The organism is Tellurirhabdus rosea, assembly GCF_026278345.1.
In the GTDB taxonomy this organism is placed as follows: domain Bacteria; phylum Bacteroidota; class Bacteroidia; order Cytophagales; family Spirosomataceae; genus Tellurirhabdus; species Tellurirhabdus rosea.
In genome coordinates this window covers 4,621,545-4,736,887 of the sequence record NZ_CP111085.1, presented here as the reverse complement: position 1 = coordinate 4,736,887, position 115,343 = coordinate 4,621,545, and the positions used below count along the sequence as shown (strand labels likewise).

General features: G+C 55.8%; 84 protein-coding genes and 1 pseudogene (2 of these 85 cut by a window edge). 46 read left to right on the top strand and 39 right to left on the bottom strand.

The window, feature by feature from the left end; genetic code table 11:
- Window positions 1-136, bottom strand: partial view of a vWA domain-containing protein gene (locus ORG26_RS20030; protein WP_266364960.1) — the 5' portion only. The gene continues 968 nt to the left of window position 1, outside the view; 136 of the gene's 1,104 nt are visible here — the first part of the coding sequence; it begins with the start codon at window positions 134-136; its stop codon lies off the left edge, out of view.
- Window positions 137-379: 243 nt separating this feature from the next.
- On the opposite strand from ORG26_RS20030, the gene ORG26_RS20025 reads away from it, so the two are divergent.
- Window positions 380-1,198 (top strand): universal stress protein, encoded by an 819-nt coding sequence (locus ORG26_RS20025; RefSeq protein WP_266364958.1) that lies wholly within the window; start codon window positions 380-382, stop codon window positions 1,196-1,198.
- Here the strand turns inward: ORG26_RS20025 and ORG26_RS20020 are convergent.
- Window positions 1,159-2,247, bottom strand: coding sequence for an aminotransferase-like domain-containing protein (locus ORG26_RS20020; RefSeq protein WP_266364956.1), 1,089 nt, complete (start codon window positions 2,245-2,247; stop codon window positions 1,159-1,161). The two genes, ORG26_RS20025 and ORG26_RS20020, sit on opposite strands and share 40 nt — an antisense overlap.
- Before the next feature lie 248 nt (window positions 2,248-2,495).
- Between ORG26_RS20020 and thrA the strand changes: the two genes are divergently transcribed.
- The 3 genes from thrA (at window position 2,496) to ORG26_RS20005 (ending at window position 7,778) form a co-directional block, all read left to right on the top strand.
- Window positions 2,496-4,955: a bifunctional aspartate kinase/homoserine dehydrogenase I gene (gene thrA, locus ORG26_RS20015; RefSeq protein WP_266364954.1), complete on the top strand. Its 2,460-nt coding sequence runs from the start codon at window positions 2,496-2,498 to the stop codon at window positions 4,953-4,955.
- A gap of 148 nt (window positions 4,956-5,103) precedes the next feature.
- Window positions 5,104-6,036: a homoserine kinase gene (locus tag ORG26_RS20010; RefSeq protein WP_266364952.1), complete on the top strand. Its 933-nt coding sequence runs from the start codon at window positions 5,104-5,106 to the stop codon at window positions 6,034-6,036.
- Window positions 6,037-6,260: 224 nt separating this feature from the next.
- Window positions 6,261-7,778: a capsule assembly Wzi family protein gene (locus ORG26_RS20005; RefSeq protein WP_266364950.1), complete on the top strand. Its 1,518-nt coding sequence runs from the start codon at window positions 6,261-6,263 to the stop codon at window positions 7,776-7,778.
- A gap of 79 nt (window positions 7,779-7,857) precedes the next feature.
- On the opposite strand, the gene ORG26_RS20000 is transcribed toward ORG26_RS20005, so the two are convergent.
- The 4 genes from ORG26_RS20000 to ORG26_RS19985 form a co-directional block, all read right to left on the bottom strand.
- A complete protein-coding gene (locus ORG26_RS20000; RefSeq protein WP_266364948.1) occupies window positions 7,858-8,262 on the bottom strand; it encodes a hypothetical protein in 405 nt (134 codons plus the stop codon).
- Window positions 8,263-8,278: 16 nt separating this feature from the next.
- On the bottom strand, window positions 8,279-9,493 hold the full coding sequence (locus tag ORG26_RS19995; RefSeq protein WP_266364946.1) for an alanine dehydrogenase: 1,215 nt from the start codon (window positions 9,491-9,493) through the stop codon (window positions 8,279-8,281).
- A gap of 77 nt (window positions 9,494-9,570) precedes the next feature.
- Complete coding sequence (gene tsaE, locus ORG26_RS19990; RefSeq protein WP_266364945.1) at window positions 9,571-9,993, bottom strand: tRNA (adenosine(37)-N6)-threonylcarbamoyltransferase complex ATPase subunit type 1 TsaE; 423 nt, start codon at window positions 9,991-9,993, stop codon at window positions 9,571-9,573.
- A 45-nt stretch (window positions 9,994-10,038) separates the two neighbouring features.
- Window positions 10,039-11,346, bottom strand: a complete 1,308-nt coding sequence (locus ORG26_RS19985; protein WP_266364943.1) for a Gfo/Idh/MocA family protein — start codon at window positions 11,344-11,346, stop codon at window positions 10,039-10,041.
- A 136-nt stretch (window positions 11,347-11,482) separates the two neighbouring features.
- Between ORG26_RS19985 and ORG26_RS19980 the strand changes: the two genes are divergently transcribed.
- Both ORG26_RS19980 and ORG26_RS19975 read left to right on the top strand, forming a co-directional pair.
- Entirely contained in the window at window positions 11,483-12,514 is a 1,032-nt protein-coding gene (locus tag ORG26_RS19980) for an oxidoreductase (protein WP_266364941.1), read from the top strand.
- A 128-nt stretch (window positions 12,515-12,642) separates the two neighbouring features.
- Entirely contained in the window at window positions 12,643-14,994 is a 2,352-nt protein-coding gene (locus ORG26_RS19975) for an efflux RND transporter permease subunit (protein WP_266364939.1), read from the top strand.
- A 113-nt stretch (window positions 14,995-15,107) separates the two neighbouring features.
- Here ORG26_RS19975 and ORG26_RS19970 read toward each other — a convergent pair whose 3' ends face one another.
- Window positions 15,108-15,410 carry a DUF4286 family protein gene (locus tag ORG26_RS19970; protein ID WP_266364937.1) on the bottom strand — a complete coding sequence of 101 codons (303 nt, stop codon included), beginning with the start codon at window positions 15,408-15,410 and terminating at the stop codon, window positions 15,108-15,110.
- Between the two features lie 97 nt (window positions 15,411-15,507).
- Here ORG26_RS19970 and ORG26_RS19965 point away from each other — a divergent pair, with 97 nt between their 5' ends.
- The 16 genes from ORG26_RS19965 to ORG26_RS19890 all read left to right on the top strand — a co-directional run bounded on the left by ORG26_RS19965 (window position 15,508) and on the right by ORG26_RS19890 (window position 32,755).
- The gene (locus ORG26_RS19965; protein ID WP_266364935.1) at window positions 15,508-15,945 is read left to right on the top strand and encodes a cytochrome B; all 438 of its coding nucleotides are present in this window, start codon (window positions 15,508-15,510) and stop codon (window positions 15,943-15,945) included.
- Window positions 15,946-16,455: 510 nt separating this feature from the next.
- Complete coding sequence (locus ORG26_RS19960) at window positions 16,456-17,508, top strand: hypothetical protein (RefSeq protein ID WP_266364934.1); 1,053 nt, start codon at window positions 16,456-16,458, stop codon at window positions 17,506-17,508.
- Between the two features lie 47 nt (window positions 17,509-17,555).
- Window positions 17,556-18,263 (top strand): porin family protein, encoded by a 708-nt coding sequence (locus ORG26_RS19955; RefSeq protein WP_266364931.1) that lies wholly within the window; start codon window positions 17,556-17,558, stop codon window positions 18,261-18,263.
- An 83-nt stretch (window positions 18,264-18,346) separates the two neighbouring features.
- Window positions 18,347-19,180 carry a YjbH domain-containing protein gene (locus tag ORG26_RS19950; RefSeq protein WP_266364929.1) on the top strand — a complete coding sequence of 278 codons (834 nt, stop codon included), beginning with the start codon at window positions 18,347-18,349 and terminating at the stop codon, window positions 19,178-19,180.
- Window positions 19,167-20,294, top strand: coding sequence for a YjbH domain-containing protein (locus tag ORG26_RS19945; RefSeq protein WP_266364927.1), 1,128 nt, complete (start codon window positions 19,167-19,169; stop codon window positions 20,292-20,294). Before ORG26_RS19950 ends, ORG26_RS19945 begins: the two co-directional genes overlap by 14 nt.
- Window positions 20,295-20,615: 321 nt before the next feature.
- Window positions 20,616-21,422, top strand: coding sequence for a polysaccharide biosynthesis/export family protein (locus tag ORG26_RS19940; protein ID WP_266364925.1), 807 nt, complete (start codon window positions 20,616-20,618; stop codon window positions 21,420-21,422).
- 12 nt (window positions 21,423-21,434) lie between these two features.
- A complete protein-coding gene (locus tag ORG26_RS19935; RefSeq protein ID WP_266364923.1) occupies window positions 21,435-23,795 on the top strand; it encodes a GumC family protein in 2,361 nt (786 codons plus the stop codon).
- A 100-nt stretch (window positions 23,796-23,895) separates the two neighbouring features.
- A complete protein-coding gene (locus ORG26_RS19930; RefSeq protein ID WP_266364921.1) occupies window positions 23,896-24,555 on the top strand; it encodes a sugar transferase in 660 nt (219 codons plus the stop codon).
- A 12-nt stretch (window positions 24,556-24,567) separates the two neighbouring features.
- Complete coding sequence (locus ORG26_RS19925) at window positions 24,568-25,893, top strand: flippase (protein WP_266364919.1); 1,326 nt, start codon at window positions 24,568-24,570, stop codon at window positions 25,891-25,893.
- Window positions 25,894-25,898: 5 nt separating this feature from the next.
- Window positions 25,899-26,819 (top strand): nucleotide-diphospho-sugar transferase, encoded by a 921-nt coding sequence (locus ORG26_RS19920; protein WP_266364917.1) that lies wholly within the window; start codon window positions 25,899-25,901, stop codon window positions 26,817-26,819.
- A 9-nt stretch (window positions 26,820-26,828) separates the two neighbouring features.
- Window positions 26,829-27,941, top strand: coding sequence for a glycosyltransferase family 4 protein (locus ORG26_RS19915; protein WP_266364915.1), 1,113 nt, complete (start codon window positions 26,829-26,831; stop codon window positions 27,939-27,941).
- 241 nt (window positions 27,942-28,182) lie between these two features.
- Window positions 28,183-29,322: an O-antigen ligase family protein gene (locus ORG26_RS19910; protein ID WP_266364913.1), complete on the top strand. Its 1,140-nt coding sequence runs from the start codon at window positions 28,183-28,185 to the stop codon at window positions 29,320-29,322.
- 5 nt (window positions 29,323-29,327) lie between these two features.
- Entirely contained in the window at window positions 29,328-30,089 is a 762-nt protein-coding gene (locus tag ORG26_RS19905; protein ID WP_266364911.1) for a glycosyltransferase family 2 protein, read from the top strand.
- Between the two features lie 10 nt (window positions 30,090-30,099).
- Complete coding sequence (locus ORG26_RS19900; RefSeq protein ID WP_266364909.1) at window positions 30,100-31,149, top strand: glycosyltransferase; 1,050 nt, start codon at window positions 30,100-30,102, stop codon at window positions 31,147-31,149.
- Window positions 31,150-31,161: 12 nt separating this feature from the next.
- The gene (locus tag ORG26_RS19895) at window positions 31,162-31,683 is read left to right on the top strand and encodes a serine acetyltransferase (RefSeq protein WP_266364907.1); all 522 of its coding nucleotides are present in this window, start codon (window positions 31,162-31,164) and stop codon (window positions 31,681-31,683) included.
- Window positions 31,673-32,755, top strand: a complete 1,083-nt coding sequence (locus tag ORG26_RS19890; protein WP_266364905.1) for a glycosyltransferase family 4 protein — start codon at window positions 31,673-31,675, stop codon at window positions 32,753-32,755. Before ORG26_RS19895 ends, ORG26_RS19890 begins: the two co-directional genes overlap by 11 nt.
- Before the next feature lie 866 nt (window positions 32,756-33,621).
- Here ORG26_RS19890 and ORG26_RS19885 read toward each other — a convergent pair.
- The 4 genes from ORG26_RS19885 to ORG26_RS19870 form a co-directional block, all read right to left on the bottom strand.
- Complete coding sequence (locus ORG26_RS19885) at window positions 33,622-34,875, bottom strand: glycosyltransferase family 4 protein (protein ID WP_266364903.1); 1,254 nt, start codon at window positions 34,873-34,875, stop codon at window positions 33,622-33,624.
- 8 nt (window positions 34,876-34,883) lie between these two features.
- Entirely contained in the window at window positions 34,884-36,233 is a 1,350-nt protein-coding gene (locus ORG26_RS19880; protein ID WP_266364901.1) for a nucleotide sugar dehydrogenase, read from the bottom strand.
- A 296-nt stretch (window positions 36,234-36,529) separates the two neighbouring features.
- Complete coding sequence (locus ORG26_RS19875) at window positions 36,530-37,081, bottom strand: WecB/TagA/CpsF family glycosyltransferase (protein WP_266364899.1); 552 nt, start codon at window positions 37,079-37,081, stop codon at window positions 36,530-36,532.
- A 273-nt stretch (window positions 37,082-37,354) separates the two neighbouring features.
- Window positions 37,355-37,957, bottom strand: coding sequence for a laminin B domain-containing protein (locus ORG26_RS19870; protein WP_266364897.1), 603 nt, complete (start codon window positions 37,955-37,957; stop codon window positions 37,355-37,357).
- 556 nt (window positions 37,958-38,513) lie between these two features.
- Between ORG26_RS19870 and ORG26_RS19865 the strand changes: the two genes are divergently transcribed.
- Window positions 38,514-39,134 (top strand): fibronectin type III domain-containing protein, encoded by a 621-nt coding sequence (locus tag ORG26_RS19865; RefSeq protein ID WP_266364895.1) that lies wholly within the window; start codon window positions 38,514-38,516, stop codon window positions 39,132-39,134.
- 86 nt (window positions 39,135-39,220) lie between these two features.
- On the opposite strand, the gene ORG26_RS19860 is transcribed toward ORG26_RS19865, so the two are convergent.
- Window positions 39,221-41,680, bottom strand: coding sequence for a TonB dependent receptor (locus ORG26_RS19860; protein ID WP_266364893.1), 2,460 nt, complete (start codon window positions 41,678-41,680; stop codon window positions 39,221-39,223).
- A 188-nt stretch (window positions 41,681-41,868) separates the two neighbouring features.
- Here ORG26_RS19860 and ORG26_RS19855 point away from each other — a divergent pair, with 188 nt between their 5' ends.
- Window positions 41,869-42,669, top strand: coding sequence for a YybH family protein (locus tag ORG26_RS19855; RefSeq protein ID WP_266364891.1), 801 nt, complete (start codon window positions 41,869-41,871; stop codon window positions 42,667-42,669).
- Window positions 42,670-43,043: 374 nt separating this feature from the next.
- On the opposite strand, the gene ORG26_RS19850 is transcribed toward ORG26_RS19855, so the two are convergent.
- Window positions 43,044-44,066, bottom strand: a complete 1,023-nt coding sequence (locus ORG26_RS19850) for an SDR family NAD(P)-dependent oxidoreductase (protein ID WP_266364889.1) — start codon at window positions 44,064-44,066, stop codon at window positions 43,044-43,046.
- Between the two features lie 400 nt (window positions 44,067-44,466).
- On the opposite strand from ORG26_RS19850, the gene ORG26_RS19845 reads away from it, so the two are divergent.
- The 4 genes from ORG26_RS19845 (at window position 44,467) to ORG26_RS19830 (ending at window position 51,676) form a co-directional block, all read left to right on the top strand.
- Window positions 44,467-47,667 (top strand): SusC/RagA family TonB-linked outer membrane protein, encoded by a 3,201-nt coding sequence (locus ORG26_RS19845; RefSeq protein WP_266364887.1) that lies wholly within the window; start codon window positions 44,467-44,469, stop codon window positions 47,665-47,667.
- Window positions 47,668-47,766: 99 nt separating this feature from the next.
- Window positions 47,767-49,353 carry a SusD/RagB family nutrient-binding outer membrane lipoprotein gene (locus tag ORG26_RS19840; protein ID WP_266364885.1) on the top strand — a complete coding sequence of 529 codons (1,587 nt, stop codon included), beginning with the start codon at window positions 47,767-47,769 and terminating at the stop codon, window positions 49,351-49,353.
- An 86-nt stretch (window positions 49,354-49,439) separates the two neighbouring features.
- Window positions 49,440-50,054 (top strand): hypothetical protein, encoded by a 615-nt coding sequence (locus ORG26_RS19835; RefSeq protein ID WP_266364883.1) that lies wholly within the window; start codon window positions 49,440-49,442, stop codon window positions 50,052-50,054.
- Between the two features lie 161 nt (window positions 50,055-50,215).
- Window positions 50,216-51,676, top strand: a complete 1,461-nt coding sequence (locus ORG26_RS19830) for an amidohydrolase (RefSeq protein WP_266364881.1) — start codon at window positions 50,216-50,218, stop codon at window positions 51,674-51,676.
- A 73-nt stretch (window positions 51,677-51,749) separates the two neighbouring features.
- Here the strand turns inward: ORG26_RS19830 and ORG26_RS19825 are convergent, their stop codons facing one another.
- Both ORG26_RS19825 and ORG26_RS19820 read right to left on the bottom strand, forming a co-directional pair.
- The gene (locus ORG26_RS19825) at window positions 51,750-56,030 is read right to left on the bottom strand and encodes a T9SS type A sorting domain-containing protein (RefSeq protein WP_266364879.1); all 4,281 of its coding nucleotides are present in this window, start codon (window positions 56,028-56,030) and stop codon (window positions 51,750-51,752) included.
- Between the two features lie 135 nt (window positions 56,031-56,165).
- Window positions 56,166-57,011 (bottom strand): helix-turn-helix domain-containing protein, encoded by an 846-nt coding sequence (locus tag ORG26_RS19820; protein WP_266364878.1) that lies wholly within the window; start codon window positions 57,009-57,011, stop codon window positions 56,166-56,168.
- A gap of 148 nt (window positions 57,012-57,159) precedes the next feature.
- Between ORG26_RS19820 and ORG26_RS19815 the strand changes: the two genes are divergently transcribed.
- Window positions 57,160-58,119 carry a phytanoyl-CoA dioxygenase family protein gene (locus tag ORG26_RS19815; RefSeq protein WP_266369445.1) on the top strand — a complete coding sequence of 320 codons (960 nt, stop codon included), beginning with the start codon at window positions 57,160-57,162 and terminating at the stop codon, window positions 58,117-58,119.
- 88 nt (window positions 58,120-58,207) lie between these two features.
- On the opposite strand, the gene ORG26_RS19810 is transcribed toward ORG26_RS19815, so the two are convergent.
- From ORG26_RS19810 to ORG26_RS19800, 3 genes are all read right to left on the bottom strand, one after another.
- Entirely contained in the window at window positions 58,208-59,269 is a 1,062-nt protein-coding gene (locus tag ORG26_RS19810; RefSeq protein ID WP_266364876.1) for a glycoside hydrolase family 53 protein, read from the bottom strand.
- Between the two features lie 78 nt (window positions 59,270-59,347).
- Complete coding sequence (locus tag ORG26_RS19805; RefSeq protein ID WP_266364874.1) at window positions 59,348-62,029, bottom strand: PAS domain-containing protein; 2,682 nt, start codon at window positions 62,027-62,029, stop codon at window positions 59,348-59,350.
- A gap of 131 nt (window positions 62,030-62,160) precedes the next feature.
- Entirely contained in the window at window positions 62,161-63,366 is a 1,206-nt protein-coding gene (locus ORG26_RS19800) for an amine oxidase (RefSeq protein WP_266364872.1), read from the bottom strand.
- A gap of 330 nt (window positions 63,367-63,696) precedes the next feature.
- On the opposite strand from ORG26_RS19800, the gene ORG26_RS19795 reads away from it, so the two are divergent.
- Window positions 63,697-65,487 carry an ABC transporter ATP-binding protein gene (locus ORG26_RS19795; RefSeq protein WP_266364870.1) on the top strand — a complete coding sequence of 597 codons (1,791 nt, stop codon included), beginning with the start codon at window positions 63,697-63,699 and terminating at the stop codon, window positions 65,485-65,487.
- Between the two features lie 84 nt (window positions 65,488-65,571).
- Here the strand turns inward: ORG26_RS19795 and ORG26_RS19790 are convergent, their stop codons facing one another.
- From ORG26_RS19790 to ORG26_RS19770, 5 genes are all read right to left on the bottom strand, one after another.
- Window positions 65,572-66,021 (bottom strand): hypothetical protein, encoded by a 450-nt coding sequence (locus tag ORG26_RS19790; RefSeq protein ID WP_266364868.1) that lies wholly within the window; start codon window positions 66,019-66,021, stop codon window positions 65,572-65,574.
- A gap of 298 nt (window positions 66,022-66,319) precedes the next feature.
- Window positions 66,320-66,961, bottom strand: a complete 642-nt coding sequence (locus ORG26_RS19785) for a response regulator (RefSeq protein WP_266364866.1) — start codon at window positions 66,959-66,961, stop codon at window positions 66,320-66,322.
- 95 nt (window positions 66,962-67,056) lie between these two features.
- Window positions 67,057-67,410 carry a hypothetical protein gene (locus ORG26_RS19780; RefSeq protein ID WP_266364864.1) on the bottom strand — a complete coding sequence of 118 codons (354 nt, stop codon included), beginning with the start codon at window positions 67,408-67,410 and terminating at the stop codon, window positions 67,057-67,059.
- Between the two features lie 31 nt (window positions 67,411-67,441).
- Entirely contained in the window at window positions 67,442-68,578 is a 1,137-nt protein-coding gene (locus ORG26_RS19775; RefSeq protein ID WP_266364862.1) for a redoxin domain-containing protein, read from the bottom strand.
- A 73-nt stretch (window positions 68,579-68,651) separates the two neighbouring features.
- Window positions 68,652-71,681, bottom strand: coding sequence for a sensor histidine kinase (locus ORG26_RS19770; protein ID WP_266364861.1), 3,030 nt, complete (start codon window positions 71,679-71,681; stop codon window positions 68,652-68,654).
- Between the two features lie 469 nt (window positions 71,682-72,150).
- On the opposite strand from ORG26_RS19770, the gene ORG26_RS19765 reads away from it, so the two are divergent.
- From ORG26_RS19765 to ORG26_RS19750, 4 genes are all read left to right on the top strand, one after another.
- Window positions 72,151-75,399 (top strand): SusC/RagA family TonB-linked outer membrane protein, encoded by a 3,249-nt coding sequence (locus tag ORG26_RS19765; protein ID WP_266364859.1) that lies wholly within the window; start codon window positions 72,151-72,153, stop codon window positions 75,397-75,399.
- Window positions 75,400-75,484: 85 nt separating this feature from the next.
- Window positions 75,485-77,182 (top strand): RagB/SusD family nutrient uptake outer membrane protein, encoded by a 1,698-nt coding sequence (locus tag ORG26_RS19760; RefSeq protein WP_266364857.1) that lies wholly within the window; start codon window positions 75,485-75,487, stop codon window positions 77,180-77,182.
- A 34-nt stretch (window positions 77,183-77,216) separates the two neighbouring features.
- Entirely contained in the window at window positions 77,217-80,237 is a 3,021-nt protein-coding gene (locus tag ORG26_RS19755) for a SusC/RagA family TonB-linked outer membrane protein (RefSeq protein ID WP_266364855.1), read from the top strand.
- Window positions 80,238-80,244: 7 nt separating this feature from the next.
- On the top strand, window positions 80,245-81,879 hold the full coding sequence (locus ORG26_RS19750; RefSeq protein ID WP_266364854.1) for a RagB/SusD family nutrient uptake outer membrane protein: 1,635 nt from the start codon (window positions 80,245-80,247) through the stop codon (window positions 81,877-81,879).
- Between the two features lie 22 nt (window positions 81,880-81,901).
- Here the strand turns inward: ORG26_RS19750 and ORG26_RS19745 are convergent, their stop codons facing one another.
- Window positions 81,902-82,069, bottom strand: coding sequence for a hypothetical protein (locus ORG26_RS19745; RefSeq protein ID WP_266364852.1), 168 nt, complete (start codon window positions 82,067-82,069; stop codon window positions 81,902-81,904).
- On the opposite strand from ORG26_RS19745, the gene ORG26_RS19740 reads away from it, so the two are divergent.
- The 3 genes from ORG26_RS19740 (at window position 82,068) to ORG26_RS19730 (ending at window position 83,528) form a co-directional block, all read left to right on the top strand.
- Entirely contained in the window at window positions 82,068-82,499 is a 432-nt protein-coding gene (locus ORG26_RS19740) for a globin domain-containing protein (RefSeq protein WP_266364850.1), read from the top strand. The two genes, ORG26_RS19745 and ORG26_RS19740, sit on opposite strands and share 2 nt — an antisense overlap.
- An 11-nt stretch (window positions 82,500-82,510) precedes the next feature.
- On the top strand, window positions 82,511-82,801 hold the full coding sequence (locus ORG26_RS19735) for a hypothetical protein (RefSeq protein ID WP_266364849.1): 291 nt from the start codon (window positions 82,511-82,513) through the stop codon (window positions 82,799-82,801).
- Between the two features lie 67 nt (window positions 82,802-82,868).
- Window positions 82,869-83,528 carry a Dps family protein gene (locus ORG26_RS19730; RefSeq protein WP_266364847.1) on the top strand — a complete coding sequence of 220 codons (660 nt, stop codon included), beginning with the start codon at window positions 82,869-82,871 and terminating at the stop codon, window positions 83,526-83,528.
- 101 nt (window positions 83,529-83,629) lie between these two features.
- On the opposite strand, the gene ORG26_RS19725 is transcribed toward ORG26_RS19730, so the two are convergent.
- From ORG26_RS19725 to ORG26_RS19705, 5 genes and pseudogenes are all read right to left on the bottom strand, one after another.
- A complete protein-coding gene (locus ORG26_RS19725) occupies window positions 83,630-85,582 on the bottom strand; it encodes an SPFH domain-containing protein (RefSeq protein ID WP_266364845.1) in 1,953 nt (650 codons plus the stop codon).
- A 374-nt stretch (window positions 85,583-85,956) separates the two neighbouring features.
- A pseudogene (locus tag ORG26_RS19720) lies at window positions 85,957-86,963 on the bottom strand (dipeptidase).
- A gap of 83 nt (window positions 86,964-87,046) precedes the next feature.
- On the bottom strand, window positions 87,047-87,712 hold the full coding sequence (locus ORG26_RS19715) for an SGNH/GDSL hydrolase family protein (protein ID WP_266364843.1): 666 nt from the start codon (window positions 87,710-87,712) through the stop codon (window positions 87,047-87,049).
- A gap of 108 nt (window positions 87,713-87,820) precedes the next feature.
- Window positions 87,821-88,927 carry a D-TA family PLP-dependent enzyme gene (locus tag ORG26_RS19710; RefSeq protein WP_266364841.1) on the bottom strand — a complete coding sequence of 369 codons (1,107 nt, stop codon included), beginning with the start codon at window positions 88,925-88,927 and terminating at the stop codon, window positions 87,821-87,823.
- A gap of 117 nt (window positions 88,928-89,044) precedes the next feature.
- Window positions 89,045-89,506, bottom strand: coding sequence for a RidA family protein (locus ORG26_RS19705; protein ID WP_266364839.1), 462 nt, complete (start codon window positions 89,504-89,506; stop codon window positions 89,045-89,047).
- Between the two features lie 289 nt (window positions 89,507-89,795).
- Between ORG26_RS19705 and ORG26_RS19700 the strand changes: the two genes are divergently transcribed.
- Window positions 89,796-90,728: a proline dehydrogenase family protein gene (locus tag ORG26_RS19700; protein ID WP_266364837.1), complete on the top strand. Its 933-nt coding sequence runs from the start codon at window positions 89,796-89,798 to the stop codon at window positions 90,726-90,728.
- Window positions 90,729-90,813: 85 nt separating this feature from the next.
- Here ORG26_RS19700 and ORG26_RS19695 read toward each other — a convergent pair whose 3' ends face one another.
- The 5 genes from ORG26_RS19695 to ORG26_RS19675 form a co-directional block, all read right to left on the bottom strand.
- Window positions 90,814-93,207: a PAS domain-containing sensor histidine kinase gene (locus ORG26_RS19695; RefSeq protein ID WP_266364835.1), complete on the bottom strand. Its 2,394-nt coding sequence runs from the start codon at window positions 93,205-93,207 to the stop codon at window positions 90,814-90,816.
- Window positions 93,208-93,368: 161 nt separating this feature from the next.
- Window positions 93,369-94,685 (bottom strand): gluconate:H+ symporter, encoded by a 1,317-nt coding sequence (locus ORG26_RS19690; RefSeq protein ID WP_266364833.1) that lies wholly within the window; start codon window positions 94,683-94,685, stop codon window positions 93,369-93,371.
- 183 nt (window positions 94,686-94,868) lie between these two features.
- A complete protein-coding gene (locus ORG26_RS19685) occupies window positions 94,869-96,125 on the bottom strand; it encodes an McrC family protein (RefSeq protein WP_266364831.1) in 1,257 nt (418 codons plus the stop codon).
- Window positions 96,126-96,251: 126 nt separating this feature from the next.
- Window positions 96,252-97,058: an META domain-containing protein gene (locus tag ORG26_RS19680; protein WP_266364829.1), complete on the bottom strand. Its 807-nt coding sequence runs from the start codon at window positions 97,056-97,058 to the stop codon at window positions 96,252-96,254.
- Window positions 97,059-97,210: 152 nt separating this feature from the next.
- The gene (locus ORG26_RS19675) at window positions 97,211-98,719 is read right to left on the bottom strand and encodes a sulfatase family protein (RefSeq protein ID WP_266364827.1); all 1,509 of its coding nucleotides are present in this window, start codon (window positions 98,717-98,719) and stop codon (window positions 97,211-97,213) included.
- A gap of 268 nt (window positions 98,720-98,987) precedes the next feature.
- Here ORG26_RS19675 and ORG26_RS19670 point away from each other — a divergent pair, with 268 nt between their 5' ends.
- The gene (locus tag ORG26_RS19670) at window positions 98,988-100,712 is read left to right on the top strand and encodes a hypothetical protein (RefSeq protein WP_266364825.1); all 1,725 of its coding nucleotides are present in this window, start codon (window positions 98,988-98,990) and stop codon (window positions 100,710-100,712) included.
- Window positions 100,713-100,865: 153 nt separating this feature from the next.
- Here the strand turns inward: ORG26_RS19670 and ORG26_RS19665 are convergent, their stop codons facing one another.
- Window positions 100,866-101,942, bottom strand: coding sequence for a Gfo/Idh/MocA family protein (locus tag ORG26_RS19665; protein ID WP_266364823.1), 1,077 nt, complete (start codon window positions 101,940-101,942; stop codon window positions 100,866-100,868).
- A 74-nt stretch (window positions 101,943-102,016) separates the two neighbouring features.
- Between ORG26_RS19665 and ORG26_RS19660 the strand changes: the two genes are divergently transcribed.
- Window positions 102,017-102,427, top strand: coding sequence for a hypothetical protein (locus tag ORG26_RS19660; RefSeq protein WP_266364822.1), 411 nt, complete (start codon window positions 102,017-102,019; stop codon window positions 102,425-102,427).
- A 13-nt stretch (window positions 102,428-102,440) separates the two neighbouring features.
- Window positions 102,441-102,809 carry a hypothetical protein gene (locus tag ORG26_RS19655; RefSeq protein ID WP_266364820.1) on the top strand — a complete coding sequence of 123 codons (369 nt, stop codon included), beginning with the start codon at window positions 102,441-102,443 and terminating at the stop codon, window positions 102,807-102,809.
- A 12-nt stretch (window positions 102,810-102,821) separates the two neighbouring features.
- Here the strand turns inward: ORG26_RS19655 and ORG26_RS19650 are convergent, their stop codons facing one another.
- Window positions 102,822-103,208 carry a globin domain-containing protein gene (locus tag ORG26_RS19650; RefSeq protein ID WP_266364818.1) on the bottom strand — a complete coding sequence of 129 codons (387 nt, stop codon included), beginning with the start codon at window positions 103,206-103,208 and terminating at the stop codon, window positions 102,822-102,824.
- Between the two features lie 317 nt (window positions 103,209-103,525).
- On the opposite strand from ORG26_RS19650, the gene ORG26_RS19645 reads away from it, so the two are divergent.
- The 4 genes from ORG26_RS19645 to ORG26_RS19630 all read left to right on the top strand — a co-directional run bounded on the left by ORG26_RS19645 (window position 103,526) and on the right by ORG26_RS19630 (window position 110,168).
- Window positions 103,526-104,302 carry a LytR/AlgR family response regulator transcription factor gene (locus ORG26_RS19645; protein WP_266364816.1) on the top strand — a complete coding sequence of 259 codons (777 nt, stop codon included), beginning with the start codon at window positions 103,526-103,528 and terminating at the stop codon, window positions 104,300-104,302.
- Between the two features lie 11 nt (window positions 104,303-104,313).
- The gene (locus tag ORG26_RS19640) at window positions 104,314-107,358 is read left to right on the top strand and encodes a histidine kinase (RefSeq protein WP_266364814.1); all 3,045 of its coding nucleotides are present in this window, start codon (window positions 104,314-104,316) and stop codon (window positions 107,356-107,358) included.
- 84 nt (window positions 107,359-107,442) lie between these two features.
- On the top strand, window positions 107,443-107,814 hold the full coding sequence (locus tag ORG26_RS19635) for a hypothetical protein (protein WP_266364812.1): 372 nt from the start codon (window positions 107,443-107,445) through the stop codon (window positions 107,812-107,814).
- Between the two features lie 95 nt (window positions 107,815-107,909).
- Window positions 107,910-110,168, top strand: coding sequence for a TonB-dependent receptor (locus tag ORG26_RS19630; protein ID WP_266364810.1), 2,259 nt, complete (start codon window positions 107,910-107,912; stop codon window positions 110,166-110,168).
- Window positions 110,169-110,194: 26 nt separating this feature from the next.
- Here ORG26_RS19630 and ORG26_RS19625 read toward each other — a convergent pair whose 3' ends face one another.
- A complete protein-coding gene (locus tag ORG26_RS19625; RefSeq protein WP_266364808.1) occupies window positions 110,195-111,319 on the bottom strand; it encodes an acyloxyacyl hydrolase in 1,125 nt (374 codons plus the stop codon).
- 156 nt (window positions 111,320-111,475) lie between these two features.
- On the opposite strand from ORG26_RS19625, the gene ORG26_RS19620 reads away from it, so the two are divergent.
- Window positions 111,476-112,858: a DUF4932 domain-containing protein gene (locus tag ORG26_RS19620; protein ID WP_266364806.1), complete on the top strand. Its 1,383-nt coding sequence runs from the start codon at window positions 111,476-111,478 to the stop codon at window positions 112,856-112,858.
- Window positions 112,859-112,947: 89 nt separating this feature from the next.
- Here ORG26_RS19620 and ORG26_RS19615 read toward each other — a convergent pair whose 3' ends face one another.
- Complete coding sequence (locus ORG26_RS19615; protein WP_266364804.1) at window positions 112,948-113,988, bottom strand: galactitol-1-phosphate 5-dehydrogenase; 1,041 nt, start codon at window positions 113,986-113,988, stop codon at window positions 112,948-112,950.
- Between the two features lie 15 nt (window positions 113,989-114,003).
- Window positions 114,004-115,343, bottom strand: partial view of an McrB family protein gene (locus ORG26_RS19610; RefSeq protein WP_266364802.1) — the 3' portion only. Its footprint extends 235 nt past the window's final position; the window shows 1,340 of its 1,575 coding nt (coding positions 236-1,575); the start codon falls outside the window, past its right edge; its stop codon occupies window positions 114,004-114,006.

Here is a 115,343-nt window from a genome sequence, read left to right as displayed (position 1 = left end):
TCATCCAGGACATCGCCTGTTCGACATCCCCGTTGGTCATCAGCAGCAACTGCTGAAAGACATTCCACAACTGGTCGAATTTATTGCCTTCTTTCTGTTCGGGCGGAACGTATTTTCCAAATGCAAAGCCTTTCATATAGTGGTCGGTCAGTCGGCAAACCGCTGTCATCCGTTGGTTGTGACTCCGGTGTGCCGCGCGTAGGGTGCGTTGGCAAAACAGCGCGGAAAGCCGAATTGTTCGCTTAGTGAAGATACGAAATTCTGCGGAAGAAAACGGCGCGGGTCGGGCCGTATGATTTCATTTAGCTGCCGGAATGAGCACCCTCATACCTTCCGGGCCCGGAGCCGGTTTGCTTTGTACCAACTTCCTCCGACAATCATGAAAACGATCCTTGTTCCAACCGACCTCAGCCCGCTCGCTAACCAGGCCCTCCGGGTAGCCGCCTCCCTCGCCCGCCGGACGGGAGCCGCCATCACCCTGCTGCATTACGTCCCGTTCTTTGTTTCGGAAGAAATCATGTCGGACCATACCGCCCGGATTGCCGCCGATTACAGAAACCAGCAGGTAGCAGAGGCTCGGACGGAACTCACGGCGCTTTGCCAGCAGCCGGAATTTCAGGATTTAACCCTCACGCCCGTCGTAGCGGAAGGCGCCGACGGCCTGTACGGCTCCATTACCCGCCAGCCCGCCGACCTCATCGTCGTGGCATCCCACGGCGCGCGCGGAATGCAGGAGTGGCTCTGGGGTTCCAACGCCGAAAAAGTGGCCAACTACGCACACTGCCCGGTGTTGATTATCAAAGAAAACACGACGGAAGTGAGCCCGAAGGTCAGCGTCTTTGCGCTCGACGCAGACGACCGCCTCGCTCCGGCCCGGCCCCTTCCCGCCCCGTTCGACGAGGGCAAGCGCCGGTTTGTGTACGTCATGACCCCGACCGACAACCGCGCCGCCGACGGCATCCGCGAATGGATGGCACAATGGGCCGGTCGTCAGGGCCTCACGGACTACGATCTGGTTATTTACGCGCACAAAAACATTCCGGACGGCATCATCCGCTTCGCCGAAGAAAGTAGCGCCGATCTGATCGTGCTCCATACGCATCAGGAAAGCAGTTTCTGGAATTTCTTCAGCGGCAACGTCGCCGAAGCCGTCATCAATCACGCTACCCTGCCGGTGCTGGTCGTGCCCGTAGCCTGAGCAAAATAGTGGTCGGCCAGCAGGGTCAGGCCCTCGCGCACCCGGTCCGGCTTTTCACTGCCCAAGGCTACCCGGACGCCGTTTATGGCGGCAACCGGCGACGGAGAATAACTCTGGCCGGGAATGACATCCACGCCGCGGCTGCGGAGCGAGGCGCTGAATTCCTCGGCTGGAAACGGCAGCGGCAGCCAGAGATGGTAGCTGGTCGGGTGAGCCTTGTAAGGAATTCCGGCCAGAATCAGCCGGGCGAGGTCCTGACGCTGGCGGGCATCTTCGCGTTTTTCTTCAATCAGGCCGGCCAGTCGGCCGTCCTGCATCCAGCGACCGACCAGTTTGGTGTAGAAAGGCACCGAACCGCTGGTTGTCACGCGGATGGCGCTCGTCAGTTTTTCGCGAAACCGGTCCGGAGCCAGCAGAAAGCCGGTTTTGAGGCCGGGTGCAATGACTTTGGAAAGGCTGTAAATGTAAAAGCTGCGTTCGGGAGCCAGTTCGAAGAAGGAGGCGGGCGCGTCGGCGGCCAGGTACCCGTACGCGTCGTCGTCGATCAGGAGCAGATCGTACTGTTCGGCCACCGCCACCAACTCCCGGCGGCGCGCCAGCGGCATCACCGTACCGAGTGGATTGTGAATGGTCGGCATCAGGTACACGGCCCGGACGGCCTCCCGCTCACAGAGCCGCCGCAGGGCATCGGGCTTCATGCCCGCTTCGTCGTTTTCACCGGGCAGCAGGCGGACACCCAGAAAAGCGGCCAGCCCCATAAACCCGTTGTACGTCAGCGGGTCCACCACAACGGCGCTGCCGGGCAGTCCGGCGGCCAGCAGGATGACCGTCAGGGCGTGGTGTCCGCCGCAGGTAACCAGCACCGAGTCGGGCGAAAGGCCGCGACCGGAGCGGGACAGCCACCGGGCCGCCGCTTCCCGGACGTCCGGGAAACTTTCGAGGGGTTCCATGCGCAGGTAGGCCGGGTCGGGTTCGGCAGTGCGCAGAGCGTCCTGAAACAGCTGGTCCTGAGCGGGCAGAACGGGATAATTAAACCGAAAATCAATCATGTTGGAAGGAAAGGATATCGACCGGTAAAAATAACAGGTTCCGGACAACTCCTTCCAGCGGCCTCACACTTGCGGACTTTTTGTTCAGCATCGGGATGCTTTTTCTCTATATTTGCAACGCGCACGCTTCATCTAAAGGAAAGAGTGAAAGAGTGAAAGAGTGAAAGAACGGCACCGTTCGGACCACTCCGTCCTCCGCCCACTCTTTCGCTCTTTCACTCTTTCACTCTTTCGTTTTTAGTGCTTACATGAATATCCTCAAATTCGGTGGAACGTCCGTAGGGTCGGTTGAAAGTATCAAACAGGTTCTTCATATCATTGAACGCCAGCGCCACAGCGGCGATACGCCCGGCGCGGTGGTCCTGTCGGCGATGAGCGGCGTCACCAACCAGCTGATTGAAATCGGGCGCATGGCCGCCGAAGGCAATACCGACTACATGGAACTCGTCCGGAGAATCGAAGACCGGCACTTCAACGTGGTCCGGCAACTCATTCCGGTCAAGGAACAAAGCAAGGTTTTCGCCACCGTACGCGGCATCGTCAACGAACTGGAAGACCTGCTGCGGGGCGTGTCGCTCATCCGCGAACTTTCCCTCCGGACGATGGACCTGATCATGAGCTTCGGCGAACGGATGTCCTGCACGGTCGTTTCCGAATGCCTCAAAAGCCGGGGCGTTCCGGCGGTGTTCTGCGACGCCCGGCAACTGATCAAAACCGACAGCCAGTTCAGCATGGCGGAGGTGAATTACCCCAAAACCACAGAACTTATTCAGGATTATTTCGGCAAAACAACCGACCTACCCATCGTCACGGGCTTCATCGGCTCGACCGAAAAGACCGAAACGACCACGCTCGGCCGGGGCGGCTCCGACTACACGGCCTCCATCCTGGGCGCGGCCCTCAACGCCGACCTCATCGACATCTGGACCGACGTGGACGGCATGATGACCGCCGACCCGCGCAAGGTGTCCAGCGCCTTCAACATCCCGACCATCACCTATGCCGAAGCGATGGAACTCAGCCACTTCGGTGCCAAGGTCATCTACCCGCCGAGCCTGCAACCGGCTTTTGCCCGAAACATTCCGATCCGGATTCTGAACACCTTCAACCCGGACCATAACGGCACCGTCATCAGCCGGACGGCCGAGCGGCGGGAGTACACCATCACCGGCATTTCGTCCATCGACGACATCGCGCTCGTGAACCTGCAGGGGTCGGGCATGATCGGCGTGGCGGGCGTCTCGGCGCGGGTCTTCGGCGTGCTGGCACAACACAAAATCAGCGTTATCCTCATTTCGCAGGCATCGTCGGAACATTCCATCTGCTTCGCCATCGACCCCAGAAATGCCGAAGCCGTCCGGACCGTCCTGAATCAGGAATTTGCGCCGGACATCGAACACGGCCATATCGACAGCGTCGGCATTGAAAAAGACCTGTCGATCATCGCCGTGGTGGGTGAAGGCATGAAAAAAAGCTCCGGGATCGCCGGGAAGCTGTTTTCGGTTCTCGGGAAAAACGGGGTCAACATCGTGGCCGTGGCGCAGGGCTCCTCGGAAATCAATATTTCGGTGGTCATCAACCGCAACAACCTGTCGAAGGCCCTCAACGCCATTCACAACGTCTTTTTCCAGTCGGAAGCCCGGATTCTGAACCTCTTTCTGGTGGGCACGGGGCTGATCGGCAAAACGCTGCTCCAGCAAATCCAGGCGCAGACGGAATTTCTGAAGAGCGAAAAACTGATGAAAATCTGCCTCGTCGGGGTGTCAAACACCAAGAAAATGCTGCTCGACCCCAGAGGCATCAACCTCGACGACTGGCAGGGCCGGATGCTGACCGAAGGCGTCACGACCTCCCTGCCCGCGTTTGTGGACCAGATCAAAAATTACAACCTGCCGAACAGCGTCTTCCTGGATTGTACGTCGGACAAAGACATCGTCAATTTCTACGAATCCCTGCTGAACGCCAACGTTTCGGTCGTCACACCCAACAAGGTTGCCAACTCCGGCTCGTACGAAGACTACCGGCGGCTCCAGAAAACGGCCCTGCGGCGCGGCGTCAAGTTTCTGTACGAAACCAACGTCGGGGCGGGTCTGCCGATCATCAACACCCTGCAGGGCCTGATGCTCTCCGGCGACCGGTTCCTGAAGATCGAAGCCATTCTTTCCGGAACGTTATCGTTCATTTTCAACAACTTCGGACCCGGCAAGTCGTTTGCTTCGATTGTGCGGGAGGCGAAGGAAAAAGGCTATACCGAACCCGACCCGCGAGAAGACCTCAGCGGCATGGACGTGGCCCGGAAGATTCTGATTCTGGCCCGCGAAGCCGGTTTTCCGCTGGAACCGTCGGATGTGACCATCAACAACCTGCTGCCCGAGCCGTGCATCACCGCACCGAGCATTCCGGCTTTCTTCGACGAGCTGGACAAGAACAACGCCTACTTCGAAAGTCTGTTAACGGAGGCGGAAGCGAAGGGCGAAAAGCTGCGGTACGTGGCCACGCTGGAAGGCGGCAAAGTGACGATTGAACTCCGTTCGGTCGGTTTCGATCACCCGTTCTATAGCCTGTCCGGAGCCGACAACATCGTGTCGTTCACGACGGATCGGTACAAAGACCGCCCGCTCGTCGTCAAAGGCCCCGGTGCCGGTGCCGAGGTGACGGCCACGGGCGTATTTGCCGATGTCGTGAGCATCGGGAGTTATTTAGGATAACAACGAGTGGTGCTACTCGCCGTCGTGGCACCACTCTCCCACTAACCCCGGGCGCAAGACCGGGAATCCGCCCAAACCGCATAGGACACCGCTCCGATTGGGCAATGACCAGACACCAAACCGCAGGGTTCTTTAAGCGTAACGCCGTATGAAATCCATTACCGTCTTTGCCCCCGCCACCGTAGCCAATGTCGCCTGCGGATTTGATATTTTCGGATTTGCTGTCGAAAACCCCGGCGACGAACTGACCGTTCACCTGAGCGACCAGCCGGGCGTCCGGATTCTGGACATCATCGGCGACGAAGGCCGCCTGCCCCGTGAAGCGGCTCGCAACACGGCCGGCATCGCCATCCAGACGTATCTGAAGCATATCGGGCGGGAGGACGTGGGGGCCGACCTGCTGCTGACCAAAAAAATGCCCCTCGGAAGCGGGCTCGGGTCGTCGGCGGCCAGTGCCGTGGCGGGCGTGTTTGCCATCAACGAACTGCTCGGGCGGCCGCTCCAGCGGAAAGATCTGCTGCCTTTTGCGATGGAAGGCGAACGGATCGCCTGTGGCTCAGCCCATGCCGACAACGTGGCCCCCTCGCTGCTGGGCGGCTTTGTGGTGGTGCGGAGCTACAGCCCGCTCGACGTGATTACCATCGAAACGCCGGGCAAACTGTTTGCCACCATCGTCCATCCGGAGATTGAAGTCAATACGAAGGACGCCCGGTTTATCCTCAAAAACGAAGTCACGCTGAAAAACACCATCACCCAGATGGGCAACGTGGCGGGCCTGATCGCGGGTCTGATGAAGCCCGATTACGACCTCATCGGCCGCTCGCTGGTCGATGTGCTGATTGAACCCATTCGCTCCATTCTGATTCCCCAGTTCAACGAAGTGAAGCAGGCGGCCCTCGACAACGGGGCGCTCGGATGCAGCATTTCCGGCTCGGGTCCTTCCCTTTTTGCCCTCAGCGGCGACCAGACCACCGCCGAAACCGTTGGGAAAGCCATGCAGACCGCTTTTGCCGGCGCGGGCATCGACAGCGAAGCCTACGTCTCGGGCATCAACCAGCAGGGCCCCAAAATTATCGGTTAATCCCTCTTGTGACCTTTTGCCGGTTTTCCCCTCTAAGAACACAGGAGGGTCGGACCGGCATTGCCTTTCCCGTCAGCTTCTCCCTTCCGGGACCTCAGGAAAAGAAAAAAGGGCTTTGAATAATTTTTTCTTTTTCCTCGTCAGACTCAGCGTTATCTAGCACTCTTTACCCGCCGTGCTCCTGCAATAATGTGATGTCAACAGCTGATTTTTGAATGGACTTTATGAGAGCACTGCTACCGATGCTTTTTGTTCCGGCGATTGCACTGGCACAGCCGGTAGTTGAAACAAAACCGATTAAGATTTATACAGAACTGGGTGGGTATTACGGCACAAATAACCAGACTCCGTTCTGGATGCAGGCCAACCAGTTTGGTACCATACCCAAGTCCGTGCCCTATGCCACTTTCCGGGTCGGAGCCCAGATGGATCATTTGTATACGCCGCTTGCCCAGACCGGACAGAAGCGCAAAAAAGACCGTTTCGGCTGGGGTTATGGCGTAGAGGCGGTGGTCAACTCAGGACCGGAGGGAACGGAGGTGATCGTGCCCGAAGCCTACGTAAAAGGACGCCTCGGCGCTTTTGAAATCATGGCCGGTCGGCGGCGCGACCTCATCGGCCTGGCGGATTCGACCGTTGGAATGGGGTCGTATGCCTGGTCGGGAAATGCCCTGCCCGTGCCCAAAGTGCAGATTTCGTTGCCCGACTTTACGCCGCTGCCCTTTACCAAAGGACTGGTGGCGTTCCGCGGCCTGTACTCCCACGGCTGGTTTGAAAACCAGGACCGGATCGTGCAGAATTCCTTTCTGCACCAGAAAGCGCTGTACGGACGGGTTGGGAAACCCGGCTGGCGGGTCAAATTTTACGGCGGCTTCAACCACCAGGTGCAATGGGGCGGCCGCAGCAGCCGACTGCCCGAAACCCTGGCGCGCAATGGCCGGCTGCCCTCCACGCTCCGCGACTACGTGGACGTCGTGACCGGCAACAGCCTGGGCTACCGCCGGGACATCGACACGACCCGCATCAGCAAAATGGACCGGGAAAACCGGATCGGAAACCACCTCGGCACCATCGACCTGGGCGTGGAATTCCGGATTTCGAACCGCTTCGAGCTGTTGCTATACCGGCAGAGCATTTTCGAGGACGGCTCGCTGTACTACCTCATCAACATCAAGGACGGGTTGCAGGGCATCCGGCTCCGGAACCTCCGCCCCCTTTCGAGCGGCTTCCAGATCCGGGATGTCGTGGTGGAATACATGGCTACGCTCAGCCAGGGCGGCGGCGACTTCGGCGACCTGCCCAAGCAGCGGGGTCGCGATAACTATTTCAACCACAGCCAGTACTGGGATGGCTGGTCGTATTTCACCCGCACCATCGGCACGCCGTTTATTCCGAACGGCCGCGATACCCACCCCGATCTGGTGCGCTATTCGTACACCAACAACAACCGGGTCCAGGTGATGCATCTGGGCGTTTCGGGCGGATTTGGGCTGGGCGGGACGTTTGCTCTCCGGTCGTCGTTCAGTCGGAATTTCGGCTCCTGGGTGGCTCCGTTTCCGGACCATACCAACCAGTTCTCCGCGGCGCTCAACGTCGGACTGCCCGTTTCCCGCCGACGCGGCTGGCTCGTAACCACCACCATCGCCACCGACCAGGGCAAACTCTACCCCAACAGCACCGCCGTCTACGCCGGCGTGCGGAAGACATGGGAGTATTACAAGTACCGGGTGAGGGGAAAGTAAATGACTGAATGTTGAATGACTGATTAGCTCCGCTGGGTTTGAATCTGCGGAGCTAATCAGTCATTCAACATTCAATCATTCAATCTTCCGGAAACGGGATGTACACAAAGCCGGCGAAGTCGCCTTCGATCACGAAGAGGCAGCAGTACTCGTCCGGGTTCTTGTAGTTTTCTTTGAACAGGTCCACCGATTCGGGACCGACCAGGCCCCGCTGTACAAATTCATCGATGAACGTCGCCTTGTAGTCCCACTCGTTGGTCAGTTCTTTCTGGCCGATGAGCAGCTGACCGATTTCCACCGGTTTGCGGGCGACCACAAAAACCGGATGGTCCGAGAACCCGCGCTTGCGGATCTGGTAAGAGGCTTCGCGTAGCTGTTCCGCCACTTTCACGAAGTCGCCGGACACCTGGCTCATCAGCTTCCGGTTCACATCCGGCGAGTTGGCATCATCAAGAAGGGTGTTTTCGTTGCTGTGATGGATCATGGTAATAGGAAGACCGTTAAATTCTCGCAGCCAGCAGAAGACTCAGGTCTTTGTAGCGCATATTAAATTTTTTGGCAATAAAGGCGTTTGTCAGCAGCCCTTTATGACTGTAAACGCCTTTCATAAACCATCGGTTCGCGTACATCATTTCTTCGATGCCGCCGATGGTCCCTGTCTGGAGCAGGAACGGAAGAAAAATATTACTCAACGCAAGACTGGCCGTATGCGCAACCCGGGACGCAATATTGGGTACACAGTAATGAATGACGTCGTGCAGTTTATAAACCGGCTCCTTGTGGGTCGTCATCCGCGACGTTTCAAAATTCCCCCCCTGGTCGATGGACACGTCGATCAGCACGGAATCCGGCTTCATCTTCATGACCATGTCTTCCGAGATAATAATCGGCGCTGAGCCGTCTTCGGCCCGCATGGCGCCAATCACCACGTCGGCTCGCTGAATGCCTTCCAGCAGCGACTCGGTATCGAGGATGGAGGTGTAGATGTGCTGCCCGATGGCGTACTTCAGGCGCTGGAGTTTGTAGATGTGCTTGTCGAAAACCTTGATGTCGGCACCCAGGCCCAGGGCCGTCCGGGCGGCGTATTCGGCCACGGTTCCGGCTCCCAGAATGACGACCTTCGTCGGCGGGACGCCCGTGATGCCGCCGAGGATGATGCCCCGGCCTTCGTGGGCGCTGCTGAGGTATTCGGCCGCCACCAGCATCACCGTGTTGCCGGCGATTTCGCTCATGGCCCGGATTACCGGCATGCCGCCCACGCGGTCTTCAATGTATTCAAACCCGAGGGCGGTAATCTTCTTTTCGTTGAGCCGTTCGAAGTATTTCCGCTTGTGATTGGGCAGATTGACCGCCGAAATCAGCGTGCTTCCGGTTTTGATAAAATCAAACTCGTCGTCCAGCAGCGGCTCGACCTTCAGAATCAGGTTCGCTTCGTACACCTCCTTAGGCGACTGCACGATCTGCGCTCCGGCTTCCGAATACTCGCGGTCCTGAAATTTGGCGCCCAGCCCCGCCCCGGCCTCTACCAGCACCTGGTGCCCGTGCCGGACCAGAATGGTCACACCTTCGGGCGTCAGCGCAATGCGTTTTTCCTGCAGTGATACTTCTTTGGGCAAACCAATCAGCAGACTGCTTTTCTGCTTCATGACTTTTGCGGGAGCTTCCTGCGGGTATAACGCCGTTTGCTTGGCGAGTTCTTCAAATCCGGTGACCATAATTTTTAGTTAAGAGTTAAGAGTTATGAGTTATGAGTTAGGTCGGTCGGCCGTTCTTAACTCTTAACTCTTAACTCTTAACTCATAATTGCTTCTGTTTCAATAATCCGTTTTTCGTCCTCGGCCCGGATGCGAACGGTCCAGGCGTCGGGGGGCAGCAGGCCGGCGACCCGTTCGGGCCATTCGACAAAACAGGTGTCTCCGGAGTCGAAGTACTCTTCGATGCCGATGTCGAGCGCCTCCTGCTCGTTGCGAAGCCGGTAACAGTCAAAATGATAGACTGGTTCGCCCGTCTTCGTAACGTACTCGTTTACAATGGAAAATGTCGGACTTTGCACCACGTTCTGCACACCCATCTGCCGACAGAGCGACTTGATGAGGGTCGTCTTTCCGGCCCCCATTTCCCCTTCAAACAGCCAGACGGCATGGTTTCGGCCCGCTTCGAGCAGCTTCCGGGCGGCTTCGTCGAGGTCGTTCAGGCTTGGTACAATCAGCGTCATCGGCGGGGCGTTTGAGAACAGGCCGCAAAGATAACATTTTCCGGCCTATACCTTCCACTCCTTCCGGATTGGGCGGCTTAGCAACTGGTTGGCGTCGGCATCGTCCTCAAACTTCTCTTTCTTCGGATTCCAGCGCAGCGGCCGCTTCAGTTCGTAGGCAATGTTGCCGATGGTGCAGACCGTGGCCGTTCGGTGGCCCACTTCCACGTCGCAGATCGGATTCTTGCGGCTGCGGATGGCGTTGAGGAAGTCCATATAATGGTTATCGCTGAAATAAACCCGTTTTTCGCCGTCGCCGATCACTTTGTCCTTCAGCGTAGTGGGCGTGGTGGTGAGTTCGCCGCGGGCTACCTTTACTTCGCCTTCGCTGCCGATGAAATGACAGTACTGCTTGCCTCCGGTCGGCTCGTGGACCAGCGTGATGCCGTTGGCGTATTTATACACCAATCCTTTCCCGCTGCCGTCCGTGGGCGGGGTCAGTTCGACGGGTCCGGAATCGTCCATGTCCAGGCCCCACTGGGCAATGTCGAACATGTGCGCGCCCCAGTCGGTCATGCCGCCGCCGCCAAAATCCCGGTAGTCGCGCCACTGCCCCCAGAAGGTGGCCGTCAGCGGCGGGTTCAGGCGGGCGTTGTACGGCCGTTCGACGGGGTTGGGACCGAGCCACATCTCCCAGTTCAGACCGGCAGGCAGCGGTTCGGCCGCCAGATCGAAGGGCTTCGGCGGGCCACCGACGTTGACCTTCACCGTTTTGATTTCTCCGATATAGCCGTTCCGCACGAGTTCGACGGCCTGCCGGAATTCCTTCCACGACCGCTGCATGCTGCCCGTCTGGAACACCCGCTTGTGTTTTCGGGCGGCCTTGACCATCGCCCGGCCTTCGGCGACCGTCAGCGAAAGGGGTTTTTCGCAGTAAATATCTTTCTTGGCTTCGGCGGCCCGGACGGCCATCGCCGCGTGCCAGTGGTCGGGCGTGGCAATCACCACCGCGTCGATGTCTTCGCGGTCGAGTACGGCCCGGAAATCGTCGTACGGTTTGCACTCGCCTTTAGGCAGCGTCGTTTCGGGCGCGGGCGTCACCCCGGCCATCGTCTGCACATCCTGAACGAACTTGGTCATCTTGCCCCGGTCCACGTCGCAGGCGGTCAGGATCCGGACCTGCCCGGTCTGCTGAAAATTGCGGCGCAGTCCGCCAACCTGTTTACCGAGACCGATGAAACCCATCGTAATCTGGTCGCTGGGCGGCAGGAAGCCCGGCCCGCCGAGGACGTGGCGTGGCACAATAAAGAAGGAGGCGAGGGCAGTAGAAGCTTTTAAAAACTGCCTTCGGCTTGGGGAATGCTGGTTCTGCATTTAATTTTAAAGGTTTCAGGTAAAGTTGCTTTCCCGCAGATAGTCGCAGATTTTGGGCGCAGATTTACACGGCAGTCTCCTGCGTGCCTCGGCGGTCAGTCCTGCGTAAATCGGCGTGAACTCATTTCTATTCATTATGCAACAAAAAATCAACGTCGGCCTGATCGGCTTCGGGCTTTCGGGGCGGTACTTTCACGCGCCCTTTCTCACCACCAATGCCAATTTTGGCCTTACCAAAGTCGTCGAACGCCACCGCAACGAAGCCGAAGCCTTCGACGCCTCCATCCGCACGGTCCGTTCCCACGAAGACCTGCTGACTGACCCGGCCATCGACCTGATCATCGTCAGCACGCCCAACGACACCCATTTTCCGTACGCCAAAGCCGCGCTGGAGGCGGGCAAGCACGTTCTGATCGAAAAGCCTTTTGCCAACACCTCGGAAGAGGCCCGGCAATTGCTGCAACTTGCTAAAGATAAGAATCTGGTCGCTATACCGTATCAAAACCGGCGGTATGATGCCGATTTTCTGACAATCCGGCAACTTCTGGCCGAAGATGCACTGGGTGAGGTGGTTGAATACGAGTCCCATTTCGATCGCTTCCGCCCCGACGTCCTTCAGAACTGGAAAGAACAGGACCCCAACGGCGGCGGTAATCTGCTGAATCTCGGTCCGCACCTGGTAGACCAGGCCGTGGCGCTGTTCGGCGCGCCGGAAGCGGTTCTGGGCGATATCCGCACCGTCCGGAAAGGCGGCACGCTGGACGATTACTTCGACATCCGGCTTTTCTATTCCGACAAACGGGTCATTCTAAAATCCTCGCTGACGGTCCCGGAAAACCGGCTTCGCTACATCATCCACGGCACCAAAGCCTCCCTGACCAAATCGGGCCTCGACATTCAGGAGGAAACGTTGCGCAAAAATATGCTGCCCAACACGCCCGACTGGGGTGTGGAACCGGAAGACCATTACGCCACCCTGACGACGGCCGACGAGCGGCACATCATCCCGAGCCTGCCGGGCAATTACCACCCCTTCTACGACAACCTCGCCCGCGCCATCCGCGGCGAAATCGCCCCCGAAATCACCCCCGAGCAAGCCTACGCCACCATCCGGATTCTGGAGCTGGCGGGAGAAAGCAGCCGGGAGCGGAGAGCTATAGAATTTTGAATGACTGAATGATTGATTGACTGAATGACTGGTGTCCGGGCAAGCACTTCAGTCATTCAGTCAATCAATCATTCAGTCATTCAATAAATCTTTGGTAACTTTGCCGCTTCAATTCTTTAGCTACCTACATGGTTTGGCACCGCATTTCCGCTTTTGTACTTAAAAACCGTCCCCTGCTCCTGATTATCATTCTGCTCGGAACGATCTTCATGGGCTACCAGGCCAGCCAGATTCGCCTTTCTTACGAACTCGCCAAGATACTCCCCACCAGCGACCCGGACTTTATCGAATACGAAGCGTTTAAAGCCCGCTACGGGGAAGACGGCAACGTGATGGTGATCGGCGCGGAAACGCCAGCCATGTACCAGCTCCGTAATTTCAACGGCTGGTATGACCTCAACCAGCAGCTTCGGAAAATTGACGGCATCAGGGATGTGGTGTCGAACGCCAGCCTGTTCCGCATCGTCCGGAACGACAGCACGGGGCAGTTCAACTTTCTGCCGCTGGTGCCGCAGAAGCCCACGACCCAGGTGGAGGTCGACAGCATCCGCCGGTCTATCGCTGCCCTCCCCTTCTACGACGGCTTTGTTTCCGATTCGGCCGGGCAGGCGCACCTGATGGCCGTTACCTTCAAACAGGATGCGCTGAACACCAAAGGCCGGATCGCCATTGTCCGGCAGATTGCGGCGGCGGCCAAGTCGTTTGAGAAAGCCTACAACATTCCGGTTCACCTCTCCGGCATGCCCTTTATCCGAACAGAATTTACGGCCAAGGTCAGCAACGAAATGATCATGTTCATGGGTCTGGCCTTCGTTGTGACCGCGCTCATTCTCCTGATGTTCTTCCGGTCGCTGCTGGTGGTGCTGATCTCGGGCATCGTTGTCGGCATCGGGGTGATCTGGTCGACGGGCTACATGGTGCTGTTCGGGTACAAAATCACGCTGCTGACGGGCCTGATTCCGCCGCTGATCATCGTCATCGGCATTCCGAACGCCATTTTCCTGCTCAATACGTACCATAATGAACTGAGCCGGCACGGCGAGAAGATGCGGGCGCTGAAACTGGCGGCCGAGAAGATCGGCGAAACGACCTTTTTCGCCAACGTCACCACCTCCATCGGCTTCTTTGTCTTTTATTTTACCAACAGCCCGCTGCTGCTCGAATTTGGTCTGGTGGCCGCCCTGGGCATTATGACCACCTTCGCCATCTCGCTCATCCTGATTACCATTGCGTTCAGTTACCTGCCCGCGCCGTCCGAAAAACAGCGGGGACATCTGGAAGGCCGGCGGATCAACGCCTTCCTGCGCTGGGTCGATCATCTGGTGCACCAGCGCCGGGTCGCCATTTATACCTTTATCGGGGTCGCCGTGGTGATCGGCGTCATCGGCATGCTGCGCATTAAGGCGGTGGGCTACGTGGTGGACGATCTGCCGAAAAACGACCCGATCTACACCGATCTGAAGTTTTTTGAAGGACACTTCCGCGGCGTGATGCCGTTTGAAGTGAATGTGGACACCCGGCAGCCGGGCCGCGTCCTGAATCCGCAGACGCTGACGAAGATCCGCCTGCTGCAGCGCGAAATCGAGAAGTATCCGGAGTTTACCCGCCCGCTTTCCATCGTGGAGGCCGTCAAGTTTTTCTACCAGGGCTACCGCGGCGGCGACCCGAAGTACTACATCCTGCCGCCCGCCATGGAACTGGCCAAACTGGCGAACTATGCCCCCCAGGCCAGCAAACAGCAGAGTCGCCTCAACGGCTTTCTCGACAGTACGCGCCGCTATACCCGTGTGAGCTTTCAGATGGCCGACGTCGGCACGGCCCGCATCAACGAACTGCTGGCGAAGCTCCAGCCTAAAGCCGACAGTATTTTCAACATCGACCGCGAAACGGGGCAGCGACTCCCGCCCGGCGAGCAGTACGACGTCCGGATCACGGGCAGCAGCGTGGTCTTCACCAAAGGCAATGATTACCTGTTGTATAACCTTCAGGAAAGTACGGCCCTTGCCATTGTGCTGGTTTCGATCATTCTCGGGCTGCTGCTGCGCGATCTGCGCTCGGTGCTGATTGCGGTTCTGCCCAGCGTCGTGCCGCTGCTCATCACGGCGGGCATCATGGGCTATTTCAACATCTACCTGAAACCCTCGACCATCCTGATCTTCAGCATCGCCTTCGGAATTTCGTCGGACGGAACGATCTATTTCATCACCAAGTACCGGGACGAGCTGCGCACCCACGGACTCAGCATTTCGGAGGCCGTATCGCGCACCATCCGGCATACGGGCGTGAGCATGGTATACACCGCCTTCATCCTGTTCGTCGGGTTTGCCATCTTCACCGCCTCGACGTTTCAGGGGACCGTTACTCTCGGCCTGCTGGTCTCCATCACCCTGCTCATGGGCATGGCCTCCAACCTCATCCTCCTCCCCGCCTTCCTGATGTCGCTGGACAAACGCAGGAAAAGAAAAAGAGTTATGAGTTAAGAATTATGAGTTATGAGTTAAGAATTATGAGTTATGAGTTGGCTCCGCCCATTTAGGTTATAGCCCAGCGGAGTCAACTCATAACTCATAACTCATAACTCTTAATTCTTAACTCATAACTCTTCAAGGAGTGTCCGGAAGGCTACGAATTTGTCTTTGTAGCGCTGGGCTAATTTGGCCTGGAGGGCGGGGGAATGGTCGTTCTGGTAGGTCAGGTAGTCGTCCATGGTCCGGAACGAGTACTGGAAAGCGTAGGTTGCGCCGCCGTTGTCGATTTCGGTGAGCAGGCGCATCACTTTGGAGGCGACGGGCAGGCCGGTGGCCATTACCTCGGGAACGTGTACCTGCTGCATCCAGGCCAGCCACTCGGCCTCCACGGCGGAGTCAATGTTGATGGTTACGTTGTATAGAATCATGGATTGGCTATTTGCACTCAAACGCCGGGAGACTAAGAAAAGTTGACGGAATGTTGTTTCTTTGCCGCCGAAGCAGTTTTAACCACTTACTCGTTCTATGCTCTACAATATACTTGTTCATGCCCATTCGGGGTTGCGCTGGCTTGTCCTCATCCTGCTGCTGGCGGCGATCATCACCGCCTTCCGGAAATGGCAGGGTCGCGACGAATACACGGCGGGCGATAACCGGCTGTACGTCTGGGCATTGGTCTCCACCCACATCCAGGTAACGCTCGGACTGATCCTATACTTCCTCAGCCCGAAAGTGGATTTCAACCTCATCAGCGAAAAACTTTACCGGTTCTATACCGTCGAGCACATCTCGACCATGCTCATCGCCGTGGTCCTGATCACCATCGGCCGCGCCCGTTCGCGGCGGGCTCCCGGCCCGATCAACAAACACCGGACGATCTTTATTTTCTTCGCCCTGGGACTGCTCCTGATTCTGGCCGCTATTCCCTGGCCGTTCCGGATTCCGGGCGCGGGCTGGTTCTGACAATTCGAATCTTTCGGACGGTTTTATCTCGTCCGCTTGTTTACTTACCCGCTGGAAGGCCTCCCCAAAGGAGGCCTTTCGCCGTTTAAAAAAATAGTAACATAATAAGACATATTCTTTTTTGAAATATTGGGGTTTTCGTTAGATTTGCCCTAAAGTATCATAATATCATATGTTTATTACATTATTATTTAATAATTTCAACGATAAGTACTATTTTTCCTGATAGTCAATCAAGCGTAGAGAGCTATTTTTTTACCGTTTGATTAAAATAGTTTCGGCCGGAAGACACCACATCGGCCACCCTTCAGAATGAACTGACGCTCTGGCGCGAGTAAAGCCACACGAAGACTACTGTCAGTTTTTACTTAAAAAATTGTACTTAACACAGGAGCACCCTGAAAGGCCACCCGATTTACGGTTGTAAGTTCTCTGACCAGCGTGGCCTGGTCATGCTCGATAGCAAGTGTTTATCTGACTTATAATTCACTTATTTCTAACACAATTACCATGACTCTATTGACCCGGAAAGTCAGAATGCTGCTCGGTTTTCTGACACTGGCCGTAACGATGTACAACTGCCAGCCTAAAGAAGTAGCTTCCGTCACCCCCTTCACCTACACGTTCAAGGGCCTTGAAGAAGTAAAACTTCCCGCTTACCAGCCTACCGCCCCAGCTGCCGTTACGGTAACTCCGGCCCAGGTCACTTCTTCTACGGCCACGGCTGCGCTGACGTCCATCATCAGCACCAGCGCCACCCCCACCGCCGTTCAGTCGGCAACGCAAACCGCAGCCCAGGTAACGGCGGTTATTCCGGAGAAACAGGTAGACGCCATCGCCGCGGCTTACAAGCCCACTGACGTTGTCAATGCGGCGAAGTCAGGCAACGTTCCCGCCGATCTGAAAGCGCTGGTAACGTCTTTCTCCAACAATCCGAACCTGAAAAAATACCTGGCGACCTTCACCCCGCCCACCATCAACGGCAAACCGGTGGGTGCCCGTATCGGTGTTGTTCAGGAAGTAGCGATTGTTCTGGGAACCACCGACGACATCGATGCCTGCAAAAACACGGCAAACGAAGCGTATAACACCGTTCTGGCTTCCATCACCAAGGCACGGGATGACCAGCGAAACGCTGTCAACGCCACCTACACGGCTGCAGAGACCAGCATCAATTCACAGTCCACTTCCTGCCCGACGGATGTAGAAACCCGGTACAATACCCTGCGCAACCAGACTACGGACAACTACAATACCGTCATTACGGCTCTAGTCAATTTCACCAATCAGCTCCCGGCTGCCGAACGGGAAGATGTTTACAACGGTCTGTATGTCATCTACACTGTCAGCTACCTGTCGTCTATGGAGGCTTCCCGCAGTGCTGAAGGAGCAGAAAAAGCGGCCTGCTCTCAGTCGAAAGATGCTCGGATCAATGCGGCCAAGGCTGCCCGTGATTCCGACCTGGCTGAAGTCACTACCAATTTCAACAATGCGGTAAAAGCGGCTGAGAATGCCCGCAATTCTGCAATCGCCAGCTGCCATAACCAGGGCTCAGGAAAATAAGGGTTTAACCGGGAGCGTATCTGTCCCTATCAATCGAATCTTGCCATATGAAAAATATTAAAATGCTGGCCGCAGCGGGTCTGGTGGCCTTCTCTGCCTTCTCGGCACAAGCCCAGGTTAGCCTCAAAAGCATCAGCGTCGGTGCCGGTTACTGGAAGCCCTCTCTTGACTACTGGAACAAAGAATCGGTAATGGGTCAGGCGGGTGGAAAATTTGATGGTGCCATCGCCCCGACCCTCGCGCTTGAAGTTGGCGTCGTTAAAGGACTGTCTGTCGGCGCGCGGGTTTCTTCCTGGAAACAGTCGGCCAGCAGCCCCATCAGCATCGCCGGGATCAACCGGACGGAGAAGCTGACGCTGTCGATCATCCCCGTCGCCCTGGATGTGAAATACGCTTTCGCCAAGCCGGTGGCCGAAGGCGAGAAGCAGCCGTTCCTGACGCCCTATGCCGGGGTCAGCGTGGCCCGTTACTTCGTCAAAAACGAGTTTAACCGGGTAGTAGAGAAAGGAACCGGTTCGGTCAACGAAACCCAGGCGGGCAACAACTACGGTTTTCAGGTGTTCGTCGGTGCCGAAAAGCAACTGGTGAAGAAACTGTACCTCGCCCTCGATCTGCGCTACCACCTCGGCAGCTACAAGCAGGCGGTCAAAACCGTGACGGGCTCCGGCTCAACCGCGGTCACGACTTCCTCTTCGCAGGACGTAAGCCTGAACGGCGTTGAAGCCGGTCTGTCGCTGCGGTATAAATTCAAGTAATGCCTTTCGGTCTGTCCGGAGTCTATTGTGATTCCGGACAGACCTTTCTGATATAGCGTACCCACCGTAACTTTCAACAATCAGTGTCTGACCGGTTTTTCCTCTTCACACGTGCCCTGTGGCTGGTCCTGCTGCTTACCGGCGGTTCGGGACTCCTTGTCCCTGCCTCCGCCCAGGTCAACGTGTCCGGAAAGCCCGGCCTGATCTATACGCCCTCCGCCCGCGTCCCCGACGAAGGCACCTTTCACATCGGCTACACCTTTGCCCCCCGCGATTACGCCTTCCGCTTTCGGGGCCGTAATTCCGAAAGCATTGCCTACGCCAACCTCGTGCTGCTTCCCCGCTTCGAGGTAAACCTGAACCTGCTCAATCCCAATGGTCCAGTCCCTTTCGCTGCTAAAGGAATCGGCGACCGGCAGCTGGATTTCAAATACGCTTTTCTGACCGAAAAAAAGGCCCGGCCTTCCGCCGCCCTCATCCTGTCGGCTCCTTTTGGCATTGACAATTCGCTGGTGACCTACGCGCTGGTCGCCACCAAAAACATTCAACTCTCTCCCTCCCTGCGCCTCGAAGTAACAGCAGGGACCGGAAGTCCCTGGTACATTTACCGGGATGAACGCAACGACAGTAACAATAATATTTTGGAAGGCTTTACCCTACGCCGTAAAGGATCAAAGCACATCGTTCCCAAATACCTGACCGGGCCTTTCGCCGGGGCGGTGCTCCATCTGCGGAAAGGCACCGGATTCATGGCCGAGTGGGATTCCCAGCAGTTCAACCTCGGTGCCTTTGCGACGCTCTGGAAACGCTGGACCCTTCAGGCCGGACTACTCGACGGTCGGCAGCTGACCTTCGGTACCTCCTACGCCGTTTCGCTTCTTTCCACCAAACCACAGTCTGCCCATGAAACGCGCTAGTCTTCTGCTTTTCGGGCTGACGCTGTCGGCAGGCCTCCGGGCACAGAGTCTCCGGGATCTGGAAGCGGTGACGGCTGATTCCAACCGCATCTATTACGATCAACGCCTGTACCGCAACCCGATGCGGGCGATGGAGCTGGTGAGCCGTGCGCCTGGGAACAACGGACAACAGAAAACGGACAACAGACAACAGACAACGGAACTGGTGCCGCTGTTTCAGGGCGTGCCGGTGGCGGCTTACCGATTGGGGTCTGAAGTACAGGCCCAGATGCTGAGCCGGGCGGAACGTCGGGCCTTCAGCACGGCGCATCCGTTTGATGCGCGGGGGTATAAATTCGACTTCCGGCTGCTGCCGGAGTTCAGCGCCATTTTTGGCTACCGGGAAAAGGTGGTGGAAACCAAAACCAATCTGCTGCTGCAAAGCCAGTGGATGCTGGGGCGCGGACTGGTGCTGAACTGGGGCGTGCTGTTTCCCCTCATCAATAACTGGGACAATCAGCCGCGCAACATCCGCCCCGCTCCTATTTTCCTGAACCAGTTTCTGGCTTTGGGCGGGGCCGATTTCATGAGCCTGTCCGCCGGACTGTTTTACAACGACCGCTACGGTCTCAACGCCCAGTACCGGCATGCCGATCTGACCAAGCCCTGGTCCTTCGGCCTGGAAACGGGGCTGACCGGGTTTTACTTTTACCCGCCCGACAATATTTATTACGAAACGCTGAACGACCTGACGCTGCTGGCCGACGTGGCGTACCGCTTCCCGGTGCACGACATTACCATCAAACTCAGCGGCGGACAGTACCAGTACAAAGACCGGGGCGTCCGGATTGATTTCATCCGGCAGTTTGCGAACGTGGAAGTAGGCTTCTACGCCATGCAGACGGGCAACGGGGCCACCGGCGGGTTCAACTTTGCCATTCCCCTGCTGCCGGGTCCGCTGCTGCGGGCAAAACGGGTCCGGTTACGGGCGGCAGAAGAGTTTCGCTGGGAATATGCCTACAGCCGGGGCTACCGCATCGGCGAACGCTACCGGACCGGTTACCAGCTGGACGCCCTGCTGCGGCAGTACCATCAAAATTACCTTAATTCCCAGTATCGGCCGGAACAGCGGTAGGCCAACCGTCGGACGAGTGAGTATTATTGAGTGCTTAAGACCCTATGAAATGAATCGGCGTTCTATTAAAAAAAGCTAAAGTTTGATTTAAGCCGTGACGCCGGAATCGTTTAACAGTCCCAAACGAAGCCTGTAAAGCGATCCAGGCGGGGCAACAGTTTCCTGTTTTAATGCAATTTTAAGAAGAGCTTTTTGTTACCATAAGTTTCATTTGTTCATATTGTAACTTATTTTTGGGTTGCAATTTTCACCACACCGACCGTCTTAACTGTACTTATTTCTCTGTCCGATAACCCCGGGTGAATCGGCATGAAGCTATCTATGCGTAACGCACCACTTCCTGTAAAGTATCCACTGTATGGCGGACTGGCCCTGCTGCTCTGTCTGCTGCAAAGCTGCCTTTCGTCCCGCGAACTGAGTTACTTCCAGAAAGGCCCGACGGCTGGTGATACCATCACCGTGCAGGCTCCGTACACCATCCTGTTGAAAGAGGGCGATCTGCTGTCCGTGCAGGTCAACAGCCTCAACCCCGAAGCCTCTTCCTTCTTTAATCCGTACGCCGCCATCGCTTCCGTCGAGCGTAGTGCGGGCGTTGCCCAGAATAACGCGGTGATTCAGCCCCAGTCCGGCTACGTTGTCAGTGCCGATGGAACCATCAGTCTGCCGCTGGCCGGGAAGGTGGCCGTACGCGGTACTTCGCTGGCACAGGCGGAAGAACTGGTTCGGACGGCCCTGCTGAAATACCTGAAAGAACCGACCGTCAGCATCCGCTACCTGAACTTCCGGATCTCCGTCATGGGGGAAGTGGCGCGACCTTCGCTGTTCACGATTCCCAACGATAAAATAACCCTGCCGGAAGCCCTGGCCCTGGCGGGGGATCTGACCGTCTTTGGGCGGCGGCAAAGTGTGCTGGTCATCCGGGAGCTGAACGGGCAGCGGACCTTCAACCGGATAGACCTGACAAACCGGGATGCCTTTAAATCCCCTTTCTATTACCTGCAGCCGAACGATGTGGTGTACGTGGAACCGGGCAAAGCCCGCGTTGCCAGCGTAGACCGCATGTACCAGCTGGTACCGGCCGCCCTGAGTGCCCTGTCATTTCTTGCCATTATTATCAGACGCTATTAATACCTGTCCTGTATGAGTCAGCAACATTCGAATTACTACGGGTACACGCCCTACGTCGTGGTGGCGGGCGATAACTCCCAGATTCTATACACTCTCAAGCGGTATGCCCGCCACTGGCCCTGGTTCCTGCTTTCGCTGGCGCTGGCGCTGGGTGGCGCTTACGTATACCTCCTCTACCAGCGGCCCGTTTACAAGGTCCAGGCCAGCCTGCTCATTAAAGATGAGAAAAAAGGCATCGACCAAGACAACCTGCTGAAGGAGCTTGAACTTTTCGCGCCCAAAAAGGTCGTAGAGAACGAAATGGAGATCCTGAAGTCGCAGACCCTGATGAAAGAGGTGGTGCAGCGGCTGGGCCTGGATGTGCAGTACTTCAAATCCACGTCCTTCGGTAATCGGGAAATCTACGAAGACGCCCCGTTCCGGGTGTTTGTCGAGAAACCGGGCGACGAACTGTACAAAACCGAACTGGCCGTAAGCTTTCCGTCGAAGCAAACGGTTACCATCAACGAAAAAACCTATCCGGTCAACCAGCGCCTGCAGACGCCCTACGGCACCCTGCGGGTATCGGTTACGGGTGACGTGACCAACCGGGATAAGGAATTTGCCGTCCGGATCAGCCCGGTTTCAAAAGCAGTGGCCTCCTATCGCGAACGGTTAAAAGTAGAACCCGTCAGCAAGGCCGCTACCGTCCTGCAGCTTTCGCTGGAAGACGAAGTACCGCACAAAGGCGAGGCGGTACTGAATCAGCTAATCGTCGTGTACAACAAAGCCGCCGTGGCGGATAAGAATCAGGTAGCCAATGCGACGCTCGATTTCATCGAAAGCCGGATCAACCTGGTTTCGGGTGAGCTGAACGATGTAGAAAAGAACGTGGAAGCCTATAAGTCTTCCGCCGGCATTACGGACCTGAGCACCCAGGCGGAAACTTTCCTGAAAACGGTGCAGGAAAACGATGCGCAGCTCAATCAGGTCACGATTCAACTAAGCGCCCTGCAGGATCTGGATAAATACGTCAACAGCGCCGACGGTGGGAAAAGCGTAGCCCCCTCTACCCTCGGCCTGAGTGATCCCGTCCTGCTCGGGCTGGTCAGCAAGCTTTCCGAACTGGAAAGCCGCCGCGAACAGATTGCCCGCACGACCTCCGAAGAAAACCCGCTGCTGCAAACGCTCGACAGCCAGATCCAGAATACCAAACGCGGCCTGAGCGAAAACCTGCAGTCGATGAAGCAGAATCTGACGACGACCAAGGACCGGCTGGTAGTTACCAACCGCCGCTACGAAGGGATGATCCGCTCAGTACCGCAGAAAGAACGCGCCCTGCTGAACATCACCCGCCAGCAGGCCATCAAAAACCACCAGTATACCTACCTGCTCGCCAAGCGGGAAGAAACCGCCCTCTCGGCCGCTTCGACCGTATCGGACAGCCGGACTGTAGACGCCGCCACCAGCACGGATGAACCGATCAAGCCGGTTCGGAAAATGATCTTTGCCCTTTTCGGTCTGGTTGGCATCCTATTACCGGTTGGCGTATTGGCGACGAAGGACGCCCTAAACAACCGCGTAAACCGCCGGGAAGATGTGGAAACGGCCACCCAGACGCCGATCCTGGGCGAAGTGACGAAGAGCCGGAATAAGAATGTTCTGGTGGTCGACTCCAGCAACCGTTCGGTGATTGCCGAACAGATTCGCGCCCTGCGAACCAACCTGCAGTTCCTGCGCAGCAACCCCGACGAAAGCCAGGTGCTGCTGTTCACCTCCAGCGTCAGCGGGGAAGGTAAATCCTTCATGTCCATGAACGTAGGCGCTTCATTTGCTATCAACAACCGCCGCACGGTCATCCTGGAAATGGACCTGCGCAAGCCCAAACTGCATACGGCGCTGGGCATGGAAAACACCCTCGGCCTAAGCAATTATCTGATTGGGGAAGCGACGCTGGACGACATCCTGCAACCGGTTCCGGGACAGGACAATTACTTCATCCTGACCAGCGGCCCGGTGCCTCCCAACCCGGCTGAACTGTTGGGCAACGAGCGTATGCCTGAGCTATTCCGCGAACTGAAAACCCGCTTCGACTACGTCATCGTGGACTCTCCCCCCATCGGGCTGGTCACGGACGCCCAACTGATTGCGCCGTACGCTGATGCTACCCTGTACATTGTACGCCACGATGTAACGCCCAAGAACTACCTGAAGTTTGTGGAGAGCCTACACAAGGAGCAGAAGTTCAACCGCCTGCACGTCGTATTGAACGCCGTCAGCCAGGGCGACTCCTATCAATATGGGTATGGATATGGGTACAATAACTATACCGGCTATTATACTGATTCTGAAGACGTAAGTAAAGCCAAAGGCCTGTTGTCCAGAAAAGGCTGATTTTGATTGCAAAGAGTCATGTGCTCTTGCGGATAATTTACATGACTCTTTGCATTGCAAGGATTATTTAAAAACTACTCTTTGTCAACCTGCCAACCTTATGATCAGTCATCTGCCATCAACCTACCCGCGGCCATCCGAAGAGCTTAAAGTCCGGATGCCTTTTCGAGGCATTTATTGGGGGAAACGATTATTCGATATCCTGACTTCAATTTTCGTCTCCATCTTCTTCCTTTCCTGGTTTTTACCGATCGTAGGGTTACTTATCTGTATTGATTCGAAAGGCCCTGTATTCTTCATACAGCTTAGAACAGGACGAAACGGACGTCAATTTCGATGCCTGAAGCTACGGACCATGGCTCATCGCCCTGACTCAACTTTTCAGCAAGCCACTAAGAATGACCCAAGAGTTACGCGTTTGGGAGCATTTTTAAGAAAAACCAATCTGGACGAAATGCCTCAATTTCTTAATGTTTTAGTTGGAGATATGAGTGTTGTAGGCCCACGACCCCATGCGATTCAGCACGATGCTCAATTCTTTCATTCAATTCCTAACTATCGAAACAGATATGCTATTAAGCCTGGCATTACAGGTCTCGCGCAAACAAGGGGTTTGCGCGGGGAAACTAATTTAAAAGAAATGCAAAATAGAGTAAAAATGGACATATGGTATATAAAGAACCACGGACCTATACTCGATATAAAAATTTGTTGGTGGACAATACAAAAAATGTTTAAAGGTGACGAGAAAGCAGTTTAATACACTAAATAAATGATAAAATTAAAAGCAGTACAAATTGCTAGTACAACGTTAAGTTCTTTAAAGAATACAGCTTGGATACTTTTTGACAGAATATTTAGAATGACCTCTAGCCTTATTGTAGGTCTATGGCTAGCACAATATTTTGGACCAGAAAAATACGGCCTATGGTCTTATGCATTCCTCATTCCATCTATCTTAACACCAATTGTTAACCTAGGTTTAACGAATATAATAATTAACAAAGTAGGGTATTTGCACCAGAATGAAAGAAAGAAACTCTTACTAACCAGCTTTATTCTAAGGCTAACACTAGCAATTATTGCATATACATTTTTAAACTCTTTGATTATTTGGGCAGAAAAAGATGTTCTATTAAAGACACTGATTCTATACACAAGTTCAAATCTATTAGTTATACCATTCGAGGTAATAGATCTTCACTTTCAAACGACAAACAATGCAGTAAAATCTATAAAAGCTAAATCATCAGCATTCATTGTAGGCACAGCAATTAAACTTTATTTCTTGCTCAATGGAGCCGGCATTGAATCTTTCGCGTACACTATAATCATAGAAAACATCCTATCTGTAACTCTTTTAATAATCAATTATCTAGAAGAAAAAAGAAGTAAAGTTGAATTTAATTTTCAGCCAGAATTCGCCAAGAACTTATTGAAAGACTCATTCCCAATTATGATAAGCGAACTACTAATCTATTTATATATGAGATTAGATCAGTACATGATAAAATACCTTTCAGGAAACGAAGAACTAGGGTTATACTCCGCTGCACAAAAATTGTCTGAATCGTGGTATTTTATAGCAGGAGCACTGACAACATCATTCTTACCAAATATTATAAGCCAGTGGAATTCAAACAAAGAATTATTTTATTCAAAATATCAAAAACTTTTGAATAGTCTTGCAATAATAGCAATTATGATTTCTATAATCGTTTCTCTTTCATCTCCAATTATAGAGAATATAATATTTAGAGGAAAATTCAATGGAGTTGGTTTAATTTTATCGATACATATATGGACCGGTATACCGGTTTTTCTAGGTGTAGGAAGTAACACATTATTTATATTAAATAATCTACAAAAAAGCATTCTAGTTAGAAGCTTTTTTGGCATTGCGATTAATTTAAGTTTAAACTTATTACTAATTCCTCATTTTGGAGCTGTTGGTGCATCCATTGCAACGTTATGCTCACAAATATTTACATCATATGTAATTAACTATTTGTATAAAAACACGAGAGAAATATTCCTAATGCAAACAGTTGCACTAACGTTTTTGCTAAAACTAAAAGTACGCACTATATTTAAGTAAAAACCATGAACGCTTCTACATTTGAAACGCCAATACTTTTTTTAATGTTTAATAGACCTAATCATTCAGAAAAAGTATTTAATAGAATTAAAGAAATAAAACCTAAATATTTGTTCATAGCAATTGATGGACCAAGACAATCGAATCCGACAGACGAAGAGAAAATTTCGCAATGTCTAAAATTAATAGAAAGAATAGATTGGCATTGCGAAGTAGAATTATTGAAAAGAAGTACGAATTTAGGTTGTGGAGCTGCAGTGAGTTCCGCAATCACATGGTTCTTTAACCATGTTGAATTTGGAATCATTCTTGAGGATGATTGTTTGCCAGACCTTAGTTTCTTCAATTATTGTAAAGAGCTATTAGAACGTTATAAACATAATAATAGCGTTATGCACATAGGAGGTGTAAATTTCCAAAATGGAATTCAACACGGCAAAGGTTCATACTATTTTACAAAAATATGCCACATATGGGGATGGGCAACATGGAGAAGGGCATGGAAAAACTACGATTTTGAAATGCAATGCTTTCCCGAGTTCAAAGCGCAAAGCCAAATTCAAAATGTAATTAGTATCAAAAAAAGCCAAACTTATTGGTTGAAAGCATTCGAAGATACCTACCAAAAAAAAATAGATACTTGGGATTACCAATGGGTATATACCATTTGGAGACACAGTGGGATTTGCATACTACCGAATGTAAACCTAGTGAAAAATATAGGTTTCGATATGGAAGCTACACATACAAAAAGCAAAAGTGAAGAATACACAAATGTAAGAGTAGATAGCATCCAAGAAATATTACATCCAAAATTTATAATAGAAAATAAAAAAGCGACTAACTTCTCTTTAAAGAAACATTTTGTGTCCAAAAATTACCTTGAAAGAAAGCTGGAAAGAGTAAAAGTACTACTCCAAAAATAAACTTACCTTATGAGGATTCTGTTTGATCATCAGATAATTAGTTTACAAAACTATGGAGGAATCTCAGAATATTTTAGCAAAATTATTGACGGTATAAATGAAACAGAAGGATGCACTGCTGAACTTACTAATCCAAACCTTGGGAATGAAGTCATTTTGAAAAAACTTGACAAAATAAACTCTTGGGAAAGAATTGTTTGGAAATCGCTACCCCACAAAGGCTATCGAGTTAGAAACATTTACACAAGCGTTAAATTAAAGGTGAGCACTTATGATATCTTCCACCCTACATACTACAATCCATACTTTCTGAAATGGATCCCCACTACAAAACCTTGGACATTTACCTATCACGATATGACCCATGAAAGAATGGGTTCGTTATTTCCAGGTTTAAAAAACGAACTCTTTCAACAAGAGAAAAAATATTTAGTAAATAAAGCTTCAAAATTTATAGCAATATCACATACAACAAAAAACGACATCTTAGAATATTATAAAATAAATTCAGATAGAGTACAAGTGATACATCACGGAAATCCATTTGAAGATGTAGACATTGGAGCCATACCCCCAATAGAATCACTTCATGAACCTTTCCTTTTATTCGTAGGAACCAGATACAATTACAAGAATTTTAATCATTACTTAATAGCTGTTGCTCCACTGCTAAAAAAGTACTCAATTAAATTAATTTGTGCAGGAGGAGGTTTGTTTTCATTAGAAGAAAAACAAATCATTGCCAAGTTAGGAATAGCTACTTTAGTAACACAAGTAAGTATAAATAAAAAAAGATTAATTCAACTTTATAAAAGTGCAATTGCATTTACATACCCTTCTTTATACGAAGGTTTTGGTTTACCAATTCTAGAAGCATTCGCTTGCGGCTGTCCCTGTATTCTAAGCGATATAGAGGTTTTCCAGGAAGTTGCCGGCAAAGACGCTGCACTTTACTTCTCTCCATATGACGTTGACTCAATAAGGCAGTCTATTGAACGAATCCTAAACAATTCAGATTTGGGAGGAAACCTAATAGATCAAGGGAAAGAAAGATTGAAATACTTCTCTTGGGCAAATACATTAAATAAAACTTTAAGCTTATACATGGAACTAATTGCCTAATTAAGATCCTATGGACAATATTCAAACAAGTACATTCGTAATTTTAATAATTCTTTTTTTTTTATTGGCTAAAAGCAGACACTCTCACCGCATCATACTAATAACTCTCATCTGCCTATTACCAGTGTTACAAGTATACATTTGGTTTAGATATTTAACTGGGTTTGTAGCCGCATATTTACTTGTACTAAATTCCAAATTGTTTCTAGCGAAACTAAAAAATGTAGAGATAGTAACTTCGATGAAACTCTTCTTTTTTACTTCTTTGATTTCTTCATTAACTGTTTCAAATTTTGACCTTAGTATAGCTGTATTATCTGATTTAATATTTTACTATGTATATTACCGAGTTTTACTAGTTGTAATAAAAAGCAATAAAATTGATCTTATTCCTAAAACTCTATTCTTTGTCCTCATTGTCTCGGTATTCATACAGACAATGCAGTTTCTAGGTTACGAACAGTTTAATATATACACATCAGAAAAATTAAATCAAAATACTGGCCTCGAATATGAAGGAATAGATGTGGTTATTCGTTATTGGGGGCCATTTGGCAATGCGTTAACCTTTTCATCATATTTAGCTATTTCTGGAGTGTTTCTATTCATTTATTATAGAAATTCACAAGGTAAAGGTTCAAAATTCATTAGTTATCTTAGTTTACTTATATCGTTATATTCTGTTGTTTTAACTGCTGGAAGGACAGCTCTTGTGTCCATCTTAGTTTCTTTACTCATTTATATTTTTATAAAAAGAAAAAGCCAAAAAAATTTAATTGCCATTATATTATTTTCCTTGGCTGTAACGCTAACTATTGGTTTTGATAAGATTGAAGGCTTATCTGACCTTGGCGTTGTGAATCGTTTTACGAATCTTTCAGAAGACGGCAACTTTAGATGGAAGCTATGGCTTGACGGCTTTAAGCTGTTCTTGAACAATTTACTTTTTGGAGCTGGTCCAGGGAATCTTAATCTCGAACTAGCTAATTATGCTGACTCAAGCATGTTTATGGATGTTCAGGTCCGTAACTTTCCGTGGGGTCATGTGGAGAATGCATATTTAACAGTTTTATATACTTTTGGTCTACTAGGATCTATTTTCTTCTTCTTTATTATCTTCAAACCATTTCAGTATTGTATTAAAAGTTTAGATATAAATTCACAAGGGCCACTGCAATCAATAAAATACTCTATGATCTGCACTTGGATTACAATATTTATTAATATGGTAACTAACCCTATTTTTGTTTGCGAAAATAGAATGACAGCTTTTCTACTATTCTTCATAGCTATCTCAGAATGCATAAATAATTCTTTTCACTCTATAAAGGAAAAAAGTTTAAAAACTTCGCCTTATACAATAAACCAATTTCCCTCTTAAATAAAATGAATCCATTGGTTTCTATTATTACTCCATCCTTTAATCAAGGAGAATTTATTGAAAAGACAATAGAGTCTATCCTTAATCAAACGTACAACAATATAGAATATATTATAGTCGATGGCTTATCCACAGATAAGACAATGTCAGTTATAGATAAATATAAGCCTAAAATAACAAAAGTTATTCATGAAAAAGATAACGGACAGTCAGATGCAATTAACAAAGGTTTTAAAATGGCTAGTGGAACCTTAATAGGTTGGATAAATTCTGACGATATATTATATCCACATGCAGTAGAAGCAATAGTTGAGTTATATACAAAGCATAATGATGGTGCTATTTTCTATGGCAATAATCTCGACATTATAGATGATAATGGCAATAAAATAAAAACCATCCACAAGCCGATACCTAATAGAGACTTCCTACTAAAAAGAAATTATGATGTCATTCAACAAGGATCATTCTACAACACACAGTTCGTTAAAGAGGTCAATCTAATCGATCCGACGTTACATTACTGCATGGATTTAGACCTATGGCTCAGGCTTCTAAAATTTGGGCCTATATATGCTGTTGAAGGTAATCCTATAGCTGCCTTTAGGCGTTGGAATGAAACTAAAACTAGTACAGGAGGCATTAACTTCTTAAATGACATTAAGAACACTTTGATCAAAAATGGTGCTCCACCTTTTAGTAAAACCCTCAACAAAGTAAGATATCAGACTTTAAAGCTTTTAGCAAAGCAATTAATTACCTCATAATTGTACTTTTATGAAGATTGTACATTGCTTCTTTACAATGAAAGTTGGCGGGTCACAGACCTTAGCCATTGACATGATGAATATTATGTGTATAAATCATGATGTTTCTCTTATTATTGTAAATAATGATTGGAGTCCTATACTATTAGAGCAATTAGACCCTACCATAAAAATATACAAAATAAACAGAAAAATAAGTAGCAAAAATCCATTACCTATTATTAAACTAAACCTTTTAATACAAAAATTAAACCCTGATGTAATTCATTGCCACGAATTAAAACTAGTAAACCTATTTATTAATTCAAGACACAAGCTCATATATACAATTCATGACGTAAATATTCCAACTAAGTTGTTATTTAGATATCGATCTATTATTGCAATTTCAGACGCAGTAGCTTTTGACGTAAAAAAAAGATCAAGGTTATCACCTAATATAATCTACAACGGAATTAATTTCAATCAGTTTATAAAAAAGAAAAGTTATCTCATTAGCCCGCCTACCCCTATAAAATTAGTCCAACTTGGTAGGCTCGTCCACAAACACAAAGGGCAAGATCTCCTTTTGAAAGCATTTGCGTCCTTAAAGAACAATAACAGAAACTTACACATTACGCTTGATTTCATTGGCGCTGGTGAGTCTGAAGTTTATCTCAAGACTTTAGCAAAGAATTTGGGAGTAGAAAACGAAGTAACATTTATCGGAGAGAAAAGCCGAACATGGATAAAAAATAACTTATGCAATTACGATATACTAGTTCAACCCTCTACCTATGAAGGCTTTGGTCTTACTGTCATTGAAGGGCTAGCTGCAGGACTTCCTATTATAGCCTCGGACATTGACGGTCCAGCAGAAATAATTAGAGGGCTTAACGCTTGTAAAACTTTCTTAAGTAAAGACATAAAGTCTTTAGAGGAATGTCTATTGACAGTAATTAGTTACTACAACGACAATTTTATAGAATCAGAGATGGTAGGCGCATATGATAGTGCAGCTGAAAAGTATTCGATTGAAAACACTGTAGATCAATACTTAACTCTTTATTCTTCTATATAAATATCAAGCTAAATGGACTATTCAAAATATATATTACATCTCTTACAAGATCAAAAATCAAATCGCAAAAACACAAAAGGCAAGATAATTACTTTTATTTTTCGAGCATCGTCTTATCAAAGTAAAAATATTGTAACTAAAGTTTTCACAAAGTCCAATCGATTTGTCTATAAAGTTTTGATAGAATATCTATTAGGAATCGAGTTACCTTATAATACAAAAGTTGGAAAAGGCTTAACACTTTACCATGGACAATCTTTAGTCGTTCATAAACACACAATAATAGGTGATAATTGCACATTAAGGCAATCTACAACTATCGGTAATAATGGAAAAACGAAAGAGTGCCCAATTATTGGTAATGGGGTCAATATAGGTGCAAATGTTTGCATAATTGGCCCTGTTATTATCGGCAATAACGTTGATATTGGAGCAGGTAGCGTAGTTGTAAATAACATCCCTGATTTTGCCGTTGTAGTTGGGAACCCAGCTCGCATCATCCGTATAAAAGAAGTCAACACATATGATAACTGAAAGTCTATCTAAATCTATCTTGACAGTAGGTGTTAAGTATATAAACCACAGAGGTGGTATTGGTGCCGTAATTGAATCCTATGCAATTCGTTTTCCGTTTTTTAACTTCGTCGCCACATATAAACCACAAAAATATAAAATCAACATTGTCTTCTACTTTTTTTATGGATTAATAGTTTTTTTCATAAAAATCTTAAGATATAAAGAGATTAAAATCATTCATTTACATGGAGCAGCTTATGGAAGCTTTTATAGGCTTTTTATAATCTGGTTTATATCCAAAAAGATTTTTAATAAAAAAACAATTTATCACAGCCATGGCTCTGAATTCAAAAAGTTTTATTTAAACAGTAACGCACTTATTAAAAAACTAATTACGTTATTCATAAATGATGTAGACTATGTGATTTGTTTATCAGAAAGCTGGAGAAGCTTTTTCCAAATCAACTTTAACTGCAAAGTAATTGAAGTCCTTGAAAATATTATTGAGCCTCCCAGATTTAATAAAAAGAAGACAAACGATTCCGTACTGATTTTATTATTTCTTGGTTTGATCGGACCACGCAAAGGAATCTTCGATCTAATTGAAGCTATAAAAAACAATAAAGATATATTTACTGGCAAAATCAAATTAATAATTGGCGGAAATGGCGAAATAGAAAAATTATTAAGCTATATTCATAGATATGAATTAGAAGACATTATTGAATATAGAGGTTGGGTATCTGGTGACTTAAAACATGAGCTACTTTCACAAAGCAATATATATATTCTTCCTTCCTACAATGAAGGTCTGCCTCTTTCAGTATTGGAGGCAATGAGTTATAGACTTCCAGTAATTTCAACGCCAGTAGGTGGTATTTCTGAAATTGTTCATAATGGTGTAAATGGATTTCTTGTAAATCCTGGTGATAAATTAGAGATAGCTAAATGTATAAGTACTTTTTTGAATAATCCTGCTTTAATTGAAAAGATGGGAGAATCTTCATACGATATTTCGAAGCCTTATTTACCAGATAATGTGATACCAAAACTTTCTAAAATATACACAAGGGTGCTGAGTAATAATTAATAAATAACTGAGATATTAGCTCACGAAATAAAACTTATAACTATTTATTTACTCTTTCTAAAGGTTGTTATTACATTGACGTCTGAATTGTATTAAAGTATATTTTTGTCAATGATTATAGAACCTGTTCCTTATAAATATTGTGGTAAGATGATTCTCGTCAAGTAATATGGCACCATCTAACTTGGTGCTTAATGGTACTGCTGTTTCGATTATTGTCGTATTTTCATTAATACTTACACCCAAAAAGGGCTTAGTCTGCAGGTTAAAAATGGACAACCTAATAGCTACCTAATGCCTCCGGCGTCTGTAACACGGCTCCTTTACTTGGCTTCAACCGCAACACCGTTAGAAATCATCTTATAATAAAGGTGACCAAGTCGTGGTAGTTTACTCAGCTTATGTGGTGAGCATATACCCGTGGAGCTAAAAGTAGATGAATCTTGGCCGTTCGTAATCTAAAAGGCAAAACTACGTAGGCATGGTGGCTGGAATGTACTTTTATAGGGCAATTTATCACCTTTGTTTTAGCCGACACACCTTCTAAATGTTTTGATGTTCGCTTAGGCTGTTGTTTGAGGTTAGAATTTAAGCCAATCTATGGATCGCTCTGCTGAGCCACCGGATTTGGCCTTTTCCTATTGTTTGGCTCAAAACATTCGGAATTACATACAGTTAAGCCATTACTTTTGTTACATATTAATTATAAAAGTATAGCCAAACTTTAATTAATATGATTTTTCTCACTTAATAATTATTGGTCGTTTCCATCCTCTAAACATTAAAAATATGTTTGCCTGTCCTTGTAAATTAATAACTTATATTTAAACTAGTCCATAAAGGCCGCCTGTAACAGGCGGCCTTTTTTAACAAACTTCTTCCTTTTCAATTACAGGCCTATTTTTACGAACCATGCTTTTTTCAGAAGATAATATTTTATTGTATAGTTTTATTAACTTTTTCCGTTCATGGCTCCATGAAAGCTCTTTTACAACCCGCTGATATCCAAATTCGCCCATTTCCTTCCGGCTGTCCGGACTGTTAATCAGCCACAGTATCTTATCTGCAAAATCAGACGGTTTTTCCGGATCAGCATACAGGGAGGCTTTCTGGGCCGAGAAACGGCCTTCCTTCAGATCATACTGGACAATCGGCTTTTTCAAGGCCATGTACTCCATGATTTTATTCATGGTCGACAGGTTGTTCATCTCGGTCGGAGTGTCCGGATTTACACAGACATCGGCAGTGTTCAGCACCGCAAGCATCTGCTCATCCGACACACGGCCGTAAAAATCCACGTAATCGGCAACTCCCATTTTCCGGGCCAGGGCTTTCATCGCTTCCAGAGCGGTTCCACCACCAACAATGCCAAACTGAACGTCCTGCCGCCTGGCAATGATCTGTTTAACGGCATCCAGTAGCAGGTCAATCCCCTCCTGTTCGCCAATGACGCCCAGGTATCCAACCAGGAAATTACGTCCTTTTTTCAGCTCCGGATTACCCGGCCCGATCTTAAGCCGTTCCAGTTTGGGACCGCTTCGGACTACCTGCACCCGGTCGGCCGGCATGCCTCCCCGCCGGATGGCAATCTCCTTATACGATTCATTGGTAGCAATGCTGTAATCGGCTACCTGAAACGTGGTTCGTTCACACCAGAGCATAAGGCGGTAAAACAGGTCTTTCTGGTTAAACTTAGCAAGGTAAAGCTCCGGATTGATGTCATGGTGGTCGAATACGTACTTAACGCCAAAGGGTTTAAAGAAGAGCGCCACCAGAAAAATCAGATCGGGTGGGTTACAGCCGTGAATAACCTGGAAGCGTTTACGAAAGAAAATGCGGAAACTCAGAATCAGCCACCAGAAAATAGCCGTTCCGTACTCCATCAGGTATCCCCAGGCACCGGAGCCCTCCAGCGGCAGGGGATGCCGGTAGATGTCAATGCCTTCGAGTTGTTCATACCGTTGGGTATACCCTTTCATCTGGGGTGAGATAATGCTTACCTCGGCTCCTGCTTCCTTCAGCGTGGTTGCCTCCTGCCAAACCCGCCGGTCGAACGGGACCGGCAGGTTTTCGACAATGATCAGGATGTGTTTTCCTTGGATATTGGTAAATGTAGCCATTCAGGTGGTTAACGGTAGGTAACGTACTGGGGAGCCTCCTGGGCTTTCTGGGCCCAGTTGATGCCGATGTATTCGTTGGATTCACGCAGATTGGGGGAAATACGCACCATATCCAGAATGGTTTTACCCTCGACGTCTTCGAGCAATACGCTGAACTCTTTTTCTTTGGTCGAAACTACAAGGACATCGGCCCATTCGAGCAATTCGTGGCCTTCGTTCACCATCAGACGGGAGAGGTGCGGAATATGCTGGTCGATGTACTCTTTGTTGGTACCGGTCAGACGGGAAATATTAATGTTTTTATCGTAGATCTTCAGCGAAAAGCCTTTGCCCAACAACGTTTCAGCCAGTTCGACCGCCGGGCTGTTCCGCAGGTCATCGGTTCCCGCCTTGAAGCCAATCCCGAGGAATCCAATTTTCCGGTTCATGTTCTTCATCAGGATCGACAGCGCCCGCTGCATCTGAATTTCGTTGGTCCGGTGAATGTTACTGATTACGGGTACCTGTACATACAGATCGTGCGCCAGCGTTTGCAGCCCTTTCAAATCCTTAGGCAGGCATGAGCCGCCGTAGGCAAAACCGGGTTTGAAATAATAGCTGGAAATGTTAAGCTGTTTGTCCCGGCAAAAGATGTCCATGACCTTATGCGAATCAAGGCCAAGTGCCGAACAGATGTTTCCTACTTCATTGGCAAAAGAGATCTTCAGAGCATGGAAGGTATTGTTGACGTATTTCATGATCTCCGCGATCTTTACGTCTGTTACTATAATTTCAGCGGGCAACTGGTCGTACAGGCTGCGCAGCATTTCTCCCGCTACATCTGAATCAACACCGATGAGCGTAAGAGGTGGGTTGTAATAATCGTAGACCGCCGTTCCTTCGCGCAGGAATTCCGGATTACTGGCTACAGCAAAATCAACGTTCTGTGTTTTACCCGTTTTTTCTTCAATAAGAGAGGCAATCTTATCACAGGTGCCCGGCATTACGGTTGATCGTATTGCAATGACATGAAACGAGTCCTTTTCCATGAGCGCGGCGGCAATATGCTCCGCAACCCCAAAGATGTAGCTTAGATTCAGGTGCCCCTGCGGGGTCGAGGGAGTGCCAACGGCGATGATGGTTACGTCGGTGTTCAGAACAGCGTATCGAAAATCCGTGGTTGCCTGGATTCGACCTTGCAGAAACTGCTCGGCAATGATAGCGTCAATGTCTTTCTCGACAATAGTTGCCCGCCCTGCGTTGATCTGATCAACTTTTGTCTGGTTTACGTCAACACCAATTAACTGATGACCGTTCTGGGCAAGGCAGCCCAGACTGACACAACCTACATAGCCTAAGCCAAAAATGCTGATGTTCATAGCTTTGTACAAATTAGAGTGAGGACTGAGATTCTAGTGATGTATTGATAAAGTATGCTTTAGAAGAAGCTTTTTTCCAGCTGGTAATAGAGCAGTAGCTTTAGGGCCGCTTTTTTGGAATAACCGTAGACATTGCCCCTTCTATCAACTTTTTATCCGATTGCTTTTGCGTATACTGCCGGGCCCTGAATACAACTTCCGGGACAGACATGGAGCGCAATCGATAGTAGAACCATTTATACCGACTTAACATAGATAAAGTAAAAGCTACGGCAGATTAGAGATTCGGAAATGAACTAGATCAGTCCTGGCAGAAGGCCATTCATATCTATAATGATCGCATTGCTTCGGCCTTTCAGGTGGTCGGCCAAAACATCTTCTTTTAATGACTTTAATGACACCCAAACCAATCGGCCTCCCGATATAATTATTCGTTTTGCAACTCCTTCTTGTTGAGATGTGCTCTCATGTCCGGAGACGCAGTAAATTTCGGCGATCCTCAGATTGGGAAGTTTTGTAGAAAATGTGTGGTGTACTTTTAGAAGCAGATCTTCGTCATCGGTCACAAAAAAAACTGGCAATTCTTCTTTAAATGCCCTAAAAAATAGCTCTAATAGTGATTTAATAGGAGAAATTGCCAGCATGGCTTTGTCTGGTAAACAAGTTACCCGACCATACACTGAGACAAGCCAATCATAAGAGTTGAGTAATTCTTTGTAGACTTTTTTATCGTATAGCCTGGCCAGCGCCCAGGCATTTATAAACCTAAGGGGTTTAGGTTCTCTCTTCTGTGCAGCTTTGCAGATGGTAAGCAGGACCTGATCATAGTTCAAGCCGTTGGCAAACAACAGGTGTCGTCTCTTTCGAGCACTCTTTGTCAGACAAATAGCTTTGTCGGTTAGACAGATCATTTAAGTCCAGAGAAAAATCCAGTCTTGTCTACGATTCAGTCTATCTTAATCATAAACAAGCTTTTACTACCTTTTGCAGTACGCAATATATGTTATTTAGATATTTTATTCATATAAACATTGTTCAAATTTTTGAACAAAGGAGGTTTTAAGAACAGATGCAACGATCAGGTTCTATAAGGATTGAAGAATAAGAAGAAATTGCGGGGGTTATTGTACCCAAACGTTATCCAGCATCCCGGTGTCAGGACCGCCTTTGTAGTCGCCGCGAATCAATACCTTCTGTAGCGACTGTAGAACCTCCTGCACTTCTGCCTTAGTGGCTATGGTAGCGGAAGCATTCTTAAACCAGGGTCCTGTTTCATCGAGTTTAACGTAGTAGGTTGTCCAGGTTGGTCCTGGAGCATTTGCCGCAGAGTAGGTCAGCTGAATTTTATCGCCCTGAAGGATGATGGTGTTGCCTCTCTGATCAGCGGACGAAACTTTTATATCAAACATGAATGCTTTCCCATAACAAGAAGCCATTTTTTTTACCAGTTCGGCAGGAGCGGAAAAGAACCAAAGGCTGGGAGCATCATCAACCACAACCAGGCAGCCCCCCAAATTCCCCTTGTTCGAATCAAACTTTGGGTTTGTGACAGCACCAGTTATCGAGTTTCCTTCTACCCGCCAGTCTTGGGCACCATCATCAAAATTGTACATGATCGCATTTGGATTCAACCGCAGATATGAGTTACAGGCCCCTGGAAAGATCAGCAGTAGATAAACGATCTTTGTGCAGATCGTGCGAATAGGAACGATTGGAAAAAGCATTCTTGGTAGAACAGGCCTATCATTTTTGAGTAAATATACGGGAGTTGTACACGCGTATAGATAACTCATAGTCCATTTCAAAAATTCTTTACAGACCTATAATATCTGAATCGCTACTGAATTCTCTGCTGCCATCTTCAATTAAGGATGCGGCATATTCCTATAAAAAATAAGTATATCTATATTAAACTGCAATATTTTTATATAAAGATGCGACATCTTCATATAAAAACACGTCATCTTTAATTAAAGACGCAACAACTTTATATAACGATATAACGTTTTTATATAAAAACGCGGCATCTCTGTATATAAATACCACATCTTAATAAAAAGATGTCTCGTCTTAACACACCGGTGCTCACCTACATGGGCCGACTTCCCTCACTACGGCCTACCCCTATTTGTAACCCATTCACGCAGAGCAGGTAACATTTCTTCCATTCCAAAAAATATATCCCTAAAATGAGCAAATCCCTGTTACTTGCTTGTACACTTTACGTCATAAGTTCGCTTTAATTTTATTCTTTTATCCCACTCATTTATCACTATCAGTATGACTGCAGTAAAAATAACCACCGGATTCTCGACTTATCGAGACAAGGAGCTGGATCAGAAAGCCCAGTACGTTCTCGCCAGCCTGACCAACAATTCAAACTTCCCCAATCCCACTCCAACCCTGGCCGATTTACAGACAGCCGTTACGGATTACCAGCAGGCTCTGGTGAAAGCGGCAGGTGGAGCCCGGCAGGATACGCTCGAAAAAAACTTAAAACGGGAATCCCTGATTCGGATGCTGGACAAGCTGGCGGCTTATGTGCAGTTTATGGGCAAAGATAATGTAACCGCCCTGCAAAGCTCAGGTTTCGATCTGTCGAAACCCCGACGCCCGGTTGGCCCGCTGCCTAAGCCGGAAAACTTTAAAGTGGAGCCAGGTCCATCCGAAGGAACCATGCTGGTCAGTGTAGACGCTGTTCGTAACGCGAAAAGTTACCTTATCGAATACACATCGACCCCCGAAACGCCCACCAGCATCTGGACGCCCCTCGTCTCTTCCAAATCCGCTAACCTCCTCACCGGCCTCGAAAGCGGCAAACAGTACGTCTTCCGCGTCGCCGCCATCGGCAGCGATCCGACGAGGGTGTACTCGGATAAGATCAGCCGGTTCGTGGCCTAAATGTTGAATTTTGAATGCTGAATTTTGAATAGCTCCGCAATGCAGGAATGGGCGGAGCTATTCAAAATTCAACATTCAAAATTCAATCATTGTATTCTCCTCTGCTCCTCTTCGCTGCCGCTTTTCCGCTGGCGGACTTTGATCTTGCTGTTGCCGAAGTTCCAGGTGAAGGTCAGGCGGAGGGTGCGGCTTTCGCGGCGGTTGGTGAAACGCATGTGGGTCAGGGCGTTTTCAACTTCGCCACGGAATTTGTTGAGGAGCAAGGGGTCGGTGACGTTCAGGCGCAGGGTGCCCCGCTTGTTCCACAGGCTTTTCTGCGCGCCGAAATCAAACTGGCCGAAGCCGCGTCCGCGGAACATGCCGTCGGTGAAGGGGGTGTTGTAAAAGGCCGAGAGTTCGGCGGTGAGGCCGTGGGGCAGCACGAAGCTGTGGTTGGTCGTAAAGTTGGCCCCCAGTCCCCAGCGGTCGAGGCGCTCGCCCAGGTAGGTGGCGTTGTAGATGTTCGTCGATACGTCCACCGACTGCCGGGCATTCCACCAGCTCGTGATCGTCAGCGGGAATTGCAGGCTCAGGTTGTAGTTGTGCACGAGGCCGAGGTTGACGGTCGTCTGCCGCATCTGCTCGCCCAGCTGTTCCAGCCCCTGCGTGATGACGTCGGTGGTGCGGTTGTAGCTGAGGCTGACGGTCGATTCGCCCTTATAGGTATAAGCCAGTTCGAAGGCGTTGGTGTACTGCGGTTTCAGAAATGGGTTGCCCTCGCGGTAGGTGTACACGTCCATGACGTAGATGAACGGGTTCAGGTCGAAATAGCTGGGCCGGTCGATGCGGCGGCTGTACGAATACCGAAGCTGGTGGTCCTTGCCGAGGTTGCGCGTCACGAACAGGCTCGGGAAGAGGTTCACGTACTGCCGGTCCACGATCCGGTTCATCGTGATCGAATTGCCCCGGGAGTCGGTCGCTTCCAGGCGCAGACCGGCCTGCACCGTCCACGGGCCGAGGGTCCGGTTGCCGTTGACGTAGGCGGCGTGGATGGTTTCGTCGTAGATGAAGTGGTTCGAGCGGCGGGGGTCGCCCGTCCAGCCTCCGGCATTTTGATTTTCAAACAGGACGTTGTTGTCGGTGGTGACGTAGCTGCTTTTCCAGCCCGCTTCCAGTTTGGCGTCCTTGCCAAAGGGGTGAACGTAATCGAGTTTGGCGGCGCGGACGGTCACTTCCGAGGGGGACGTATTGCGCTGGAGCAGCGGCTGGCCCACCGGCTCTCCTCCGGCGCTGTATTGCCGGGTGGTCATGAGGTCGTAGGGATCGATGTTCACGCGGGAATAGTCGGCGTCGAGGGTGAGTTCCCGCGGTCCGCCGACCCGGCCGGTGCTGTCGAACTGATGCCGGAAGTTGACGTTGGCGACGAAGCGTTCGGTATTCCGGCTGGAGGTATTGATGAAGGTGGTGCTGCTCTGAAGCGTTCCCTGTGGACTGTAGACCAGGTTGGAGTTGTTGATCTGCGCCCGGTTGTCGGCCAGCGTCCCGTTGACCATCAGTCCCAGCGAAGTGCGGCTACCGAATGCGTAATCCGCCCCGGCCTTGAAGACATGGCTCCGGGCCTCATTGGGCCGGTAGCCGAGGTTACGGACGGTAAAGGTCGTGTCGGTACCTTTGCCGAGCCAGCGCAGGACGTCGATGCTGCCCCAGCCTTTGCGGAAATCGTAATTATAGCTGCCAAACAGGCTCAGGTTGCCGGAACGGTGGTTCAGGGTCAGGCCCGTGGTGGCTTTGGGATAACGCCCGTAGCCGCCGCCCAGGGTGAACGAGCCATTCGTCCCGCCGGGCGTGTTGTTGCGTTTGAGGCGAATGTTGATGATGCCCGAGTTGCCCGCCGCGTCGTATCTGGACGAGGGCTTGGTGATGAGTTCGATGCTCTGGACGCTGCTGCTGGGCGTGTTGCGGAGCAGGTTCATCACTTCGGCGGCGGAGAGGTAGCTTGGTTTGCCGTCGATCATCACCAGCACGCCCTGCTGGCCTTTCAGCTTCAGCACGTCGTTCTGCTGATCGACCACCACGCCGGGGGCTTTTTCCAGCACTTCCAGAGCCGTCCCGCCCGTCGCCACAATGCTGTTTTCGACGTTCACGACGGTTTTATCGGGATGCTGTTCGATGAACGGTTTTTTGGCCGTAACCTTCACTTCGCCCAGCGTCCGGGACTCCTGCGCTACCGTCAGCACAGGTACGGTATAGCCGGGTTTTTCGGCGGTGAGCGTAAACGGTTCGGAGAACGTCTTCCGGTAACCGACGAGCGTCGCCGCGATGCGGTACTGTCCGGCCCCTACCCCGTCGATGCGATAGACTCCGGCCGCGTCGCTGACCTCTCCTTTTACGAGCGTGGAGTCGGTGGCGCGGACGAGCAGCAGCGTGGCGAATTCGAGGGGGCCTCCGGCGGCGTCTTTCACCTCCCCGGAAACGGTCCCGCCGGGCGTCTGCGCGAGGGCAGCGGACAGCAGGCCGAAAAAGAGGGCGGTCATTCCCGCCCGGCGCGAAGCGTACAGCTTGTTCATTCGTCTTTGTTGTTTTTGATGGGACAAAGTTGCGAATGATGGCAGCGCAGGGCAATCGCATAAAGATGTGAAAAAGGGAAGGAAAGGGACGAGGGGGAGGAACAGAGCGGGGAAGAAATTCTTTGATAAACTTTGATGTCCTTTGATAAACTTTGCGAAATAACCCTTTCCACTCTTTCTTTCACCCCATGAAACACCTTATCCTACTCCTCCTTTCCTTCCCTGCCCTTGCCCAAAAGCCTGTCGAGGCGGTGACGCAGGCGGAGCGGGCGTTTGCGCAGATGGCCCTCGACAAAGGAGCCAAAGCCGCTTTTCTGGCCTACATGGCGGACTCGGCCATTATGTACGTCAACGGTAAGCCGGTGCTGGCCCGGCCGCTGTACGAAAACCGCCCCGACAATCCGGCGAAACTGATCTGGGGTCCGGCTTTTGTCCGGGTGACGGCCGTCGGCGATATGGGCATCTCGACCGGACCGTGGACCATCGAGGCCGAAGGCAGGCGGGTCGCCTTCGGCAGTTTCTTCACCGTCTGGGAGCGGCAGGCCGACGGGGAGTACAAATTTGCCACCGACGTCGGCGTTTCGCATCCGCAGCCTGAAGGCCCTATTCCTCCGAAGACCGCCCTGTATATGTGGCTGCAAAAAGGAACCCGGCGCATCACCCCCTCCCAACTGATGGAACTGGATGCGGCCTTCGGCCGGACCATCGAAAAGAAAGGGGCGGAGAAAACCTATAACGCCGTATTGACCCAAACACGCTTTCTACGGGAAGGTAAAGCACCGGGCTACCTGACCGGGGCGATGGTGAAAACGGAAGCCTACCGGTTCACGCCCCAGGGCGGCCGGGTCGCGGCGGGCGGCGGCATGGGCTTCGTGTACGGAACCTATACCGGCGCGCAGAACGGCAGCTACCTCCGCGTCTGGACGCAGGAAGGCAAAGAAGACTGGAAACTCGCGGGAGAAGTGCTGTCGCCGAGTCGGAAAGATTGAATTTTGAATGATCGATTGATAGATTGAGCGGTCCACCGCCGCGGTAATGGTTGAATGATTGAATTACCGAATAAGTGAGTGACTGAATGACTAAGCGGTCCGCCGCCGCTATGACTGAGACTGGCGCACTGCAGAGCTTGGGGCCTTTTTGTTAATCACCTTTGCGTAGCGACCGGACCGGGACAACGATGTTCGGTCGCTACGCGACGGAAAGAGACAATGCCAACGGCTCGTTCCTATCAACATTGGGTCGCTACGCGACGAGAGCAGTCCGTTCATTCAAAATTCAATCATTCACTCACTCACCGCAACGGACCGCTCATTCAACCTATCAGTCATTCAGTCATTCGGTCACTCAATCATTCAAAATTCAGTCACTCATTATTCCTCCCCGCCGCCTCATCCGTCAAAACGGTTAGCTTAGACTGCGTGAGGCTGGATTCGCTGTTTCGGCCCCGGACGAGGACCGACCCGACGCCGCCGGGCGCGGGCAGGGCGCCGTTGACCAGCGTCAGGATATCGGTGCTCAGGCCGGGGAACAACCCGTGGAACATCGCGGCCAGTTTGGCAGGCAGGGAAATAATGACTTCCGCTTTGCCGTACCGGCCCGCTTCGATGATCTCACGGGCGCAGTGTTCGGCGCTCACGGACAGGAATGGCATCGAATCCCCGATCTTGAACCAGGCGTATTCCTTTTCGTTCTGTCCTTTGAAAAAGGCGTTCAGCGGACTGCCGGTGCGGATAAGGCCCGGGCAGACCGTGGTGACGTAAACCCCATCTTTGGCCACCTCCGCCCGGAGTCCTTCCGAGAAACCGACCAGCGTAAATTTACCCGTCACGTACGGAAGCAGGTGCGGCACGGGCACTTTCCCGCCAAAAGACGCTACGTTGACGATCCGACCCGAACGGCGTTCGCGCATCTCGGGCAGCACGGCGTTGATGGTGTGGTAACAGGCCCAGAAATGCAGGTTCAGCGATTCCTGAAAATCCGCTTCCGTCATGTGTTCGTAGGGAGCCACGGCGATGGTGCCCGCGTTGTTGATCAGCAGGTCGATGGGCCCAAACTCTTCCCGGGTGGCCGCCATGAACGCTTCGGCGTCTTCTTTTTTCGTAATGTCACAAGGGAAGGTGAACACGGCGTTGGTGCGACTCAGCAGGTCCTCTTCGGCCCGTTCCAGCTCTTCTCCATCGCGGGCGCAGATGGCCACGCGGGCTCCTTCTTCGGCCAGCAGCCGGGCCATCACCAGCCCAAGTCCGCGGGAGCCGCCGGTGATAGCGACGGTTTTGCCCCGAAAATCCATCTTTCTTTTCTGTTGGGCCAGCATGCGGGCGGTCCAGACGACCCCGGCTCCGGCCAGCGCCCATAGCCAGGCGCTGTTTCTGCTTGGTGTGCTCATCGGTTCTCTTTTTTCAGACAACCGCCGGGAGGGCCGGGCTGTTTTGCCGGATCGCCCGCCAACCGCTTTGAGGCCAAGAGTTTTCCTGCTGTACCGCCAACGCCCTGCCCTTTCTGTGGGCTTCGTGAACCGGCCTGTCCCCATTCCTTTTTACATCCGGGAAAATACCTGCTTTTTTCCGGGATCGGCCCCGCATGTCTGACAACCACTTTGTCCGATTACAGCATAAATATTTTCCCATACGATCCATAGTCTTACATTTTATACTTAATTGGGGAACTTCTGTAATATTTTATACAATACAGCATCAAATTGAAACCTGTTTTGTAGCTTTTGAGTGTTTTCTAAGAAAAACTGCTTAAAAACTAAACCACATGTACTTTAACTAACCTACTGTTTCATGAAGCAACTTTTACTTCTCCTGACGGGGTTGTGGCTGGTGCCAGCGCTCCTGTTCGGACAGACCCGAAGCATCTCGGGAAAAGTCTCCTCCGCCGAAGACAATGCCGTGCTGCCGGGTGTCTCGGTGACCGTGAAAGGCAGCACAATGGGGGTCATTACCGGACCTGACGGTGCCTACCAGCTCACGGCCCCGCCCGACGCGAAAACGCTCATTTTTTCTTCGATTGGCTTTCAGGCCCAGGAGGTTTCCATCGATAACCGCAGCAGCATCAGCATCGTCCTGAAGGCCGACACCCGTCAGCTTTCGGAAGTGGTGGTGACCGCCGTGGGGATTGCCCGGGAGAAGAAGGCCCTGGGGTATTCCGTCTCGACCATCAGCAGTTCGAAGCTCTCCCAGATTTCGGAGCCGGACCCGCTGCGTTCGTTATCGGGCAAAGTGGCCGGGGTAAATATCCAGGGCGCAGGCGGCGCCGCCGGGGGGGGTACCAACATCACCATCCGGGGAAACTCCTCGCTGTCGAATAACAACCAGCCGCTGTTCGTCGTGGACGGGGTGCCTTTCGACAACTCGACCTTCAACACCGACGGCGGCTATTCGGGCGGGGCGACCTTCACCAACCGCGCCTTTGACCTCGACCCCAACAACATCGAATCCATGACGGTGCTGAAAGGTGCCGCCGCCGCTGCCCTCTACGGCTCGCGGGCCGCCAACGGGGCCATCATCATCACGACCAAGAACGGGAAGAAAAAAACCAAAAAAGGTCTGGAGATTGCCTACAGCACGTCTTATTCGCAGGAAACCATCGCCGGTCGGCCGGAATTCCAGACGACGTACGGACAGGGCACCGAGTGGGATACCCGCTACGGCGTATTCGGTTCGTGGGGGGCTCCGTACACCGCCTTCGACTCCACCCTGCACCCGCTGGGCGTTCGCTTCCCGGCCGTGTTTCCGGAACTGGTGGGCAAACGGGTGAAATACCAGTCCTTCGCCCAGCAGAACTACGACAATTTTTACGAAAAAGGTTTTGTCTACGAAAACGCCCTGAGCCTTTCGGGCGGCAGCGAAAAGGGCAGCATCACGGCCGGCTTCTCGCGCACGTCGAACAAAGGCATTGTGCCGTTCAACAACATCAACCGGACGAGCTTCAACATCGGCGGAAACGCGCAGCTGGATAACGGGTTCTACATCAACGGCTCGATGAACTACGTGAACACCAGCCAGGTGTCGCCGCAGCTGACGGCCTCCAACGGCAGCGGTCCCTCGGCCATCGAAATCCTGCCCTGGACGCCCAGCAGCTACGACCTGACCAACTACCCCTACGCCAACCCCCAGACGGGCGGCAGCGTGTACGACCGCGCCGGGATCGACAACCCGTACTGGTCGGTCAACAATAGCCCCTTCACCAGCAAGGTAGACCGCTATTTCGGCAAATTCACGCTCGGCTACGACCCGCTGGAATGGCTGAACGTGCAGTATACGGCCGGTTTCAACGCTTATACGGACCGGCGCCGCAGCGTGAACGGCCGGGGCGGCGAGCTTTTCCCGAACGGCAACATCACCGACGACAACATCTACCGCCAGGAACTCGACGGCAACCTGCTCGTCACGGCCAACAAGGACTTCGGCGACGACTGGAACCTGCGGGCCATTGTGGGCCAGAACATCAACCAGCGGATGACCGACCGGCAAGTGGTGTTTGGCGACGGCATCATTGTCCCGGGCATCAACGACCTCGACAACACGCGGACGCAGCTCACCAACGGCGGCAACCTGACCAAGCAGCGGTTTGTGGCCTTCTTCGGCGACTTCTCGCTTTCGTACCGGAACTTCGCGTTCTTCAACGTGGTGGCGCGAAACGACATCTCCTCTACCCTGCCGAAAGGCAACCGGAGTTACTTCTATTCGGGAGCCAACGGTTCGCTCATTTTCACGGATATGCTGAAAATGAACTCGCCGCTGCTGTCTTTCGGCAAAGTGCGCGTGGGGTACACGGTCGTCGGAAACGAGGCCAGCGCGTACCAGACGCAGACGCTGTTCAACATCAACCCGAGCTTCTCCAGCCCGGCCGCCATCGACAATGCCGCACCGTTCAACGGAGTCAACGTGATGACGCAGAGCAACCGCCTCGGCAGCGCTACCCTCCAGCCTGAATTCATCCGCGAGTTTGAGGCCGGTACGGAACTGCGGTTCCTCAACAACCGCGTCGGGCTGGACATGACGTACTACCGCAAGATCAGTACGGCCCAGATTTTCACCGTAGACGTAGCGCCTTCGTCGGGCTATACCTCCCGCGTCGTGAACCTCGGTAAGGTGAAAAACGAAGGGATTGAAATTGGCCTCGACGCCACGCCGGTCCAGCTTCCCAACGGCTTCAAATGGAACGTGTACGCGGCCTTCACGCGGAACCGCAACCTGGTGATGGACCTCGGCGGCCCCTCCGAACTCACCTACAGCAACGTGACGACGACGATGGGCAGCATCCACGTGGTGGGTCAGCCGTACGGACAGATTCGCGGCGAATACTATGTGCGGGATAACGAAGGCAATCTGCTGATCAACCCGCTGACGGGCAAGGCCATTCTGGCCGACCGACAGGGACCGGTGGGGAACCCGAACCCGGACTTTACGCTGGGTCTGACCAACACGCTGAGTTACAAAGGACTGACCTTCAACTTCCTGGTAGACTGGAAACAGGGCGGCGATCTGCTCTCGGTTTCGGTCGCCGAAATGCTGAGCCGGGGCGTAACCCGCGACAACGAAGACCGCAATCAGGTGCTGGTGCCTCCCGGTGTGCTGGGCGACCCCAACACCAAGCAGCCCATCCTGACGGCCGACGGCAAGAAGCAGCCGAACAACATTCCCATCTCGGTGAACGAGTTCTACTTCGGTACGGGCGCCTTCGCGGGCAGCCAGGGAACGGCCGACGAATTCCGGGTCTGGGACGCGACGGTCTTCCGCCTGCGCGAGGTATCGCTGGGCTATCAGCTTCCGGCGAACTGGCTCCGCAAGACGCCGTTCGGTTCGATGTCGCTCTCGCTCAGCGGCCGTAACCTGTGGTACAAGGCCCCCAACTTCCCGAAATACATGAATTTCGACCCGGAAGTGAACTCCCTCGGCGTAGGCAACGCCCAGGGCTTCGACCTCGTCGCCATCCCGACGACGCGGCGGATCGGGGTTAACTTCAGAGTTACCTTTTAAAATGATTGAATGTTGACTGATTGAATGACTGAATTGCTCTGCCTGTCTTTCAATAATCAATCATTCAACATTCTAAATTCAGTCATTCCTTTCGTAGATATGAAAAAGATACTATCGCTCTGCGCTGCTCTTTCCCTCGCTGTTGTGACGAGCAGCTGCAATGACTTTCTAGATATAAATGTCGATCCGAACACGCCTTCGCAGCCGGTACTGGACCTGCTGCTGCCGGCGACGCAGGTATCGATGGGCGTCCAGATCGGTGGCTCGGCACTTAACCGGATTTCGACGGTCGTCGTGCAGCATGCCACCCAGAACCTGGCGAGCCGCTTTGACTTCAACGGGGCCACGTTCCAGACGGCCTGGAACAACCTCTACGCCGAGGCGCTCAAGGACATTGATCTGGTGATCAAACAGGGCACCGAACGGAACCAGTGGGGCTATGTCGGCATCGCCAAGCTCGAAAAGGCGTACATCTACAGCATCATGGTCGATCTGTGGGGCGATGTGCCCTTTACGGAAGCGTCGGCCGGCGACGCCAACCTGAACCCGAAGTTTGACAAGGGCGAAGATGTCTACAAGGCCGTGTTTGCGCTCATCGACGAGGGCATTACGGACCTGAACAAAACGCCGTATATCTCGCCGGGCAATGCCGACGTGCTGTACCGGGGCGACCGGACGCTCTGGATTCGGATGGCCAACAGCCTGAAGCTGAAACTGCTGAACCAGATTCGGCTGGTGCCCGCCGAGCGCGACCGGGTGATCCGGGACATCAACGCCCTGATTGCGGGCAACAACCTGATTTCGACCAACGCCCAGGACTTTACGTTCCGCTTTGGAACGACCGAAACGCCGCAGAACCGGCACCCGGTCCACATCAGCGAATACCGCGCGACGAAAGACTTCTGGATGGACCAGGGCTTCATGGAGCGGCTGTACAACACCGACGATCCGCGCCTGCGCTATTATGTCTACCGGCAGACCAACAACGCCGGGGTGAACTTCACCCGGACCAGCAACGGCTACGGCGGCCGCTTTACCGGCGACCCGACGGGCGCTCCGGCCGACAACGCCGTGCGGGCCACGTTCGGCATTTATCCCTACGGCGGGCTGTACGACAACAACCCGATCACGGGCCTGCCGACGACGAACCAGTTCCTGACCAATGCGGGTACCAACAGCCCGGCCGCCCACCGCGTGGTAGCCACCACCGACGGGTCCGGCGCGGGAATTTTCCCGATGATCACCAACGCCATGGTGAACTTCATCCTGGCCGAAGCCGCTCTGACACTGGGAACGCAGGGAAATGCCCGGACGTACCTCCAGAACGCCATCACGGCTCATCTGAACAGCGTCAACAGCTTTGTGACCTCGGCGGGCAACTCGGGAACGCCCCTGTCGGCGGCGACCATCACGGCGTTTGTCAACAACCGCCTCGCCCAGTTCGACGCCGCGGATAATGCCGGAAAGCTGCAACTGGTGATGACCGAAAAGTACATTGCTCTGTTCGGCAACGGCATCGAGTCGTACAACGATTACCGCCGCACCGGCCTGCCGGCGCTGATGGCCCCGATTTCGCCGCTGAACCCGTTCCCGCTGCGGTTTACATACTCCCTGCGCGAACTGACGACCAACAGCAACGCCCCGGCGCAGAATGCCCTGACCAAACCGGTGTTCTGGGATTTGTAGAAAACGTTTATCGTGTCACGGCCGGAATGGAACGGGCACTGCCCAGCCACCGCAAACGGTAAACTTTACTTTTAAAACGAAAGACAATGAAACGGACGATACTTTACCTTTTTTCTCTCCTGACCTGGCTGTATCTCGATGCCTGCCAGACCAAAGACCCGGTGCTGCCCGCCGCCAACGGAGCGGTAGCCGTTGCCAAGGTGAACACCGACAAGGCTTATTTCGACGTCAATAATCTGGCGAATGCCGAGTTTGAGTTTGAACTGCGCGGCGAAGACTTCGGCCGGAATGTGCCCGTTAAAGCCATCGAACTCTGGGTGGGCCTCAATGCGCCCCGCGTCACGCTGACGTCGTCCATGACGGCCTGCGGCAACGGGGTCGGCTGCCTGTATCCGGGTGCTGCGCTGGCCCCACTGCCGAGCCGCCTGGTGGCCTCCGACAAACTGCTTCGGACGGTAACGACCCTGCCGTCGGTGGTGAACATCAAGGCTTCGGAAATGGCCACGGTGGCCGGGTCCAGCCTGTCGGCCCTGCGCCTGAACGACACCTTCCTGGTTAAATTTGTGGTGCAGACGCAGGATGGCCGCCGGTTTGATGCGTTCCACGACGGGATTTGTGACGAAACCCGCGGCCAGGTGGGCGACTGCCGGCTGGTGATTCGGGTGGATAACAAAAAAGCGTTGTACCAACCGTTGAAGTAAGGCTTTATTTCTCGCAGATTTACGGAGATTTCAGACGCAGATTCGCGGTTCGCCGTTGCGACGCTGATTTGAGGCGCAGATTTATTCTGTGGCAATCCGCGCCTCAAATCAGCGTCGCAACGGCGAACCGTGAATCTGCGAGAACTTTTTATTCCCTTTCTATGAAAAGCATTCATTACGTCTTAACCTCCCTCCTGACCGCCGCGGTATCGGCTTCCGCCGTTGCCCAGACCGCTCCGACCAAAGAACAACAGACCGTACTGGCCGGGCTCGACAAACAGGCCACCCGTTACGGCGACATGTCGAAGCAAATCTGGGACTGGGCCGAAGTGGGCTACCAGGAGGTCAAAAGCTCGGCGCTGCTGCAGGAAGAACTGAAAAAAGAAGGCTTCGCGGTGCAGTCCGGCGTAGCGGGCATTCCGACCGCTTTTGTGGCAACCTTCGGCAGCGGCAAACCGGTGATCGGCATTCTGGCGGAGTACGACGCTCTGCCCGGTATCACGCAGGACGCCACGCCGGAGCGCAAACCGCTGGAGGCTAAAAAAGCCGGTCACGCCTGCGGGCACCACCTGTTCGGCGTCGGGTCGATGGCCTCGGCCATTGCGCTCAAAAACTGGCTGGCGCAGTCGGGCAAAAGCGGCACCATCAAACTGTACGGCACCCCGGCTGAAGAAGGCGGTTCGGGCAAAGTATACATGGTTCGGGAAGGTCTCTTTACCGGCACGGATGTCGTGATGCACTGGCACCCCGGCGACCGCAACAGCGCCGACCCTTCCACTTCCCTCGCCAACATCACCGGCAAATTCCGGTTCCGGGGGATTTCGGCCCATGCCGCGGCAGCTCCCGAGCGCGGCCGTTCGGCCCTCGATGGCGTGGAGGCGATGAACTACATGGTCAACATGATGCGCGAACACATTCCGTCGGATACGCGCGTTCACTACGTCATCACCCGCGGCGGCGAAGCTCCAAACGTGGTGCCCGATTTTGCGGAAGTGTATTATTATGCCCGTCACAAAAATCGGGACGTGGTTCGCGATGTGTGGCAGCGCATCAACAAAGCGGCGGAAGGCGCGGCGATGGGCACCGGCACCAACGTTGAGGTGGAAGTGATCGGCGGGGTGTTCAACCTGCTGCCGGTCGAAACGCTGGCGAAGGTCATGTACAAGAATCTGAGCCTGGTCGGCGGCGTCACCTACACGCCGGAAGAACAGGCTTTTGCCGACAAGATCAGCGAGTCGTTCGGCACGATGTTCGGCGCTATTGCCAAGCCCGGCGACGCGGCCAAGGTCAAGGCTTTCTCGCAGAACGATCCTATCTCCGGCGGTTCTACGGACGTGGGCGACGTGAGCTGGGCCGTCCCGACGGTGGGTCTGAGTGCGGCCACCTGGGTTCCCGGCACGGCGGCGCACAGCTGGCAGGCCGTCGCGGCGGGCGGCACCTCCATCGGCCGCAAAGGCATGATGGTCGCCGCCAAAACGCTCACCCTGACGGGCATGGAGCTGTTTTCCAACCCCAAACTCATCGAGCAGGCCCGCACCGACTGGGAAACCGTCCGCGGCAAAGACTTCCGGTACGAAGCCCTCCTCGGCAACCGCAAACCCGCGCTGGACTATCGGAAATGATTGAATGACTGAATGACTGATTTGCTCCGCAAACTCAAACCCAGCGGAGCAAATCAGTCATTCAATCATTCAGTCATTCCCTCACTACTCTGAACGTCTCTTTTCTCCCCTCATTCGATACGGTCAGGACATATACACCTGGAGGGAAAGGGGTCAGGTCTACGTATTCTTCCAGATTTCCTCCTTTCAGCAGCAGGGAGCGGGTCAGGATGGTGCGGCCGCTGGCATCGGCAAGGTGGAGGGAAGCTGTCTCGCCTTTCAGGGTGGTCGCTTGCAGTTGCAGCCGCCCGGCCGTGGGGTTCGGGAAAGCGCGGACCTGCACGGGCAGGACGGGTTCCAAACCGGTGATTTTCGCCACAGTTATCATTACCGTACCGCTCGCAGTGCCCTGGCCACACTGGGCATTTCCGACGTAGGTCAACCGGAAAGAGGTCGTCGAATCTGCCTGGTGCATCAACGTAAAAGGGCTTGAACTAACGCTATAAGGCATGTTTCCCTTACTCCCGCGCAGGACGATGTACCACGGCGCCCTGCCAGTCAGGGTGACGGTAAGCTGTACCATCTCACTATATTGCACCGAAGCCGAGCCTGTCAGAACCCCTGTCACGGCCGGATGAATGAGAAAAGGAGTATTGGTTGTGGATCCCACCACCGCCGGTCGGCTGCTCACCGTTCGCAGCCGATACCCGGTTCCGGGCCGGGTCGAAGCCGGAATCGTTGCCGTCAGGTCCGGTCCTTTTCCTTCGGTTACAAGTGGCCGAAAATTCCCACCGGTCGAATCGGACAGCTCCACTGTAAAGACATTGGTCGAATCGAACGTCCCCGTCGTATTCACATTCAGGGCTATTTTCATGCCGGCACAGATACCGCTCGGGTAAAAGGGAGATGGGGTGGTTATGGTGTTGGCAGCAGGGGGCAGCACGGTGACCACCGACTCGCCGCTGAACGTTCCGGCTCCACACGGATTGGCGACAGAGGTAATTCGGTACGTTCGGCTTTCGGAAGGACGTACCTCGAAAATGGCCGGCGAAGACGTTAACGTGATCGACGTGCCGTCGTTAAGAATAACCACCACGGGAAAAGCCCCCTGGGCATGAATGGCCAGACCCGTCGACTGACCGGCATACAGGCTGGCTCCCCCGACAAGTTGGGCCTGAACCCTGCCTCCTACCGTCACGTAGGTCAGGCGGGCCTGATATGCCGGAGCCGAGGCTTCGACGTGCAGGGTGTAGGAACCTTCGGCAATCGTCCCGGGCAAGGTGAAGGCAGCGGTGCTGGATAAGTCCTTCGTGCTGCCGAGGGCAATTCGATTCTCCAGCGGGTTAGCCGGGACCAGGTAAAAGGAGAACGTGTTCGACGCGTCGAACGTGCCCACCGACCGGTAGCGCAGGGTGACCCTGGAGCCGGCGCAAAGAACCTCCTTATCGATTGAAAGCAGCGTCACGGCCGGTTTAAAGCCAACCGCAACCTGCCCGGTACCTGTTCCGAAACCACAGGCATTCGATACCGACACCACTTTATACGTCTGGCTCTGTTCGGGTCTTACCATCCAGCTATCATTGTCGTAACCTACCGTTCGAATACTGCCGTCACTGAATACCATCCGGTACGGTGCCCCTCCTGTCAGGCGCGCAAGCAGCGTGGCCGAACCTTCCGCACCCAGTTGAATGGCATTGCTGCCGTTGTCGAGACTAAGCTCAGCGGTGGGCGGGTGCATGAGTGCCAGGTAGGTGTGCCCGGAGCTCATCAGGGCTGTCGTCCCGACCACCGTGGAAGAGCCGGTCACCCCGATCACGCGCAGATTAATGGACGTTGCCGTCAGGTTTGCTGGTATCGTTACGGTAACCGGGCTGCCTGTTCCGGAACTGGGGAGGTCCTCCCAACCCTGGTTATCCTGCCCGTACTGCACTTTAAATAGGGTACCGGCCGGGACCTCACCCCGAATCGAAAAAGGCACCTGAAGCTGCTGACCGGCACAAAGTCGCGCCGGAACGGTTCCTGTTCGGATGCCGTAGGGCAGCACCGTCACCTGGATACTGTTTTTCCCGGTGCCAATGCCGCACTGTCCCGTGATGGACTTGACGCTGTAGGTTACGCTTTCGGTCGGATACCGATACACCTGATAGGCAGAATACAGAACATCGCGGAAACCGTCCATAAACTCAATGGTGCCGTAGGACTGGGTGTTGGTAGACAGCCACAGACTAATCGCCTGCCCGGCAACCATCGTCACCCCGTTTTCCGTACGCTCATAGTCACCGTCCTGTACTGCTGCCGACAGGGTGAACTGGGGGTTCGGTTCGGCAACGGTCATTTCGTATTCATTGCTTCTGAGGGACGGATTGGTCGATACGATCCGGACCCGGTAGGTGCCGGGCTGCGGCGGCAGGGTGACATCCAGCGCTCCGGCGTTCCGGCTGGAGGCCAGAAACGTTCCCAGATAGCTGCCGGACGGCGTCGAGATTTCCGCTTTAAATTCGTTATCGGGCCCGTAACTACCCGTCGCCATGAAAACAAGCCGCTCGGCCGCACCCGGACACACCCGGTAGGAAGGCGGCCGGAGCACGATGCTCTGAACCGCCGGATTCCGGACGGTGACCCAAAAGCTGTTTCTGCTATTATCCACCGTTCCAACTCCGCAGGCGTTGGAAATGGAAGTAACCGAATAAGACGTAGTTTGGGAAACCAGAACGTTGACCGAGGCAAATGAGTCGCCGCTGCTATAATTGGGCACCTGATAGACTGACCCGTCCGAGAGCGTGAACGTATAGGCCATTCCTCCTGTCACGATATAGTTCAGTCTTGCCACCTGCGGAGACTCAAGGGTTACATCATTTGACGTCAGACTAATGGATGGGGGCCTGCGGACGGTGATTCCCTTTCGATAAATGGGCCCCGTTCCGGTATTGCCAAAACCGGCCGCCAGGTACATATGCCCGGCGGGTGTTCCGGCCGCAACCCGGAACAGAAAGCTTTTTGGCGTTACGGACAGCAGTTCCAGCCTGCCATGGCCATACAGGGGCTCGTTGGAATAGCCGTAGCCCATTTCGGCATACATCGGGCCGGCGGCCTCTCCGGCCGGTCCAGCGGTATAATACGCCGTTACGGTCTGGCCCGCGCATACCGCCGCGACGGAAACAGAATCGATCCGAACGCCCGGCCGAACCACGACACTAACGTTCCCGGTGCCGCTTCCGGTGCCGCATTCGCTGACCACCGAGCGAATGGCGTACGTCGTGGTTTTCTGAGGACTTAGGTCGATCTGGTAAGGATGCCCCTCGTACCGTCCGGCCGGGATGCGCACCGTCGAGCCGTCCGTAAAGGTAACATTCATGGGGCCTTTGCCGGTCAGTTCGGCATCCAGCCGGGCCGTTTGTCCATAGCGAATTTCCGCCGACCCAAACAACCGGACGACCGGCGGCCGTCCGATGGTAACGGTTCCTGCACCGCTATAGTCCGGCGACTGGAAAGCAGCCTCCACCCCGGCACTGTCAGAGCGGACTTTCAGGCCGTAGGTTCCCACTTCTATGGAGTCAGAAACCGCCAGTTCGAGCGGACTGACAGAGCCCTGAAGCGGAAAGGTCTGTACGCGATTATTCTCGGTGTTGGTAAGCTCGACCACAAAGCGGGTATCGGTCGGTAAGGGGTCCTGCGAAGCAAAATGGATGAGCAGTTTACTCCCCAGACAGACATGGTCTGCCGACAGGGCGGTTACCTGAAAACCCGTGCGGTTTACCCTGACGGTCGTGCTGCCGGCCTTAACGGTTCCCAGCCCGCAGGCATTCTGGACGGACGCAAGGGTGTAGGTCGTCGACGCTGCCGGGGTTACGGTCAGTTCATTGTCCCCATAGTGCGATGATTTAACATGGCGCGAACTGTCGCTCAGCAGTAAGGTATGCGGCCCGACGCCCTCGAGTTTCACGTAGAGCGACACCCGGTCGTAGGGGTTAATCAGGCGGCCGCCGGTGCTGTTGCCGGTCAGTTCGGCCGTGGAGGCGGTCGTCAGCACGATGGATTGGGTTTCGTAACTAAAGACCTGGGGATTGGTGGAAGCGATCCGGAACCGATAGCTCGAAGTGCCATTGTCCGCCTCTGGTAACGTGACCGTTGCCGGACCGGCGGTGAAGGACTCCGGCAAATCGGTGAATGGGCCGTAATCTTTGGACACCTGTACTTTGAAGACGTTATTTTCCCGAAAACTTCCGGCCGCTGCGAAGCGGAAGGTTTTTTGGGTGCCGCCACAAAACACCGAACCGCTGATGTTATCCATGGAAATAAACTGGGCCTGCACCGGTCCGGCCAGCAAGAGCAATACACCCAGGAAACAGTTCCACCAAATCAAAAAACTCCGCATAAACAGCAAGTACAGGTTACGGAGTAGGATAGCTGCAAAAGAAGTGCTAGACCTATCAACAAAAAGAAGATTTTGCCGGCTTAGTCCATCTTTTGACTAACCAGCTGAAAGTCTTCGCCTTACCCACCGCTCTCTTTACCTGCCCGGCTTTTTCCGGTAATCCCGCGGACTCCCCCCCGTCACCCGCCGGAAGATCCGGTTGAAGTAGGACAGGCTTTCGAAGCCGCATTCGAAGCAGACTTCGGTGACGGTCTGGCCGAGCAGCAGGCGGCGTTTGGCTTCGCGGATGCGGTACTGGTTGACAAACTCGGTGAAGGTCATCCGGGTCATTTTTTTGAAATAGCGGCAAAAGGCTTCCGGCGTAAGGCTGGTCAGGTCGGCCAGTTCGGCGATGGTCATCTGCCGCTGGTAATGCTGGTCCAGAAACGCGTAAACCTGCCGGATCCGCTGCTGGTCGCGGCGGTTGTAAACGGGCTCGACGGGCCGGGAATGCAGCAACTCCGCCTCGTCGGAAACGGCCAGCAGCTGGAAAATAGCGAGCAGTTCCATCAGCTGCCGAAAGTGCGTCAGGCCGGGCAGCGCCGAAAGCCGTTCGCCTGCTTCCTGCCGGGTCTTCCCCCGAAAAGCCACCCCATGCCGCGCCCGCTCAAAGAGCCCGGCGATATCCGACAGTTCCGGCATCTGCCCAAAACTACCGCTCATAAAATCCTCCCTCATCTGCACCACCACTTTCCGGTAATCCGTCCGGACGCCGTAATCAAAATTCAGGTGGGGAATGTGCGGACCGATCAGCACCAGATCACTGCCCTCATACCGCGACATATGCTCGCCCACGTGCCGGGGGCCGCTGGCATTTTCGATGTAAACAATCTCAAATTCAGGGTGAAAATGCCAGTAATAGAAGTCGTTGAGGTGCGGCGTGAGCAGCAGCCGGAACGAACTGTTGGCGTCCGGACGAATTTCCTCCAGTTGCAGCTTCATAAATCCAGTTGAACAGAACTATGCAGCAAGCTAACTTATTTCCAAAAAAAGATCAATATTGTTCAACAACTGGCTAGAATTGAGGTAGAAGCGGGGCGGGTGCGGGGCGTAGCTTTGTCCTTATCAACCGACCCTCGCTATGCAGACCATGAACCCAACGATGGTGCCCGACAATGCGCACCTCGACATTCCCGGTAATCCGTCCACGGCCATCAGCAGCCCCCTTAAACTGAACGACCGGTCCAACGGCGTTCCCCTGCGCGTGCTGTCCGAAGAAGATTGGAACTTCTGGATCGAAAACGGCTACATCGTCGTCAAAGGAGCCGTGCCCCGCGAGCAGGCCGAGCGACTGGCCGCTTTCCTGTGGGAATTCGAAGAAAAAGACCCGGCCGACCCCGGCACCTGGTACGCCCCGCCCCGCGCCGAAATGAAAATGAAGGAACTCACCAACAGCGGTATGGTGGAAGTCTACAACCACCAGTATCTCTGGGATAACCGGCAGACGCAGCGGGTGTACGATGCCTTCGTGGACATCTGGGGCACCGAAAAACTCTGGGTGACCATCGACCGCGCCAACCTGAACCTGCCCATGCGGCCCGGCTTTGAATTCAAGGGCTTTATCCACTGGGATTATGACCCCGAAACCCGTCCGCAAAACGTGCAGGGTGTGCTGGCGCTGGCCGACCAGACCGACGAAAACATGGGCGGCTTTCAGTGCGTCCCCGAGTTGTACCGCACCTACGACACCTGGAAACTGACCCAGCCCGCCGACCGTGACCATTTCAAACCGGACGTGACGGGCTTTGAGATCGTAAAGGTGAAAATGGAAGCGGGCGATCTGCTGATCTTCAACAGCACGCTGGCGCACGGCATCCGGCCCAACCATTCGGGCGATAAAGTGCGACTGGCGCAGTACATTTCGATGATGCCCGCCCAGGAAGACAACGCGGCGCTGCGGCAGTGGCGCATCGACTCCTGGCGCGAACGCCGCGCGCCCGAAGGCTACGCGTTCCCCGGCGACCCGCGCGGCTGGGAACAGACCCGTTATGCGACCGCCGAACTTTCGCCGCTCGGCCGGAAGCTGCTCGGGCTGGACTCGTGGGAGTAATGTACCGACGGGCTTTAGCCCGTCTGATCTATAGCCTGCCGGTGCGGTAAGCAAGTCAGACGGGCTAAAGCCCGCCGGTACATATTGGTTACTCTACCAAAAACGCGTCCATGGCTTTGGTCGGGCGGCCGTCGTTGCCCCAGGCGCTCAGGGGGTATTTGCTCCAGCTCCGGGCACCCTGCGGTTCCCAGTAGATGACGCCGAGACCTTTGCCGCTGGGCAGGGCGCGGACCTTCCTCTGGACGGCGACCAGCATGTCGTAGGTGTTCTGGACTTTGGTATCTTCGCCGCCCACTTCCACGACCATCACCTCTTTGCCGTAGTCCTGAATCAGCGCCCGCATGTTCGCGTCCAGATCGTTGATGGATAAGGTGTAATCCGGGTTTCCTTTCAGCCAGTAGGGGTAGTACGACAGGCCGATGACGTCGTATTTCGCCCCGTGTGCCCGGGCGTTGTCGAACCAGGTTTTGAACCGTTCGCGGTTGTTGCCCTGGTCCAGGTGCAGAATCACTTTGGAAGCAGGACTGACGGCCTTGATAGCGTCGTAGCCCCTGTTGATGAGCTGCGCCAGCTGCGGCCAGTTGGCCGTACTGCCTTCGGGGTAGATCATGCCGCCGGGCGTTTCGTTGCCGACCTGCACCCATTCGGGCGTGATACCGGCGACCTTCAGGGCCGTCATCACGTCGTGCGTATACGTGTAGACATCGTTCAGCAGGGTCGGGAAGTCGTGGCCCTGCCAGGCGGCCGGTTTCACCTGTTTGCCGGGATCGGCCCAGCTGTCGCTGTAGTGGAAGTTGAGCATCACCCGCATGCCCCACTTCTGGGCGCGGACGGCAAGGGCAACGGTTTCCTCCTTGCTGCAGTGACCGCTAGCCGGGTCGTTGGACGGATTCACCCACGTCCGCAGGCGAACGGTATTGATGCCGTGGTCTTTCAGAATCTGGAAACAATCCTGCTGTACGCCCTGGTCGTTGTAGAACCGGTAGCCGGTGGCTTCCATCTGCGGAAGCCAGCCGATGTCGGCACCCTTCACAAAATCCGGAGTACGGGTACGCTGCTGGGTCGAAACAGAGGGAGCCTGCCGGGTACATCCCGGCATAAAAAAGCTGAGCCCAACACTCAGCGCAAGTAAACGGATAGCTGCTTTCATGGTCCGCAAAGATACGAACGAAACCGACTGGTGGCGCGGCAGGGCCGGTTGTCACCCGTTTTAACCCTGAAGCGGCCCTTATTCGACGGGCAGCAGCAATCGAATCGTGGCGCCCTCCCCTTTCCGGCCTTCGGCCCAGATGGTGCCCCGGTGATTCTCCACCACTTTCTTGCAAAGCGACAGCCCAATGCCCGTTCCGGGGTAGGCTTCCCGGCTGTGCAGGCGCTGAAACAGCGAAAAAATCCGGTGGCTCTGGTCGGGGTCGATGCCGATGCCGTTATCCTGTAGGTCAAGGCGGTAGTAGGCCCGCGACTGGTCAAGTTCGGGCCAGATGGTCAGGTCCGGGCCGCTCAGGCGGGCGCAGCGGATATCGACCACCGGCGGCAGATCGGGTTTGGCAAACTTGAGCGAATTGTTGATCAGGTTGTAAAACAGCTGGTGCATCTGCTGCGGAATGGCCTGAAGCGTCGGCAGCCGGTCCGTCTGAATCACCGCCTGCTTTTCGCTGATGACCAGTTCCAGATCCGCCCGGACATCGGCCAGCACCTCGTTCAGGTCCACCGGGCGAATTTCCTCCGGTTTTTCCAGACTGGCGTAATCCAGCACGTCTTTCAGGGCCAGACTCATGCGTTTGGCCGAATTCGCAATTTTGTCCAGAATCCGCTTCGAACTATCGTTCAGCCGCTCGTAGCTGTCGGCCCGAATCATGTCCGAGAAAACCTGAATCTTCCGGATGGGTTCCTGGAGGTCGTGGTGCGACACGTAGGTAAACTGCTCAAGTTCCTTGTTCCGCCGCTCCAGTTCCAGTGTCCGTTCGCGGACCCGCTGTTCCAGAATTTCTTCGGCCTGTTTCTGTTCGGTAATGTCCGTGTTGGACCCGATCCAGCGGGTCACTTTCCCTTCCCCGTTTTTCAGGGGAAATACTTTCGTCAGAAACCAGCGGTAGTGGCCGTGCCGACTGCGGAGGGGAAACGTCAGCTCCCACGGCTCGCCCTTTTGCCAGGCTTCGCGGATGAAGGACAGCACCCGTTCCAGGTGGTCGGGATGATGGACCGTTTGCCAGCCCCAGCCCTTCATCTGTTCGAGGGTTGTGCCGGTATAATCGTACCAGCGGTCGTTGTACCAGAAAATCCAGCCGTCGGCATCCGCCATCCAGGCCAGCTGCGAAATGGAGTTGGACAGCGTCCGGAAGCGCTCCTCGCTTTCTTTCAGAGAGGCCTCAGCCTTGCGCTGTTCGGTAACGTCGGTGGAAATGACCAGCACTGACTCGATCTCCCCCGCGGCATCGAACTCGGGCACCAGCCGCGAATTGAGAAACACCTCCCGGTCGGTGGCAGCCGAATATTCCAGGTGATGCGGCTTCCGCGTTTCGAACACCTGCCGCAGATGTTCGTCGAAAAGCGAACAGAGGTGCTCCGGGATATTGACTTCGTAATAGCTTTTGCCGATCAACGCTTCCGGCTTCATGCCCGTCAGCTGCTCAATGACCGGGCTGGCGTAGAGGTAACGAAAATCCCTGCCGTGGCGGGTGATGAGGTCGGGCGAATTCAGGGTCAGGGAGCGAAACCGCTTTTCACTCTCAGACAAGGTCATTTCAATCTGTTTCTGGGCCGAAACATCCTGCATGGAGCCCAGCATCCGGTAGGGCTTCCCGGTTTCGTCGTGCAGAGCGTACCCGCGGTCGAGCACAAAGGCGTAGGTGCCGTCCTTCCGGCGAAAGCGGTATTCATCCGACCAGTTTTTTCCGCCGATGTCGATGACCCGGTGAATGCTGCTCACCACCCGGTCCTTGTCTTCGGGATGCACCCTATTGGTCCAGGATTCGATGGTCGGCTCGATGTCTTCCTCCTCATAGCCAAACAGCTTCCGGAAGCCTTCGTTCCACCAGATTTCGTTGGTCGTCAGGTCCCAGTCCCAGATGGCGTCCCGGGTGGCCTTGCTGATGAGGTCAAAGCGTTCCTGGGCTTCCCGAAGCTCTTCATTGACCAGCTTCTGGTCGTGGATGTCCGTGCAGGTCCCAAACCACTTGCTGATCTGCCCGTCCTGATCCCGGAGCGGCAGCGCCCGGCCCAGAAACCAGCGGTAGACGCCGTCGTATCTTCGGAGCCGGTATTCGATTTCGTACGCCTCGCCGGTTTGCAGGGAGTGCTGCCAGATGTGCATGGCCCGCGTCTGGTCGTCGGGGTGCAGGACCGCGTTCCAGCCCTCACCTTTGGTTTGGCTGTAGGTGCGCCCCGTGTACTCGAACCAGCGGCGGTTGTAGAAATCGTGATACCCATCGGGGAGCGTCACCCAGACGAGCTGCGGCAGGGTGTCGGCCAGCACTTTCAGGCGGTGGTCACTGGCCTCCGAGATGGCGCTGGCCAGCCGGCCCTGGGTGGTTTCCAGCATGAAGCCCACCACCTTGACGGGTTTGCCCGCTTCGTCATAAACGACTTTGCCGGACGACCGGACCCAGCGCAGCATTCCGTCGTCTATGCCGATCACCCGGTATTCCTCGTCGTAAACCCCGGTCTTTTCCAGCGCCTCGGCGGTCGCCTCGTCCGCCCGTTTGAAATCGTCGGGATGAATCGCGCCGACCCAGTCGGCATAGGTGATGGGGCGGTCGGAGCGCAGGCCGAAGAGCTTCCGGCACTCCGGGGACCAGACGGCGGCCTGCGTGTGGGGATCAAACTCCCACCAGGCCAGATGGGCAGTAATATAACCCTGAGGCGTCAATTCGGTTTTATCGTTCGGGTAATCTGGCTGGTTAAGGGGCATGGCTGGGCGTCGGCAATCACGTTACCAGTTTCCAAAATAAGTACTTTCACTTACTTTACAGGTCGCCAGTCCCGCCTTTTGCCTTAATTTTATTAAACTGCCCGCCTCCATCCGGCGTCTTTCCGCTTTGCTCAGCGTCTGGTAACGGCCGTTCCGAGGGCGACGGGCTGGCCGCTAACCGCCAATACCAGTGCCTGGGCTTCGCGCAGCGCCTGCGCATAAGGCTCGAAGAGCACCCGCCGGGGTAGTTGACCTTCGGCATGTTCGGCGTCCCAGAGGCCCGCCCGGTGCCAGTTGTCGGGAAAGTCCCAGTCCGGGCGGTCGATGATCGGGTACAGGCAAACGCCCCAGAGCGGATAACCCGCCAGCAGCACCGCCGCACATTCTTTCGCCAGCAGTTCCGTCCAGTTGGGCCGGTGTTCGCCGGGGTGGCTGGTTTCGGAGAGAATAAACGGACAGCCGTAGCGACTGTGGGCTTCTTTGAGCAGGGAGCGCAGCGGCCGCCAGCGCGGATCGAACGGCTCATTGACCCAGGGCAGAAAAGTGCCTTTTCCGACGACCCACTGGTTGTTGTAGTAATAATTGAGTCCGAGAATGTTCAGGTATTCCGGCCGCCCGCCGAGTTCGGGACACATCCGGCCCGTGAGGATGTCCATCGCCTGGTACTGGTCTTCGTGCGCCGCCCGGGCCGCCTCCTGTTCTTCCTCGTCGGCGTCCAGCGTCGGCACCATGTTGACCAGCGGTTCGGTGCTGAGGATGAGGACTGTGGGGTCGATCTCCCGCATGGCCGCCACGCTTTCGATGTAGGCCCGCATGAGGTGGTACTTCACTTCCCAGCCCTGGTTGACGCAGTAGGGCACCGTTCCGCGGGCCTCGCCGCCGAGCCAGGAGATAAAGCTCACTTCGTTGACGGGCGTAATGATGAGCGGCCCGTCCGGCACCAGTGAGCGGTAAAAATGGACAAAGGCCCGCGACAGGGCCGCCAGCCGCCGGGCAAACATCGGGTGCAGCGGACTCAGATCGTCGGGATAGCCAAAATGGCACAAATCCCAGATTTGCTGAATGCCCTGACGGCGGCCGCTCTCGATCATCGTCCGCACCATAGACCAGTCGTACTCGTAGGGACGTTTTTCCACGAAGCTCCAGCGGATTCCTTCGCGGACGGTCCGGATGTGGAAGGCATGCAAACGCTCGTAATCTTCGTCGAGCAGGTCCAGATGGCCCGAATCCGTAGCCAGATCGACGCGAAGTCCGAAGCAGTTCTGATGATCGGCGCACTCATACCCTCCCATCCAGAAGGAGTGAAACGGAGAAGCGGTTGGATGTTCTAAAGACATTCAGTTTCAGGTTGTACCAGGGCTTAAAGGTAGCCAAACCGGATTTTCCGTCTTTGCCGGCCCCTAAAAACAGAGCAAACGGACCCGAGCGTTTCCCCGGCTGCGCGGTCAGGCCCCGTCCGCCGACTTCAAGCGTTTTTGAATTATTTTGGGATGCTCTTTTTAATTATCCAACACCTACCCAAAAAGCGCCCGGAGAAGCGAATTATAATGCAATTAAATATGCCGGATCTGGAAGTATATGAACACCGTTTTATGGTTTCGTCTCCAGATAATTCGTCACTTTGCATTATCGAATCGCTTTTGCACTATAACCATACCGTAACTCAAATGCAAAATCCTTATGTGGCCCTGCTCATCACGGCCTGGAAATACGCCCGCGAACAGAAAGGGCGCTATGTATTTGTCTACTCCCTCTTTATTCTCGCCAACGTGATCGGGGCCATGCACCCGCTGCTGTTTGGCTGGTTTGTGAATCAGATTTCCCAGAAAGGCGCGGATATTCCGATGATCGCCCTGAAGTACGGCGGCGGTTTCATGGGCCTGAAGCTGGCCGAATGGTGCCTGCACGGTCCGTCGCGGGTGATGGAACGGGAACTGGCCTTTACCGTAAGCCGCAACTTCCTCCAGGAACTTTACCACCAGACGCTCCACCTGCCGGTCAAATGGCATAAAGAACATCATAGCGGCGCGACTATCAACCGGATTCGCAAGGCGTACGAAGCGCTGAAGGCTTTTTTCCAGACGGGTTTTGCCTACATGCACACGATTTTCAAATGCGTGTTTTCGTTCGGAGCCATGCTGTATTTCTCGCCCCTCTTCGGTACGGTGGGCGTCTTGCTCGGAGCCTTCACGGTCTGGGTCATTCTGAAATTCGACAAGCCTTTTATCAAAGCCGTTGACGAAACCAACGAACGCGAACATGAGTCGTCGTCGATGCTCTTCGACAGCCTGTCCAACATCATCACGGTTATCACGCTGCGCCTCGAAAAGCAGATGGAAGTCGGGATGCTGGGCAAGATCATGAACGTGTTTCCGCCGTTCCAGCGCAACATCCGTATCAACGAGTGGAAATGGTTCGTGGCCTCGATGCTCATCGCCCTGGTCTATGTGACCGTTACGCTGGGGTACGTTTCCCAGCATTACACGCCGGGTCAGGCATTTGCCGTGGGCGGCCTGGTGACGCTGCTGGGCTATGTCAACCAGTTTACGAGCGTTTTCTCGGACGTAGCGTTTCAGTACACGCAGATCGTGCAGTACAATACTGACGTGCAGACGGCCCGCGGCATCGGAAAAGCCTACGCCGACTACCACCGTCCGGAAGGCACGCTGGAACTGCCCGCCGACTGGAAATCCATCGAAATTGAAGGACTGAACTTTGCCCACAGCCGCACGTTCGGCTTCGGAGAAAACAAAAAAGCGCCGAGCCTGACCGACCTCAGCGTCCGCATCGAGCGCGGCAAACGCATTGCCCTCATCGGCGAAAGCGGCAGCGGAAAAAGCACCCTGCTGACCCTCCTGCGCGGCCTCTACAACCCCGAGTCCGTCAATTCCCTGAAGGTGGACGGGCAGCATCTGGGCAACCTGGGACTGCTTTCCAACACGGTGACGCTGTTTCCGCAGGAGCCGGAGATTTTTGAAAACACGGTAGAGTACAACATCACCCTCGGCCTGCCGTTCGGCGACGAAGAGGTGCTGCGGGCCTGCGATACCTCGCGGTTTGCCGACATCGTGAAATTCCTGCCGGAAGGACTCGATACGGCGATTCAGGAGAAAGGCGTCAACCTGTCGGGCGGACAAAAGCAGCGGCTGGCCCTAGCCCGGGGCGTGCTGGCCGCCCGCGACAGCAACATCGTGCTGCTCGACGAGCCGACCTCCAGCGTGGACCCGAAAACGGAATTTGAGATTTACCACAAAATGCTCAGCGAATTCTCGGACAAGGCCGTCATCTCGACCCTGCACCGCCTGCACCTGCTGCCGATGTTCGATTACATCTACATCCTGCGCAATGGCCGGGTGGTCGACGAAGGCAGCTTTATCGAACTGCGTAGCCGCAGCCTTATTTTCCAGGAAATGTGGAGCCACCAGCAGGAAACCACCAAGGACTACGTCGCCGCCTGAGCGCCGCCGTCCCAAAACCAGAAGCGGGAACCCCGATGACCGGGGTTCCCGCTTTCTTTTTGCGCGGCATTAGGCTGGCCGTAATCAGTTTTCCGGGGGCTGGCGCAGCAGCCGTTCGTCGGCCGTGCCCTGGTAGAGGCGGTACAGGTCCGTGTAGCTCCAGCGGTCGCCGAGGCGGACGCGGGACCGCAGCCGGTGCAGGCCGCAGACTCTCAGCAGGCTTACATACATGCGCGACGGCTGGACAAGCAGGGCCTCCCCCATCCGGTTCAGTTCGGCCTCCAGTTTGATACAGACGGCCACCGGCAGGTTCAGGGCCTCGGCAATCTGGCGGATTTCGCCAACGGTCCAGAGTTCCGGTTTGCGCTGGCGGAGACGAACGACACAGCGGCTCAGGTCGCCGCCCTCGGCCAGTTCGACAACCCCGAAGTTCTGGTGCCGGATGCGATGAAGAATAGCCTGATATAAATTAAAGTACGAAGGAAGCAATTGTCTTACTTCTCGCAGGGAGTGAAGCAGTAGAAGTTTTTCCATGTGAACTGGTAAGGAGTGGATAATCAGTTACAATTGCTTGGTAAAGCAACAGTTAGAAAGACTGGTCTACCGCCTATAGCAGCAACAAATCGGTATAAATTAATCCACATTACATTGGGAACAGAGTAAAAGCGGCTCGATGACCTTAAAATTACCTAAAAAATCCAGCATTTATCATACCAAAGTATGATACAAATTGCGTACGAGTAGGTATTTCTCCTTAAAGAGCTGACGCTCTGCCGCAAAGCAGGACTTGCCCGGCGTCGTTCCGGCAGAAAAAAATTACCAGGCAGGCGCCTTACACCAATCCTTCTTTCATCGCTTTCAGAATCGCTTCGGTCTTGGAGTTGACCGACAGCTTGTCGTAGATGTGCCGGATGTGCGTCCGGACGGTGTCGATGCTGATGTTCAGGTCGTCGGCGATGAGTTTGTAGCTGTAGCCCGACACCAGTCCTTTCAGAATATCCAGTTCGCGGGGCGAGAGGTTGTAGTCGTCGGAGCGGGAAACCGGGCGCTGCTGAAAGTGCTGGAGGACCTTGCGGGCAATGTTGGCCGTCATGGGGGAACCGCCCCGGTGAATGTCGAAGAGGGCCGCCACGATTTCGGAGGGGGGCGTATGTTTCAGCAGGTAGCCGCTGGCGCCGTTGCGGATGGCCCGGAAAATTTTGTCTTCATCGTCGAAAACCGTCAGCATCAGCACCTGCGTCCCGGGCGACACGGCCTTGACGATCGGGACGGCATCGATGCCGCTCAGGCCGGGCAGGTCGATGTCCATCAGGACCACGTCCGGGGCCAGCGTGCGGACTTCGTCGCGCAGGTTGCTGCAGTCGGCAAACGAGCCGAGAAGGTCCAGTCCGGCCGTGGCCGACAGCAGAAACGCCATGCCTTCGCGGAGGTTGCGGTTGTCTTCGTAATGAAGAATGTTAATCGTTTTTTCCATGAATTCAGAGGCTCGCTCAGGGCTTTCCGGAATGGTCGGGCACCGGTCCCGTCCGTGCAGGTTCGGAGAATTGCCGGTTCTGCCGCCAGCCGGGTTTAAAAGTAACCTTTAAACGTCAGAAAACAGCCCGTCAGGAAAAGGACGAACAGCAGGACGTTGGTTCCGCCACTCCGGGGAGCCTGTCGGCCGGAAGGGAAGAACATTCGGTAGAGGCCCGCCAGCAGAATCAGCCAGCCGGTCACGGTGATGGTCAGCGGCCATTGCTCCGTCCAGAAGTTGTGGTAGCGAACCACGGCAAGGCCGCCGACAAACAGGAACAGCCCATTCAGATACACCAAAGAGGGTTCTACTTTTTCCCAGATGCCAAAATTAAGGTACTCCGAGGCCACAACGGCCATCAGGACCGGACCCAACAGGCCCGCCACCTGAACTGAAACTGTGCTGTTCATCTATTTCAAGCGTTCGTGGCTGGAGAATCGGTCAATGCTCCAGCAGTTCCGCCACTTTTTTTGCCAGGGCTTCTCCCCGCAGGTCCAGCGCCAGAATTTTTCCGTCCGGTCCAATCAGGAAGGTCTGCGGAATGCTGTAAATCGCATAATTTTTTATGACCGCCGGATTGTCACGATCAACAATCAGCTGCATTCCCGCAGGCTTGTGTCGATTTAAAGCGGTTTTCCACAGCCGGGGATTGACGTCGGTCGAGATACCGACAATCTGTAGCCCCCGGTCGGCGTACTGCGCCTGGAGCTTTTGCAAAGCGGGTATTTCGCTGATGCATGGGCCGCACCAACTGGCCCAGAAATCAAGTAGCACCAGCTTTTTGCTTTTTCGGATCGACTCCAGACTGTAAACCGCACTGGCACTGTCGTGGAGTGTAAAATTGTACGCCTCCTTGCCTACACCAAACCTTTCGAGCCGCGCCGCCTTCTCTTTTAAGCTGGAATCCAGCTGCTGAAACGTCGGGTAGGCAGAAAACTGCGGCCTCAATTCATCAAGCATTCCAGCGATAAACTCATCAGACCGGCCCTGTTCCAGCAGGAACAGATTCAGAAAGGTGTAGGGCTTCCTGACCATCGACCCTTCGATGAACCTGTAGACAGCAACGCTGACCGAATCGTTCCGCCGCATCAATTCCCTGAATCGCAGGGAGTCGCCTTGTTGCAGAGCAACCCGTCGTTTCATAGATAAATCGATCAGGGTATCTTTGAACTTCTCAATTCCACTGTTGTATGCCGCCCATTGGCGATGGAGTGCCGGACCTTCCACCTGCAAAGTCTTATCCTGATTAATTTTCACTTTGGTAACGGCAGGCGAAACAAAGATAAAATACATGTTAGGTTCCGCATTGAGCCTGATTTTATACAATCCGGGCTCGCGCAGATTTCCTTTAAGCAAAAATGTATTTCCGCTAATCGGCGCAGAAACAAAGACCTTGTCCTGCTGGTCGATAAGATATACTTTGCCTTTCATGGCCTGGGGCAGCGTTCCCACGAGAGAAAAGGGGCCGCCCGGAGCGGCCTGAGCAAAGCCTGAGGCCGGTAAAAGGCTGAACCAAACGAACAGACCCGCCAGCAGGTAGGGAGCGGTAGCAGAAGCAAAGGCAGGATGTGATTTCATGGCTTGGGATAGAGATGTTAAACGCCCCAAGATAAGCAACGAACGAACGTAAATCATCCTGTCATCCAAATAGTTACACCCGCACCAGCAACACCACCCGGGTCCCCTCGCCGGGTGCCGAATGGACGGTCAGCTGCCCGTTGATTTCCCGGGCCCGCTTCTGCAGATTCGGCAGGCCGTTGCCCGGGCGGACCGTCGCCGGATCGAAGCCTTTGCCATCGTCCTCGATGGTCAGCGAGAGGTGTTTGTTGAGCAGGGCGATCTGCACGGTGATGTTCCGGCAGTCGGCGTACTTGACGGCATTGTTGATGCTTTCCTTGAAGATCAGGTACAGGTTCCGGCGCTGTTCGACGTCCAGCCGCAGCGTTTCGAACTTCTCCGACACCTGCATCCGGAACCGGATGTTTTTGGCCTCGGCCATGCGCAGGCCAAACTCCCGCATGCGCGTCACCACATCGTCGAGGCTGTCGTATTTGGTCTGGATGGTCCAGATGATGTCCTGCATGGATTCCGAAAGCGTGGTGGCGCTGGAACTGATGCGCTGGAGGATGGGCACCGTTTCGGGACTGACCGGCGCGATCTGCTGCTGCACCACGTCGCTGAAAATCCGGATGCTGCTCAGGGTGGAACCCATGTCGTCGTGCAGGTCCGTGGCGATGCGGTCGCGGATGCCTTCCAGGCGGCGGCGCTGCTGCAGGCGGTTGCGGTAAACGGCGTACAAAAGGCCCGCCACCAGCAGCAGACACCCCAGCCGGAACCACCAGGTCTGGTAAACGGCGGGCTGCACCCGGATTTGCAGGGTGGCGCCCCGCTCGTTCCAGATGCCGTCGTTGTTGGCCGCTTTCACCCGGAACGTATACGTTCCGGGGTCGAGATTGGCGTAGGTGACGCGGCGGCTGCCGGTCTCGATCCAGCCGGGGTCAACGCCGTCGAGGCGGTAGGCATAGCGATTTTTCTCCGGCTGGCTGAACGAGAGGGCCGTAAATTCGAGGCTGACCGTGTGCTGGTCGGGCCGCAGCGTGACCGGCTCGCCGGGAATGACCGAGGTCGCCAGTGTATCCACCCGCACACCCGTCAGCACGACCGGCGGCGGGTAGCGGTTGACGGGCAGCTTTTCGGGAACGAAGTGATTGAACGCCGGTCCATGCCCGATAAACAGTTCGCCCCGGGCATCGGCCGTCAGGCGAGTGGACATAAAATTGGAAAACAGCCCGTTGTCTTTGCTGAAATACCGAAACCGGCCCGTCTGCGGCTCCAGCTGGTGCAGAAAATAGTCGGTCGTCATCCAGAGGCGGCCCGAACGGTCTTCCTGAATGTCGAAAATATGGTCGGCCTGCAACCCGTTTTCCAGCGTGAACGTCCGGAGCACGCGCCCGTTGAGGTCGGCCTGGGCCAGAAACCCGATGCCGGAGACCCACAGCCGATTCCGGGAGTCAATCGTAAAGGTCGTCTGAATCTTGTCGGAAGGCAGCAGTTGCTCGCTCAGCGGGTTCAGCGCCACTTTCCGGCTTTCGCCCCGACGGTAATCGATCCGGAAAAGGCCCCGCGAAGTAGACGCCCACAGGCGATGCTGGCCGTCTTCCTGCATTTTATACACCCGAAACGGACGCAGGTGGTCAAACGTCTCTCCCACCGGCCACGGCCGGACCGCAGCCTGTTCGTCGTCCAGCACGTACAGCCCTTCGAGGTCCGTGCCCAGCCAGAGGCGTCCGGTGGAATCGAGCCAGAGGCGGGTGACGCGGTGGGTCTGGGACGGGTCGCGGAAAAAGCCCCGCCAGTGCTTCCAGTCGCGGGTTCCCGGCGTCCAGCGGCTGATGCCTCCCGTCAGACCCAGCCACAGACGTCCGCGGGCATCCTGCACCAGATCCCGGATGTCTTCATCCGGCAGACCGTCCTTTCGGTCGAAGACGGTGTATTCGTCCGAGCGCCGGTTCCACCGCACGAGTCCGGCTCCCTGCACGGCCATCCAGTACAGCTCCGGCCGAAACCGATCCTGCCGCACGATCCGCATGCTCCGGTTTTCGGAAGACGGCCGGTCCGGCGTCAACCGTTTCCGGCCGAATTTCAGCGTGGCGGCATCCGCCTTTTCGATTCCCTTATCGGTTGCCAGCCACACAATGCCCGTTTGCGCATCGTTCAGAATTTCGTTGACCGGCCCTCCGTGATATGCCAGCGGGTCCTGCGGATCGGCGGCGACCGGAACGTACCGGCGCCGATCCGGATAGTAAAGCATGAGGCCCTTATCATCGCGATAAACCCAAAAGAAACGCCTCCCTTTGCCAACAGACATTCCTTCGGCCACATTGTAGACGCTCACCTCTCCGTCGGGTTCGTTTACGACCCGCTTTTGGCTTTCGTCGTACCGCATCAGGCCCCTGGTTCCGGTTGCGAACCACATTTGTCCCTGTCTGTCCTCGTGGAACGTCCAGACCTCCTCCGCGGCCCGCGGATGGCGGGTGTCTCGGCCGAAGATGTAGGTGTACCGACCCGACGACGGATGAAACTGGTAAATCGCCTGTTCGTTCTGCAGCCACAACCGTCCCTTCCGGTCGGCAAAGGGATAAAGGACGATGGGCATGAGGTAAGGCGTATGTCCGACATTGGGAAAGGCTTTGCACCGCATGGTCCGGAGATCGATGCGGTAGAGGCTGTCGATGGAAGAAAACCAGCCCTGCCCCTGCCGGTCGATGACCAGCCCGGAGACGAGGTCATTGTCGCCCAGCCGGTCGGCATGAACGGCGAGGCGGACCGGGGTAAACGTTTCCCGCACCGGGTCGAAGCGGCAGAGGCCCCGGTGGGTCGCCACCCAGATGTAGCCCTGTGGGTCTTCGGTCAGGCCGATGACATAATTACCGGGCAGCCCGTTGGTAGCCGTTCGTTTGTAGACCTTGAACTCGTACCCGTCGAACCGATTGAGTCCGTTGAACGTCCCGAACCAGAGAAAGCCCCGGCGGTCCTTCAACAGGCACTTTACCTGGTCGTTCGACAGGCCGTCTTCGGTGGTGTAATGCTCGAATGCGGGGTCGGACAGCTGCGCCAATGCCCTATTGCCGGACACTAGCAGCACCCCGACCACGCCCAGAAACCACAAAAAACGGCTCATTTTTCTCCTTTTTCAATCGTGTCAAAGATAAGCGGAAGCGGACCGAGTCGCAACCCCGGCCAACTCGCATGAAGATGTGAAAAACGGACCCCAAAACGGGCCTTTTACCTCCGGAACAGCAACAGTTTTGCCCGGACCATTTTTTACTTTTTCCAGGATTTAATAAGCCGAAAAGCCGAAGACATTCCTGCGTGCAGCACACTACAGGACACCCGGAGCCGAAAACCAATTATCAGCCTCTCTTGTACGACTTTTCATGCAAACGTTACCGCAAGCGCTTGCAAAGAGCAAAATTGGTTCTTTTTCCCCTATTTATTTTCAACGGCATTTTCTTTTGTCGCCTTTCAGTATGCATTGAAAATTTCCAGTCTTTATACCTATAAACGGGGCAATGGCCCGAATAGCCGCGTCCGCCCCTAATTGAACTATTTCATGATTTTTTCTTAACATTTATGTTCATCCCTTATCTATGAAGCGTTTCTACTGTGCATTGTGTGGCGGTCTGCTCACCGGCTGGCTGGTGACTCATCCGCAAACCGGCCACACCCAGACGCTCGCGCGCCTCACTTCATCTCCGCACGAGAGCTCTCTCGCCACACGACCGGCGCTTGTTGACCGGGAAATCTCCGGTCGCGCCACCGACGAACGCGGCGACGTGCTGCCCGGCGTGACAGTCGTCGTGAAAGGAACCACCCGCGGAACGGTCACCGACAACAAAGGGCTGTTCAGGCTCAATGTGCCCGACGCCGGCGGTACTCTGGTGTTCAGCTACGTGGGCTACCTGACGCGGGAAGTGGCCATCAGTTCCCGCGCTACCTACGATGTCACCCTGCAGTCGGACGAAAAATCGCTCGAAGAAGTGGTGGTGGTCGGGTACGGTACGCAGAAAAAGAGCGAACAGACGGCCGCCATCAGCACCGTGACGACGGAAGCGATTACGAAAGCGCCCGTGACCGACGCCTCCAACGCGCTGGTTGGCCGGGTAACGGGTCTGTTTGCCCAGCAGATCAGCGGCCGTCCGGGTATCAGCGGGGCCAACATCACCATCCGGGGCCGGGCCTCCAGCAACTCCGCCGCGCTGATCATCGTGGACGGCGTCGAACGGCAAAGCTTCGGCGACATCGACCCCAACGAAATCGAATCCATTTCGGTCCTCAAAGACGCTTCCTCCACCGCCCTTTTCGGGATCAAAGGGGCCAACGGCGTTATCATCGTCACGACCAAGAGCGGCAAAACGGGCAAGCCCCGGGTGTCGTATTCGGGCAACGTCGGCCGGGTCAATTATACCCAGGTGCCGGAATTTCTGGACGCCTACAACAGCGCCATGCTGCATAACGAAGGCGAGGAAAACCTGATCAAGTACGGGCTGGTACCGGCCAATTTCCAGAAGCTCTTTACGGCGGAAGACCTCCGGGTGTACAAGGAAGGCACGGGCGATCCGCTGCTGTATCCGAACACCAACTGGTTCAAGGCCGTCACGCGCCCGAGCTGGCTCCGGACGCAGCACAACCTCAACTTCTCGGGCGGCACGAAGGCCATCAAATACTTCGTTTCGCTCGGCTACCTCTTCGAGGATGGCGGCTTCAAGGACTTCAAAACGCCGTCGGGCTACAGCACCACGCCTTCGTACACGCGCTACAACTTCCGCTCCAACCTCGACTTCAACCTGACGCCGACCACGACGCTCAGCCTGCGTCTGGGCGGCCGTCTGGAAGACCGCTATTCGTTCATCGCCAACGCCAACGACGGTGACCTGCGGCGGCGGTTCGAATCGGGTCCGGAGTACCTGCTGACGCGGATGTACGCCATTCCGGCCTGGGCCATTCCGTTCTACCCCGAATACACGAACCCCGACACCCCGGAAGAACAGCGCCTGGACAACACGCTGAACCAGATCGAGGACTTCGGCCGGGTGGGCGTGAACTCCTTCAACCCGTACGCCGTCATGAAGCGGAACGGCTACGTCGATTACAACAACAACGCCATCGAAACGGTCTTTGTCCTCGACCAGAAGCTGGACCGGATTACGAAGGGCCTGGGTGCCCGGGTTACGTTCGGTTACGACGCCTACCTGGCCGCCACCCGCGCCCAGACCGGAGCCTATGCCGCCTTCAACGTGGACCGCTCGACCAAGTCGCTGATCCTGGCCCGCAACTCGTTTGAAGACCCGCTGGGCGGTGTCAGTTCGCAGAACAACGGCTACATCAAGACAAACCTCCAGGTTGCCATCAACTACGCCCGGACCTTCGGCAAGCACAATGTCTCGGGTGTTCTGGTCGGCCAGCGCGAGCTGCGCGGCGCGGAAGGAGCGCAGGCTCCGTTTGCCAACGAAGGCCTTGTCCTGCGCGGCACCTACAGCTACGACGGCCGGTATTTCTTCGAACTCAACGGCTCCTACAACGGCTCCGAAAACTACCCGAAAAATGAGCGTTATGGCCTCTTCCCGGCCGTTTCGGCGGGCTGGACCATCAGCGAGGAGAAGTTCATGAAGTCGGTGAAATGGGTGGAATACCTGAAAATCCGCGGTTCCTACGGCCTTATCGGCTACGGCAGCGTAGGCGGCACTCGTTTCCTGTATCTGGATGAATATTCCAACGGCGGCGCGGGTCCGGAGACAGGATTTACAGCCACGCCCAACCGGCAGGTGCGCTTCGGAACGGGCGCGACGAACGTGCAGTATCCGGTGGTCTGGCACAGCCGCTCAGGCAATCCGGAGGTGACCTGGGAGAAGTCCATCAAACGGAACTTCGGCGTCGAAATGGCTTTCCTGCGCAACCGCCTGTCGATCACGGCCGACATTTTCGACGAAAAACGCTACGACATTCTGCTGGCCCGCAACAACTCCGCGCCGGTGATTTACGGCGAGTCGCTGCCGTCGAGCAACTACGGCGAAAACTACAACTCCGGGTATGAGGCCGAGGTGAGTTTCAAGAGCACTTACGGCGCGCTGCGCTACGGCATCACCGCCCAGTACACGCACGCCAAGAACAAGATCGTGCGGACCGACGAGCCGGTTAACCTGCCGGACTACCAGAAAAGTGCCGGGCAGCCCATCGGGCAGTTCCGGGGCTACAAGGTCATCGGCTTTTACACCAGTCTGGAGGATATCAACAACAGTCCGGCGAGCCGGGTGAACGGGGCCGTGATTCCGGGCGACTACAAGTACGCGGACATCAACGGCGACAACATCATCGACGACCAGGACCGCGTGCCCATCGGGTATGCCGACGTGCCGCAGAACGTGTTTGGCTTCGAACCCAACCTCGGCTACAAAGGCTTCAGCATTTCGGCCCTGTTCCAGGGCGTGACGAAGGTCAACTCCAACGTCATTTTTGCCGGGGGCAACTATTACTCCGCCATGCTGAACCGCTGGACGCCCGAAAACGCCGAGAACGCCACCTGGCCGTCCATCCGTCCGCGCAGCACGGCCGCGCCGAGCTACGCCTTCAACGACCGGCTGATGCAGGACGCCAGCTACCTGAAGCTGCGGAACGTCGAGATCGGCTACACCTTCCCGTCGGCGCTGACCAAACGGCTGAACGTGCAGACGCTGCGGGTGTTCCTGAACGGCCAGAACCTGGCGACCTGGACCAAGTTTGTCGGGCTGGACCCGGAAAACAACCAGAACAGCGCCGTAGCGGGCTCGTTCTTCGCCGGTCCGGCTAATGCCATTCCGGTTACGCGCGTCTTCAACGTCGGGGTAAATGCCCAGTTCTAACCGGGTTTCCCGCCCTGATGGCGGTCGCCGACCCCGTCAGCGGCTTAACGTTCCATTCAAACCGGGCTTTCAGACATCAAATTTTATGAAACGATATTTTTCCCTTCTGTTGCTGGCGACGCTGACGATGTCCTGCGAAAAGGATTTCCTCCAGCGTGACCCCGGCGTGGCGATTTCGCAGAACAACGTCTTCACGGACCCCGTGCTGGCGACCCGTTTTGCCGATAACTCCTACAATTACCTGCTCGATGACTTCGGCCGCCTGAGCACCCTGCAGAACTACAAAGGCACCACGGGCCAGTTTGCCGACGAAGCGATTTTTGCCGAGCCCAACACCGGCCACGGCGTGCTGACGATGAACCAGGGCAAGTTTCTGGACGGGCTTTCTACCGACGTTGTCAGCGTCTACACCCGCATGTACCAGGGCATCCGCAACGCCAACGTGGTGCTGGCCAACGTGGACAAGGTCAAATGGACCGAAGCCCAGAACGGACCGCTCATCAAGGCGCAGCAGCTGTTCCTGCGGGCGTTTTTCTACTACGAACTCGTGAAGCGGTACGGCGGCGTCATTCTGCTGGATAAACCGCTGGCGCAGACCGACAACCTCGACCTGCCGCGGAACACCTACGAAGAAACGGTGGCCTTTATCCTCAAAGACCTGGCCGACGCCGAGGACATTCTGTCGAAAACGACCTGGGGAACCATCTACTCCCCCGCTTCCGACTGGGACGCGGGCAACAACGGCCGTCCGACGGTCGGGGCGGTCCGGGCGCTGCGGTCGCGGCTGCTGCTGATGGATGCCAGTCCGCTCAACAACCCGACGGGCGACGCGGCGCGCTGGCAGAAGGCGGCCGATGCGGCCAAATCGGTGATGGACATGGGCAAATACGGCCTGCACGCGCAGTATACCACGCTGCTCAACCAGGCCACCTCGCCGGAATACATCATGATCAAGGTCCGTCCGTCGCGTTCGGGCAGCGGCAACTTCCTGGGTGACTTCATCATCCCGCCGAGTGCCGGGGGCGCGCAGGGCCAGCTGAACCCGACGCAGAACCACGTCGATCTGTACGAAATGAGCAACGGCAAGCCCATCACCGACCCGACCTCGGGCTACAACCCGCAGGCGCCGTACACGAACCGCGACCCGCGTTTCTACGCCAACATTCTTTACAACGACCAGACCTGGCAGGGCCGCCGCCTGGCGATGTGGGTCAATAACCAGACCACGCCCGCGACGTTCGGGGCCGACTACCAGCCCGGTTCCAACAGCTTTACCCGGACGCGCTATTATGTCCGGAAACTGTGGCCCGAATCGGTTCGGGGCGGCCAGAGCACGGCGGCGATTCTGAATTTCATTTTCTTCCGGTACGGCGAAATCCTGCTGAACTATGCCGAAGCGCTCAACGAAGCGCAGGGGCCGGTGGCCGACGTTTACACGGCCGTCAACCAGATCCGGACGCGGGCCGGGATGCCTGCCCTGCCCACGGGCCTGACCAAGGACCAGATGCGCGCCCGCATCCACAACGAACGGGCCGTCGAGCTGGCGTTTGAAGAGCATCGTTGGTGGGACATCCTGCGCTGGAAACGCGGGCCGCAGATCGTGGCCCAGACCATCACCGCGATGGATGTTGAACGGCTCGCCAACGGCACCTTCAAGTACACCGTCATCCCGATGCCGGGTATCTACCAGCGCGTCTTTGAAGAGCACATGCACCGGTATCCCATTCCCCGGAATGAGATTTTCAAAAGCAACGGCATCCTGAAACAGAATCCGGGCTGGTAAGCGCCCTTTTCACTTTTCGACTCATTTTCTGAAAATGAAACTATATACTTTTCTCAAACGAACCGTGTACCTGCTGCTGGTACTGGTTCAGGTCAGCGCCTTCGCCCAGGACAAGCCCGCCGCACAGGCCGCTTTTTCGGGCATCGTGACGGACCCCAACGACCGGCCCCTGGCGGGCGTATCGGTGGCCGTGCAGGAGGGCAATGCCGAAGTGCGGACCGGCGCAGACGGCCGTTTTTCCATCCGGGCTGCGCTGAACGATGTGCTGGTCATCCAGACTCGCGACTTTCTGGCCAAAACCGTGACCATCACGGGCGACAAGGAAATCAGCGTGACGCTGAACCCGGCGCTCATCGACGCGGGCGACGAGGACGAGGTGCCCATCCCGTTCGGGACGCGCCGGAAACGCCAGATCAACAGCGCCATCACGACGTTCCGGGCGAGCAACCTGCCGCAGGTGCCCATCGCCTCGGCCAACGCGACGCTGGCCGGGCGCATTCCGGGACTGTACGTGCAGCAGACGGGCACGGCTCCGGGCAGTGACGGGGCTTCGTTCCAGCTCCGCGGCCTGACCACGTTCGGTCCCAACACCGTGCGCGTGCTCATCGACGGCGTTCAGCGGCCGTTCAACGACATCGATGTCAACGAGATCGAAAGCATCACGGTGCTGAAAGACGCCACCTCGCTGGCCTGGTACGGCCTCCGCAACGGCAACGGCGTGGTGCTGGTCACGACCCGCAAGGGCAGTTCTACCCGCAACAACATCCACCTCGACGTGCAGGGCGGCTTTCAGACGCCGGAGAAGATGATCCAGCCGCTGAACTCCTACGACTACGCCACGCTGTACAACGAGGCGCTGGTCAACGACGGCAGCCAGCCCATCTACGACGACGCGGCCCTGACGGCCTACCGCACAGGCAGCAACCTGTACCGGTACCCGGATAACAACTACATCGGTACGTTCCTCAACAAATCGTCGGCCACGCAGCGCTACGTGCTCTCGGCCGACGGCGGCAGCAACACGGTCCGGTATTTTGCCCTGATGAGCTATTTCAAGCAGGACGGCCTGTTCCGGTTTACGGACAATCCGGATTTCAACTCGAACCAGGGCTTCAACCGGTTCAATTTCCGGGGCAATATCGATTTTGATGTCAACAAGAACCTGACGGTGGGGCTGAACGTAGCCGGTCGGTCGGAGAACCGGCGGCAGCCGGGCAGCCAGGAAGCCGGTTCGCTGCTGAGCCTGCTCTACAACACGCCGCCCAACGCCTTCCCGATCCAGAACGAAGACGGCTCGTACGGCGGCACCTCGCAGTTCCAGAGCAACCCCCTGGGCATCCTCCGCGAACGGGGCTTTACCAGTTCGACGGACCGGGTGCTGATGGCGACGCTGGACGTGCGGCAGAAGCTCGACTTCTGGCTGCCGGGCCTGTCGGCCAATATCAACTTCAACTACGACGTTCAGGGCAACTACCTGTCGGGCCTGAACCGGGATTATCAGGTCATCGACGCCAGCGGCAGCGCCCCCGTGACGTTCCGGAACCAGGCGCCGTTGAGCTACCGTTCGGCCGCTTTTGCCAGCACCAACCGCCGCAACGAAGCCTGGGCCGGGCTGGACTACGACCGTTCGTTCGGCGCGCACACCGTCAACGCCTCGCTGCGCGCGTCCCGGGTGGTCAGCGTCGCCCCCGAGCGGCTCGATTTCCGCGGACAGGGTCTGTCGGCCCGGGTCGATTACTCGTTCCGCGACCGCTACTACCTCGGTTTTGTCGGCGGCTATTCCGGTTCCGAGAACTTCCCGCCCGACAAGCGCTACGGCTTTTTCCCGGCCGTTTCGGCGGGCTGGGTCATTTCGGACGAAAGCTTCCTGAAAGGCGTTCCGGTGCTGGATTACCTGAAACTGCGCGCCTCCTACGGACAGGCCGGCAGCAGCGACATCGGCGGCTCCCGCTTCCCGTTTGAGCGTTTCTTCGCCCGCAATACCGGCGGCGGCGGCTACGTGTTCGGCACGGGCTTCTCAGCGACCAACTCGGCCAACGAAGTGTCGATCAACAACCCGGACATCACCTGGGAAACGCTGACGACGCTGAATGCCGGAGCCGACTTCAAACTGTTCGGACAGGCGCTTTCGGCTTCGGTCGATGTGTTCCGGACGAACCGCACGGGCATCCTGACGCAGTCGGCTATTCCGAGCGTGCTGGGCCAGACCCTTACGGTGAACGCCGGGGAGGTCGAGAGCAAGGGCGTGGAACTGAACCTGGGTTACGAAAAGCAGATCGGCGCGTTTCTGGTGTCGCTCTACGGCAACCTGCTGACCTCCGACGACCGCGTGCTGGCCGAAAACGGGCAGGCGGGCCTTCCGGCCTACCAGCAGACGATCGGCCGCGTGGTGGGCAGCCGGCTGGTCTTTGTCTCGAACGGAATTTTCCAGAACCAGGCCGAGATTGACGCCAGCCCGCGGCAGGTGCTGTCGGGTCGGGTGGTTCCGGGCGACATCCGGTATCAGGACATCGGCGGGGTGAACGGCACGCCGGACGGCATTATCGACAACCTCGACCGGGTGCGGGTGGACCTGCGCGATGTGCCCAAAACGTACTACGGCTTCGGCACCACGCTGAAATACGGCCCCTTCGACCTGCTGCTGCACTTTCAGGGCATCGCCGGACGGACGCTGGACATCCAGGGCATCGTCAACTCGGGTCCGTTTACCTTTAACCAGGAAAGCCTGAAGCGCTGGACCCCGGCCACCGGAACGTCGGCCAGTTATCCGCGTCTCGGCATTTCGGACCGGGCCAACAACACCTCTGCCTCGGATTTCTGGCTCGTTTCGGGCGATTACCTGCGGCTGAAGAATGTGGAACTGGGGGCTTCGTTTCCCAAAATCTTCCAGAACCGGCTCGGCATGAAAAACGCCCGGGTGTACGTGGGCGGCTTCAACCTGTTTGCCTTCGACAAACTCGGCATCGACGTCGATCCGGAGATTCCGGGCGCGGGCCGGGGCAGTGCCTATCCGTACGTCAAAACCGTTTACGCAGGCTTACGGGCCTCTTTCTGACCTCATTATGAGAAAATTATTCATACCCGTTTTTGCCATCATGACGCTGGTGAGCGCCTGCAAAAACGACTATCTCGATTTTACGTATACCGACGGAAACATCCGGGACGAGAACGACATCTGGTCGTCGGACCGCAACACCCGCGGATTTCTGAACAACGTGTACTTCGGCCTGCTGAACCGGTACAACCTCGACGGCAACGGCTCGATGCTGTCGCAGGCGTCCGACGAAGCGGTGAACTCCAACCTCACGTCGTCGATCAATATTTTCAACAACGACACCTGGGGTTCGCTGCGGACGAATGACGACCAGTACGCCAACATGTACAACTACATTCGCCGGGCCAATATCTTTCTGGAAAAAGCGCCCGAAAGCGGCGTTACTCCGGCTTCGGACATTCCGAAACTGCGCGGCGAGGCGTTTTTCCTGCGGGCCCTGTTCCACTTCGAACTGATGCGGCGCTACGGCCCCATCGTGCTGGCGACCAAATCTTTTACGCTGTCCGACGACCTCGATCTGCCGCGCAGCACGGTGGATGAGGTGGCCGCCCAGATTGCGCGGGACTGCGACTCGGCCGCGGCCGTCCTCACCCCGTCGCTGGTCGATCTGGGAGCCGGTGATAAAGGCCGTGCCACGGCTACGGCGGCTCTGGCCCTGAAAGCCCGGACGCTGCTGTACGCGGCCAGCCCGCTCAACAACGAAGGCAACGACGTTACGAAGTGGCAGCGGGCCGCCGATGCCGCCCGGGCCGTGGTGGCGACCGGCAAGCACAACCTGCTGACGCAGGCGCAGCTGCCGAACCTCTGGAACTACGGCACGCTGGCCTACAACAACGAGGTGATCTTTGCGACCCAGGCCGACAACAACAACACGCTCGAACTCAACAACGCTCCCATCAGCTACGACGGGGCGCGGGGCCGTACCAATCCGACGCAGGAACTGGTGGACGCCTTCGACGTGCGCTCGACCGGCAAGCCCATCACCGACCCGACCTCGGGCTATAACCCGGCCAACCCGTACGCCGACCGCGATCCGCGTCTGGCGCTGTTCATCATCACCAACGGGCAGACCTTCAAGGGGCGGGCCGTGGAGACCTTCGAAGGGGGCCGCGACCGGGTGCCGACCAATGTCAACAGCACCAAGACGGGTTACTACATGCGCAAATTCATGAGCGAAAGCGCCTTCTGGGGCGTCGGTTCGGCCATCAACGTGCGTCGTCCGTGGGTGATGTTCCGCTATGCCGAAGTGCTGCTGAACTATGCCGAGGCGCTCAACGAAGCCCAGGGACCGGTGGCCGACGTCTATTCTGCCGTCAACCAGATCCGGGCGCGGGTGGGCATGCCCGCCCTGCCGGCCGGCCTGACCAAAGACCAGATGCGCGAACGGATTCAGCGGGAACGGCAGGTAGAGCTGTGTTTCGAGGAACACCGCTTCTTTGATGTGCGTCGCTGGAAGCGGGGCGAACAGCTGTTCAACCGGCCCGTTACGGGCATCAAAATTACGCGCAACGGCACGGCCCTGACGTACGAGCGGTTTGAGGTGGACCGCCGGATTTTCAACGCCAAGATGTACCGCTTCCCGATTCCGCAGGTGGAACTCAACCGCGCGCCGAAAAACCTGAAGCAGAATCCCGGCTGGTAAGCTCCAGCCAATAGCTTCTTCCTTAAACCGCCCCCGGACTTTCCGGTGGGCGGTTTTCTTTTGTTAACGGTTCACTGCCTTGTTTCACCGGTTCACCTGGTTTCAGATACCGGTCGTTTTCAAAATTTTGGCGGGGCTTCGGGACGCCGCTATGTTTGACCCAGCTTTCACGAAAATCTTCCTGCAACATGACTACTGAACAGATTTCACTGGTAAAACAAACCTTCGGACTGGTGGCCCAGCTTCCGGCCGAAACGGTAGGCAGTTTGTTCTACGCCCGGCTGTTTTTCATCGCCCCCGAGGTAAAGCCGCTGTTTGCCCGGACGACGACCCCGGAGCAGTCCCGCAAGCTGCTGACCATGCTTGGCTACGTCATTGCCCGGCTCGACCGGCTGGACGACGTTCTGGACGAAGTAGCCCAGTTGGCTCGCCGCCATGTCCGCTACGGCGTGCAGGACCGGCATTACACCTACGTGGGCGAGGCGCTGCTCGACACGCTCGAAACCGGCCTGGGCACCGTCTGGACCGACGATGTCCGCGACGCCTGGGTGGCCTGCTACACGCTGCTGGCCTCGGCCATGCTCGCCGCCACCGACGAAGCCGTTCCGGTTACACGCTAACCTTCTGTCTTATGGTTTTTCTGCGCTTGTGCTGGACCATCGACGCCTTCGCCCTGTGTTTCGTGCTGTATTTGTTTGTTTCCAATCAGCGTCCAGCCCCTACGGGACCGGGTTATCAGGCGGGCTGGCTGATGCTCACGGCGTTTCTCTGCCTGGGCCTGTTCGCCAGCGCGTTTCTATACCTCCAGCAACAGCACGTGCTGGCGCTGCTGACGGCCGCCGTTCCTACCACACTGGCGCTGCTGACGGGTTTGTGGCTGATTTTTTATTCGCTGGCCGGAACCGATCAGCGCTGGCGTTAAGGGGTCGCAACCGGTCGATAGAGGGAGGGGTCTTTTTTGGGTAAAGCAAAACCAAAGCGGTAGACGAATGTTTACTAACGTATCATTCTACACCAACGGATTTATGCTCAACGAAGTCAAAAAACCCAAAACCAAGGCCTCCGCTCGGAACGGAGCCTCCGAAACCGAAAAGGCCGAACCGATTCTGAACCAGCAGGGACATATTCTTCAGTCGTTCGGCACGGTGCTGCAACGGGTGCCGCTGGCGCTGGAGGAAGACGTGCGCAAAAACAGCGTCAACGACCTGAACCAGATTCTGGCCGATACGATTACGCTCCGGGATTTGTACAAAAAGCACCACTGGCAGATTGTCGGCCCGACGTTCTACCAGCTGCACCTGCTTTTTGATAAACATTACGAAGAACAGAACAAACTGGTCGATGAGATTGCCGAGCGCATCCAGCTGCTGGGCGGGCTGAGTCTGGCGATGGCCGCCGACATTGCCGAAACGACGCGCATTCCGCGTCCGCCGCGGGACCGGGAGGAAGTGCCCGTGCAGATTTCGCGCCTGCTCGAAGCGCATGATCTGGTGCTGAAACAAGTCCGCGAAACGGCGCAGCGGGCCGCCGAAGCGGGCGACGACGGCACCAACGACCTGCTGGTCAGCCAGGTGCTCCGGACCAACGAACTTCAGGCGTGGTTCCTGTACGAACACGTGGTGGAAACGCCGGTGGTTCGGGCGGAATAACGCGTCATTTTACCGGGTTAAACAGCGAAGAGCGGAGCCGAACGGAGTTTTTCTCCGCCTGACTCCGCTCTTCGCTGTTTAACCCGGCGACACAATCGTTCTTACTCTTTCTTCTCTTCGGCCGCCGCCTTGATCGGCACCTTCCGCACGCCCTCTGATTTCCGGCCTTCGGTCAGTTCCAGCAGTTTCAGGCCCAGCAGCCCGCTTATGGAGCCGTCGGTGGGGTTGTTGCCGCCGTTGATGATGACGTCCGGGATGATGCGGATACCGCCCTTGCCGATTTCCTCCGTGATTTTGAAACGGGTAAAGTTCTCGTCGCCCATCGCTTTGACCTGAAGCTCGTAAGCCTCGGCGGTCGAGCGGCCGATGGCGAGGATTTTTTCGGCTTCGGCCGTACCGGTTTTGGCAATGCGCTCGGCTTCGGCATCGGCGGTCAGCTTGGTCGCTTCGGCCTGGGCGGCGGAGCGGCGTCTGGTGGCTTCGGCCTCGGCTTCGGCGCGGATTTTGGTGGCTTCCGACTCGGCGCTGACCTGAAGTTTGAGGCTTCGGGCCTCCCCTTCGCTCTTTTTGACGGCGGCATCGGCGGTGCGCTGGGCAATCTCGACGCTCTGCTGCGCTTTGACGACCTCGCGCTGGATGTCGGCCAGGGCCGTTTCGCGTTCCATGCCCTGCCGTTTTTCCTGCGCCATCCGCTGGGTTTCGTAGGTCTTTTCCTCTTCCTGCGCAATCTTCCGGTCGGTCAGGGTTTTCATCAGCGAATCCGGCGGCACGATGTCCCCGATGAGCGTGTCCACGGCGTTGACGTTGTAGACTTCCAGCACGTTGCGGATGTGTTCGCGGGCGGCCTCCTGCCGTTCTTTCCGGGTGCTGAGGAAGGCGATGACGTCGCTGTCCTGGGCCGAGTTCCGGAAGTAGTTGCCGATGGTCGGTTCCAGCACCTGCGACACGAGGTTTACCATGCTGCCGAACCGGGCGATGACCTTCGGCGCTTCGGCTGCCGGGATGTGAATGATCTGCGCCACGTCGAGGTTGAACGGAAACCCGTCTTTGGAACGCACCGTAATCGTCGACAGATTGCTGTCCAGCGCGTGCGACTCCGAGCGGGCGTTGGCCCAGTTCAGCACCAGGTTCGTGGTCGGCACTTTTTCGACTTTCATCGTAAACGTGTTGATGGGGTATTTGCCCGGTCCCAGCGGTTCCATCCAGACGCCGCGGTAGCCTTTGCGGACAATGTTGCCGTGTTTGAAGGTGTCGCCCGTCAGGTCCTCGCCGTCTTCCCCGATGTACGAAATCACGACGCCGACATGGCCGATGGGCACCTCCGTCATCGGAATTTCTTCAATCTGCACCGCCCAGGGGTTGATGTAGTACGAACCCGCCAGCACCACCTGCGGCTGCAGGCCCCGGTTACCGCCGTTCTGGAGAAACAGGTCTACGTCCTGGAAGTTGTTATGCCCGTCGACCTGCCGCCCGGCGATTTGGCCGGGTAACAAAGGGGCACCGTCGAGGGTGGTGATGATGCCGACCATGTTTTCGCGGATGACGGTCATGTCGGCCACGGTGACGGTGAAGGCGTAGGTGTTGATCCGGTACGTCCCCGGCGTCAGCAAGGCGGTCTGGCGGCCTTTCTGCCCGCCGTTTAGCAGAAACGCTTCGGTATCCTGAAAATTGTCGGAGTGAATCTTGCGGCCCAGGATATTCCCCGTCAGCAGTTCGGCCCCGTCGTTGGAGAGCACCAGCCCGATTTTGCCTTCCGGAATGACCGTAAACGGCTCCATCCTGACGCCGTACTGCCAGGGAAACATCCACCAGTACAAGCCCGGCGCCAGCGTTTTGGCCTGAAATCCGGCTTCGCCTTTCGTGGCGATGATGCGGCCGTCGGGCAGTTCGCGGTTGGTGCCTGTGAGCACGAACTTCTTGGTAACCAGCCCGATCCGGTCTTCCGGCACGATGACCATGCCGAACAGGAACCGAAGTATCCATTTGTACAGAAAAAGCGCAATCAGAACGGCGGGAATCAGCAGCCACCCGCCAAAGGAGGTAATGATGTCCATGTGTTTTTTGTGTTAACGTGGTTAAGAAATGAGAAACGGTCAGTAAGCAGCCGCTGCGTCTATCCGGGTTTGCCTGTATGACGCGCCACCCTCGCCCCGTCCTCCACGACGAGACCGGGATCGACGAATGGCTTGGCTGCCAGTACGTAAGCACGAAAATTTTGGGGAGAAGAAAAAGTGTAGTGGCCTACATGGGAGTGTGTTGCGTGGTTGTCTTCAGGAGACGGGGCGAAGGTACGAGAACGGAGAGGTGGGTCGGTAGCGAGATTAGAAGAATGGTTTCCGGAATCGGGGACTGGCGGCGGGATTTGATGAACGGAGAGCGGTTTGTGAAGAATCCGGTTTAGGAAAACACCTTCAATGCCAACGCCGGTTCACGCCCACGCCCGCTCCAGAAACGCCACCCAGTTGCGCCAGGCGAACTTCTCCACGTCGGCTTCCGACCAGCCCCGCGCCCGCAGCATATCCGGCAGGCGGCTCAGGTCGGCAATGGTTTCGAGATCGCCGGGGCACTGTTCTTTGCCGAACGCCCCGTCGAGGTCGGAGCCGATGCCCACGTGGTCGGCGTTTCCGGCCAGCTGGCAAATATGGTCGATGTGGTCGAGGATGTGTTCCAGCTTCAGGCCGGTGTTTTGGGGTGTCGAACTGCCGCGCACCCAGCCGGGAATCATCATCCAGGCATCCAGCGCCGCGCCGATGACCGCCCCGCGTCGGATGAGTTCCCGCAACTGCTCGTCTGAAAACTGCCGTTGGTGCGGCACCAGCGCCCGGACGTTGTTGTGGCTCGCCCAGACCGGGCCGCGGAAGATGTCGAGCGCCTCCCAGAAACAGGTGTCGCAGAGGTGCGTGGCGTCCAGAATGATGTTCAGCCGTTCCATTTCGCGCAAAAGCTCCTTTCCGATTTGCGGCAACGGCCCTTCCGAGTCCGTGCCAAAGGCGTACGTGCCGGGGCCGTAATGCGCGGGTCCGATGGCCCGCAGGCCACCGGCGTAGGCTTTTTCCAGATACGACAGGTTGACGAGCGAATCGGCCCCTTCCAGACTCAGCACGTAGCCAATGGGCGGGGCTGCACCATTTCGCCCGCTGCTTCCATCGCCTCGTACCAGGCCAGTTGTCCCTGCGTCTGCGCCCAGGCCTGGGCGGGCGAGTGCCAGCCGGGAATTGGGTTGCCGGGCTTGACGTACCGGGCGATCTGCGTCGCCACGCAAAGACCGATGCCACCCTCCCGCATGGCCGCCAGCGAAACCACGCCCCGGCCGCGGTCGGGCTTGTCGGTCAGAGGAGCCTCCCGCTCCCGAATCGCGGCAACCGGTTGCGTCAGGTCCCGGTTCCATTCGAGGGCGTTCATGGAAAGATCAAGGTGAGCGTCGAAAAGCAACATAGTTAGTTAAAAATTAAGAGTTAAAAGTGAAAAATAAGGGCGGAGCCCTTCCGTAATGGCGGGCTACTTTTAACTCTTAATTTTTAACTTTTAATTATCACCCGATACATCTCGTCCGCTACCATCTGGTTGCCTGTTTCGTTGAGGTGGACGCGGTCGGTGGTCAGGATGCCTTTTTCGGCGTTCTGGGCGTTGTTTTTGAGGTTGTAGTCCATGAACGTTTTCCGCAGATCGACGAGCGGGAGGCTGTACTTAGCGGCCAGTTCGCGGATGAACCGGGAGTACTGGTTCAGGTCGCCGTCCTGCTGGTTGGAATTATCGGGGCGTTCGCCGATGGCGGCGGGCGTGACGAGCACGATTTTGGAGCCGGACGCCTGAATTTTCCGGATCAGGGCGTCGTAAAACTTCACGAACTTGTCCGGATCGGTGCCTGTCCCGTAGCTGCTTTTATGCCAGACATCGTTGACGCCGATGTAAATGACCGTCACATCCGGCTTTTTGGCAATCACGTCCTCTTCGACGCGCAGATAGAGGTCATACACCTTGTTTCCGCCGATGCCCGCGCCGATCAGTTCGTAATCGGCGGCTTTGTTCTCCTTCGCCAGCCGGTCTTTCAGCCGGGTAATGTAACCGCCGGCACCGACCCCGGCCTGGGTAATGGAATCACCAAAAAAGATAATGCGGGTAGGTTTCGCCGACTGCATAGCCAGCGCAAAAAAAGCGAACAGGATGAGAGAAAAAGTACGCATGGGAACGGTTTGCAGGTGATGGTTTAGGGTTTAGGGTTTATCGTTTAGGGTTGCTCCGCTGAATCCGACCTGGCGGAGCAACCCTAAACGATAAACCCTAAACTAATTTCAATACGTAAGCCGACGGCGGCGCGCATCTACTGTCCAGCGCTCGACGGCTTCGTTTTCGCGGACCACCTGCACTTCGTCGTGCAGCGCCACCGTCGGGCAGATGTGGTACGGGATGCCGTAAAGCACGTCGCCTACCTGCAAAGCCTCCGCGTTGGGCACCCGCAGGACGAGGTGTTCTTCGCTCTGGCCGATCACTTCGTAATTCTCCAGGTTCAGGAACCGGACGCGCTTCGGCAGCGGGTTTTCGGCGGCAACCGACTTGTGTCCCAGATCGGTCGTGACGATGCCCGGAGCGGGTTTCGAGATGACGCGGGTCATCAGCACGGCGGCCCAGTCGAAAGGCTGCTCGGTCAGCAGGTCGTCGTAGCCCCAGTCCCAGAGCAAACAGGTGCCCGGGCTGCACCAGGCGTTCGGACGGTCGGAATGGACCGAAAACGTGGGGGTGCCGCCGACGATCAGGGCGGGCCGGGTGCCAGTTTCGGTCTCCAGGCGGTCGATGATGGCCTCCAGCGGAGCCAGCCCGGCGTCGGCCTGGTCCTTCCGGACGAACAGATTCGGGTCGCGGAGGTGCCCGTCGTAGGCGTGAAAGCCCCGGAAGTCGAAACGCGGGTCGTCGTGCAGCCAGCGGGCGAGGTTTTCGAGGTCGCTGTTGGCCGGGTGGCCGGTGCGGTTCATGCCAACGTTGACGTCGAGGTACACGATCGGTCTGTACAGCGAGTCGGCGAAAGTAGCGGCCAGCTCCTCCGCCGAGCCTTCATTGTCCACCAGCGACGCCCATTCCACCCAGTTATAGGCTGTCACCAGTTCACGGAAGCGGATCAGTTTCGGTCCGGTCAGCTGGTAGGCCAGCAGCACGTGGCGCGCGCCCGTGTCGGCCAGCATTTCGGCCTCGGCGATGGTCGCGCACTTGAACTTGTCGATGCCCGCATCCACCTGCATGGCCACCACCTCGTCCATTTTATGCGTCTTGACGTGCGGAAACAGCTTGTCGGCCTCGCCCTTCACCATGTCGAGCATGACCTGAATATTCCCGGCGATGCGGTCGGGGTAGACCAGCAGCGCGGGCGAATCAATCTGTTGGGGATTCGTGAGTTCGTACCACATGGAAATTGAATGACTGAATTTTGAATGATTGAATGATTGATAGGCAGTCCGCCGTTGCGCTGACCGGCGGCTACCAATCTATCACAGCGGCGGCGGACCGCTCATTCAATTCATCAATTAATTTAATTCAAACACCGCCTCGATCTCGACCGGGATATTTTCGGGCAGCGAGCCGAAGCCCACGGCGGAGCGGACGCCCACGCCAGCCTCTTCGCCCCATACGGCGAGGAACAGCTCACTACAGCCGTTGATGACGTACGGGTGGCGCTCAAAATCCGGCGTGGCGTTGACCATGCCGAGGACCTTGATGACCCGTTTGATGCGGTCGAGGCTGCCCAGATTTGCTTTGAGGGTGGACAGAATGGCCAGCCCGACCTGCCGGGCGGCGAGTTTGGCTTCGTCGGCATCCATATCCACGCCGACTTTGCCGATGATGCGGCTGCCGTCGTCCTTGACGGTCCCGTGGCCGGAGACGTAAATGAAGTTATCGACGATAAGGCAGGGTTTGTACACGCCCATCGGTTTCGGTGCGGGCGGCAGGGAAAGGTTGAGGGCAGCGAAAGCTTGTTCGGGAGTCATTTCGTAACCCGGAAGGGCATTCCGGGCGTTTGATTGATACTAATTTTCGGATAGTTTAGCACCCGGCTCGAAACCGGGACCCGTTGGTTCGGGCGGGTGAAGATAGACAAAAGGGGGAAGTTTGGGAAGACGCCGGGCGTGAGGATGACGCATTCTCAACAGCCCTCAGGCCCGGTTTTACCGCGTCGACATAACTTGCCTCGGGTACGTAGCGTCCTCAGGGCGGCGCGACGTGCGTATCTTTATGCACTCTAGGCAAGGCCATTTAACTTTTAACGCTGAACGAAAGGTGGATAACTTATTACAGATCGGGGCAGAAGCTTTGAAAAAAGCGGCTTTAAATGAAGAAGCCAAACGCTTTCTGCTAACCAACGACAAACTTTTCCAAACGCTGAAAAAGGCCGCGGACCGCTACATCGGCGGCGAATCGCTGGAGGAAGCGGTTGTTTCCATAAAAAACCTGAATCGTCTTGGCTTTTCCGTAACCACGGACTACATGGGCGAGAGCATCCGGAACGAAAAAGAGGCCAGCGACGCCACGGATGAATTTGTGAACCTGGCGAAAGCCGTGCGCACCGGGAACCTCCACTCGTCCATATCGCTGGACTTATCGCATATCGGCTTGCTGGTATCGAAGGAACTGGCCCGGCAGAACCTCGAACGAATCTGCCTTGAAGCGGCCCAGGCCGGACAGGAGGTCATCATCAGCATGGAAGGCACCGACCGGACCGACGCCATCCTTGATCTTTACAAAGAAACGCTGAAAACCCATGCCAATCTGGGCATTACCCTGCAGGCGTACCTTTTCCGAACGAAGGACGATTTCAAGGAGCTGGTTCAATTGCCGGGGAGTATCCGCCTGGTGAAGGGAGCGTACAATACGCCGGTGGGAGCTTCCATGCCGAGAGGTCCTGAACTCGACGACAGTTATCTGGCTTATGTCGACCAGCTCTTGTCGAAAAATCATCCCTGCTCCATTGCCTCCCACCACGAGAAAATCCACGAAGCGACCGTTTCGCTGATCGATACGTATCGACCGACCAACTATGTTCTCGAACGATTGCTCGGCATCGGCAACGAAGAGCTTGGCCTGTACAGGGACAGAGGCTATAAGTGCCGAATCTACGTCGTGTATGGCAAAGAATGGTATCTGTATCTGTGCAATCGCTGGGCAGAGTACCCGCTGAACCTGTTCCGAGGACTGGCGGATATGGTGGGGTGAGCCGTGCTCGCATCCGGCATCCCGGTCCCGACGAACCGGCAAAACGGGTTTTAGCGGGCATCGAAACGCTCGCCTCCGGGCACCCTCAAACCGGCAGATAAATCACAAACGTGGACCCTTCGCCGGGGCGGCTGTGGGCCGTGATGTAGCCGTGGTGATTGTCTACCACCCGCTTGCAGATCGCCAGCCCCATGCCGCTGCCTTCGTACTGGGTCTTGCCCACCAGCCGACTGAACATCTGGAAAATCCGGTCGAGGTACTTTTCCTCAAAACCGATGCCGTTGTCGGTCACGCTGATCCGGTAGAACGTCTGGGTGTGCTGGTCCTCGTGGGCGTCGGGCGACACCAGCGACGAATGCAGCACCTCGGCCGGAATGTCGGCAAAGGCGACCGGCTCACACGCGATGGTGACGTGCGGACGCACGCCGGGCAGCACGTACTTCAGCGCGTTGCCGATCAGGTTGCCAAACAACTGCTGCATCTGCATCTCATCGCCGTGAATCTCCGGCAGCGGAGCCAGCTCGACCTGCGCGGCCAGCTCGCGGATGCGCAGCTCCTGGTCAGAAAGCACCCCGTCCACCACCTGCCGCAACGACACCGACCGGAAAGGCCGCTGCCGGGTCGTCAGCTGCGAATAGGTCAGCAGGTCGCGCACCAGCTCCGACATCCGCTGCGAGGCGGCCTGCATCCGACTCAGCAGGGTCCGGCCGTCCTCGCCCACCAGCTCGCCGTACCGGGCTTCGAGAATATCGCCGAACGACTGGATTTTGCGCAACGGCTCCTGCAGGTCGTGGGAAGCCACGTAGGCAAACTGCTGGAGGTATTCGTTGGAACGGAGCAATTCGCTGTTGGCCTGCTGCAGCTCGCGGGTGCGCTCGGCCACCTTCTGTTCGAGGTACTCGGCAAACAACTTCTGGTCGTGAATATCGGCGTCGGCCCCCAGCCATTTGATGATCACGCCCTCCGCGTCCCGGATGGGGAAGGCATAGCAGTGATGCCAGCGGTACTGTCCGCTGTGGTGGCGCAGCCGCGCTTCGTAAACGAACCCCTCCCCCTTCGCCCAGGCGGCGGCCCATTTCTCTGCCACCATCGGCTGGTCATCCGGATGGAGGATTTTCTGCCAGTTTCCGGGTTGTAGCGTGGGCAGCCCCGAATACCTTTCCCACTGTTTCGAGCTGTATTCCGGCTTGCCGTTGGCGTCGGCCATCCAGACCATCTGCGGCAGCGTTTCGGCGATGAGCCGGAAGCGGTTTTCGCTTTCCCTGAGGGCTTCTTCCGCCTTTTTGCGCGCCGAAATGTCTTCGACCACCGAAATAAAGTAAGCGGGCGAGCCGTCGGGGTGGCACATCAGGGCGACCGTCAGATTGATCCAGATCAGGGCTCCGTTCTTGTGGAAATAGCGCTTTTCGAGGGAATAGGTCGCTCGTTTGCCCTTCAGCACGTCGTGCAGATATTCCAGATCGGTATGCAGATCGTCCGGGTGGGTAATTTCCTGAAAGCTGGACCGCAGGAGTTCGTCCCGGGTGTAGCCGACAATCTGACAAAGCCGGTCGTTGACCGCCAGCCAGTTGCCGTCCAGGCCCACGTGGGCGATGCCGACGGCCGCGTTTTCGAACGTACTGCGAAACTGGGCCTCCCGGAGTTCCAGCTGCCGGGCGGCCTCGGTCTGTTCGGTAATGTCGGTATTAGTGCCCGTCACGTACACCAGTTCACCGGCTTCGTTGTAGAGGTTCCGGCTGCGGCTCTCGACCCACCGGATGGCGCCGTCTTTTCGCCGGATGCGGAACTGAACCTTGTAGTCCGTTTTTTCAGTGATGGCCTTTTCATTGGCCTCCTGAATGGCGGGCATATCCTCGGGCAGGATAAACTGAATGAAATGCTCCATGGTGCCGTCGAACTCGCCTTCTTCCAGGCCGTAGATCGCTTCCTGTTCGCGGCTCCAGGTGATGATGTTCTGCTGAACGTCCCAGTGCGCCACGCCGACCCGACCGGCGTTGATGGCCACATCCAGCTGGTCTTTGGTCTGCTGCAGAAGCCGTTCCCGTTCTTCGGCATTCTGGCGGAGCTGTACTTCGGAGGTGATGTCATAGCCGGCGCACAGAATCCCGACGACCTTCCCGGCGCTGTCCCGGACCGGCGTCAGCACAATCTTATGGATTTCGGTGTCCGGCTGGCCGTTGCGCTGTACCGGCACGTCTACCTCCGGCCGCACCACCGGCTCACCGGTCTCAAGTACTTGTCGAAACAACTCGCCTTCCAGGCCGCTGCGGCGGGCGGGGAATACCTCAAAATAGGACTTGTCCTGAACAGCCTCGCGGGTCCTGCCCCAGACGTCCAGCAGCGGCTGATTGATAAGGGTAATAATACACGCCTCCCCTTTCAGCAGCAGAATTGGATTCGGGAGCTGTAGCAGCAGATGATACGATTCCAGCCCGTCCGGTTCGCCCCGGGCAGCGATGGGTCTGGATGTGCTGTTCATGGTAAGTGACGTGTAAGGATATTAAGTTACAAACTTACCTATTAACCAGCCCAACACTAACCAAATGGTTAACAAATTAACCCACTTTTAACTTCCGCGGCGGAAGCCCGACGGGCTTTTTTCCGGCACTGCCGGGGCAGTGCCGGTCCGTTTCGATTCGCTTATACGAACAGATTCAGGAGCAGGACACCCGCCAGACCGACCACCGACACGATGGATTCCATCACCGACCAGGTCTTGATCGTGTCCTTGATACTCAGGTTAAAATATTCCTTGAACAGCCAGAAACCGCCGTCGTTGAGGTGCGAGAACATGAGGCTTCCGGAGCCGATGGCCAGCACCATCAGTTCGGGCTTGACGGTCTGCTGCTGAATCAGGGGCAGAATGATGCCCACCGTCGTCAGCCCGGCGACCGTGGCCGAGCCTACGCAGACGCGGATAACGGCCGCAATGGCCCAGCCCAGAATGAGCGGCGAAAGGTCAACGCCCTGAAGCATCTGGCCGATGTATTTGCTGGTGCCGCTGTCGGTGAAAATCTGCTTCAGCGCCCCAGCCCCGGCAATGACAAGCAGAATCGGCGCGGCGGCTTTTACGGCCTCCTCCAGCTGTTTCATGACGGCTTTCATCGTGTCGCCCCGGCGCAGCCCCAGCGCGTAGACGGCCACCAGCACCGAAATCAGCATTCCCATGTACGGCTCGGCAACCAGGGCGACGGTTTTGCCGAGGAAGGTATCGCCCGCAAACCGGCTTTTCAGCGGACCGAAGACCGTCAGCAGCACCACCGGCAGCAGGGCCACCAGAAAGCTGATGCCCGCCCCCGGCAGGTCGTGGTCGGGCACTTCGCGGATGTTGAACAGGTCCCGGTCGGGTTTGGGGTTGAACCCTTTCAGCGTTTTGCCAAAAATTGGCCCCGCAATGACGATGGCCGGAATGGACACAATGATGCCATAGATGAGCGTCCGGCCGATGTCGGCGTTGAGCTGGTTGGCGATGGCCGCGGGCGACGGATGCGGCGGCAGATACCCGTGCGCCACCGACAGGGCCGACAGCATCGGCACGGCCACCGTCAGCATGGGCAGCCGCGAGGAGGCCGCAATGGTGAAAATCAGGGGCACGACGATGATAAATCCGGCATTGTAAAACAGCGGAATGCCGATGATGAAGCCCGCCAGCGCCAGTCCCCACCGGATATTTTTGATGCCGAACCAGCCGATGAGCATGTTCGTGATGCGGCGGGCGGCCCCGCTCTCGGCCACCAGTCGCCCGAGCATGGCCCCAAATCCGATGATGAGGACCAGATCGCCCAGCGTGCCGCCGATGCCGGTCTGGATAGATTTGCCGATGGCCGAAACTTCCATACCCGACACCAGTCCGAGCGTGACGGCGACCAGCAGGAAGGAAATAAAGGTGTCGAGTTTAACGAAGGCAATCAGAAAAACAAGGAGCAGGATGCCCAGAAAGGTGAGTACGAGCGGCATTGGCTGGAAACGGTGATATATGCTTGGGTAAAGAACGAAGCAGGAATTCTATACTGCGTTGGGATGGTATTTCTCGCAGATGGACGGTTTGCCGTTGCGACGCCGATTTTGAGCGACAATTAGCACTGATTGACCCTGCGGCAATCTGCGCTTAAAATCAGTACTAATCTGCGCGAAACAACCTCACAGCAGCCCCAGTTGCAGGACGGTCGCTTCGATCGACTTCCGCAAATCCACCGGCACGACACGCAGGTGCAGGTTTTCTTCGTACCCGAACGGCTCCAGTGGCTGCCGGAACGTGTCGTTGGCGGGGTACAGCAGCAGCAGTTCGGTAGCGTGATACTTCTTGCCGTAGGCGTAGAGCTGGTAAAGGTCGGCGGGGTCGAGGCCGTAGTTGGTGGCCGGGTTGGAGGCGTCGAGTGTTTTCCATTTGGTGTCGAGAATCACCGTCCGGTCGCCCTGCCGCCAGATCAGGTCGGGGCGCAACCGGAAGCGCCGTTCGCCGCCATGTTCATCGACCAGATGCCGCGACGATTCCTGCACCGACAGTTCGCCCGCCGTCAGGCAGCGCCGGAACCCTGCGGCCACGTAATGCTCAAACACCGTTTCCATCGGGTACAGCAGGGCCAGATTCAGGTATTTCCCGGATTGGGGCAGCAGCGAATGGCCCCGCAGCAGGATTTCAGCCCATTGCAGCACCGCCTCGTACCGCGAAAACAACCGCCCTGCCGACCGCGCATTCTGCCAATCCGCCCGGATGTTGTCCGACATCGTGACGTCATCCAGCGCAGCCAGCAACTGTCGGGCGCGGCCCTGGTTAACGGCGGTCCGGATGCGCGGCTGAACGGCCAGCAGGGCGGTTTTCATCAGGCGGTTGGGCGGCACGTCCGGCGTCCGGTCGGCAAAACGGACCGCCAGCCGTTCGGGATGATGGGCGTTCCGCTGAATCTGCCCGGCGACCCGGAGTTTTCCGCGCAGAAACCGGGCGTTTTCGTCGCGCGGGGTGTACGCCTGCTGCAGGCCCTGCCCGACGACGGCCGCGACTTCGTCCAGAAAAGCGGCAATGAAGACTTCCCAGAGCGGCAGATGGCCCGTGCCGAGGCGGGCCGTGGCCAGGTGCCGGAACGGGGCGTCGGGCAGGCAACGCAGCATCCGGATCAGCACCTCCGGCGTTTGGCCGCCGCCTTTGGGCAGAATTTCGAGCTGCGTGCCGTCGCGGGTTTCGAGCAGACCGACATAGTTCCGCGTGCGAATGACCTCCCGGCCACGCTGCCAGCCGAACGAAAGGGCGAAATCGGCGTCGGCCCCGGCAATGAACTGTTTGAGGGCCGTAAACGCCGCATCCGGCAGGTAGGCGTCTGTCGGCGTGCACTCGGCACCGGGAAAATCGGCGGCGCGGTAAAGGCGGCTGTGTTCGGATACGACGAAGAGGGATGTCACAAATCAGCCCGTGGTTGCAACCGTGGGAAATGAACGATGAGGGTCAAATATACGTACATCGCCGAACCGTTTCAACGGTTTTGGGACGTTAAACCGTGGGCTACGCCAGGTGACTGGTGAGCGGTTTTAGCGGGCGGCGCGCCGGGTGTCTTCCTCCTCGCCGCCTTCTTTCCGGAACGTCATCACGTATTTGCCGTTGGAGAGCAGCGTCAGGCGGTTGCGGCTGACCCGGTAGAGCGTCACGCCCCGCAGCGAGCGCAGAAAACTCTCTTCAAAGCTGGAGGCGCAGTATTTTTTCGTGGCCGGATTCGGCTCCAGTTCGATGCGGTCGCCCTCCGCTTTGACTTTGCCGCGAATTTCGTTGCAGCCCGAAAAACCGCGCAGGTTGTTGCCTTTCACGTCCAGTTCGAGCCGCGGCATTCGTCCGGCAAACTGTTCGGGGCGCATCCGCTGGCCGCGGAACGTTTCCAGAACCCAGGTATCGCTCAGCCGCAGGGCACCGTACAGAAATCCGCCGCCGCCCGTGTAACGCTTGCCGCCCGATTCTACCCAGACCGTGTAGGCGTACTCCTGCCCCGAGGCCTTGTCGCGGTAAACCGTCGGCTCGATGCCAACGCGCAGCGGCCGGGTTCCCTGCCGGGCGTCGAACAGGACGCCCCGACCTTTGGTGGTCCGCTGGGGTTTCGGCGTGATGGTTTTGACCACCGAACTGCCTACCGGCCGGAACTCCATGTCTCCCGAAAAGTCAATTGCCAGCGCCCAGGCATTCTGGGCACCCACAGCCGTGAAATCAATGCCCCGGCTGTTCTTCTCACTTTTTGCATCGGCTTTTTCCGCCCGCTCAGCCGAACGGTCGCGGCGATTTTTCCGGCTGCAACTGAAAAATAGAACCTGGGAGCAAATCAACACCCACAGCCATACCGTCGTTCTCATTGTGTTGAGCAATTGAATAAGTTTAACGTTTAACGTTTAAGGTTCAACGTAGCTCCGCCTCAATGAGAATAAAGAGGCAAAGTCACGTTAAACCTTAAACATTAAACTTTTAACGTTTTCTTGTCAACTACTAACGTTGCCGAAAGGTTGTATTAGTACGTTCCCCGGTAAATATGGTCGTTGCGTTTCTGCCGGACGCGGTTCAGCGGAATCTGCATGCCGCCGGTCGATTCGAGCCAGTCGAACACCTGGCCGCGGAGTTGCTGGGCGACTTGCTGATGCTGTGGACTGCGAATCAGGTTGTTAACCTCGCCCGGGTCTTCCTGCAGATCATAGAGTTCGTTGGCGTCCCAGACCCCGTAATTGAAGATGTACTTGTAGCGGTCGGTGCGGACGCCGAACATGGTCGGGGTCTGCGGAAAGTCGATCTCCCAATAATATTCGTAAAAGGCCCGGTCTTTCCACGGAACGGCCTTGCCCTGCAACAGCGGCAGAAACGATTCGCCCTGCATCCGGGGCTGTCGGGCCTGTCCGGCATAGGCCAGAAACGTCGGGGCGATATCCACGTTCTGGATGACCTGCGCCACCTTCGTCCCCGGCCGGACCACGGCCGGACAACGCACCAGCAGCGGCACCCGCATCGATTCCTCGTACATGTGCCGCTTGTCGATCAGCCCCCGTTCGCCGAAGCTGAATCCGTTGTCGCCCATATAGACGACCATCGTGGTTTCGGCCAGTCCGTGGTCGTCGAGCCATTTCAGGACGCGCCCCACGCTGTTGTCTACGCCCAGCAGTGTTTCGGCGTACTGGTGGTAAAAATCGTTGAAACCGATCTGTCCGTGGTACATATAATCGACGCCATGCCAACTGTAGCGCTGCTTTTTGACCCAGTTCGGCATGTCCTTCAGGTTCGCCTTCAGGCCCGTTTCGGGACTCGCCAGCGGGTTCGGCCCCCAGCGTTTGCTGGTGTCGGTGGCGGTCAGGTAAAACGAGGCCGGGTAGTTGATCGGCATGGCGGCGTAGCGGCCTTTGTCCTTCCGGGCGGGCTGAAACTCGGCATGCACCGCCTTGTGCGACAGATACAGCATGAACGGCTTGTTACGGTCCAGCCCATCCAGCCATTTAACGGCATAATCGGTCAGCAGTTCGGTGGTGTAGCTGCTGTCGCCATGCGCCACGCGTTTGCCGTTGATGTTAAAGGTCGGATTGTAATACACGCCCTGCCCCTGAAAACTGAGCCAGTAGTTAAAGCCCGGCTGCGGCGCGTCGTCGGTGTTTCCCATATGCCATTTTCCGAGAAAAGCGGTCTGATAACCGGCTTTTTGCAGCAATTGCGGGAAAAAGATGAGGTTCTTCGGCAGGGGAGCGAAATTGTCCACCACCTTGTGCGTGTGGGCGTACTGCCCAGTCAGGATGCTGGCCCGGCTCGGCGAACAGAGGGCCGTGGAGACGAAGGCGTTTTGGACGTGGGCCCCTTCGCGGGCCAGCCGGTCGAGGTTCGGCGTCTGGAGTCCGGCTACTTTCCCGGTAAAGCCCATGAAGTCGTAGCGGTGGTCGTCGGCCAGAATGAAAATGATGTTTTTGGGCTTCGGCGGAGCGGGTTTCCGGGGAATAAGCGCGGTGGTGGCAAGCGCGAACAGGAAGAGGAGAAGCAATCGCATAGGGTGGAACGGGTTTCGTTTTGGGAAAGAAAAAACCGCGCCGGTTCTACCATGCCCGCCGGTCCGGGTTTTCGAGCGGAGTTGCGCCGATTGGGCCTCGGCATACGTATGTCCGGAACTAAAAAAGGTGGCCTGTGCAGACACAGGCCACGGGGAAGTAAAGTAGTTGGGTAGACAAATTTATCTGGCAAGAATATATTATATTATTATAATTTTTTCATATATATTTAAGCCTTCTCTTGTACTTACCTGCTCCTTAACTTTTGCTATGCGACAACACCTGTTGTTTCTGTTTCAACAAGCATTTGCTTTTTGTTTAAGTGCCTTGACCGTCTGTAATATCCTTTTTTCGCCTCCTTTCATACGCCTTCCTTTTTTACGGGTCCTTACCAAATCTTCCACTTTTATTATCCTGATCAGTTTATTATTGCTGGTTGGCAGGCTCTCCTCCCTTCTATACAACCGGGAGTTGGATTTAGATGAAAGTCAAGTAATTACGCAGGCGATCACGTTAGCCATTGACCCTCTCTACTGGAAATCAGTCGATGGGAATACCATTGGTCCCGTTAATAGTTATCTCCTTACTCTGCCTGCCTTATTTCGGGGGTCAATAACTTATTACCACGCGCGGGTTCTCGCCTGTCTGCTGTTAATTGCCACGCTTATAATGGCTTACAAAGCCTTAAATGAGGTGTTTTCTACGCAGGTTTCCCGATTCAGTATCTGGTTGATCGTCCAGTTTTTGGCTTTCACTAAACTTTGGGACTTTTTGCATTACAGCAGTGAACTTCCGGCTATTTTCTTTTGCACGGCGATTCTTTGGGTTTTGATGCGCTTTTTGGCGAAAGGCGAAATAGCATCCGGCCTGTTAGTTTGCTCCGGGATTGCCGCCGGGCTCGTTCCATATGCCAAGTTACAGGCTGTACCTGTTGCCGGATTGCTGATTGTCGTTTTATTGATAAGCCTTTTTACCTCAAACTTACCGAATCAGAAGAAAATAAACGCACTGCTTAACGTGTTTGCAGGCGGAATAGCGCCAACAATCCTGGTAGCTTTTTATTGCTGGCATTTTGACTTGCTGCCTATTTTCTGGCGCTATTACATAATTGCGAACTTGGAATATAAAAACATCTATCATTTAAAATCCGATCCTCTCTACAAACAACTTCATCTGGCCTGGGAAAGCTTCGATTACGCCAAAGAGTTCTGGCAGGGAATCGCTGCTCCCTTCCTGGCAACCACTATAATTGGCTGCGTGTGCTTTGTGTATCGTAAGAGGCCAGATTTCACACAATTAGGTATAATTAGCCTCCTGGGAGTAGTCTCTGTCTATGTGGTGTTGAAACCCGGCACTTACTTTCTTCACCATTTATATTTTCTCTTGATTCCTGTCGGTTTATCAACAGCTTTCTGGCTAAATTTCATTGAAAAAAGTTACAGTGTTGTCGCTTTCAGACTGATGCTGGGCTTCTGCTTCTTTGCGTTCCTGCTTCCTGCTTATACCGCCTTTGCAAGATATAAACAGGGCGGAATTCATCACATTGACGAATTGTATTACAAGCGCTTCGAAAATGAACCGAATTTTCAAACCGCTGTTTTAGCTGAAATTCGAAAACATAGATTACCGGACGATCGCCTCGCTGTTTGGGGATGGCATGGCTGGATTTATGTTAAAAGTAATACCCCACAGGCAACCCGTGACAATCACATTCAGCGATGTGTAAGCGCCAGCATTATTCAGCAGGGGCATTTGGAAAGGTATGTTACAGACCTTCGCCTAAACCGCCCATTTATGATCGTGGATTTAGGTCTCCACTCAACCACTCAGGAATTTGCGGATTCTTCGACGTTTCTTAGCCATTATCCCGTGATAGCGAATTACGTCAATAAAGAATATGTAAAAACGGTGCAGGTCGGCGAAGCCCGCTTTTATTTACGCAAAGACCGGATGCATTTGACCCATTCCACCATTCATACTGCTTCTGTTGAGTAATTATATCTTCATCCTGCTTATTCATTGATTAATGAATTAGTCCGTAAGAAACGCTATTGCCTTCTGGTGAAAAGTATTCACATCAAAATAAATGCGCGCCAATCGGAATAACTCCAAATACCTGAAACGAGCGAAGCCCAATCAGTCATTCAATCATTCCACCTTCACCACCCCGCCCGTCCGCGTTGATTCGTAAATCGCCTGGAACAGGGCCACCACGCGGCGGCCGTCTTCGCCAGTCACCAGCGGCGGGCGGCCCTCGCGGATGGCGGCGCAGAAGTCTTCGATCTGTTTGGTGAAATAATGCGTCATCGGGTCCACGGCCGCAAACGCCGCTTCGTCGGCGGCTTTCCACGCCTCCCGCCGGTCGGCCTCGCCTTCCACGGTCCAGATGTCGTTGTAGGGTGCGTCCAGAATGCCGGTCATGCCCGCGATGAACATGGACCCGCCGTCGGTCTGCACGCCCACCGAAGCGCCGTTCCGGCCGTGGATGTGCACCTTTCCGAACAGACCCGGTTTCTGGCTGTTGCTGACGGAAATGTTGCCGATGCCGCCGTTTTTAAACTTCACAATCGCCACGGCCGTATCGTCCACTTCGATGAACGGGTGGTTGACGTTGTTCCAGACGCCGTACAGCTCGACGGGTTCGCCCATATACCACAGCAGCAGGTCGAGCTGGTGCGGAGCCTGGTTGACCAGCACGCCACCGCCTTCGCCCGCCCAGGTGCCGCGCCACGGGTCTGACTGGTAGTACTCCTCGCTGCGCCAGCCCAGCATCTGGACGATGCCGAGGGCCGGAGCGCCGATTTTGCCCGCGTCAATCGCCTCCCGCATCCGCAGACTGGGTTCGTAAAAACGCCGTTGGCTGACGGTCCCGAGGTAGCGTCCGGCGCGGCGGGCGGCGTCGATCATGGCGTCGCAGTCTTCGAGGCTCGACGCCAGCGGCTTTTCCACCAGCACGTGCGACCCCGCTTCGAGCGCGGCCACGGCGGGATTCCGGTGGGCCGGGTGGGGCGTACAGACGATGGTCAGGTCCACGTTTTCGCGGTCGATCATATCGTAAATGTCGTTGTAGCCGGTGATGCCGTAGGTCTGGGCGAAGGCATCCGTTTTCTGGGGATTCCGGCCGTAGACGGCCACGAGCCGGGCTTCGGGCACTTGCAGAACGGCTTTGGCGTGCAGATGGGCAACTTTGCCGGGGCCGATGAGGGCGATGTTGAGCGGGCGCATACAGCTTTTTCGGGATAGAATTCCAACTCTCCGGAATTTTTGGGAGTCTTTACGTTAGTCCATCCTTCAAACCCATGAAACCCGCATTTCTACTACTTTTGGGGCTGCTAACGGCCATCTTCTCCTGCCGGAAGGACGTTGCTCCGGCCTCCGCCGACCCGTTGTACCGTCGCTGGCAGGCGATAGAGAGCCGGGAAACGGGCGGAAGCTGGCAAGCCGTCACGACAACAGGCAGCCTCGAATTCAGGCCGGATGGACAAATCCGCTACGAAAGTTACCCGACGCCGCCCTGCTGTGTTCCGCTGCGGGTCGAGCGAAACGAAGACCGGCTGCGGGGAACGGAATACAGCAACGAGGGCCGATGCGCGCTGATCAACTGCGCCCTACTGCGGGAAATGCGCATCCTGCAAATTTCTGACAATAGTCTCATTCTCCAGCACGACTACGAAAACCGCCTGATGGAAGTCCGCTACCGGGCCCTGTAAACCGACCCTTTCTATGAAATCATTTTTCCTCCTGCTCGCCACCACCATCCTGCTCACGGCTTCCTGCCGCGACAACGCCGACTTGTCGCCCAACCGCGCCTGCGGCGTCCGCGACCCGCTCGACAATCTGCCCTGGCTCAAAGCCCAGATGGACGATTTCCGCCAGAAAAAACAGGAAGGCGTGGTGACGGTCACCGCCTACGAATACAAAGGCCAGCAGTACATCGTGGTCACGCCCCTGTACCTTTCCTGCTACTTCTGCGTGGTTCATACCTGCGACGGCACTCGCTTCGACCCCGGCACCATGACCACCGCCCAGCGCGAACTGGTCGAGGCCATCAGCCGGGAGGGCAAAAGCACCCGTCTGTGGCCCCGGTCGTGACGGGCAGGCCGCTCAGCTCCCCACCCGGACTTCCGAAGGATAGCCCCGTTGGATCATCTCGGTGGCGACGGCCGTGTAGAACGCTGTCCAGGCTTCGGCGACTTCGGGGTTCCAGTCGCGGTCGAGGCCGGTTTGGAGGGTCCAGAGCAGGGCCCTCCCGACCAGCTCGTAATGCTCGGGTTTGACGCCGTAGCCGGTATGGCGTTCGGCCAGCGCGCCCACGTCGTCGAGCACGGTATCGAGCCGGTCGAGGCGAACCACCACGTAACTGAGCATGTCCAGCAATTTTTTATACTGCGGTTCCATATCCGGTTTGAACAGGCTCCGCAACTCGGGGGCTTCCAGAAAAAGGCGCGAATAAAACACATTTCCCAGCAGCTTCGGATCTATTTCGCGCAATAGACGCCACGTCTGCTTTACCAACACAATTTGCTGTTCCGTCATCATCATTAACTCCCTGCGCGGGATAGCGTCGGGCCTTTCTGTAAAGCTTTTATTTTTTTTAATAAGTCGCTATTTTTTCTCGCTCACTGGTCAAAAGTTGTCCCTCAATTGCGTCAAAGCCGCATCAAACCGTCGGCGATCGGCAACCATCCGAGTCGATTTTCGTACAGTTCACGGCCCGAACTCAACCAACCGGTTACAAAAAGTTGCGGTTTTTCGGCCAAATGAGCACTTTGCAGCCACACTCCTCACTCCCATTTCCTGATGATCCGATGAACGCTGTATTGATTGAAGACGAAAAACTGGTGGCCCGCGAATTTGCCTTCAAAGTAGCCAAACTGGACGCCGGCGTGACCATTGTGCAAACCCTGCCCAGCGTCAAAACGGCCCTGCGCTGGTTCGGGGAAAATGCCGAACCGGACGTGGTCTTTGCCGATATTCAACTGGGCGACGGTGTCAGTTTTGAAATTTTTCAGCAATACAAGCTTTCCTGCCCCATCATTTTCGTCACGTCCTACAACGAATATGCCATTCAGGCCTTCAAGGTCAACGGCATCGATTACCTCCTCAAACCGGTCGATCCGAACGACCTGCAGCGGGCCATCGCCAAAGCCCGCAGCCTCATCAAAGCCAAACCGGTTCTGCCGGCCAACCTTCAGGAACTCATCAAAGTGCTCCAGCAGCCCGGCAGCGCACCCAAACCCGCATACAAGGAGAAATTTCTGGGCAATGCCCGGGGCGGCTGGGTACCCATCGATACCGCCGAAGTGGCGTTTTTTCAGCACGAGACGCTGAACTTCCTCGTCACCCGCAACAACGAACGGTACACGCTGGATTACAACACGATGGACGAAATCGAAGAACTGCTCGACCCGGCCCAGTTTTACCGCGCCAGCCGCCAGTTCATCGTCAACATCGACTCCATCCACAGCGTCAAAAGTCTGGAAAATTCGAAGCTGATTCTCCGGCTCCGGCCGCCCCACCAGACCATAGAAATCGACATCAGCCGCCAGAAGGCCCCGATGTTCAAACGCTGGCTGGACCGTTAACCCCTGACCCCGTGCGCACGCTTCTGCAACTCGGCTGGTGGCTGGTCTGTCTGCTGACGGCCCCGCGTCTGCTGGCTTATCCGAACGTTCTGCCTTACGAATTTACGGCCATTCAGGAGCAGCAGGGCCTTTCCAACAATTTCGTTACCAATTTCTTCCAGGATCGGGACGGCTTTCTGTGGGTAGCCACCGGCGACGGCCTCAACCGCTTCGACGGCAGCCACTTTACCACCTACCGCCGCCAGCACCATCAGCCCAACAGCCTCGGCAACGGGTTTGTCCACGACATCTGCCAGGACCGGCAGGGGCGGCTCTGGCTGGCGACCGAGAACGGCATCAGCCAGTTCGACCCCGCCACGCAGCGCTTCCAGAATTTTTTTTCGGTTAACGGCCAGCCGCTGGGCATGTGCTCCAACATCGTCTGCGACCACGACGGCAACCTCTGGTTCACCACCCGGAGCACGGGGCTGTATCGCTACCGGATTCGTACGGGCAGGTTCGATTTTTTCCCCGCCTCCGGCGAAACCCTCCGCGGCCTGCAAAGTACGGCGAGCAAAAACGGCCTGCTCGTCGATCCGCAGCGCCCCGGCCTCTGGCTGGCCACCTATTCCGGCCTGCATTACCTCGACATCCGGACGGGCGCGTTTTTCCACGCCCGCCACAACCCCCAGAAGCTGCCCATTTTCAACGGAACCTACGTCTCGGCCCTTACGCTGGACAGCACCGGACGGCTCATCTTTGCCGACAACGGGCAGCGCAAAGTCATTATCTACGACCTGAAAACCCGCCGGATCGAGCGGGCGATTACCCTCCGAAGCGCCACCGGCCTGTCGGAATTTCCGCTGGCGACGATTTTTGTGGACCGCAACCGGAACCTCTGGACCAGTTCGTGGACCTACACGCTGTTTCACATCGCGGCCGACACCTACCGGCCCACCGAGTTTTTTCACCGGGAGAACCAGCGCACGTCCATTCCGGCCCAGTTTTTCTGGAGCGGCTGGCAGCATCCCGACGGCTCGGTCTGGCTGGCGACCGCCAACGGCATCGCCATCACCAATCCGGAGCGGACGTTCTACCGCGTTCACGATCTGGAGCGGGCCGTTCCCAACATCAACCAGTACTTCGGCATCACCTCCCTCACCGACGCCGGGGATTCGTGGTGGCTCACTACGCCCTACTACCTCCTGCATTATTTTCCGGCCGCGGAACGGCTGGAGCGCTACCCGCTGCCCGTGCAGGAAAACGTGGACTATGCCTACCACCGGCCGCAGACCCTGTTTTCGGAGGACCAACAGACGTTGTTCATCCGGTTCAGCTCGACCCTGTACCGCTTCGACGTCCGGCGAAAAACCTTTACGCCCCTGCCCATTCCGCCGGACCTTCCAGGAGCGGGGCAGGGACTTACCTACCTCTATCGGCAGGGCGACTACCTCTGGGCGTTCGGGTACTTTCCCCACGGTCTTCGCCTCCACCTTCCGACGGGGCGGTGGCAGTCGTTCCCGATTTGCCTCGACCCGGGGGCGGCGGCCTTCTCGGTGGTCATGGCCTCTTATTCGGCGGGCACCGGGCTGTGGCTCGACGCGCCCTTCAACGGCCTTTTCCGCTTTTCGGAAGAGCAGCAGCAGTTTGTTTCTGTCAAGCCGAAGGGCATGCTGTCGGGCCGGACGCATCTTTTCGGGCTGGCGGCGGGTGAGGGGCACACACTCTGGCTGCTTTTTCCGGAAGACGGCCTGGGGCAGTACGATACCCGTTCGGGAACGTACCGGTTTCGGGAGGTGCCCGAATGGGGCAGTGTTCATCCCCAGTTTATCGCCCCCATCACCGACCGGGCCGGGCGCATCTGGAGCGCCCGTTACAACAAGTTTTCGGTATTTTCTCCCGATCTGAAACAGCATCTGGCCTTCAGCCTGTCCCTGAATGAACCCACGCTGCAATACCTCAACTACCTGCTTCCGCTCCGGAACGGCCGTGTGCTGGCGGCCATGAAAGGGTTTCTGGTCGAATTTTTCCCCGAAAAGATTGCCTCGACCACGCCCCCGGCCCGGCCGCTGATCAGCAGCGTATCCCCGACCGACACGACCTTTCTGATTCATCATCAGGGTACGAAAGTGTCGCTGGCGGTGGGGCAAAACAATTTCAGCATCAATTACTCCATTCTGACCTCGCGTTCCGGCGACTACCAGTACCGTTACCGGCTGGAAGGGTACGACGAAAAATGGGTCGAGGCCGGAACCCGCACGACGGCCAATTACACCAAAATTCCCGGTGGCGACTACGTGTTTTGCGTCCGGGCCGTGGCCGACGGCGTCGAACTGCCCGAAACCCGGCTGGCGATGCACGTCGATATCGAATTCTACCGAACCGTCTGGTTCCAGTTGCTGCTCGTGCTCGGTATTCTGGGCGGCATCGGCACGTTTGTCTGGGTCATCTACCGGTCGCAGACGCAGCAGACCGAACGGCTCCACCACCTCCAGATGCAGGCGACCCGGCTCCAGCGCGACAAGACCGAAATTCAGTACCAGAACCTGATCAACCACCTCAATCCGCATTTTCTGTTCAACAGCCTTACGTCGGTCAGCAGTCTGATTATTATTGATCCGGAGCAGGCGTCCGAATTCCTGCAAAAGCTGTCGGCCATTTATCGGTACATTTTGCAGAACAAGGAGAAAGAAGCGGTCAGCCTGGAATACGAGCTGGCCTTTGTGCAGCACTACATCAGCCTCCAGAAATCCCGTTTCGAAGATGGCCTCCAGATCACCCTGCAGGTTCCGGAGCTGTACCTCTCGCGGGGCATCGTGCCGGTGACGCTCCAGAACCTGTTCGAAAATGCCATCAAGCACAACACCATTGAGGACGAAAAGCCGCTGTTCATCCGGGTGTACGTCGAGGAGCCGTACCTGTGCGTGGCCAACAGCCTGCAAAAGAAGAATTTTGTGGAAACCTCCAACCGGCAGGGCCTGGAAAGCCTGAAAGCGCTCTACAGCTACCTCAGCGACCTCCCCATTGTGATCGGCGAACAGGACGGCGAATTTGTGGTGAAAGTGCCCCTGCTGTGAAGGCCCGCCGGGGGATTTTCAGCCGCCGTTCCAACGGTTCAGGCAGCGGCGGAGTCTTACTGGCGGTTAAAACCCGGCCCCTTTATGAAAATCCGACTTTTCCTGGCCCTTAGCCTGCTGACGGCCGCCCTGTCGTGCCGCGATGAAGACAGTCTTACCCGCCACCTGGCCTGCGGCGTCCGCGACCCGCTCAATAACCTGCCTTGGCTCAAAGCCCAGATGGACGATGCCCGGCAGAAAAAAGAGGAGAACATCACTACCGTGGTCGCCACCGAATTTAAGGGCCAGCAGTACATCCGGGTGTACAAAATGTACATGTCGTGCAGCTTCTGCGCCCTCTACACCTGCGACGGCAACCCGGTGGACATGAGCGGCCTAAGCACCGCCGACCAGCAGGCGCTCATCAAACAGGTGACTGAGGGCCAGAAGCAGGTGACGCTCTGGCCGGAGCGCTGACCGCCTGGTAATCGCCGCCGTTTTCATTTTCTTTTTGCCGGAAAGAAGCGACTTTTGCCCTTTCAAATGCCCGCCTACCACTTCCGCAAACTGACATGAAGCGACTGTTGCTGTTCCTTTTTTTTAGTCTCTGTATGCTCCCGGCCTGGGCACACCTGGGCAGTATTTCCGGCACTGTCACCGACGAGGCCACCGGTCTGCCCCTGTCCGGCGTCAGCGTCCAGCTCACCGGGCTCGGCAAGGCGGGACTCACCAACGACCTCGGGCAATACCGCTTCGACGGGCTGGTAGCGGCCACCTACCGACTGGAATTTTCGCATCTCGGCTTCAGCCCACGTACGGTATCCGTCGCGGTGGGCGACGACCAGACCGTCTCGGTCCGGACCGCACTCCGCCACGCGCCCATCGACCTCGGCGAAGTAGTCGTTTCCGCGCAGCGGGCCCATGACCAGCAGCTCATCAGCAGCCTCGACATCCGCCTCCGGCCCGTCACCCATTCGCAGGAAATTCTGCGGTTGGTGCCGGGACTCTTCATCGGGCAGCACGCGGGCGGCGGCAAGGCCGAGCAGATTTTTCTGCGCGGTTTCGACCTCGACCACGGCACTGACATTCGCCTGACGGTCGATGGCATGCCGGTCAACATGGTGTCTCACGCCCACGGGCAGGGCTATGCCGATCTGCACTTTGTCATCCCGGAGCTGGTGGCCGGCGCCGATTTCAAAAAAGGCCCGTATCAGGCCGAAAAAGGCAATTTCACGACGGCGGGCTGGGTGGATTTCCGCACCGTAACGGCGCTCGACCGGAGCTTCGTCAAGCTGGAAGCGGGCCAGTACAATACCTGGCGGGCGGTGGCCGGGGTGGATTTGCTGGGCCAGCGGGGTAAGGCCCGGAACCAGTCCGCCTACCTCGCCTCGGAATATTCCTATTCGGATTCGTATTTCGACAATCCGCAGGCATTCCAGCGGTTGAACGTGCAGGGGCGCTACCACGGCCACCTCACCGACCGCTCGCACCTGACCCTCACCGGCTCGACCTTCTGGAGCCGGTGGAACCATTCGGGCCAGATTCCCGACCGGGCGGTGGCGTCGGGGCTGATCGGCTTTTTCGGAGCCATCGACCCGACCGAAGGCGGTCAGACGGCCCGGACCAACCTCAACGCGCAGCTCGTGACGGTCACGAACCGCAACTGGACCCTCAAAAATCAGCTTTTTTACAGCCGATACGACTTCGAACTGTATTCCAACTTTACGTTTTTCCTGACCGATTCGCTGAACGGCGACCAGATTCGGCAGAAAGAAGGCCGTCATCTGTTTGGCTACAACGGCTCGGTTTCCCGCAGCGGCGTGCTGGGCAACGTCCAAGTGATCACCACCGCCGGACTGCAATACCGCCACGACCTGACCCAAAACAGTGAATTATCGCGCACGAAAAATCGCACGGAGGTGCTGGAGCGGAAGCAGTTGGGCCACATCAACGAACTGAATGCCGGGGCGTTCGTGGACCAGCTCGTCCGCTTTTCTGACCGCTTTACGCTCAATGCCGGTCTGCGCGTCGATTATTTCCGGAATCAGTACGAAGACCTGCTCCCGCAGCCCGCTCTCCGGAAGGCCACCGGCACGGCCATCGTTTCGCCGAAGCTGAATCTGTATTACACGCCCCTGCCGCAGCTTCAGGTGTACCTGAATACCGGCCGGGGTTTTCACTCCAACGATACCCGCGTGGTGGTACCGCAGGGAGGCCGCCAGGTGCTGCCCGCCGCCTACGGCGCGGATTTGGGTGTTATTGCCAAACCGACCCCGCGGCTGCTGCTGAACGCCGCGCTCTGGTATCTCTGGCTCGAACAGGAGTTTGTGTATGTCGGCGACGAGGGCGTGGTCGAACCCAGCGGGCGGTCGCGGCGCTACGGTCTGGACCTCTCGGCCCGCTACCAGCTGACCGGCAATCTCTACGCCGACCTGGACCTGAACACCGCCCGGCCGCGGGCCATCGGCGCGGAGTCGGGTGCCGCCTACCTCCCACTCGCCCCGACCCTGACGACCACGGGCGGCCTGTCGCTCCAGCGCAAAACGGGTTTCAGCGGCTCGCTGCGTTACCGGTACCTCGGCCACCGGCCCGCCAACGAAGACAACAGCCTCGTCGCCAAAGGGTATTTTGTGACGGATCTGCAGGTCAACTACGCCCGGCCCCGCTACCAGTTTGGCCTTGCCATCCAGAACCTGTTCAACACGCGCTGGAAAGAAACCCAGTTTGCGACCGAGAGCCGTTTGCCAAACGAATCCGCCCCGGTAGACGAAATCCACTTCACCCCCGGAACCCCCTTCTTCGCCCGCCTCAGCTGGACCTATTTCTGGTAAGCCCCAACAGTCATTCAGTCAATCAATCATTCAGTCATTAACCGATTGACTGAATGACCGAGTGCCCAGCCAACCCGCAGGTCGAAGCCCTTGGCGACGTGGCCGGTGGCGCGGAGACCTATGCCCAGTTCGAGGCGGCGGGCGGCGGCGTACAGAAGCTGGTAGCGCTGGTAAAAGCGGTCGGAATAGGGCGTGCCGGGATGGAACACCTGGTAGCCAAACTGAAGGCCGAACCGGTAACGGCCCTGCGCCAGTTCGTACCCGGCCAGCAGCCCCACCTGCCCGAAACGGCGGTCGGACCCATCCCGGCGAATGCGTTCGCGGACGGCGGCATCGGCGACGACCTCAGTGCCGAGACTCAGGGCGTGGAAGCGGTTCAGCCGGTACAGTCCGGTCAGCGCGGTGCCGAAAAGCGGCCTGGACACTTCCGGGAAGCGGTCGGTGGCCGCCAGCACATTCACCGAGCCGAAGACCTGCACTCGCCCCGCCCAGCGGCTTTCGAGCGGTCGCCTGTCTTTTCGGTAGTCCGGAAAAACGACCCGGCGGGGTTGCCAGGCCAGGCCCACGGCCAGCGTCGGGAAGTTCATGCCTTTGTTGGGTTGCCGGATGCCGCCGTTGGAAATGTGGTTGTAATGGGCCGCCGCCGTCAGGTCGAGCTGCGGCAAAAGGGCGTACGACAGGTGCAGGCTCAGCCCCAGCAGCGCGCTCACGGGCAAGCTGAAAAAGACGTTGTCCGGATTGGTCACCGGGTCGTGTACGCGGCTGAGGTAAGCGAGTCCGCCGGTAGCCCGCACCGATACGCCCGCCCGGCCGCGGTAGGCCAGCAACGGTTCGAAAAAGCCGCCCAAACTCAGCATCTGCCCTAATACGGCGGGGTTGTTGTAATCGACGAACGAGAGATACAGCCCCGTCCGGGCGAAGCAGTTGCAGGCGTCCCACGCCCGTCGGTCAGGCCGCACCCGGCTGTAGGTCAGCTCAAAACCTACGGGTTCGGTCTGGGCAAGGGGTCGCAGTTCTTTGGAATGTGGAATGATGAATCCCGATTGGACCACTGCTTCCAGGCGCTGAATGCTGCCGACGCTGTCCGGCTGCGCCCACAAACGACCCGGCAACAGGCTCCACAAACCCACAAAGCAAAGCAGTGTACGCATAGTGTTTTGGTGCTTCAGCGGTGCTCTTTTCTGAAAGCGGTCATTGCCCCCTTTCCGGGGCGATTGCTGTTCACCTAAAATAACCAGACAACCGGAACGCTGCTTCTTTATACGCAGCAAATCTTTTTTTATCTTGCCCTTTTAGCAGCCATCCCCATGCGTTTTCCCTTTTCTCTTTTTCTGGCTCTGTTGGGAGCCTTTTCTGCGTTTGCCCAGTCGTCGATTCCGACCGTCCGCACCAGGGAAGATTTTGTCTGGATTCGGTTAAACGGCGAGAAAGGGCGGTTCAGCAAAATCAACGAAACCCCTAACCCTTTTTATTTCAGCATCACCGCCCGGAAAACCGGCTCGGCCGTACAGCTTATTTCCGAACAGGATTCCATTTCGATTCTGCTTTATCCGGAAAAAACGACGGTCTTCCGCATTGTCCGGCAAGCCAAAGGCGACACGTTGACCTGTCATTTTCTGGGTGTTCCCGAAGCGGCCATTTTTTCGGAAGCGTACCAGAAAGCAAACCGCGGCAAAACCACCGTCGAAATCCCGGAGGTATACGAACTGCTGAACGTGGTGTTTGCGCTGACGGCCCAAAGCCGGAAAGACGAGAATCTGATTTACGACAAAACGCCTTATTACGAAGAAGTGCAGAAGCATTTTGCCCCCTGGCGGCAACATCCCGCGGTGCAGCGGCTTGATTCGATGCTGGCCGCCGGAAGCTATCACTCGCTCAAAATGGACAGTTACGCCTTTGTTTTTCAGGGCGATAAACTCGTCAACGGCGGCATCTACGACCGGATTAGCTGGGAAGATAAAAACACGCTCAGTCCCTCGCTGCCTCTGCTGGCGGACTTCGCCCGCACCTCGGGTTTCCGGCAGTTTTACCGGCAGCATCGGCCGTATTATACGAGCCTGACCGACGAGTACCGCCGCGAAATCGACGTGGCTTCGATGAAAAAATGGCTGGAAGCGCAGTTTCCGCGAACGCGTTACGACGGAATCAGGGTAATTTTCTCCCCGCTGGTGGCCTACAACCAGTCCGCGAACCGGTTTGAAAACAACGGGTACAAGGAAGCGCAGGCGCACGTAAATTTTCCGTACAAAAACCCGAAGTCATCGGCCACTCCGAAAGTACAGCAGGCGATCCGCATGGTCATTATCTTCACCGAACTGAACCACAACTACCTCAACCCGGAGGCCGAACGGTACGATAAACAAATCAAGGAGGCGTTCGAAAATCTGAAGTTCTGGACCGCCGGGAAAGCCTCGGACCACTACCAGGACCCGTTTACCTGTTTTGCGGAATACATGAATTACGCCCTCGTGACGCTGTATTTCTCGGACATCTTCGACGCCCAAACCGCCGAAAACCGCCGGAAAGCAACCGAAGAAAACATGGTCGGCAACCGGGGTTTCAGCCGCTTTGCCGAATTCGACCAGGAACTGCTCCGGCTCTACAAAACCCGCCAGCCCGGCCAGACCGTAGCCGATCTGTTCCCGGCGATACTGGAATGGGCAGGAAAAGTAAGAATGAATAATGAATGATGAATAATGAAAGCTCCGCCTTGTCAGAGCCCTGAATGAGCAAAGCTTTCATCATTCATTCTTAACTCATAACTCTTAACTCATAACTCTTAATTCCCTCCCGGCTTCAGCACTACCTTGATCAGTCCGGCTTCCTTGTCGTACAGCCGCTGGAACCACTCGGCCCCTTCGGTCAGCGGGGCTTCGGCGCTCAGGATGGCCTCGACGTTGATTTTGCCGGACGAAATCAAGGCCAGAGCGGCTTCGTATTCGCCGTTGATGGCGCAGGAACCCTGAAGCCGCAACTGCCGCGTCACGACGGCCTGAAGGGGAATTTCGACCTTCGGAGCCAGATTCCCCACCAGCGTGACGGTCGCCCCTTTCCGGACGCAGTCGATGGCCAGCGCCACCGTCGGCCCGGCCCCTACCACTTCAAACGACACGTCGGCGCCCCGGCCGTGGGTCAGGTCGCGGACGCGGGCGGCCACCTCGTCGGTTTTGGGGTTCAGCGTATCGGTCGCGCCGAGCTGCCGGGCCAGTTCGAGCTTGTTATCTTCCAGATCGACGGCGATGATGCGGCCGCAACCCGCCAGCCGGAGGGCCTGAATGACGAAAAGCCCGATCATCCCCGCCCCGACCACCACGGCCGAATCGTTGACCTGGATCGGTGTCAAGCTCAGGGCGTGCAACGCCACGGCCACCGGCTCCACCAGCGCCGCCTGTGTGAAGCTCACGTTGTCAGGCACGGCGTACAGAATGTGCTGCGGGACGGTCACAAACTCGGCAAAAGCGCCCTGACGCCGGAAATCCGGGGTCGAGACGCCCACCACTTCGCGGCCGTCGCTGAGGTTGTACATGCCCCGGCGGCTGTACCAGTCGTCGAGGGCGTAGACGGTCGAATCGAACGTGACCCGGTCGCCGACCTGCCAGCCTTTGACCTCCGCGCCCACTTCGGCCACGATGCCCGAAGCTTCGTGACCCATCACAATCGGCGGAATGCGGCGGCCGGAACTGCCGTCCATGCCGTGCACGTCGCTGCCGCAGATGCCGACGGCCTGCACGCGGACGAGGACATCGTTCGGTCCGGGCGTCGGACGGGGCAGGTCCTGAAGTTCAAAATGATTGTATTCGGTTAAGACTAATGCTTTCATGGCGATGCGGTTCTGTCAGGTGTAAATCCGCTGGAACGCTTCCCGGGGAATGGCGTCGAATTCTCCGTTCCGCAACTGCGGGTTGATTTCGTACAACGTAACGTCTTCGTAGGCGTCGGGTTCTTCGCCGAAGAGTTCGCGGGTTAAAGGTGCTGAGTACGCTTTTTTTACCCAAATAAACTTTTCCTCCGGCTTTTTGCCCCGGGCCGCGTTGTCGCCCAGCACAAGCGCGATTTTGCGCCAGTCGTTGAAAAAATACTCCTGCAACAGCGGAATCAGCTGGTTGCGGAACAGCCCGGCCAGGTCGGCCAGCGATTGCACCCCGAGAAAATACGCGTGCCCGAGCTGGTGGTCGCGGTCGTAGAGGAATTCGATGCGTTCGTTGATCGTCCGGAGCAAGGCCGCCAGATCGACCCCCTCGACCACCGGCAGCAAGGCCGCGTCGGGCAGCATTTCGCGGAAGGCGAACCGCCGCCGCAGAGCAATGTCCAGCAGGGCAATCGAGCGGTCGGCGGTGTTCATCGTGCCCACGACGTACAGGTTTCGCGGCACGCCGAACCGTTCGGCGGAGTACGGCAGGGTCAGCAGCAGTTCGTCCGCCGCCCCGAGGCGTTTGGAGGGTTCCAGCAGCGTGATGAGTTCTCCGAAAACGGCGGAAATGTTGGCGCGGTTGATCTCGTCGATCAGCAGCAGATGCGGTGGCGCAGCCCCCAGGCGCTCGGTCCGGCGGGCGGGCGTGTCGGCCAGGCAGTCGGGCAGCGAAGCATACCCCGCCAGCCGGGCCGCTTTTTCGCAGGATTCGTAGAAAACGCCCTTGCGAACCCGGTAGCTTACCTGCCCGCCACGCGATTCGGGCCGGATGCCCTCCAGAAACTCTTCGTAGCTGAACGAGGGGTGAAACGTCAGGGTGTCCGACGAAAACGGAGCCGCCAGTTGCCGGGCCGTGTAGGTCTTGCCCGTTCCCGGCGGGCCGTACAGGATGAGGTTCTGGGGAATGTCGGGCCGGGTCGGAGCATCCGCGCCGTAGGCCGGGGCAGCCTCAGCCACCTCGAACCGGGATTCGGCCAGCCGGGGGTCGCCCGCCAGCCGCAGAAGCTCGGCCAGATACGCTTCGTCTTCGGCCGCCCGGAAAATGGCGGGGTTGTGCTTCAGCGTATGGGGTCCCCGTTTGGCCGATTCCACCAGTTCGAGCAGCCCGTCGTGCCAGCATTTGCGCAGCACCTGATTGCCGAGGTATTCGGCCTGCGACTGTCCGATAATGACCGAAACATAGTCCGACTTGGCACTCAGCGGGTTAAAATCCACCCCGTCCAGATGCTGAAGCGGTTCGCGAAATTCCTTCCGGACGGTCAGCC

What these genes read in the sequence shown, in the direction of transcription:
- ORG26_RS20025 (WP_266364958.1), top strand. Translation starts at nt 380, where the DNA reads ATGAAAACGATCCTTGTTCCAACCGACCTCAGCCCGCTCGCTAACCAG.
- ORG26_RS20020 (WP_266364956.1), bottom strand. Translation starts at nt 2,247, where the DNA reads ATGATTGATTTTCGGTTTAATTATCCCGTTCTGCCCGCTCAGGACCAG.
- thrA (WP_266364954.1), top strand. Translation starts at nt 2,496, where the DNA reads ATGAATATCCTCAAATTCGGTGGAACGTCCGTAGGGTCGGTTGAAAGT.
- ORG26_RS20010 (WP_266364952.1), top strand. Translation starts at nt 5,104, where the DNA reads ATGAAATCCATTACCGTCTTTGCCCCCGCCACCGTAGCCAATGTCGCC.
- ORG26_RS20005 (WP_266364950.1), top strand. Translation starts at nt 6,261, where the DNA reads ATGAGAGCACTGCTACCGATGCTTTTTGTTCCGGCGATTGCACTGGCA.
- ORG26_RS20000 (WP_266364948.1), bottom strand. Translation starts at nt 8,262, where the DNA reads ATGATCCATCACAGCAACGAAAACACCCTTCTTGATGATGCCAACTCG.
- ORG26_RS19995 (WP_266364946.1), bottom strand. Translation starts at nt 9,493, where the DNA reads ATGGTCACCGGATTTGAAGAACTCGCCAAGCAAACGGCGTTATACCCG.
- tsaE (WP_266364945.1), bottom strand. Translation starts at nt 9,993, where the DNA reads ATGACGCTGATTGTACCAAGCCTGAACGACCTCGACGAAGCCGCCCGG.
- ORG26_RS19985 (WP_266364943.1), bottom strand. Translation starts at nt 11,346, where the DNA reads ATGCAGAACCAGCATTCCCCAAGCCGAAGGCAGTTTTTAAAAGCTTCT.
- ORG26_RS19980 (WP_266364941.1), top strand. Translation starts at nt 11,483, where the DNA reads ATGCAACAAAAAATCAACGTCGGCCTGATCGGCTTCGGGCTTTCGGGG.
- ORG26_RS19975 (WP_266364939.1), top strand. Translation starts at nt 12,643, where the DNA reads ATGGTTTGGCACCGCATTTCCGCTTTTGTACTTAAAAACCGTCCCCTG.
- ORG26_RS19970 (WP_266364937.1), bottom strand. Translation starts at nt 15,410, where the DNA reads ATGATTCTATACAACGTAACCATCAACATTGACTCCGCCGTGGAGGCC.
- ORG26_RS19965 (WP_266364935.1), top strand. Translation starts at nt 15,508, where the DNA reads ATGCTCTACAATATACTTGTTCATGCCCATTCGGGGTTGCGCTGGCTT.
- ORG26_RS19960 (WP_266364934.1), top strand. Translation starts at nt 16,456, where the DNA reads ATGACTCTATTGACCCGGAAAGTCAGAATGCTGCTCGGTTTTCTGACA.
- ORG26_RS19955 (WP_266364931.1), top strand. Translation starts at nt 17,556, where the DNA reads ATGAAAAATATTAAAATGCTGGCCGCAGCGGGTCTGGTGGCCTTCTCT.
- ORG26_RS19945 (WP_266364927.1), top strand. Translation starts at nt 19,167, where the DNA reads ATGAAACGCGCTAGTCTTCTGCTTTTCGGGCTGACGCTGTCGGCAGGC.
- ORG26_RS19940 (WP_266364925.1), top strand. Translation starts at nt 20,616, where the DNA reads ATGCGTAACGCACCACTTCCTGTAAAGTATCCACTGTATGGCGGACTG.
- ORG26_RS19935 (WP_266364923.1), top strand. Translation starts at nt 21,435, where the DNA reads ATGAGTCAGCAACATTCGAATTACTACGGGTACACGCCCTACGTCGTG.
- ORG26_RS19930 (WP_266364921.1), top strand. Translation starts at nt 23,896, where the DNA reads ATGATCAGTCATCTGCCATCAACCTACCCGCGGCCATCCGAAGAGCTT.
- ORG26_RS19925 (WP_266364919.1), top strand. Translation starts at nt 24,568, where the DNA reads ATGATAAAATTAAAAGCAGTACAAATTGCTAGTACAACGTTAAGTTCT.
- ORG26_RS19920 (WP_266364917.1), top strand. Translation starts at nt 25,899, where the DNA reads ATGAACGCTTCTACATTTGAAACGCCAATACTTTTTTTAATGTTTAAT.
- ORG26_RS19915 (WP_266364915.1), top strand. Translation starts at nt 26,829, where the DNA reads ATGAGGATTCTGTTTGATCATCAGATAATTAGTTTACAAAACTATGGA.
- ORG26_RS19910 (WP_266364913.1), top strand. Translation starts at nt 28,183, where the DNA reads ATGAAACTCTTCTTTTTTACTTCTTTGATTTCTTCATTAACTGTTTCA.
- ORG26_RS19905 (WP_266364911.1), top strand. Translation starts at nt 29,328, where the DNA reads ATGAATCCATTGGTTTCTATTATTACTCCATCCTTTAATCAAGGAGAA.
- ORG26_RS19900 (WP_266364909.1), top strand. Translation starts at nt 30,100, where the DNA reads ATGAAGATTGTACATTGCTTCTTTACAATGAAAGTTGGCGGGTCACAG.
- ORG26_RS19895 (WP_266364907.1), top strand. Translation starts at nt 31,162, where the DNA reads ATGGACTATTCAAAATATATATTACATCTCTTACAAGATCAAAAATCA.
- ORG26_RS19890 (WP_266364905.1), top strand. Translation starts at nt 31,673, where the DNA reads ATGATAACTGAAAGTCTATCTAAATCTATCTTGACAGTAGGTGTTAAG.
- ORG26_RS19885 (WP_266364903.1), bottom strand. Translation starts at nt 34,875, where the DNA reads ATGGCTACATTTACCAATATCCAAGGAAAACACATCCTGATCATTGTC.
- ORG26_RS19880 (WP_266364901.1), bottom strand. Translation starts at nt 36,233, where the DNA reads ATGAACATCAGCATTTTTGGCTTAGGCTATGTAGGTTGTGTCAGTCTG.
- ORG26_RS19870 (WP_266364897.1), bottom strand. Translation starts at nt 37,957, where the DNA reads ATGCTTTTTCCAATCGTTCCTATTCGCACGATCTGCACAAAGATCGTT.
- ORG26_RS19865 (WP_266364895.1), top strand. Translation starts at nt 38,514, where the DNA reads ATGACTGCAGTAAAAATAACCACCGGATTCTCGACTTATCGAGACAAG.
- ORG26_RS19860 (WP_266364893.1), bottom strand. Translation starts at nt 41,680, where the DNA reads ATGAACAAGCTGTACGCTTCGCGCCGGGCGGGAATGACCGCCCTCTTT.
- ORG26_RS19855 (WP_266364891.1), top strand. Translation starts at nt 41,869, where the DNA reads ATGAAACACCTTATCCTACTCCTCCTTTCCTTCCCTGCCCTTGCCCAA.
- ORG26_RS19850 (WP_266364889.1), bottom strand. Translation starts at nt 44,066, where the DNA reads ATGAGCACACCAAGCAGAAACAGCGCCTGGCTATGGGCGCTGGCCGGA.
- ORG26_RS19845 (WP_266364887.1), top strand. Translation starts at nt 44,467, where the DNA reads ATGAAGCAACTTTTACTTCTCCTGACGGGGTTGTGGCTGGTGCCAGCG.
- ORG26_RS19840 (WP_266364885.1), top strand. Translation starts at nt 47,767, where the DNA reads ATGAAAAAGATACTATCGCTCTGCGCTGCTCTTTCCCTCGCTGTTGTG.
- ORG26_RS19835 (WP_266364883.1), top strand. Translation starts at nt 49,440, where the DNA reads ATGAAACGGACGATACTTTACCTTTTTTCTCTCCTGACCTGGCTGTAT.
- ORG26_RS19830 (WP_266364881.1), top strand. Translation starts at nt 50,216, where the DNA reads ATGAAAAGCATTCATTACGTCTTAACCTCCCTCCTGACCGCCGCGGTA.
- ORG26_RS19825 (WP_266364879.1), bottom strand. Translation starts at nt 56,030, where the DNA reads ATGCGGAGTTTTTTGATTTGGTGGAACTGTTTCCTGGGTGTATTGCTC.
- ORG26_RS19820 (WP_266364878.1), bottom strand. Translation starts at nt 57,011, where the DNA reads ATGAAGCTGCAACTGGAGGAAATTCGTCCGGACGCCAACAGTTCGTTC.
- ORG26_RS19815 (WP_266369445.1), top strand. Translation starts at nt 57,160, where the DNA reads ATGAACCCAACGATGGTGCCCGACAATGCGCACCTCGACATTCCCGGT.
- ORG26_RS19810 (WP_266364876.1), bottom strand. Translation starts at nt 59,269, where the DNA reads ATGAAAGCAGCTATCCGTTTACTTGCGCTGAGTGTTGGGCTCAGCTTT.
- ORG26_RS19805 (WP_266364874.1), bottom strand. Translation starts at nt 62,029, where the DNA reads ATGCCCCTTAACCAGCCAGATTACCCGAACGATAAAACCGAATTGACG.
- ORG26_RS19800 (WP_266364872.1), bottom strand. Translation starts at nt 63,366, where the DNA reads ATGTCTTTAGAACATCCAACCGCTTCTCCGTTTCACTCCTTCTGGATG.
- ORG26_RS19795 (WP_266364870.1), top strand. Translation starts at nt 63,697, where the DNA reads ATGCAAAATCCTTATGTGGCCCTGCTCATCACGGCCTGGAAATACGCC.
- ORG26_RS19790 (WP_266364868.1), bottom strand. Translation starts at nt 66,021, where the DNA reads ATGGAAAAACTTCTACTGCTTCACTCCCTGCGAGAAGTAAGACAATTG.
- ORG26_RS19785 (WP_266364866.1), bottom strand. Translation starts at nt 66,961, where the DNA reads ATGGAAAAAACGATTAACATTCTTCATTACGAAGACAACCGCAACCTC.
- ORG26_RS19780 (WP_266364864.1), bottom strand. Translation starts at nt 67,410, where the DNA reads ATGAACAGCACAGTTTCAGTTCAGGTGGCGGGCCTGTTGGGTCCGGTC.
- ORG26_RS19775 (WP_266364862.1), bottom strand. Translation starts at nt 68,578, where the DNA reads ATGAAATCACATCCTGCCTTTGCTTCTGCTACCGCTCCCTACCTGCTG.
- ORG26_RS19770 (WP_266364861.1), bottom strand. Translation starts at nt 71,681, where the DNA reads ATGAGCCGTTTTTTGTGGTTTCTGGGCGTGGTCGGGGTGCTGCTAGTG.
- ORG26_RS19765 (WP_266364859.1), top strand. Translation starts at nt 72,151, where the DNA reads ATGAAGCGTTTCTACTGTGCATTGTGTGGCGGTCTGCTCACCGGCTGG.
- ORG26_RS19760 (WP_266364857.1), top strand. Translation starts at nt 75,485, where the DNA reads ATGAAACGATATTTTTCCCTTCTGTTGCTGGCGACGCTGACGATGTCC.
- ORG26_RS19755 (WP_266364855.1), top strand. Translation starts at nt 77,217, where the DNA reads ATGAAACTATATACTTTTCTCAAACGAACCGTGTACCTGCTGCTGGTA.
- ORG26_RS19750 (WP_266364854.1), top strand. Translation starts at nt 80,245, where the DNA reads ATGAGAAAATTATTCATACCCGTTTTTGCCATCATGACGCTGGTGAGC.
- ORG26_RS19740 (WP_266364850.1), top strand. Translation starts at nt 82,068, where the DNA reads ATGACTACTGAACAGATTTCACTGGTAAAACAAACCTTCGGACTGGTG.
- ORG26_RS19745 (WP_266364852.1), bottom strand. Translation starts at nt 82,069, where the DNA reads ATGTTGCAGGAAGATTTTCGTGAAAGCTGGGTCAAACATAGCGGCGTC.
- ORG26_RS19735 (WP_266364849.1), top strand. Translation starts at nt 82,511, where the DNA reads ATGGTTTTTCTGCGCTTGTGCTGGACCATCGACGCCTTCGCCCTGTGT.
- ORG26_RS19730 (WP_266364847.1), top strand. Translation starts at nt 82,869, where the DNA reads ATGTTTACTAACGTATCATTCTACACCAACGGATTTATGCTCAACGAA.
- ORG26_RS19725 (WP_266364845.1), bottom strand. Translation starts at nt 85,582, where the DNA reads ATGGACATCATTACCTCCTTTGGCGGGTGGCTGCTGATTCCCGCCGTT.
- ORG26_RS19715 (WP_266364843.1), bottom strand. Translation starts at nt 87,712, where the DNA reads ATGCGTACTTTTTCTCTCATCCTGTTCGCTTTTTTTGCGCTGGCTATG.
- ORG26_RS19710 (WP_266364841.1), bottom strand. Translation starts at nt 88,927, where the DNA reads ATGTGGTACGAACTCACGAATCCCCAACAGATTGATTCGCCCGCGCTG.
- ORG26_RS19705 (WP_266364839.1), bottom strand. Translation starts at nt 89,506, where the DNA reads ATGACTCCCGAACAAGCTTTCGCTGCCCTCAACCTTTCCCTGCCGCCC.
- ORG26_RS19695 (WP_266364835.1), bottom strand. Translation starts at nt 93,207, where the DNA reads ATGAACAGCACATCCAGACCCATCGCTGCCCGGGGCGAACCGGACGGG.
- ORG26_RS19690 (WP_266364833.1), bottom strand. Translation starts at nt 94,685, where the DNA reads ATGCCGCTCGTACTCACCTTTCTGGGCATCCTGCTCCTTGTTTTTCTG.
- ORG26_RS19680 (WP_266364829.1), bottom strand. Translation starts at nt 97,058, where the DNA reads ATGAGAACGACGGTATGGCTGTGGGTGTTGATTTGCTCCCAGGTTCTA.
- ORG26_RS19675 (WP_266364827.1), bottom strand. Translation starts at nt 98,719, where the DNA reads ATGCGATTGCTTCTCCTCTTCCTGTTCGCGCTTGCCACCACCGCGCTT.
- ORG26_RS19670 (WP_266364825.1), top strand. Translation starts at nt 98,988, where the DNA reads ATGCGACAACACCTGTTGTTTCTGTTTCAACAAGCATTTGCTTTTTGT.
- ORG26_RS19665 (WP_266364823.1), bottom strand. Translation starts at nt 101,942, where the DNA reads ATGCGCCCGCTCAACATCGCCCTCATCGGCCCCGGCAAAGTTGCCCAT.
- ORG26_RS19660 (WP_266364822.1), top strand. Translation starts at nt 102,017, where the DNA reads ATGAAACCCGCATTTCTACTACTTTTGGGGCTGCTAACGGCCATCTTC.
- ORG26_RS19655 (WP_266364820.1), top strand. Translation starts at nt 102,441, where the DNA reads ATGAAATCATTTTTCCTCCTGCTCGCCACCACCATCCTGCTCACGGCT.
- ORG26_RS19645 (WP_266364816.1), top strand. Translation starts at nt 103,526, where the DNA reads ATGAACGCTGTATTGATTGAAGACGAAAAACTGGTGGCCCGCGAATTT.
- ORG26_RS19635 (WP_266364812.1), top strand. Translation starts at nt 107,443, where the DNA reads ATGAAAATCCGACTTTTCCTGGCCCTTAGCCTGCTGACGGCCGCCCTG.
- ORG26_RS19630 (WP_266364810.1), top strand. Translation starts at nt 107,910, where the DNA reads ATGAAGCGACTGTTGCTGTTCCTTTTTTTTAGTCTCTGTATGCTCCCG.
- ORG26_RS19625 (WP_266364808.1), bottom strand. Translation starts at nt 111,319, where the DNA reads ATGCGTACACTGCTTTGCTTTGTGGGTTTGTGGAGCCTGTTGCCGGGT.
- ORG26_RS19620 (WP_266364806.1), top strand. Translation starts at nt 111,476, where the DNA reads ATGCGTTTTCCCTTTTCTCTTTTTCTGGCTCTGTTGGGAGCCTTTTCT.
- ORG26_RS19615 (WP_266364804.1), bottom strand. Translation starts at nt 113,988, where the DNA reads ATGAAAGCATTAGTCTTAACCGAATACAATCATTTTGAACTTCAGGAC.